Annotated in this window: 111 protein-coding genes and 1 tRNA gene (1 of these 112 running past the window's edge); 57 read left to right on the forward strand and 55 right to left on the reverse strand. The window is 57.9% G+C overall.

Annotation, left to right across the window (positions count from 1 at the left end; all coding sequences use genetic code 11):
• Positions 1-78: 78 nt before the first annotated feature.
• Positions 79-153: transfer RNA gene (locus tag ABWV79_RS17140), tRNA-Gln, on the reverse strand.
• A gap of 282 nt (positions 154-435) precedes the next feature.
• Here ABWV79_RS17140 and ABWV79_RS17145 point away from each other — a divergent pair.
• Positions 436-1,344, forward strand: coding sequence for a haloalkane dehalogenase (locus ABWV79_RS17145; RefSeq protein ID WP_353393462.1), 909 nt, complete (start codon positions 436-438; stop codon positions 1,342-1,344).
• Positions 1,345-1,362: 18 nt separating this feature from the next.
• On the opposite strand, the gene ABWV79_RS17150 is transcribed toward ABWV79_RS17145, so the two are convergent.
• The gene (locus ABWV79_RS17150; protein WP_502949869.1) at positions 1,363-1,854 is read right to left on the reverse strand and encodes an SH3 domain-containing protein; all 492 of its coding nucleotides are present in this window, start codon (positions 1,852-1,854) and stop codon (positions 1,363-1,365) included.
• A gap of 168 nt (positions 1,855-2,022) precedes the next feature.
• Between ABWV79_RS17150 and ABWV79_RS17155 the strand changes: the two genes are divergently transcribed.
• The 4 genes from ABWV79_RS17155 (at position 2,023) to ABWV79_RS17170 (ending at position 8,910) form a co-directional block, all read left to right on the forward strand.
• Positions 2,023-3,009: a 2-hydroxyacid dehydrogenase gene (locus tag ABWV79_RS17155; RefSeq protein ID WP_353393464.1), complete on the forward strand. Its 987-nt coding sequence runs from the start codon at positions 2,023-2,025 to the stop codon at positions 3,007-3,009.
• Between the two features lie 43 nt (positions 3,010-3,052).
• The gene (gene ggt, locus ABWV79_RS17160) at positions 3,053-4,846 is read left to right on the forward strand and encodes a gamma-glutamyltransferase (RefSeq protein WP_353393466.1); all 1,794 of its coding nucleotides are present in this window, start codon (positions 3,053-3,055) and stop codon (positions 4,844-4,846) included.
• A 24-nt stretch (positions 4,847-4,870) separates the two neighbouring features.
• Entirely contained in the window at positions 4,871-6,268 is a 1,398-nt protein-coding gene (locus tag ABWV79_RS17165) for an FAD-binding oxidoreductase (RefSeq protein ID WP_353393468.1), read from the forward strand.
• Positions 6,269-6,402: 134 nt separating this feature from the next.
• Positions 6,403-8,910, forward strand: a complete 2,508-nt coding sequence (locus ABWV79_RS17170; RefSeq protein ID WP_353393470.1) for a GcvT family protein — start codon at positions 6,403-6,405, stop codon at positions 8,908-8,910.
• A gap of 176 nt (positions 8,911-9,086) precedes the next feature.
• Here ABWV79_RS17170 and ABWV79_RS17175 read toward each other — a convergent pair whose 3' ends face one another.
• Both ABWV79_RS17175 and ABWV79_RS17180 read right to left on the reverse strand, forming a co-directional pair.
• The gene (locus ABWV79_RS17175) at positions 9,087-9,740 is read right to left on the reverse strand and encodes a DUF938 domain-containing protein (RefSeq protein ID WP_353393472.1); all 654 of its coding nucleotides are present in this window, start codon (positions 9,738-9,740) and stop codon (positions 9,087-9,089) included.
• Positions 9,740-10,804, reverse strand: a complete 1,065-nt coding sequence (locus ABWV79_RS17180; RefSeq protein WP_353393474.1) for an NAD(P)/FAD-dependent oxidoreductase — start codon at positions 10,802-10,804, stop codon at positions 9,740-9,742. The genes ABWV79_RS17175 and ABWV79_RS17180 overlap by 1 nt, the downstream gene beginning before the upstream one ends.
• A gap of 121 nt (positions 10,805-10,925) precedes the next feature.
• Between ABWV79_RS17180 and ABWV79_RS17185 the strand changes: the two genes are divergently transcribed.
• Positions 10,926-11,318, forward strand: coding sequence for a hypothetical protein (locus ABWV79_RS17185; protein ID WP_353393475.1), 393 nt, complete (start codon positions 10,926-10,928; stop codon positions 11,316-11,318).
• 3 nt (positions 11,319-11,321) lie between these two features.
• Entirely contained in the window at positions 11,322-12,554 is a 1,233-nt protein-coding gene (locus ABWV79_RS17190) for an HlyD family secretion protein (protein WP_170352260.1), read from the forward strand.
• 40 nt (positions 12,555-12,594) lie between these two features.
• On the opposite strand, the gene ABWV79_RS17195 is transcribed toward ABWV79_RS17190, so the two are convergent.
• From ABWV79_RS17195 to xdhA, 10 genes are all read right to left on the reverse strand, one after another.
• Positions 12,595-12,963: a ribbon-helix-helix domain-containing protein gene (locus ABWV79_RS17195; RefSeq protein ID WP_170352261.1), complete on the reverse strand. Its 369-nt coding sequence runs from the start codon at positions 12,961-12,963 to the stop codon at positions 12,595-12,597.
• A 16-nt stretch (positions 12,964-12,979) separates the two neighbouring features.
• Positions 12,980-13,294, reverse strand: coding sequence for a muconolactone Delta-isomerase family protein (locus ABWV79_RS17200; RefSeq protein WP_353393478.1), 315 nt, complete (start codon positions 13,292-13,294; stop codon positions 12,980-12,982).
• Positions 13,295-13,321: 27 nt separating this feature from the next.
• On the reverse strand, positions 13,322-13,717 hold the full coding sequence (locus ABWV79_RS17205; RefSeq protein ID WP_170352263.1) for a VOC family protein: 396 nt from the start codon (positions 13,715-13,717) through the stop codon (positions 13,322-13,324).
• A 203-nt stretch (positions 13,718-13,920) separates the two neighbouring features.
• Positions 13,921-14,994: a BMP family ABC transporter substrate-binding protein gene (locus tag ABWV79_RS17210; RefSeq protein WP_170352264.1), complete on the reverse strand. Its 1,074-nt coding sequence runs from the start codon at positions 14,992-14,994 to the stop codon at positions 13,921-13,923.
• Positions 14,995-15,028: 34 nt separating this feature from the next.
• A complete protein-coding gene (locus ABWV79_RS17215; protein WP_170352265.1) occupies positions 15,029-15,949 on the reverse strand; it encodes an ABC transporter permease in 921 nt (306 codons plus the stop codon).
• Positions 15,949-17,031 (reverse strand): ABC transporter permease, encoded by a 1,083-nt coding sequence (locus ABWV79_RS17220; protein WP_170352266.1) that lies wholly within the window; start codon positions 17,029-17,031, stop codon positions 15,949-15,951. Before ABWV79_RS17220 ends, ABWV79_RS17215 begins: the two co-directional genes overlap by 1 nt.
• Positions 17,032-17,069: 38 nt before the next feature.
• Complete coding sequence (locus ABWV79_RS17225; RefSeq protein ID WP_353393481.1) at positions 17,070-18,587, reverse strand: ABC transporter ATP-binding protein; 1,518 nt, start codon at positions 18,585-18,587, stop codon at positions 17,070-17,072.
• Positions 18,584-19,519 (reverse strand): xanthine dehydrogenase accessory protein XdhC, encoded by a 936-nt coding sequence (gene xdhC, locus ABWV79_RS17230; RefSeq protein WP_353393483.1) that lies wholly within the window; start codon positions 19,517-19,519, stop codon positions 18,584-18,586. Before xdhC ends, ABWV79_RS17225 begins: the two co-directional genes overlap by 4 nt.
• Positions 19,519-21,921: a xanthine dehydrogenase molybdopterin binding subunit gene (xdhB, locus tag ABWV79_RS17235; protein ID WP_353393485.1), complete on the reverse strand. Its 2,403-nt coding sequence runs from the start codon at positions 21,919-21,921 to the stop codon at positions 19,519-19,521. The genes xdhC and xdhB overlap by 1 nt, the downstream gene beginning before the upstream one ends.
• Positions 21,918-23,276 carry a xanthine dehydrogenase small subunit gene (gene xdhA, locus ABWV79_RS17240; RefSeq protein WP_353393487.1) on the reverse strand — a complete coding sequence of 453 codons (1,359 nt, stop codon included), beginning with the start codon at positions 23,274-23,276 and terminating at the stop codon, positions 21,918-21,920. Before xdhA ends, xdhB begins: the two co-directional genes overlap by 4 nt.
• A gap of 343 nt (positions 23,277-23,619) precedes the next feature.
• Between xdhA and dnaE the strand changes: the two genes are divergently transcribed.
• The 3 genes from dnaE (at position 23,620) to ABWV79_RS17255 (ending at position 27,781) form a co-directional block, all read left to right on the forward strand.
• Positions 23,620-27,120: a DNA polymerase III subunit alpha gene (gene dnaE / locus ABWV79_RS17245; protein ID WP_353393488.1), complete on the forward strand. Its 3,501-nt coding sequence runs from the start codon at positions 23,620-23,622 to the stop codon at positions 27,118-27,120.
• Positions 27,121-27,197: 77 nt separating this feature from the next.
• Complete coding sequence (locus tag ABWV79_RS17250) at positions 27,198-27,410, forward strand: YMGG-like glycine zipper-containing protein (protein WP_353393490.1); 213 nt, start codon at positions 27,198-27,200, stop codon at positions 27,408-27,410.
• Between the two features lie 5 nt (positions 27,411-27,415).
• Entirely contained in the window at positions 27,416-27,781 is a 366-nt protein-coding gene (locus tag ABWV79_RS17255) for a YmgD family protein (protein WP_170753497.1), read from the forward strand.
• A gap of 4 nt (positions 27,782-27,785) precedes the next feature.
• Here the strand turns inward: ABWV79_RS17255 and ABWV79_RS17260 are convergent, their stop codons facing one another.
• Entirely contained in the window at positions 27,786-27,980 is a 195-nt protein-coding gene (locus tag ABWV79_RS17260) for a SlyX family protein (protein ID WP_170352274.1), read from the reverse strand.
• Positions 27,981-28,104: 124 nt separating this feature from the next.
• Between ABWV79_RS17260 and hisS the strand changes: the two genes are divergently transcribed.
• The 3 genes from hisS to hisG are packed head-to-tail and all read left to right on the forward strand — an operon-like array spanning position 28,105 to position 31,370.
• Positions 28,105-29,592, forward strand: coding sequence for a histidine--tRNA ligase (gene hisS / locus ABWV79_RS17265; RefSeq protein WP_353393493.1), 1,488 nt, complete (start codon positions 28,105-28,107; stop codon positions 29,590-29,592).
• A gap of 3 nt (positions 29,593-29,595) precedes the next feature.
• On the forward strand, positions 29,596-30,684 hold the full coding sequence (locus ABWV79_RS17270; protein ID WP_353393495.1) for an ATP phosphoribosyltransferase regulatory subunit: 1,089 nt from the start codon (positions 29,596-29,598) through the stop codon (positions 30,682-30,684).
• Positions 30,681-31,370 (forward strand): ATP phosphoribosyltransferase, encoded by a 690-nt coding sequence (gene hisG / locus ABWV79_RS17275; protein WP_353393497.1) that lies wholly within the window; start codon positions 30,681-30,683, stop codon positions 31,368-31,370. The genes ABWV79_RS17270 and hisG overlap by 4 nt, the downstream gene beginning before the upstream one ends.
• Here the strand turns inward: hisG and ABWV79_RS17280 are convergent.
• Positions 31,367-31,798 carry a DUF1489 family protein gene (locus ABWV79_RS17280; protein ID WP_353393499.1) on the reverse strand — a complete coding sequence of 144 codons (432 nt, stop codon included), beginning with the start codon at positions 31,796-31,798 and terminating at the stop codon, positions 31,367-31,369. The two genes, hisG and ABWV79_RS17280, sit on opposite strands and share 4 nt — an antisense overlap.
• Before the next feature lie 129 nt (positions 31,799-31,927).
• On the opposite strand from ABWV79_RS17280, the gene ABWV79_RS17285 reads away from it, so the two are divergent.
• Positions 31,928-34,210 (forward strand): adenosylcobalamin-dependent ribonucleoside-diphosphate reductase, encoded by a 2,283-nt coding sequence (locus tag ABWV79_RS17285; RefSeq protein WP_353393501.1) that lies wholly within the window; start codon positions 31,928-31,930, stop codon positions 34,208-34,210.
• Positions 34,211-34,763: 553 nt separating this feature from the next.
• Here ABWV79_RS17285 and ABWV79_RS17290 read toward each other — a convergent pair.
• The 5 genes from ABWV79_RS17290 to ABWV79_RS17310 all read right to left on the reverse strand — a co-directional run bounded on the left by ABWV79_RS17290 (position 34,764) and on the right by ABWV79_RS17310 (position 38,812).
• Entirely contained in the window at positions 34,764-35,459 is a 696-nt protein-coding gene (locus ABWV79_RS17290) for an SDR family NAD(P)-dependent oxidoreductase (RefSeq protein WP_353393503.1), read from the reverse strand.
• A gap of 10 nt (positions 35,460-35,469) precedes the next feature.
• The gene (locus ABWV79_RS17295) at positions 35,470-35,979 is read right to left on the reverse strand and encodes a nuclear transport factor 2 family protein (protein ID WP_353393505.1); all 510 of its coding nucleotides are present in this window, start codon (positions 35,977-35,979) and stop codon (positions 35,470-35,472) included.
• A gap of 60 nt (positions 35,980-36,039) precedes the next feature.
• Positions 36,040-36,993 carry an alpha/beta hydrolase gene (locus ABWV79_RS17300; protein ID WP_353393507.1) on the reverse strand — a complete coding sequence of 318 codons (954 nt, stop codon included), beginning with the start codon at positions 36,991-36,993 and terminating at the stop codon, positions 36,040-36,042.
• Between the two features lie 113 nt (positions 36,994-37,106).
• Positions 37,107-37,994: an AraC family transcriptional regulator gene (locus tag ABWV79_RS17305; protein ID WP_353393509.1), complete on the reverse strand. Its 888-nt coding sequence runs from the start codon at positions 37,992-37,994 to the stop codon at positions 37,107-37,109.
• A 371-nt stretch (positions 37,995-38,365) separates the two neighbouring features.
• On the reverse strand, positions 38,366-38,812 hold the full coding sequence (locus ABWV79_RS17310) for an Lrp/AsnC family transcriptional regulator (protein ID WP_170353111.1): 447 nt from the start codon (positions 38,810-38,812) through the stop codon (positions 38,366-38,368).
• Between the two features lie 521 nt (positions 38,813-39,333).
• On the opposite strand from ABWV79_RS17310, the gene ABWV79_RS17315 reads away from it, so the two are divergent.
• The 7 genes from ABWV79_RS17315 to rpsD all read left to right on the forward strand — a co-directional run bounded on the left by ABWV79_RS17315 (position 39,334) and on the right by rpsD (position 46,144).
• Positions 39,334-40,428: an aromatic ring-hydroxylating oxygenase subunit alpha gene (locus ABWV79_RS17315; RefSeq protein ID WP_353393511.1), complete on the forward strand. Its 1,095-nt coding sequence runs from the start codon at positions 39,334-39,336 to the stop codon at positions 40,426-40,428.
• Between the two features lie 19 nt (positions 40,429-40,447).
• Positions 40,448-40,882, forward strand: coding sequence for a lactoylglutathione lyase (gene gloA / locus ABWV79_RS17320; RefSeq protein WP_353393513.1), 435 nt, complete (start codon positions 40,448-40,450; stop codon positions 40,880-40,882).
• A gap of 4 nt (positions 40,883-40,886) precedes the next feature.
• Positions 40,887-41,285, forward strand: a complete 399-nt coding sequence (locus tag ABWV79_RS17325; protein ID WP_170352301.1) for a cupin domain-containing protein — start codon at positions 40,887-40,889, stop codon at positions 41,283-41,285.
• A gap of 102 nt (positions 41,286-41,387) precedes the next feature.
• Positions 41,388-42,827: a glutamine synthetase family protein gene (locus ABWV79_RS17330; protein WP_353393515.1), complete on the forward strand. Its 1,440-nt coding sequence runs from the start codon at positions 41,388-41,390 to the stop codon at positions 42,825-42,827.
• 15 nt (positions 42,828-42,842) lie between these two features.
• Positions 42,843-43,859 carry an alpha/beta fold hydrolase gene (locus ABWV79_RS17335; protein ID WP_353393517.1) on the forward strand — a complete coding sequence of 339 codons (1,017 nt, stop codon included), beginning with the start codon at positions 42,843-42,845 and terminating at the stop codon, positions 43,857-43,859.
• A gap of 950 nt (positions 43,860-44,809) precedes the next feature.
• A complete protein-coding gene (locus ABWV79_RS17340; protein ID WP_353393519.1) occupies positions 44,810-45,304 on the forward strand; it encodes a hypothetical protein in 495 nt (164 codons plus the stop codon).
• A gap of 219 nt (positions 45,305-45,523) precedes the next feature.
• Entirely contained in the window at positions 45,524-46,144 is a 621-nt protein-coding gene (gene rpsD, locus ABWV79_RS17345) for a 30S ribosomal protein S4 (protein ID WP_170352305.1), read from the forward strand.
• Positions 46,145-46,232: 88 nt separating this feature from the next.
• Here rpsD and ABWV79_RS17350 read toward each other — a convergent pair whose 3' ends face one another.
• Positions 46,233-47,126, reverse strand: coding sequence for a hypothetical protein (locus ABWV79_RS17350; protein ID WP_353393521.1), 894 nt, complete (start codon positions 47,124-47,126; stop codon positions 46,233-46,235).
• 294 nt (positions 47,127-47,420) lie between these two features.
• Positions 47,421-47,882 carry an Lrp/AsnC family transcriptional regulator gene (locus tag ABWV79_RS17355; RefSeq protein WP_170352307.1) on the reverse strand — a complete coding sequence of 154 codons (462 nt, stop codon included), beginning with the start codon at positions 47,880-47,882 and terminating at the stop codon, positions 47,421-47,423.
• A gap of 102 nt (positions 47,883-47,984) precedes the next feature.
• On the opposite strand from ABWV79_RS17355, the gene ABWV79_RS17360 reads away from it, so the two are divergent.
• The 4 genes from ABWV79_RS17360 to ABWV79_RS17375 all read left to right on the forward strand — a co-directional run bounded on the left by ABWV79_RS17360 (position 47,985) and on the right by ABWV79_RS17375 (position 52,280).
• A complete protein-coding gene (locus ABWV79_RS17360) occupies positions 47,985-49,400 on the forward strand; it encodes an aminotransferase class V-fold PLP-dependent enzyme (RefSeq protein ID WP_353393523.1) in 1,416 nt (471 codons plus the stop codon).
• Positions 49,401-49,465: 65 nt separating this feature from the next.
• Entirely contained in the window at positions 49,466-50,551 is a 1,086-nt protein-coding gene (gene hisC / locus ABWV79_RS17365; protein ID WP_353393525.1) for a histidinol-phosphate transaminase, read from the forward strand.
• Positions 50,548-51,468: a prephenate/arogenate dehydrogenase family protein gene (locus ABWV79_RS17370; protein WP_353393527.1), complete on the forward strand. Its 921-nt coding sequence runs from the start codon at positions 50,548-50,550 to the stop codon at positions 51,466-51,468. Before hisC ends, ABWV79_RS17370 begins: the two co-directional genes overlap by 4 nt.
• Positions 51,465-52,280 (forward strand): extensin-like domain-containing protein, encoded by an 816-nt coding sequence (locus ABWV79_RS17375; RefSeq protein ID WP_353393529.1) that lies wholly within the window; start codon positions 51,465-51,467, stop codon positions 52,278-52,280. Before ABWV79_RS17370 ends, ABWV79_RS17375 begins: the two co-directional genes overlap by 4 nt.
• A gap of 6 nt (positions 52,281-52,286) precedes the next feature.
• On the opposite strand, the gene ABWV79_RS17380 is transcribed toward ABWV79_RS17375, so the two are convergent.
• Together ABWV79_RS17380 and ABWV79_RS17385 are read right to left on the reverse strand one after the other, a co-directional pair.
• A complete protein-coding gene (locus ABWV79_RS17380) occupies positions 52,287-53,129 on the reverse strand; it encodes an FkbM family methyltransferase (RefSeq protein WP_353393531.1) in 843 nt (280 codons plus the stop codon).
• A 37-nt stretch (positions 53,130-53,166) separates the two neighbouring features.
• Positions 53,167-54,168, reverse strand: a complete 1,002-nt coding sequence (locus ABWV79_RS17385) for a DUF2125 domain-containing protein (protein WP_353393533.1) — start codon at positions 54,166-54,168, stop codon at positions 53,167-53,169.
• Positions 54,169-54,235: 67 nt separating this feature from the next.
• Here ABWV79_RS17385 and ABWV79_RS17390 point away from each other — a divergent pair, with 67 nt between their 5' ends.
• The 3 genes from ABWV79_RS17390 to ABWV79_RS17400 all read left to right on the forward strand — a co-directional run bounded on the left by ABWV79_RS17390 (position 54,236) and on the right by ABWV79_RS17400 (position 57,698).
• Positions 54,236-54,766: a gamma-glutamylcyclotransferase gene (locus tag ABWV79_RS17390; protein WP_353393535.1), complete on the forward strand. Its 531-nt coding sequence runs from the start codon at positions 54,236-54,238 to the stop codon at positions 54,764-54,766.
• A gap of 70 nt (positions 54,767-54,836) precedes the next feature.
• Positions 54,837-56,015 carry a biopolymer transporter ExbB gene (locus ABWV79_RS17395; RefSeq protein WP_170352315.1) on the forward strand — a complete coding sequence of 393 codons (1,179 nt, stop codon included), beginning with the start codon at positions 54,837-54,839 and terminating at the stop codon, positions 56,013-56,015.
• A 3-nt stretch (positions 56,016-56,018) separates the two neighbouring features.
• The gene (locus ABWV79_RS17400; RefSeq protein ID WP_353393537.1) at positions 56,019-57,698 is read left to right on the forward strand and encodes a peptidoglycan -binding protein; all 1,680 of its coding nucleotides are present in this window, start codon (positions 56,019-56,021) and stop codon (positions 57,696-57,698) included.
• A gap of 801 nt (positions 57,699-58,499) precedes the next feature.
• Here the strand turns inward: ABWV79_RS17400 and clpA are convergent.
• Together clpA and gloB are read right to left on the reverse strand one after the other, a co-directional pair.
• Positions 58,500-60,824 carry an ATP-dependent Clp protease ATP-binding subunit ClpA gene (gene clpA / locus ABWV79_RS17405; RefSeq protein WP_170352317.1) on the reverse strand — a complete coding sequence of 775 codons (2,325 nt, stop codon included), beginning with the start codon at positions 60,822-60,824 and terminating at the stop codon, positions 58,500-58,502.
• 175 nt (positions 60,825-60,999) lie between these two features.
• The gene (gene gloB, locus ABWV79_RS17410) at positions 61,000-61,767 is read right to left on the reverse strand and encodes a hydroxyacylglutathione hydrolase (RefSeq protein WP_353393539.1); all 768 of its coding nucleotides are present in this window, start codon (positions 61,765-61,767) and stop codon (positions 61,000-61,002) included.
• Between the two features lie 62 nt (positions 61,768-61,829).
• Here gloB and ABWV79_RS17415 point away from each other — a divergent pair, with 62 nt between their 5' ends.
• The 7 genes from ABWV79_RS17415 to ABWV79_RS17445 all read left to right on the forward strand — a co-directional run bounded on the left by ABWV79_RS17415 (position 61,830) and on the right by ABWV79_RS17445 (position 68,203).
• The gene (locus ABWV79_RS17415) at positions 61,830-62,564 is read left to right on the forward strand and encodes a class I SAM-dependent methyltransferase (protein ID WP_353393541.1); all 735 of its coding nucleotides are present in this window, start codon (positions 61,830-61,832) and stop codon (positions 62,562-62,564) included.
• A gap of 312 nt (positions 62,565-62,876) precedes the next feature.
• Positions 62,877-63,437, forward strand: coding sequence for a F0F1 ATP synthase subunit delta (locus ABWV79_RS17420; RefSeq protein ID WP_170352320.1), 561 nt, complete (start codon positions 62,877-62,879; stop codon positions 63,435-63,437).
• Complete coding sequence (gene atpA, locus ABWV79_RS17425) at positions 63,438-64,976, forward strand: F0F1 ATP synthase subunit alpha (protein ID WP_170352321.1); 1,539 nt, start codon at positions 63,438-63,440, stop codon at positions 64,974-64,976.
• A 12-nt stretch (positions 64,977-64,988) separates the two neighbouring features.
• Positions 64,989-65,867, forward strand: coding sequence for a F0F1 ATP synthase subunit gamma (locus ABWV79_RS17430; protein ID WP_170768996.1), 879 nt, complete (start codon positions 64,989-64,991; stop codon positions 65,865-65,867).
• Positions 65,868-65,887: 20 nt separating this feature from the next.
• Positions 65,888-67,312, forward strand: a complete 1,425-nt coding sequence (gene atpD, locus ABWV79_RS17435; RefSeq protein ID WP_170352323.1) for a F0F1 ATP synthase subunit beta — start codon at positions 65,888-65,890, stop codon at positions 67,310-67,312.
• A gap of 12 nt (positions 67,313-67,324) precedes the next feature.
• Complete coding sequence (locus tag ABWV79_RS17440; RefSeq protein ID WP_170753407.1) at positions 67,325-67,735, forward strand: F0F1 ATP synthase subunit epsilon; 411 nt, start codon at positions 67,325-67,327, stop codon at positions 67,733-67,735.
• Between the two features lie 117 nt (positions 67,736-67,852).
• Positions 67,853-68,203 carry an H-type lectin domain-containing protein gene (locus ABWV79_RS17445; RefSeq protein ID WP_170352325.1) on the forward strand — a complete coding sequence of 117 codons (351 nt, stop codon included), beginning with the start codon at positions 67,853-67,855 and terminating at the stop codon, positions 68,201-68,203.
• A gap of 16 nt (positions 68,204-68,219) precedes the next feature.
• Here the strand turns inward: ABWV79_RS17445 and rpiB are convergent, their stop codons facing one another.
• Both rpiB and ABWV79_RS17455 read right to left on the reverse strand, forming a co-directional pair.
• A complete protein-coding gene (rpiB, locus tag ABWV79_RS17450) occupies positions 68,220-68,669 on the reverse strand; it encodes a ribose 5-phosphate isomerase B (RefSeq protein WP_170352326.1) in 450 nt (149 codons plus the stop codon).
• Positions 68,670-68,726: 57 nt separating this feature from the next.
• Positions 68,727-69,746: a ribose-phosphate pyrophosphokinase gene (locus ABWV79_RS17455; protein WP_170753405.1), complete on the reverse strand. Its 1,020-nt coding sequence runs from the start codon at positions 69,744-69,746 to the stop codon at positions 68,727-68,729.
• Between the two features lie 108 nt (positions 69,747-69,854).
• Here ABWV79_RS17455 and ABWV79_RS17460 point away from each other — a divergent pair, with 108 nt between their 5' ends.
• Positions 69,855-70,457: a 2-hydroxychromene-2-carboxylate isomerase gene (locus ABWV79_RS17460; RefSeq protein WP_353393545.1), complete on the forward strand. Its 603-nt coding sequence runs from the start codon at positions 69,855-69,857 to the stop codon at positions 70,455-70,457.
• On the forward strand, positions 70,454-71,260 hold the full coding sequence (locus tag ABWV79_RS17465) for an alpha/beta fold hydrolase (protein WP_353393547.1): 807 nt from the start codon (positions 70,454-70,456) through the stop codon (positions 71,258-71,260). The genes ABWV79_RS17460 and ABWV79_RS17465 overlap by 4 nt, the downstream gene beginning before the upstream one ends.
• Positions 71,261-71,272: 12 nt before the next feature.
• On the opposite strand, the gene ABWV79_RS17470 is transcribed toward ABWV79_RS17465, so the two are convergent.
• The 8 genes from ABWV79_RS17470 to ABWV79_RS17505 all read right to left on the reverse strand — a co-directional run bounded on the left by ABWV79_RS17470 (position 71,273) and on the right by ABWV79_RS17505 (position 78,490).
• Positions 71,273-72,307 carry a threonine aldolase family protein gene (locus ABWV79_RS17470; RefSeq protein WP_170753403.1) on the reverse strand — a complete coding sequence of 345 codons (1,035 nt, stop codon included), beginning with the start codon at positions 72,305-72,307 and terminating at the stop codon, positions 71,273-71,275.
• Positions 72,307-72,780, reverse strand: a complete 474-nt coding sequence (locus tag ABWV79_RS17475; protein WP_353393549.1) for a YcgN family cysteine cluster protein — start codon at positions 72,778-72,780, stop codon at positions 72,307-72,309. Before ABWV79_RS17475 ends, ABWV79_RS17470 begins: the two co-directional genes overlap by 1 nt.
• Positions 72,777-73,709, reverse strand: coding sequence for a bifunctional riboflavin kinase/FAD synthetase (locus ABWV79_RS17480; protein ID WP_353393551.1), 933 nt, complete (start codon positions 73,707-73,709; stop codon positions 72,777-72,779). Before ABWV79_RS17480 ends, ABWV79_RS17475 begins: the two co-directional genes overlap by 4 nt.
• A gap of 47 nt (positions 73,710-73,756) precedes the next feature.
• Positions 73,757-74,200 carry a MaoC family dehydratase gene (locus ABWV79_RS17485; RefSeq protein ID WP_353393553.1) on the reverse strand — a complete coding sequence of 148 codons (444 nt, stop codon included), beginning with the start codon at positions 74,198-74,200 and terminating at the stop codon, positions 73,757-73,759.
• 100 nt (positions 74,201-74,300) lie between these two features.
• A complete protein-coding gene (locus tag ABWV79_RS17490; RefSeq protein ID WP_353393555.1) occupies positions 74,301-75,176 on the reverse strand; it encodes a TIGR01459 family HAD-type hydrolase in 876 nt (291 codons plus the stop codon).
• A 106-nt stretch (positions 75,177-75,282) separates the two neighbouring features.
• Complete coding sequence (locus ABWV79_RS17495; protein WP_353393557.1) at positions 75,283-76,359, reverse strand: DUF389 domain-containing protein; 1,077 nt, start codon at positions 76,357-76,359, stop codon at positions 75,283-75,285.
• Positions 76,360-76,489: 130 nt separating this feature from the next.
• Positions 76,490-77,410 (reverse strand): manganese-dependent inorganic pyrophosphatase, encoded by a 921-nt coding sequence (locus ABWV79_RS17500; protein WP_353393559.1) that lies wholly within the window; start codon positions 77,408-77,410, stop codon positions 76,490-76,492.
• A 99-nt stretch (positions 77,411-77,509) separates the two neighbouring features.
• Positions 77,510-78,490: a TraB/GumN family protein gene (locus ABWV79_RS17505; protein ID WP_353393561.1), complete on the reverse strand. Its 981-nt coding sequence runs from the start codon at positions 78,488-78,490 to the stop codon at positions 77,510-77,512.
• 137 nt (positions 78,491-78,627) lie between these two features.
• On the opposite strand from ABWV79_RS17505, the gene ABWV79_RS17510 reads away from it, so the two are divergent.
• The 6 genes from ABWV79_RS17510 (at position 78,628) to ABWV79_RS17535 (ending at position 84,427) form a co-directional block, all read left to right on the forward strand.
• Positions 78,628-79,302: a DUF2161 domain-containing phosphodiesterase gene (locus tag ABWV79_RS17510; RefSeq protein ID WP_353393563.1), complete on the forward strand. Its 675-nt coding sequence runs from the start codon at positions 78,628-78,630 to the stop codon at positions 79,300-79,302.
• A gap of 152 nt (positions 79,303-79,454) precedes the next feature.
• Positions 79,455-79,742: a co-chaperone GroES gene (gene groES / locus ABWV79_RS17515; RefSeq protein WP_170352338.1), complete on the forward strand. Its 288-nt coding sequence runs from the start codon at positions 79,455-79,457 to the stop codon at positions 79,740-79,742.
• Positions 79,743-79,799: 57 nt separating this feature from the next.
• Positions 79,800-81,440, forward strand: coding sequence for a chaperonin GroEL (gene groL, locus ABWV79_RS17520; protein WP_170753387.1), 1,641 nt, complete (start codon positions 79,800-79,802; stop codon positions 81,438-81,440).
• A 184-nt stretch (positions 81,441-81,624) separates the two neighbouring features.
• Positions 81,625-82,467, forward strand: coding sequence for a DMT family transporter (locus ABWV79_RS17525; RefSeq protein WP_353393566.1), 843 nt, complete (start codon positions 81,625-81,627; stop codon positions 82,465-82,467).
• A 38-nt stretch (positions 82,468-82,505) separates the two neighbouring features.
• The gene (locus tag ABWV79_RS17530; RefSeq protein ID WP_353393568.1) at positions 82,506-83,279 is read left to right on the forward strand and encodes an alpha/beta fold hydrolase; all 774 of its coding nucleotides are present in this window, start codon (positions 82,506-82,508) and stop codon (positions 83,277-83,279) included.
• Entirely contained in the window at positions 83,276-84,427 is a 1,152-nt protein-coding gene (locus ABWV79_RS17535) for an alpha-D-ribose 1-methylphosphonate 5-triphosphate diphosphatase (protein ID WP_353393570.1), read from the forward strand. Before ABWV79_RS17530 ends, ABWV79_RS17535 begins: the two co-directional genes overlap by 4 nt.
• Positions 84,428-84,487: 60 nt before the next feature.
• Here the strand turns inward: ABWV79_RS17535 and ABWV79_RS17540 are convergent, their stop codons facing one another.
• From ABWV79_RS17540 to ABWV79_RS17555, 4 genes are all read right to left on the reverse strand, one after another.
• Positions 84,488-85,555 (reverse strand): 5-(carboxyamino)imidazole ribonucleotide synthase, encoded by a 1,068-nt coding sequence (locus ABWV79_RS17540; protein WP_353393571.1) that lies wholly within the window; start codon positions 85,553-85,555, stop codon positions 84,488-84,490.
• 3 nt (positions 85,556-85,558) lie between these two features.
• Positions 85,559-86,314, reverse strand: coding sequence for an NAD(P)-binding domain-containing protein (locus ABWV79_RS17545; RefSeq protein WP_353393573.1), 756 nt, complete (start codon positions 86,312-86,314; stop codon positions 85,559-85,561).
• Positions 86,311-86,796, reverse strand: a complete 486-nt coding sequence (purE, locus tag ABWV79_RS17550) for a 5-(carboxyamino)imidazole ribonucleotide mutase (RefSeq protein ID WP_170352345.1) — start codon at positions 86,794-86,796, stop codon at positions 86,311-86,313. The genes ABWV79_RS17545 and purE overlap by 4 nt, the downstream gene beginning before the upstream one ends.
• A gap of 65 nt (positions 86,797-86,861) precedes the next feature.
• Positions 86,862-87,086: a YdcH family protein gene (locus ABWV79_RS17555; protein ID WP_170352346.1), complete on the reverse strand. Its 225-nt coding sequence runs from the start codon at positions 87,084-87,086 to the stop codon at positions 86,862-86,864.
• A gap of 163 nt (positions 87,087-87,249) precedes the next feature.
• Between ABWV79_RS17555 and ABWV79_RS17560 the strand changes: the two genes are divergently transcribed.
• The 4 genes from ABWV79_RS17560 (at position 87,250) to ABWV79_RS17575 (ending at position 89,718) form a co-directional block, all read left to right on the forward strand.
• A complete protein-coding gene (locus tag ABWV79_RS17560) occupies positions 87,250-87,663 on the forward strand; it encodes an Hsp20 family protein (protein WP_058280036.1) in 414 nt (137 codons plus the stop codon).
• Between the two features lie 5 nt (positions 87,664-87,668).
• Positions 87,669-87,893: a DUF1150 family protein gene (locus ABWV79_RS17565; protein WP_170352348.1), complete on the forward strand. Its 225-nt coding sequence runs from the start codon at positions 87,669-87,671 to the stop codon at positions 87,891-87,893.
• Positions 87,894-87,973: 80 nt separating this feature from the next.
• The gene (locus ABWV79_RS17570) at positions 87,974-88,858 is read left to right on the forward strand and encodes a PhzF family phenazine biosynthesis protein (protein ID WP_353393576.1); all 885 of its coding nucleotides are present in this window, start codon (positions 87,974-87,976) and stop codon (positions 88,856-88,858) included.
• On the forward strand, positions 88,858-89,718 hold the full coding sequence (locus ABWV79_RS17575; protein ID WP_353393578.1) for a hypothetical protein: 861 nt from the start codon (positions 88,858-88,860) through the stop codon (positions 89,716-89,718). Before ABWV79_RS17570 ends, ABWV79_RS17575 begins: the two co-directional genes overlap by 1 nt.
• Positions 89,719-89,769: 51 nt before the next feature.
• Here ABWV79_RS17575 and ABWV79_RS17580 read toward each other — a convergent pair whose 3' ends face one another.
• The 4 genes from ABWV79_RS17580 to trxB all read right to left on the reverse strand — a co-directional run bounded on the left by ABWV79_RS17580 (position 89,770) and on the right by trxB (position 94,840).
• Positions 89,770-91,488 (reverse strand): bifunctional sulfate adenylyltransferase/adenylylsulfate kinase, encoded by a 1,719-nt coding sequence (locus ABWV79_RS17580; RefSeq protein WP_353393580.1) that lies wholly within the window; start codon positions 91,486-91,488, stop codon positions 89,770-89,772.
• A 217-nt stretch (positions 91,489-91,705) separates the two neighbouring features.
• Positions 91,706-93,376 carry an adenylate/guanylate cyclase domain-containing protein gene (locus ABWV79_RS17585; protein ID WP_353393582.1) on the reverse strand — a complete coding sequence of 557 codons (1,671 nt, stop codon included), beginning with the start codon at positions 93,374-93,376 and terminating at the stop codon, positions 91,706-91,708.
• 60 nt (positions 93,377-93,436) lie between these two features.
• Positions 93,437-93,895, reverse strand: a complete 459-nt coding sequence (locus ABWV79_RS17590) for an RES family NAD+ phosphorylase (RefSeq protein ID WP_353393583.1) — start codon at positions 93,893-93,895, stop codon at positions 93,437-93,439.
• A 3-nt stretch (positions 93,896-93,898) separates the two neighbouring features.
• A complete protein-coding gene (gene trxB, locus ABWV79_RS17595) occupies positions 93,899-94,840 on the reverse strand; it encodes a thioredoxin-disulfide reductase (protein ID WP_353393585.1) in 942 nt (313 codons plus the stop codon).
• Between the two features lie 227 nt (positions 94,841-95,067).
• Between trxB and ABWV79_RS17600 the strand changes: the two genes are divergently transcribed.
• Positions 95,068-95,568 (forward strand): Lrp/AsnC family transcriptional regulator, encoded by a 501-nt coding sequence (locus tag ABWV79_RS17600; RefSeq protein ID WP_170352355.1) that lies wholly within the window; start codon positions 95,068-95,070, stop codon positions 95,566-95,568.
• A 116-nt stretch (positions 95,569-95,684) separates the two neighbouring features.
• Here the strand turns inward: ABWV79_RS17600 and ABWV79_RS17605 are convergent, their stop codons facing one another.
• The 6 genes from ABWV79_RS17605 to lgt form a co-directional block, all read right to left on the reverse strand.
• A complete protein-coding gene (locus ABWV79_RS17605) occupies positions 95,685-96,461 on the reverse strand; it encodes a Hint domain-containing protein (RefSeq protein ID WP_170352356.1) in 777 nt (258 codons plus the stop codon).
• 2 nt (positions 96,462-96,463) lie between these two features.
• On the reverse strand, positions 96,464-96,622 hold the full coding sequence (locus ABWV79_RS17610; RefSeq protein ID WP_170352357.1) for a hypothetical protein: 159 nt from the start codon (positions 96,620-96,622) through the stop codon (positions 96,464-96,466).
• A gap of 173 nt (positions 96,623-96,795) precedes the next feature.
• Positions 96,796-96,924 carry a hypothetical protein gene (locus ABWV79_RS17615; RefSeq protein WP_280635732.1) on the reverse strand — a complete coding sequence of 43 codons (129 nt, stop codon included), beginning with the start codon at positions 96,922-96,924 and terminating at the stop codon, positions 96,796-96,798.
• 271 nt (positions 96,925-97,195) lie between these two features.
• A complete protein-coding gene (pgeF, locus tag ABWV79_RS17620; protein ID WP_353393588.1) occupies positions 97,196-97,954 on the reverse strand; it encodes a peptidoglycan editing factor PgeF in 759 nt (252 codons plus the stop codon).
• The gene (locus tag ABWV79_RS17625) at positions 97,951-99,018 is read right to left on the reverse strand and encodes a class I SAM-dependent methyltransferase (protein ID WP_353393590.1); all 1,068 of its coding nucleotides are present in this window, start codon (positions 99,016-99,018) and stop codon (positions 97,951-97,953) included. The genes pgeF and ABWV79_RS17625 overlap by 4 nt, the downstream gene beginning before the upstream one ends.
• Positions 99,015-99,902, reverse strand: coding sequence for a prolipoprotein diacylglyceryl transferase (gene lgt, locus ABWV79_RS17630; protein ID WP_353393592.1), 888 nt, complete (start codon positions 99,900-99,902; stop codon positions 99,015-99,017). The genes ABWV79_RS17625 and lgt overlap by 4 nt, the downstream gene beginning before the upstream one ends.
• A gap of 97 nt (positions 99,903-99,999) precedes the next feature.
• Here lgt and ABWV79_RS17635 point away from each other — a divergent pair, with 97 nt between their 5' ends.
• From ABWV79_RS17635 to ABWV79_RS17655, 5 genes are all read left to right on the forward strand, one after another.
• Positions 100,000-100,248, forward strand: coding sequence for an accessory factor UbiK family protein (locus tag ABWV79_RS17635; protein ID WP_170352360.1), 249 nt, complete (start codon positions 100,000-100,002; stop codon positions 100,246-100,248).
• A 309-nt stretch (positions 100,249-100,557) separates the two neighbouring features.
• A complete protein-coding gene (locus ABWV79_RS17640; RefSeq protein ID WP_170352361.1) occupies positions 100,558-101,058 on the forward strand; it encodes a type III secretion system chaperone family protein in 501 nt (166 codons plus the stop codon).
• Between the two features lie 37 nt (positions 101,059-101,095).
• Positions 101,096-101,911, forward strand: coding sequence for a pyrroline-5-carboxylate reductase (gene proC / locus ABWV79_RS17645; protein WP_353393594.1), 816 nt, complete (start codon positions 101,096-101,098; stop codon positions 101,909-101,911).
• Complete coding sequence (locus tag ABWV79_RS17650; RefSeq protein ID WP_170352363.1) at positions 101,904-102,242, forward strand: tRNA-binding protein; 339 nt, start codon at positions 101,904-101,906, stop codon at positions 102,240-102,242. Before proC ends, ABWV79_RS17650 begins: the two co-directional genes overlap by 8 nt.
• Positions 102,242-103,192, forward strand: a complete 951-nt coding sequence (locus ABWV79_RS17655; RefSeq protein ID WP_353393596.1) for a 2-hydroxyacid dehydrogenase — start codon at positions 102,242-102,244, stop codon at positions 103,190-103,192. Before ABWV79_RS17650 ends, ABWV79_RS17655 begins: the two co-directional genes overlap by 1 nt.
• Here ABWV79_RS17655 and ABWV79_RS17660 read toward each other — a convergent pair.
• Complete coding sequence (locus ABWV79_RS17660) at positions 103,189-103,767, reverse strand: thymidine kinase (protein ID WP_170352365.1); 579 nt, start codon at positions 103,765-103,767, stop codon at positions 103,189-103,191. The two genes, ABWV79_RS17655 and ABWV79_RS17660, sit on opposite strands and share 4 nt — an antisense overlap.
• A 357-nt stretch (positions 103,768-104,124) precedes the next feature.
• Here ABWV79_RS17660 and ABWV79_RS17665 point away from each other — a divergent pair, with 357 nt between their 5' ends.
• Positions 104,125-104,586, forward strand: coding sequence for a hypothetical protein (locus ABWV79_RS17665; protein ID WP_068336404.1), 462 nt, complete (start codon positions 104,125-104,127; stop codon positions 104,584-104,586).
• A 14-nt stretch (positions 104,587-104,600) separates the two neighbouring features.
• On the opposite strand, the gene ABWV79_RS17670 is transcribed toward ABWV79_RS17665, so the two are convergent.
• Both ABWV79_RS17670 and ABWV79_RS17675 read right to left on the reverse strand, forming a co-directional pair.
• Positions 104,601-104,987, reverse strand: a complete 387-nt coding sequence (locus ABWV79_RS17670; RefSeq protein WP_214648660.1) for an ankyrin repeat domain-containing protein — start codon at positions 104,985-104,987, stop codon at positions 104,601-104,603.
• Positions 104,988-105,115: 128 nt separating this feature from the next.
• Entirely contained in the window at positions 105,116-106,240 is a 1,125-nt protein-coding gene (locus ABWV79_RS17675; RefSeq protein ID WP_170352366.1) for a beta-ketoacyl-ACP synthase III, read from the reverse strand.
• A 169-nt stretch (positions 106,241-106,409) separates the two neighbouring features.
• Between ABWV79_RS17675 and ABWV79_RS17680 the strand changes: the two genes are divergently transcribed.
• From ABWV79_RS17680 to ABWV79_RS17690, 3 genes are read left to right on the forward strand one after another with little or no spacing between them, the layout of a single operon-like run.
• Positions 106,410-106,877 (forward strand): MarR family winged helix-turn-helix transcriptional regulator, encoded by a 468-nt coding sequence (locus tag ABWV79_RS17680; protein WP_353393599.1) that lies wholly within the window; start codon positions 106,410-106,412, stop codon positions 106,875-106,877.
• Complete coding sequence (locus ABWV79_RS17685; protein WP_170352368.1) at positions 106,874-107,911, forward strand: efflux RND transporter periplasmic adaptor subunit; 1,038 nt, start codon at positions 106,874-106,876, stop codon at positions 107,909-107,911. Before ABWV79_RS17680 ends, ABWV79_RS17685 begins: the two co-directional genes overlap by 4 nt.
• 11 nt (positions 107,912-107,922) lie before the next feature.
• Positions 107,923-110,973: an efflux RND transporter permease subunit gene (locus tag ABWV79_RS17690; RefSeq protein ID WP_353393601.1), complete on the forward strand. Its 3,051-nt coding sequence runs from the start codon at positions 107,923-107,925 to the stop codon at positions 110,971-110,973.
• A 60-nt stretch (positions 110,974-111,033) separates the two neighbouring features.
• Here the strand turns inward: ABWV79_RS17690 and carB are convergent, their stop codons facing one another.
• Positions 111,034-113,948, reverse strand: the 3' portion of a protein-coding gene (gene carB / locus ABWV79_RS17695) for a carbamoyl-phosphate synthase large subunit (RefSeq protein ID WP_353393603.1). 430 nt of this gene lie beyond the right edge of the window; the window shows 2,915 of its 3,345 coding nt (coding positions 431-3,345); its start codon lies beyond the right edge, outside the window; it ends in the stop codon at positions 111,034-111,036.

The following is a 113,948-nucleotide window of genomic DNA, read 5'->3' on the forward strand; positions in this document are numbered from 1 at the left end:
TCCACTGGGGCATAAACGGGGGCATTTCTCGGAGGGTTTACCCCCAAGCGCCTGCTGTCGTTCCATGTTCTGATGAACTGGCTGGGGTGGTAGGATTCGAACCTACGATACACGGTACCAAAAACCGCTGCCTTACCACTTGGCTACACCCCAACGGTGAGGCGCTATCTACGATTGTTGTCTGGGGGGTTCAAGTCCTTTCAGGCAAAAAATCAGCTCAGGTTAAAATATTTTTTCAAACCTGAGCAGCCGCCATACTGGGGCCTTCAGGACAGCATTAAAGGGATCGCTTTTTCAAGGCTCGTAGCCCTCAAGCTCTAGAAGATCGCCGCAAAAACGGTGTGCTCGGAAACTGCTGCTAGGCATTGTGATGTGACAGGCGACCTAAGTGCGTGCCATTCATTTAAATAGCCCATCATAAAAAGTAGGTGAAAGATGAAATATCTGCGCACACCAGACGAACGTTTCCAAGAGTTGTCGGACTACGATTTCGCTCCGCATTATACACAGATCGACGACACTGAAGGCGGGTTTATGCGAATCCACTATGTCGACCAAGGACCGCAAGAGGCCGCGCCTGTCTTGATGATGCATGGTGAGCCAAGTTGGTCATACCTGTACCGACATATGATCAAGGGATTCGTTGCGCAGGGTCATCGGGCGATTGCACCGGATTTGATTGGCTTTGGGCGGTCGGACAAACCGACCGAGCGCGACGATTATACCTATGCGCGCCATGTGGCCTGGATGGGAGAATGGCTTCGCAAAACGGATCTACATGACATTACGTTATTCTGTCAGGACTGGGGCGGTTTGATCGGCCTGAGACTATGGGCAGAAATGCCGGACAGATTCGCACGTATTGTGGTTTCGAATACGGCTTTACCCACTGGTGATCAGCCAATGGGTGAGGCGTTCGAAAATTGGCGGACATTCAGTCAGACTGTCCCGGTTTTTCCGGCAGGTGGCATCCTTCAAGGCGGAACCGAGACGAGCTTGTCCGACGAGACATTGGCAGCCTATGACGCGCCGTTTCCCGATGAAAGCTACAAAGCCGGAGCGCGCCAGTTCCCCATGCTTGTTCCCGCGTCACCGGACGATCCGGCCGCTGGACCCAACAGGCAGGCTTGGGAGGTGATACAGGGACTTAAAACACCGGTTCTTACGGCCTTTGGTGCAGATGACAAAGTCATGGCAGGGATCGATCAGATATTCCAAAAACTGTGCCCTGGCGCTGCGGGACAACCGCATGTCGTGCTGCCCAAGGCAGGCCACTTTCTGCAAGAGGATGTTGGCGTCGAACTGGTAAAGCTGACCTGCGATTTTATTGAAAGGACGTCCTAGTTACCGGAGCATGGCGGATCATTCGCGAACTTCACCGGGTTCTACACCCCAAAGATTCGACTTGAGTGTCCAGCCTTTGTAACCCCCGGCTGAGATCCGGCACCAGTCAATGGTGCAACTGCCCAGCCGGGCAACAACTCCGGCCTCGAACTGGGCGCTGACCGGTGAGTTCGGATCGGGGTTGGTGTATACGGGCAGCATTTCGGATTCGATCAAAACCGTCCGTACGCCGGACAACAAAGCATAGTGTACCCAGCCACCGGCTCCGTCGCGATCCTGAACCTTCCGCCAGTTTCCGAATTCGGCCGTCACCTGCAAGGGCATCCCACGCCGTTTGAAGACCCAGTCGATTCGATGTGTCAAAGACGGACCGCGCCGCACATTTCCCTCGGCTGCCTTCATCGAAACGAAACGCGGCAGCGGCAGGTTTGTGACTTGGCCGCGTTTATCCTGTGCAGCTGCGCTTGACGCGCAAATTCCTATCAGGATCACGCTTATCAGCGCCGCTATTCGGCGTTTTGCGGGTAGAATACCACTCACTGACGGTCTGCTCTTGTGCCTGTTGATCTTGTTTCGAAAAAAGGTGGTTTCAATGCCCTTGGGGTTCTTGTGCCCCGCCTTTTCCTGCGCCACGATGCCATGGCGCGCGAAGTTTTGCAAAGCAGTGGGAGTGCACAGGTGCCAAGAGAACGTCTGAGTGTTGTCGTTACGCGACGGTTGCCCGAGGCGGTGGAAACGCGATTGAGCGAACTGTTCGATGTTCAGCTGCGTACAGACGATGCCCCCATGACCCGAGATGAGCTTGTCGCCGCGGTCAAAGAGGCAGATGTGCTGGTTCCCACCATCACCGATACAATCGACGGCGGGCTGCTGGGGCAGGCGGGTGAGAACCTGCGCCTGATCGCCAACTATGGTGCAGGGGTCGACAATATTGATGTGGCAACCGCCCGCCAGCGGGGCATTCTGGTGTCCAACACTCCGGGTGTGCTGACCGATGATACCGCTGACATGACTATGGCGCTGATTCTTGCTGTAACGCGTCGTATCCCCGAGGGGCTTTCGGTGATGCAGAAATCCGAATGGGATGGATGGGCTCCTAATGCGTTGTTGGGCGGCAGAATCGGTGGGCGCCGTCTGGGCATTCTTGGTATGGGCCGGATCGGTCAGGCCGTAGCGCGGCGGGCCAGCGCCTTTGGGATGCAGGTGCACTACCATAACCGCCGCCGGCTACGGCCTGAAACGGAACACGAGCTTGAGGCAACCTATTGGGAAAGCCTTGACCAGATGGTTGCGCGGATGGATGTGATTTCTATCAACTGCCCGTCGACACCGTCCACTTTTCACCTGATGAACGCGCGGCGGCTGAAGCTGATGAAACCCTCGGCGGTGATCGTGAACACTTCGCGCGGCGAGGTGATCGATGAGAACGCTTTGACCCGGTTGATCCGCTCGGGCGAGATCGCCGGGGCCGGTCTGGATGTGTATGAGCACGGCACCGATGTGAACCCACGCCTGCGGCAATTGTCCAATGTCGTGTTGCTGCCTCATATGGGGTCCGCGACATTGGAAGGCCGGATTGAGATGGGCGAAAAGGTCATTATCAATATCAAAACATTCGAAGACGGCCACCGCCCACCGGATCAGGTGGTTCCTGCCATGCTCTGACGCATCACGCAGGCTGGTTGCTTTTATTTTTTAGGAGGACACTATGAAACGAAGTCTGATTTCAGGATTGTTATTGTCCGTCATGGCCTTTGCTGGCCCGGCCATAGCGCAGGAAGCAGCCGACACCGTCGCACCCGAAGGTGGTTCGACCGGGCAGGTTCAGGGCCTGACCGAAGAGGTCATCGCCGCACTGGAAGCCAAGCTTGCGGGCGAGCCGGTCACTTCGGAAAACTGGATGGTAGCAGCAGCGAACCCGCTGGCAGTTGAAGCTGGGGCCAAGGTTCTGCGGGCCGGAGGATCAGCTGCCGATGCGATGGTTGCCGTTCAGGTAGTACTGGGTCTGGTTGAACCTCAGTCGTCGGGCCTTGGGGGCGGTGCGTTCCTGGTCTGGTATGATGCCGCAACCGGTAAAATGACCACGTTGGATGGCCGTGAAACTGCTCCGTTAGAGGCAAACCATCGTCTGTTTCAGGATGAAAATGGCGAGCCGCTCAAGTTCTTCGATGCTGTTGTCGGCGGCTTGTCTGTCGGAACACCAGGCACCCCGGCACTGTTGGAAGAAGCCCATCGCCGCTGGGGCCGCAGCCCATGGCCCGGCCTTTTTGCAGACGGGATCACACTGGCTGACGACGGATTCCTGGTTTCGCCCCGGTTAGCAAGCCTTGTTGAAAAGGACGCCGAGCGACTGTCACGTTTTCCGGTGACGGCCTCGTATTTCCTGCCGGATGGCAAGCCGCTTGAGCAGGGGCAGCGTCTGGTGAATCCGGACTATGCTGACACGCTGCGGACGCTTGCCAGCGAAGGCTCGGCTGGCTTCTATGGCGGAGAGATCGCCGCCGGGATCGTTAGCACCGTTCGCGGGGCCGAAGGCAATCCCGGTGTATTGTCGGGCATCGATCTGGCGCTGTATCAGGTGATTGAACGTGAACCGGTCTGCGCGACCTATCGCGCCTACGAGGTCTGCGGGATGGGGCCGCCATCTTCGGGCGCGCTGACAGTTGGGCAGATCCTGGGCATGTTGGACGGGTATGATCTGGCCGAGTACGGACCAGAAGATATCAATACCTGGCGTCTGATCGGAGATGCCTCGCGGCTGGCTTTCGCTGATCGCGGCCGCTACATGGCCGATCACGACTTTGTCCCGATGCCGACGCAGGGTCTGGTCGACCCCGGCTATCTGTCCGAACGCGGAGAGCTTTTGAACACAGATGGTGCTTTGATCGACGCGAAACCGGGTAACCCGGCCTTCGATCACGCATCAAACTGGGCAGATGACGTGTCGATCGAGCTGCCATCGACATCGCATATTTCGATCGTGGATCAATACGGCAATGTCCTTTCGATGACGACGACCATTGAGAATGGGTTTGGATCCCGTCTCATGACCAACGGGTTCTTGTTAAACAACGAATTGACTGACTTCTCGTTCAAGACCCACAAGGATGGTGTGCCAATTGCCAATCGGCTTGAACCCGGCAAGCGACCCCGATCTTCGATGAGCCCGACAATCGTAATGCAGGACGGTAAACCGGTTTTGGCCATCGGCTCGCCCGGAGGCAGCCGGATCATCGGCTATGTCGCCAAGTCGATCATCGCGTGGGCAGACTGGGATATGGATGTCCAGCAGGCCCTGTCCTTGCCGCATCTGGTCAACCGGTTCGGCACCTATGACGTGGAACAAGGCACCGCAGCCGAAGGGTTCACGGATGGTCTGACCGCGCTGGGATACGAGGTTAATCCGCGCGACCTGACCTCGGGGTTGCACGCGATCGAGATCGGCGACGTTCTGATTGGTGGCGCGGATCCAAGACGTGAAGGCATTGCGCTGGGCGAATAACCCAGCGCCTAAATAAGGAGCAGCATGGTGCAGGCAGTTGCGTTGCCCCGGAATGAAAACGGGATCCAAACGGTTGTCGGAATTCTGAAACAGAAATTCGGCGACCGGTTGCAAACCGGTCAGGCCATTCGTGAACAGCATGGCCACACGACGACCTGGATTGAAAACCAAAGCCCCGACGCCGTTGTTTTTCCGCATTCTACCGACGAAGTGGCCGAGATTGTCAAAGCCTGCGCCACACACAAGGTTCCGGTGATCGCGTTTGGCACGGGAACCTCGCTTGAGGGGCATGTGAATGCGCCTGCCGGAGGAATTTCGGTTGATCTGACACAGATGAACAAGGTGCTGGCCGTGAATGCCAGCGATCTGGACTGTGTCGTGCAACCCGGTGTCACGCGCGAAGATCTGAATACCCATCTGCGCGATCAGGGCCTGTTCTTTCCAATCGATCCCGGCGCGAATGCGTCGCTGGGTGGAATGGCGGCCACGCGCGCCTCGGGTACGAACGCGGTGCGCTACGGTACGATGAAGGATAATATCCTCAGCCTTGAGGCTGTGATGCCCGACGGGCAGATCATACGTACCGGCCACCGGGCCAAAAAATCCTCGGCCGGGTATGATTTGACCCGTTTGCTGATCGGCGCCGAAGGCACGCTGGGCATCATTACCGAGATCACCTTGCGACTGCAGGGCATCCCCGAGGCAATCTCCTCGGCGCGTTGTTCTTTTCCAACCGTCGATGCGGCCTGTCAGGCTGTGATGATGACCATTCAATACGGTGTGCCTGTTGCCCGCATAGAACTTCTGGACGAGATGTCGGTGCGCGCCGCCAATGCCTATTCCAATCTGGCCTTGCCGGAAACGCCGCTGCTGTTGCTTGAGTTTCACGGCTCGGAACACGGTGCCGTCGAACAAGCCGAGACCTTCGGTCAAATCGCTGAAGAATTTCAGGGTACGGATTTTACTGCGACTACGACCACCGAAGAGCGGAACAAGCTGTGGCAGGCCCGGCACGATATGTATTGGGCAAGCCTGCAGCTTCGGCCGGGCGCGCGCGGAATCTCTACCGATGTCTGCGTTCCGATCTCGCGACTGGCCGAGTGCGTCACGGCCACGCAAGAAAAGGCGCAAGAGCTGGGCTTGATGGCCCCCATGGTTGGGCATGTCGGAGACGGCAACTTTCATACCTTGTTGCTGATTGACATGGACAATGCCGATGAGGTCGCAAAAGCCGATGGTTTTGTGGGTTGGCTGAACGATCTTGCGATCTCGATGGAGGGTACCTGCACCGGAGAACATGGAATCGGTCAGGGCAAGCGTCCGTATCTGGTCAAAGAACTGGGTGAAGCCACTCGTTATATGGCAGCCATTAAGGCGGCGCTGGATCCCGACAACATCATGAACCCCGGCAAAATTCTGTAGCTGCTTCACTTCCATTTGAGTGAATGCGCCACCAAAGGTCGGTTTTGCCCTTTTTTGCGTCGGCTGGACTTGGCGCTGAGACGCAGGCTTGGGCATAAACCTTGCCAAACAGACTCAATCCGGAGAGCGGGCGAATGAAAACCCAAGTCAAAGCACTGGTTGTCGGCGGCGGTGCCGTCGGGACCTCGATTGCATACCACCTTGCCAAGGCAGGCTGGGACGATGTGATGCTGATCGAACGGGACGAGCTGACATCTGGTTCTACGTGGCACGCAGCGGGCTTGTTGCCGCTGTTCAACATGTCCTATGCGACCACCCACATCCACAAGTACTCGGTCGATTTCTACAAGACGCTTGAAGAAGAGACCGGCCTGAACGCGGGCTTTGCCGTGGTCGGCAACCTTCGCATGGCGCAGACGCAAGAGCGTATGGACGAATACATGCTCTATGCCTCGACCGCCGAGACCTGTGACGTGGCTTATGAATGGCTGACACCCGAGCAGATCAAGGAACGCTGGCCGCTGATCGAAACCTCGGACTTGAAGGGCGCGATCTATCACACCGAAGATGGCTATATTAACCCCGCAGACGTAACGCAGGCGATGGCCAAGGGTGCCCGTCAGCGCGGAGTTGATATCGTCCGTAAACTGCAGGCCGATGCTTTCCACTGGAACGGCACCCACTGGGAAGTCACCTGCACCAAGATGGTCGAAAAGGGCGGCAACCTTGTCGAAAGCGACGAGCAGGTGGTTATCACGGCCGAACATGTCGTGACCGCATCGGGTAACCACGCACAGCGCACCGCCAAGATGCTGGGCATCAAGATGCCTGCGATCCCGGTCGAGCACACTTTTATCGTCATGGACAAAGACCCCGAGCTGGTCAAATGGCGTGAAGCCGGTAACCCCGAACACCCTGTTGTTCGTGACGCTGACAACGAGTCCTATGCGCGAGAGGAACGTGGCGGCTGGATTTTGGGTATCTACGAACACGGTGCTCCCGCGCGCTTTGAACATGGCGTGCCCGACAGCTTCCGTGCTGACCTTTTCCCGCTGGATCTGGACCGGATCGCGGATCAGTACATGGCGATGGCTGAGCGTGTGCCGTCCTGCGCCGAATCCGGCCTGAAAGACGATTTTAACGGCCCGATCTGCTATACCCCCGACGGCAACCCGCTGGTTGGTCCGGCTCCGGGCCTGCGCAATATGTGGCTGGCCGAGGGCTTCTCGTTCGGGATCACTGCTGCAGGCGGCACCGGCTATTATCTGGCGCAGATGATGGTCGATGGCGAAGCCGAGATCGACATGGCCTCGCTGGACCCCAAACGGTATTCGTCGAACTGGATGACCACCGAATTCGCGGCGCGCAAGAACGAAGAATGCTATGAACACGTCTACATCCTGCACCACCCCGACGAAGAGCGTGAAGCCTGCCGTCCGCTGCGTACTGTTCCGGCCTATGACCGCCAGAAAGCGCGTGGCGCACAATTCGGCTGGGTTAACGGCTGGGAACGTCCGAACTATTTCGGCCCCGTCGATGCTCCGGATAACTTCGACAGGGAAAGCCGCAGCTTCCGTCGCGGTGGTTGGTGGAAACACGCCGTGGAAGAAGCCAAGGCGATCCGCGAAGGCGTGGGCCTGATCGACGCGTCGGCCTTCACCAAGCACGTCGTCAAAGGCCCCGGTGCGACTCAGTTCCTGGATTGGTTCACCTGCAACAAGCTGCCCAAGGTCGGTCGCATCAACCTGACCTACGCGCTGACCTCGCATGGGACCACCCGCACCGAATACACCATCGTCCGTAATGGCGAGAACAGCTACTACATCGTCTCTGCCGGTGCCTGGACCGAGTATGACGCGGATTATCTGCGCAAGGCGGCCGAGGACAAGATGGAGGAGTTCGGCTACATCGAAATCCAGGACGTGACCACCCAGTGGGGCGTCTTCGCAATCGCCGGACCCAAGTCGCGTGACGTTCTGAAAGAGGTCATCAAAGACGCCGATCCGGAAACCGCACTGTCCAACAAGCGCTTCCCGTGGCTGTCGGCCCGTCAGATCGAACTGGGCATGTGCCCTGTGAACGCGATCCGCGTGGCCTATACCGGTGAACTGGGCTGGGAACTGCACCACCCGATCGAGATGCAGAACTACCTGTTCGATCTGCTGGAAAAAGCCGGCGAGAAACACGGTATGAAGCTGGTCGGCGCCCGCGCCCAGAACTGGCTGCGTCAGGAGAAATCCTATCGCGCCTTCGGCACCGAACTGGGTCGCGACGCAACCCCGCTGGAAGCCGACCTGCCGCGTTTTGTCGATCTGTCGAAAGACTTCTACGGCAAGGCCAAGCTGGAAGAGACCGGTGTGCGCGTGAAGTGCTGCACTCTGCTGATTGACGGGCCGGACGATGCGGACCCGTGGGGCCGCGAGGCGCTGTATACGCCGGAAGGTGAACGCGTCGGTCGTCTGACCTCGGGCGGTTATTCGGTCGCGTTCGAGAAATCTATCGGCATGGGCTATGTGAAGCCTGAGCTGGCGGTCGAAGGCACCAAGCTGCAAGTTAAAATACAGGACAAGCTGTGGGATGCGGTTGTGACCTGCGACAGCCCATATGATCCAAAGAACGAAACCATCCGAAAGGACGGTTGATACAGAGTATCAATTCAGGCGGCGCAAAAATGCGCCGCCTGAAAAAGCCGATTTGGCGGGTCAGGTGTTTTCGGTCGGAGAAAGCCGTGAATTACTGCAGAAGCTGTAGGCTCGTGTGATAGGATAACCCAGTCTGACGGGGTAGCAGACACACTGGCAACAGGTTTGGATTTCGATCAGAGGCCAGGCTTTTCCACCACAAAGGCCAAATTGTTTGCAGGCATCTCAATGGTTTTCACAAGGGTCAGGCCTTGTTCCAGCATACACCCGATAACGTCTTGATCGTTCTTGTATCCGATTTCCGCATCTTGTTGCACCAACGCGTCATGGAACCGTTGGTCACCATCACTGGTCAGTTGCCCTGATCGCATGAAAGGCCCGTAGAGGATAAAGCGTCCGCGTGGGTTCAGGGCCTTTGCAGCCTCAGTCAGAATGGTTTGAGTTTCCTGCCAGCTGATCAGATGCGTTAAGTTGATCAGGACAATCAGGTCGCGTTCACCATACTTTTCATGCCACCCCGCTGCCGTTGCATCCAATTCCACAGAGTTGGCAATATTGGCATGCTCGGCAGCATACGTGTCGATGCTGGAGCGGCGCTCGGGCTCAATTTCAGTCGGTTGCCACGCCAAACCTGGCAGTTTTCGAGCGAATGCGCTGACGTGCTGCCCTGTGCCACTGGCAAGCTCCAGTGCATGGCCAGCGGTCGGAGCCCATTCCGCAAGCAGGTCTGATAAGGCTTCGGTGTTGCGGGTGGCCGCCGGGGCGATCATTCGGGCGCCCTCGGCCTGCGTTGCAACACTGGCGTTTGCGGGAAGGGTGCGTTTGCTCATTATCGGAACCTGCAGGGCTTTAAGGCGTTTACACTGTCTGCGTCTAAGTCAGAGGTCGCGCCAGTTACCAAATCTGCAACCAGCTTAGACGCGGCGGGCGATGTCTGGAACCCATACCCGCCCTGACCGGCAGACCAGATAAATGTCGGCTCGGACGGTTCCGGCCCCAGAACCAATGTGCCGTCCGGGGTAAAGCTGCGTAGCCCCGCCCAGTTGGCCTCAAGCCGGGTAACGGGTTCAGTCATCATTTCTTCGTACCGGGCTAGCCCTTCGGCAAGGATCATGTCGTCTGCATAGGCGTCATGTGGCGGCACAGGGGTCGCCTCGGACGGAGAGACGATCAGACTGCCTGCGTCTGGTTTGGCATACCACCCTTCGCCTGCACCCAGCATCATGGGCCAATCTCGAACATCGTAGCCACCCGGAGCTGGAATGCGTGCCATCGATCGTCGCTTAGGACTGATACCAACCGGCGCAATCCCAGCCAAAGCAGCGACCTCGTCGACCCAGGGTCCGGCGGCATTGATGACAAGGCGCGCTTCGTAACGATGTTGGCCGTCAACCACCCAGTTCTTGTGTTTTTTCAGCGACGTGACACGGTTTTTGGTCAGAACCTCTCCGTCATTGCGGCGAATGGTTCGGGCAAAATCCTGCATCAAACGGTCGGTGTCGATGTCGAATGCGGCGTCGCTGATCGCCGCGTGGCTCAGGACCTCTGGGTTCAGGATAGGCACACGCGAAACTGCGTCCGAGTTGGAGATAACTTGCATTGAAAGGTCGCTGACATCGCGGTCAAAGGCCTCTTGCTGCGATGCGTTGGCAACCATCATAAGACCGCGTGGGGTAAGATACCCACCTTCGTGCAGAAACCCGGCGCTGGCCCGGTTCAACGCGACAACCGATGGAGGGCCATAGCTTTCCTCGAACAAGGCGGCCGAGCGGCCAGAGGCATGGTACCCAAGGGCGTCTTCGGCCTCGAGCACAGCAACTTTACCGAAAGCAGAAAGGCGCGCCCCGGTGCTGAGGCCAGCTATCCCTCCACCGATGATGAGGAAATCTATCATGCCGCTTGAATCCTTGAAAAAAAACGCACAGACGGGGCAAGCCGCGCAGCGCATACTAAGCAGGCTTGAATTTGGGCATCAACCCATCCAAACACGTCATATACAATTATAGGAGGGCAGGGTGACAGCCGCAGATTTACACCCAATGGCCACGGGACATATTCCGCACTACGTGGTCCAGGCGGATGGCAGTGATTATCTTTTGACGTTCATGTTCGTATTTACGGTCGGTGTGATCATCTTGATTGGTGTGGGGTATTTCACGCTGCATTCGATTCCGGAAAAAATCGCACACGAATCCAATCATCCCCAGTTTCAACTGGTTGGTATTCTTGCCCTGCTGGCTTTGTTTACTCATAACGGCTTGTTCTGGATTGCCGCCATCTTGGTCGCCGGTTTTCAATTTCCCGACATAGGTGCGCCATTGCGTGCGATTGCCGACGCGATCCGATCTTTGGGGCCGCAGCGTCAGGATCCACCCGTGCCCCAGTCGCCCGAACATCAGGAGCAATAAGATATGCTTGAAACGCTGATGTGTGCACTGGTCACGGTGCTACCGGATTATTTGTTCCGTCGCTTTGTCCAAGGCAAACGGATCGGGCACGAGATTACCCTGTTCACCATGTGGTATGAGTTGCGCTGGGGTCTGACCACCTGCGCCATTCTGGCGCTGACCGTGATCACTACGCTGTTCTATTTTCACCCTGCCAGCAAGACAGCAGCGTCTTACTTTCGTACGGTAACAATCCTGCCGCAATTGGGTGGACGCGTCGCCGAGGTTTATGTGACCAACAACCAGCTGGTTGTTGCTGGGCAGCCCATTTTCCGAATGGAAGATTTTACCCAAACGGCAATGGTCGAGGCCGCCCATGCGCAGATCGCGCAGGTTCAGGCCTCTTTGAAAGTGGCCGAGACCGATCTGGCCGAAGCGACTGCCGGAATTGCGGGTGCCAAGGCCTCGCTGGATCAGGCGATTGAGGACCTTGAGCGTAACACGACTCTGCGCGACGAAGGGTCCAGTGCCGTGCGTCTGGCCGAAATTGACCGGCTGGAAAACATCGTGGCTGAACGCGAAGCCAAACTTGTGGCTGCAGAGGCGAAACGAGCCGCTGTTGTTCAACAGATCGAAGAGCTGATCCCGGCACAGCTTGCCAGTGCGAACGCGCAACTGGACGCGGCCCTGACCGAGTTGGACAAGACCGTTGTTGCCGCAGGTGTGACAGGTCGGATCGAGCAATTCGGCCTGCAGGTCGGCGATTTCGTAAGCCCCCTGTTGCGCCCTGCGGGCATTCTGGTGCCGTCGCATTCGGGGCATGATCGGTTTCAGGCCGCGTTCAACCAGATGTCTGCACAAGTCATCAAGCCCGGCATGATTGGCGAGTTGGGTTGTATGACCAAGCCCTTTACCGTCATCCCAATGGTCGTGGTGCAGGTTCAGGACGTGATCCCATCGGGGCAACTGCGCCCGTCCGACGAATTGCGTGACGTGCAGGCCAACACCTACCCTGGCTCGATCCTTGTTTACATGGAACCGCTCTACAAAGGCATGGCTGATGACATCCCTCCGGGCAGCAACTGTTTGGCGAATGTCTACACCAGCAATCACGAGAGGCTGGAGCATGAAGATCTGGGCTTCTGGCATGCAGCGTTCTTGCACGTGGTCGATACGATCGGTGTGGTGCACGCAGCGGGTCTGCGCTTGCGGTTGATCCTGATGCCTGTGAACACTCTGGTTCTGAGCGGGCATTAACGACAAATTAGCTACATGGTTACAGAGACGCCCCAAAACATCATAGTTTTGGGGCATTCTCGGCGCGGGCCTTTTGTTCAAGTGACAGAATATCTTGGGCTGGAAGCAAAGACAGGTTGACGTGTGCTTCAAGCGGGATCAGACCGCGTAGTTGCAAATCAAGATACCGCAAACAACAGACCCGCAAGAATGACGTAAAATTACCTACATCATGCCCTGCATCCAGGCTTTCATTGTATAGCCTGTGCAACAGTTGGGGCACGGTAAGCTCATCCCTCTCGCTGACGGTTTCCAGCGTACGCCAGAAGAGCTCTTCCAGGCGCACGCTGGTGACCATACCTTCCATTCGGAATGAACGGGTGTGAGAAGCCCAAAGCGCCGGATCGGCATCGATAAACAACTGGCACATTGGGTTCCCCTTCGCTTCAGCGTCCCAGCCGCTCTTTGACGTCGGCCGCGAAGTCTTCGTATCGACGCAATGACTTCACCTCGACCTTAACATGATGACCCATTTTCTGCATGATGGGCAGATCGAACAGAATCCTGTCCAGAGTATCTGGATCTTCGACATCGACGATCGCCGTCACTTTGCGTTCACCGACAACCTTCCACAAGTCTTTGACGACGCCCGCCGACTTCGCGCCCAAGGCGGCTTCGGCCTCTTCTGCCCAGACTCCCAGCAGACCTTGCTGGGCCAACGTAGCATCGTATTCAACGTTGAAATTCAGTTGATAAAGCATGTTTTCCTCCGAGTTTTTTTGACGCGTTTAGATAAAGCGACCACCTTTTTCGATCACTTCGATTTGATAACCGTCGGGGTCCGACACAAAGAAAAACCGCGCTACGCGCGTTCCTCCGGGACGGAAATCCACGATGTCTTTGGGATGGGCTCCTAGATCACGGATGTGACCATGCATGGCGTCCAGGTCATCGACGACAAAGGCGATGTGACCGTATCCATTACCCAGATCATAAGGTTCACTACGATCTTTGTTTATGGTCAGTTCTAGCTCGAAATCGGAACCTTCCGAAATCATGTAGATCAGGGTAAAGCTTTCAAAGTCGAGCCGATCCTTAACCTTCAGATCAAAAGCTGTCTTATAAAACGTCACGGCCCGGTCTTCATCGATAACCCGGATCATGCTGTGTGCAAGTTTTGCCATCTGCGCACCTCCTGCGGCTTTGTACCGGGCAGAGAACGCGAAGTGGTATTATAGGACTAATACAACCCTGAATTTTTGCTGAAGAAGGCATGCAACTCGGTTGATGGTTGCCGCCCTCAAGGCCAAAGTACACGTCAAAAGCAGACCAAGAAAAAAGGCCCGCAAATTCCGCGGGCCTTACAAGTATTCGCTGAGATACTGGTTTACTGCGGAATTTCGCCTTCCAGCCCTTCAACGTAGAAGTTCATGCCAGCCAGGGTACCGTCATCGGCTGTTTCGCCGTCCGCCAGCCAGTCGCTGCCGTCCTGCTTTTTGATCGGGCCGGTGAAGGGATGGTATTCACCTGCAGCCATTGCGGCTTTCAAAGCCAGCGCCTCTTCCTTGACATCAGCAGGTACCGCGTCGGAAATCTCGCCGATAGCGACCATGCCTTCGCGGATACCGTCCCAGGTGTTCGCGCTTTCCCATGTGCCGTCCATCACAGCCTTGGTCCGTGCGATGTAGTAGGGTGCCCAGTCATCAATGATTGACGAGACGCGCGGGAAGGGGGCGTATTCGCTCATGTCAGATGCCTGACCGAAGGTGACCACGTTGCCCGCTTCTTGTGCGGCGGCCTGCGGTGCGGTCGAGTCAGTGTGCTGCAGGATCACGTCAGCGCCCTGTTCGATCAGTACGGTGGCGGCGTCAGCTTCTTTTGCGGGGTCAAACCAGGTGTAGGCCCAGATGATCTTGAACTCGACATCCGGGTTTACGGCTTTAGCGTGCAGATAGGCCGAGTTGATGCCGCGGATCACTTCAGGGATCGGGTAGGATCCAATATAACCGATGATGTTCGACTTAGTCATCTTACCCGCTATGTGACCCTGAACCGCGCGGCCTTCGTAGAAACGCGCCGAATAGACCGAGACGTTTTCGGCGGTTTTATAGCCGGTCGCGTGCTCGAACTTCACGTTCGGGAATTTCTTGGCAACGTTGATGGTCGGGTCCATGTAACCAAACGAGGTGGTAAAGATCAGGTCTGCGCCTTCCAGCGCCATCTGCGTCATTACGCGCTCGGCGTCGGGGCCTTCTGGGACGGACTCGACAAACACGGTTTCAACCTTGTCGCCAAACTCTTCTTCAACGGCCAGACGACCTTTGTTGTGTTCGTAGGTCCAGCCGCCATCGCCGACTGGGCCAACGTAAACGAAGCCGACCTTTGTCTTTTCGTCGGCCATCGCTCCCGAAGCCAGCCCGAGCGCCATGGCGGCGCTTGCCAAAAGTGTAGTGAATTTCATGTGGTACTCCCCAAGTTGGTTCAGTTGGCCCCGTCTAGTGCGAGGCATGGAAGGTCCGGCCCAGTGAGGCAGGTGCGCTGCTCTTGTCGGCCGAAAGGATCACAAGCACAAGGATCGTGATGATGTAGGGCGACATTGCCAGATACTCGACCGGAATGGCAACGCCCGCCGCCTGCAAATTGAGCTGCAAAACGGTGATACCGCCGAACAAATAGGCACCCAGTAATGCTCGCCACGGCTTCCAACTGGCGAACACCACCAGTGCAAGGGCGATCCAGCCAACCCCGGCGGTCATGCCCTCGGTCCATTGGGGCACACGGATCAGGCTGATGTAGGCTCCGCCCAGACCCGCACAAGCTCCGCCGAACAGGATCGCCATGACGCGGATCTTGATGACCTTGTAGCCAAGCGCGTGCGCGGCATCGTGGTTTTCCCCGACCGCGCGCAGGATCAGACCGACACGAGTGTACTTTAGCGTAGCCCAAACCGCTGCAGTCAAAGCGATGCCGACATAAAGGATAGGGTCGTGCTGGAACAGGATAGGACCGATCACCGGAATATCGCTGATCACCGGAATATGTATATCTCCCATGCTCGGGGGTTTGACGCCTACATAGCTTTGCCCCATCAGAGCGCTAAAGCCGAGTCCGAACAGGGTCAGGGCAAGACCGCTGGCGACCTGGTTGGCCAAAGCCACCTGTGTCAGCACCACAAACAATAAAGACAGAACCGCGCCGCCAATGGCTGCCGCGATAAAGCCCAGCCAAGGTGACCCGGTTTCGACCGAGATCGCAAAGCCACTGATCGCGCCGACGATCATCATGCCCTCGACGCCAAGGTTCAAAACGCCTGCTTTTTCAACAACCAGCTCTCCGATCGCGGCCAGCAGCAGGGGGGTTGCGGCCACCATCAAAGAGGCGACCAGAAGGACGGGGTTAATTTCACCAAGGTCCATTACGCCACCTCGCTACGTGCCGCACGGATGCGGTAGTTTGTCAGAAGATCGAAAGCCAGCAGGAAGAACAGAAGCATCCCCTGGAACACCTGAATTGCAGCGGCCGGCAGGCCCAACTGAGACTGCGCGATTTCACCTCCGATATAGGTCAGCGCCATCAAGCCGCCGGCCAGCAGGATACCCACCGGGTGCAGACGGCCAAGGAAGGCCACAATGATCGCGGTGAAACCGTAGCCTACGTTGAAGTCGATGCTGACCACGCCCGAAGGGCCTGAGACTTCGAACATCCCCGCCAGACCGGCCAGAGCGCCGGACAGGCCCAGACAAAACAGGATCAGACGGGCCGGGTTCACACCGGCAAACTTCGCAGCGCGCGGAGCTTCACCGGTCAAACGGATGTGAAAGCCCAGCATGTGCCGGTTCAGAAGGACATAGGAAAAGATCACTGCGATGAGGGCTGTCACGACGCCCCAGTGCATCCCAGATCCCGCGATCAACTCGGCGTTATGCGCACTGTCATAGGATTGTAGATTACGCGATCCGGGAAAGCCAAACCCCTCGGGGTTTTTCAACAAGCCAAGCGACACCGAGGCCAGCATCTGCTCGGCGACGTAGACCAGCATCAGCGAGACAAGGATTTCGTTGGTGCCAAAGCGAACCTTCAGAAAGGCCGGGATCATCGCCCAGAGCCAGCCACCGAATGCCCCAGCGATTACCATGATCGGAAAAATGTAAAACGCGTCCAGAGGGTAAAAGGCCAGACCCGCACCGGCCCCAAATATGGCGCCCATGATATACTGCCCCTCGGCCCCGATATTCCATATGCCGGCACGGAAACCCAGCGACAGACCAATGGCGATCAGCACCAAAGGCGCCCCTTTCACCAGCAGCTGCGGGCGGTAATAGAATGCAAACTCACCGAACAGGGGTTCCCAGAAAATGGTGCCGATGGCCTCGATCGGGTTCTTCCCCAGAATGGCGAACAGCAGCCCGCCGAATACCATTGTCGCCAACACCGCGACCAAAGGGGTGGCATAAGACCACGCCTTGGACGGCTGTGGCCGTTTCTCCAACACAATCATCCGCTCATACCCCCGTTTTCGTCTTTTTCTGTAATAGCTTAGACATGGGCTACCTCCATGCCATGCGCGCCGCCCATCATTAGGCCAATCTCATCCACGGTAAGGCCCGTAGTTGGTCGAGGCGCGCTGAGGCGACCTTCGTTGAGGGCGGCGAAACTGTCGGAAATCTCCATCAGTTCATCCAAATCCTGACTGATACAGACAACCGCCGTGCCCTTGGCTGCTAAATCCAGAATGGCCTGCCGGATCGACGCCGCAGCTGCCGCGTCCACGCCCCAAGTCGGTTGATTCACCACTAGCACATCCGGGTTTTGTAGTACCTCGCGCCCAATCACGAATTTCTGCAGATTGCCGCCGGACAACGAGCGCGCGGCGTTTTCCGGGCCTGGCGTGCGCACGTCGAAGGCGCTGATGATCTTTTCAGCGAAACTTTTGGTCTCGGCCCATTTCAGGAAGCCATTGTTTTCTAGACCTTCCCGAACCGATCCAGTCAGTAAGGCATTTTCCGTAAGGCTCATGTCCGGTGCTGCCGCATGACCCAAACGTTCCTCGGGCGCGGTTAGAACGCCCAGTTTGCGACGCGTAGTAGGCCCCAGCAAGCCGATGGGCTGACCGTTGAACTTGATCGCATCGGCGGTGGTGGTGATTTCGCCCGACAGCACGCCAAGTAATTCATCCTGCCCGTTGCCTGCGACGCCGCCGATGCCCAAAACCTCGCCCTTGCGGACGGTCATGTGGACATTGCGCAGCGCGGTGCCGAATTCCGAAGGCGAGGGCACGGACAGCCCGCTGACGTCCAGCGCGACTTCGCCGAAGTCACGCCCCGACCGTTCGGGCGTTTGCAGGGTTGAACCGACCATCATCTCGGCCATGTCCCGCGCCGATGTCTCGGCCGGAACGCATTCGCCCACATTCTTTCCCAGACGCAGAATTGTGGCGTGGTCACACAACGTGCGGATTTCTTCCAGCTTGTGCGAGATATAAAGGATCGAGGTGCCTTCGGCCCGCAATTTGTTCAGCGTTTCAAACAGGATTTCGACCTCTTGCGGGGTCAAAACGCTGGTGGGTTCATCCATGATCAGCAGCTTGGGGTCCTGCAGCAGACAGCGGATGATCTCGACTCGCTGGCGTTCACCTGCCGACAGGTCGCCGACGGTGCGATACGGGTCCAGCGGTAAGCCATAGGTTTCGGATACTTCGCGGATACGCGTGGCCAGATCGCTCATCTTGGGCGGGTTTTCCATCCCCAGCGCGATGTTTTCGGCCACGTTCAACGCGTCAAACAGGGAAAAATGCTGAAACACCATCGCGATCCCGTCGGCCCGGGCCGCGCGGGGTTCCGCCGGAGCAAAAGGCTGGCCACGCAGCAGCATGGTGCCGCTGTCGGGTTTCACCAGCCCATAGATCATCTTGACCAGCGTGGACTTGCCCGCGCCGTTTTCGCCCAACAGGGCGTGTACTTCGCCTTCGCCGATATCAAAGGACACCTGATCATTGGCCACGACGCCGGGATAAGCCTTGGTCAGCCCTTGCAGACTTAAAAGTGGAGTGGTCACGCGCTCTGGTCCTTCTTCAGTTCTTTCTGCCAAGCCGGGCGCAGTAGTTGCGCGGCGACGCCAATGGCGATCATCTGCGGGTGTTTGCCCAGACCGGGATCGCCAATCGGGCAGGTGATCTGCCTGATCCGTTCGGGGGAATGGCCAAGGGCTGTCAGCCGCGACCGGAATCGCGCCCATTTCGTAGCCGAGCCGATCAGCCCCGCAAAGCCAAAACCACGCGTCAAAAGGCGATTACACAGCTCAAGGTCCAGATTATGTGAATAAGTCAGCACAAGATGCTCGGCCTCGGGCGGTGCGTGCTGGACCAGAGCGGCAGGTTTGGGCGTTGGAATTGGGGTGACACTGGTCGGGATCTGCGTGGGAAAGCGATCCGGTCCGGTGTCGACCCATGTGATTGCAAGATCGGGCAGGGGCGACAGCACATCAACCAGCGCCCGCCCCACATGGCCTGCGCCCCAAATCCATAGCTGCCGGGTCGGTTTGTGAACGGGTTCGACCATCCAGCCGTCGATCAATTGCGGCTCGGGCGCGACGCCCTGCGCGCGGGCTGCGGCCAGCAGGCGCTTGACCGAAAGTGGCATATCGCCGCCTGACGGGGCACGTGCGATGACTGTCTCATCCAGCGCGTCCAACGCGTGTTGGTCGTAAACCTCGCTCAAAAGCGAGACCGCCCCTCCGCAGCATTGGCCCATATCGGGGCCAAGCGCATGGTGGGTCAGTCGCATTGGGACGGATTGCGCCCGTGCGGCGAGCGCCGCCTGATGCTCCAGCGTACCGCCACCGATCGTGCCGGACTGACCGCCCGCCCAAACCAGCATGGCGGTGCCGACCTCGCGCGGGGACGAGCCTTTGATGGCAGCGATGACCACGCGGGTCACGCGCCCGTGAATCTTGACCGCCTCCTGCAGAGCTTCAAGGTCAAATCCCATCAGGTGCCGCCTTTCATCCGCTGGACACCGCGCCAGAGTTCCTCTGCCGTGGCGGGCGCGTTCAGGGCCGGGTAGCCATCCCCGCTGGCCGCCACTGCGTTCGACAGGGCCAACCACGCAGAAATACCTAGCATGAAGGGCGGCTCACCAACCGCTTTGGACCGATAGATCGTGTCCTCGCGGTTCTCGCCGTCCCAGAGCGCCACGTTGAAGATATCGGGCCGGTCGGAACAGGCGGGAATTTTATAGGTCGAGGGCGCATGGGTGCGCAGGTTGCCCTTGCCGTCCCAGACCAGTTCCTCGGTCGTCAGCCAGCCCGCGCCTTGCACATAACCGCCTTCGACCTGCCCGACATCCAGCGCCGGGTTCAGCGAGGCGCCTGCATCGTGCAGGATATCGGTACGCAGGATGCGGTTTTCACCGGTCAGCGTGTCCACCGCCACCTCGGTGACGGACGCGCCATAGGCGAAGTAGAAAAACGGTCGGCCCCGGCCTGCGATCCGGTCCCATTCGATCTTGGGGGTTTTGTAGAACCCCGTGGCGGACAGGCTGATACGGCCCTGATAGGCCAGCGCGGCGGCTTCGGCGAAGGTATAGCGTTCTGCGCCGACCGAGACGTGCCCATCCGCGAACGTGACCGCCGATGGATCAGCCTGATGCCGTTCGGCCAGATAGTCCGCCATCCGGTCGCGGATCGTGTCGCAGGCGGCTTTGACAGCCATCCCGTTCAGGTCACTGCCCGAAGACGCCGCCGTGGCCGAGGTATTCGGGACTTTGGCGGTGTCGGTGGCGGTGATCTTGACCATCTCCAGCGGAATGCCGAACCGCGATGCGGCCACTTGCGCGACCTTTTGGAACAGGCCCTGTCCCATCTCGGTCCCGCCATGGTTCAGGTGGACCGAGCCATCCTGATACACATGCACCAGTGCGCCCGCCTGATTGAGGTGGGTCAGCGTAAAGGAAATCCCGAATTTGACCGGCGAGAAGGCGATACCCTTCTTTATCAGGCCGTTCTTCGCGTTCCACTCGGCGATGGCGGCCTTGCGAGCGGCATAGTCGCTGGATTTCAGAAGCGCTTCGGTCATGCAGTGTAGTTCGAAATCGCTGACCTCCATACCGTAAGGCGTGGTGTTGCCGCCGGCGGGTAGGGGACGAACGGGGGCATTCCCGGTTTCCACAGCACCTCGGCTGGTCAGGTCTTCGTGCGGGTCGGGATGACCCAGTGGTTTCGCGTGCAGCGGCTGATCGGCCACCTTATGCGCAGGCTCATAGTAGTTGCGGCGGCGTAGTTCGACCGGGTCCAGCCCAAGCGCATGCGCGGCGTGATCCATGACACGTTCGATCCCGACCATGCCCTGCGGCCCGCCGAACCCGCGATAGGCGGTCGCAGATTGGGTGTTGGTCTTCAGACGATGGCTTTCAATCCGGGCATTCGGCAGCAGATAGGCGTTGTCCGAGTGCAGCATCGCGCGGTCGGCGACGGGCAGGGACAGGTCCTGTGCCCAGCCGCAGATGACGTAGTGATGGAAGGAGACGCCCTGAACATGGCCGTTCTCATCAAACCCAGCTTTGTAGGCGATGCGGAAGGCGTGGCGCTTGCCGGTGATGATCATGTCATCATCGCGGTCGTATCGCATCTTGCAGGCCTTGCCGGTGGCGCGGGCGGCGATGGCGCAAGCCGCCGCCAGAGCGTTGCCCTGACTTTCCTTGCCGCCGAATCCTCCGCCCATCCGACGGGTTTCGACCCGCACGGCGTGCATGGGAACGCCCAAAGCATCAGCTACCTTGTGCTGAATCTCGGTCGGGTGCTGGGTCGAACTGTGGACCAGCATGTCCGCGCCTTCATTCGGCACGGCCAGAGCGGCTTGGCCTTCCAGATAGAAATGCTCCTGCCCGCCAAGTTCGAAACTGCCTTCGATCACATGGGGGGCGCTGGCAATGGCTGCGTTCGCGTCGCCCTTGGCATAGATGCGGGGGCCGTCCTCGAACCGGCTGTCAGCGGCCAGAGCTTGTTCGATGGTCAGTATCGGCGTGTCTTCGGCATAGTCGATTTTGCCCAGCCGCGCGGCTTTGCGGGCGGCCAGATGGCTGGTCGCCACCACCAGAAACACCGGCTGGCCGATATAGTGAACCGTGCCGTCTGACAGCAGCGGCTCATCATGTATCGAGGGCGAGACGTCATTCGCAAACGGCAGGTCGTCCGCCGTCATCACTTGCACCACACCCTTGGCGGCTTTTACTGCCGACAGGTCCATCGTGGTGATCGTGCCCTTGGCAATCGGGCTGAGGCCAAAGGCCAGATGCAGCGTGCCCTTGGGCGTTGGGATGTCATCCACATAGCGCGCGGTACCTGCGACATGCAGCGGGGCTGCGTCATGGGGGAGGGGTTTGGTCACGCTCATGCCGTCACCTTGAGTACGTCGGTCACTTCGCCCTGATCTTCAAGGAAATACCGCTCCAGCATCGCTTTGGCGGTTTCCAGACGATAGGTGGCCGAGGCGCGCATATCCGTGAGTGGTTGGTAATCGTCAGCAAAGGCGGGCAGCGCGGCCTGAATGGTCGCAGCGGTCCAGGGTTTGCCGATCAATGCGGCCTCGACATGGGCGGCCCGCTTCGGAGTGCCCGCCATGCCGCCAAACGCGATCCGCGCCTGGGTGACGGTGTCGTCCGTGACGGTGATGTTGAAGCAGCCACACACGGCTGAGATATCCTGATCGAACCGCTTGCTGAGCTTGTAGCATTTCAGGCGATCTGGCTGGCGGAGGAAGCTGACCGCCTCGACAAATTCTCCGGGCGCGCGGTCCTGTTTGCCGTAGTCGATGAAGAAATCTTCGAGCGGGATCGACCGGCGTGTTTCGCCTTTGCGCAAGTGCAGAGTTGCACCAAGGGCGATCAGGGCGGGCGGGTTGTCTCCGATGGGGGAGCCGTTGGCGATATTCCCGCCCACGGTGGCGGCGTGGCGAACCTGCACGCTGGCATAGCGGCGGATCATTTCGGCGTAGGAGGGGTGGAGATCGGCCAGCGCCGCGCCCATCCGGTTCATGTCGACCATGGCCCCGAGGCGGATTTCACCTTCGGTGATAGTGATGTTCTTGAGGTCGTCGCAGCGGTTCAGGAAAATCAGCGGGTCCAATTCGCGCAGCTGTTTGGTGACCCAGAGGCCCACATCGGTCGCTCCGGCAATCAAGGTGGCCTCCGGGTGATCTGCGTAGATCGCGGCCAGTTCGTCCGATGACGTGGGCAGCATTGGTTGGGCATCGGCATCCACGGGCGCGTCCTTGACCCAGACTGGTACAGGCATTGCCTCGATAGCCGTGGCGGCGCGGATGATCGGGGCATAGCCCGTGCAGCGGCACAGGTTCCCGGCCAGTTGCGTGTCATGGTCGGTCGCGCCATTCGCGTGGCTGGCGACCATCGACATGACGAAGCCCGGTGTGCAGAAACCGCATTGCGATCCGTGCAGATCGACCATCGCCTGCTGCACAGGGTGCGCCTCGCCATTCGGACCGCTTGCGCCTTCGACGGTGCGCAAGGCCTTACCGTGCAACTGGGGCAGGAACAGGATGCAAGCGTTTAAAGCCTTAGCACCGCCTTCATCTGTCACCATCACGGTGCAAGCGCCGCAGTCGCCTTCGTTGCAGCCTTCCTTGGTGCCGGTCAGGCCGCGATCCCCGCGCAGCCAGTCCAGCAGGGTGGCGGTCGGATCGACATCCGACAGCTCCACTGTCTCTCCGTTCAGAAGAAACGTGATGTTCATGCGTGAAACCCGTCGCCTTACCCGGTTGCGCCCCTGCGGCCCTCCTTCGATGCGACGTAGAAAGAGTGGCGGGCGAATAGCTTGCCGTCAGATGTTAGAAATAGCTCACCCGATCTGGCAAGAAAAACTGCCTGTGGGATGTACCATTACACCGGATGGCGATGAATTTGAAATTGGTGTCTACCGCACAGAGCTTTGAAATTAAAGTGTTTTGCCTTCTTGGGGCATTGCTGCTGCCGAAGCACCTTCTGGAAAAGCCGAATAATCTAAGCTGATTTTTTAGGCATTCCATCTATGCGGTTCCCGCTTTTGCCGCGCGCCTAGCTGGGATAGCTTGGGCTTCATGAGCAGCACTCCTCGATTCATCCACCTTCGTGTTCACACAGAATATTCCCTGCTGGAAGGGGCCGTGCGGCTCAAAAAGCTGCCTGGCCTGTGTGAAAAGGCCGATATGCCCGCCGTCGCCGTTACTGACACCAATTCGATGTTCTCGGCGTTGGAGTTTTCCGTGACCGCCAGCGGGGCCGGCGTGCAGCCGATCATGGGCTGTCAGGTCGATCTGACCTACCTGCAAGCGCAGCCGGGGGAAAAGCCCAAAGCTCCCGCGCCGCTGGTGCTACTGGCGCAGTCTGAGGTGGGGTATGAGAACCTGATGAAGCTGAGTTCCTGCCTTTATGTGGACAAGGGCGGGCAGTTGCCGCAGGTCACGTTGGAGGAGTTGGCGGATCGCTCGGACGGCTTGATCTGCTTGACCGGCGGGCCGGACGGGCCGGTGGGGATGCTGCTGCAACAGGGCCAGCGCCCGGCGGCGGAGGCTCTGGTGGATCGGCTGGCAGCAATGTTCCCGGATCGGCTGTATATCGAATTGCAGCGCCATCCGGGCGAGGGTGGCCAGCCCGAAGCCGAACGCCTGACCGAGCGCGGCCATGTCGAGATGGCCTATGCCAAGAACCTGCCGCTGGTCGCCACCAATGACGTCTATTTCCCGACCACCGACATGTATGAGGCGCATGACGCGCTGATCTGTATCGCCGAGGGCGCCTATGTCGACCAACAGGACGGCCGCCGCCGCCTGACCGCGCAGCATTATTTCAAGTCGCAGCAGGAAATGGTGACGCTGTTCGCCGATCTGCCCGAGGCGATTGATAACACGGTCGAAATCGCCAAGCGATGCGCGTTCATGGCCTATCGCCGCGATCCGATCCTGCCGAAATTTGCCGATGATGAGGTGGCTGAGCTGCGCCGAATCGCCAATGAGGGCCTTCAGAAACGTCTGGCCGTGATCCCTCATGCGGTGAGCGCGGAAGAATATCAGGAACGGCTGGATTTTGAGCTTGGCATTATCGAAGGGATGGGCTTTCCCGGCTACTTCCTGATCGTTGCCGACTTTATCCAATGGGCCAAGGATCACGACATTCCGGTTGGGCCGGGGCGGGGCTCGGGTGCGGGCTCCTTGGTGGCCTATGCGCTGACGATCACCGACCTTGATCCGTTGCGGTATTCGCTGCTGTTCGAGCGGTTTCTGAACCCCGAGCGGGTCTCGATGCCCGACTTCGATATCGACTTCTGCATGGATCGCCGCGAAGAGGTGATCCGCTATGTTCAACAGAAATATGGCCGCGACAAGGTGGGGCAGATCATCACCTTTGGTGCGCTGCTATCCAAGGCCGCTGTGCGTGATATCGGGCGGGTGCTGCAGATGCCCTACGGGCAGGTGGACCGCCTGTCCAAGATGATCCCGGTCGAGGGCGTAAAGCCTGTTTCCATCGAAAAGGCTCTGAAAGACGAACCCCGCCTGCGCGAAGAGGCGCGGAACGAAGAGGTGGTGGACCGGCTTCTGACCTATGGCCAACAGGTCGAGGGGCTGTTGCGTAACGCTTCGACCCACGCGGCGGGGGTGGTGATTGGCGACCGGCCTCTGGACGCGCTGGTGCCGCTGTATCAGGATCCGCGATCCGACATGCCTGCGACCCAGTTCAACATGAAATGGGTGGAACAGGCCGGGCTGGTTAAGTTCGACTTTCTGGGCCTGAAGACGCTGACCGTGATTCAGAACGCGATGGATATCATCTTCAAGTCCGGGCGGCCTTTGCACATCGCGGCGGATGGCACGGAACTCTATGAACCCGCCGATGGGGCCGAGAACCAGATCAATGCCATCCCGCTGGACGACGAGGCGACGTATAAGCTCTATTCCGCCGCCAAGACGGTGGCGGTGTTCCAGGTGGAATCCTCGGGCATGATGGATGCGCTCAAGCGCATGAAGCCGACCTGTATCGAGGATATTGTCGCCCTTGTGGCGCTGTATCGTCCCGGCCCGATGGAGAACATACCGACCTATTGCGAGGTCAAGAACGGGTTGCGGAAAATTGAATCCGTGCATCCGCTGATCGACCATATCCTTGAGGAAACACAGGGCATCATCGTTTACCAGGAACAGGTGATGCAGATCGCTCAGGTCATGGCTGGGTACTCCCTTGGTGGTGCCGACCTGCTGCGCCGCGCGATGGGTAAGAAGATCAAAGAGGCGATGGATGCCGAACGCCCCAAATTCGAAAAGGGCGCGGGTGAAAACGGCGTGGATGCCAAGAAAGCCAGCGAGGTTTTCGACCTGCTGGAGAAATTCGCCAATTACGGCTTCAACAAATCTCACGCGGCGGCTTATGCGGTGGTCAGCTACCAGACCGGCTGGTTGAAGGCGAACCACCCGGTCGAGTTCATGGCCGGTGTCATGAACTGCGATATCCACCTGACCGACAAGTTGGCCGTCTATTTCGAAGAGGTCCGCAAAGGGCTTGAGTTGCCCTATGTGCCGCCCTGCGTGAACCGATCTCAAGCGACCTTCGATGTGGTGAACGGAGAGCTTGTCTATGCGCTGGGCGCCTTGAAAAACGTGGGCGTTGAGGCGATGAACCTGGTGGTCGATGGTCGCGCGGAAAAGCCCTTTGTGAACCTGTTCGATTTCGCCCGCCGGGTTGATCTGAAAAAGGTCGGCAAACGCCCGTTGGAAATGATGGCGCGGGCGGGCGCGTTCGATCAGTTGGACAAGAACCGCCGCCGTGTGTTCGAAAGCCTTGATCCGCTGGTGCAGTATTCGGCGGCGATCCACGAACAGAAGAACTCGAACCAAGTGTCGCTGTTTGGTGAGGCGGGCGATGACCTGCCCGAACCGCGCCTGTCGCCCACGCCCGATTGGTTGCCCGCAGAACGGCTGAGCGAGGAATTCAAGGCCATCGGCTTTTACCTCTCGGGCCATCCGCTGGACGACTATATGCCTGCGCTGAAACGCAAGCAGGTCATGACGCTGGACGAGGTGACGGAAAAGGCACGTTCGGGTCCGTTCATCGCCAAGATGGCCGGTGTTGTTGCCGGTCGGCAGGAGCGGAAATCGGCGCGCGGCAACCGGTTTGCCTTTGCGCAGCTTTCGGACCCCAGCGGTGCGTATGAGGTCACGCTGTTCTCGGAAACGCTGGAGAAATCGCGCGAGTATCTAGAAACCGGCGCGCAAGTTGTACTAACCGCCGAGGCCACAATGGAAGCTGATCAGCTGAAACTGCTTGGCCGCTCTGTCGGCCCGGTGGATACGGTCGTGGCCGAGGCGGGTGCGACCGGCCTGCGCATCTTTGTGGACGAGGAACAGGCCCTGCCTACCGTGGCCAAAGTGCTAGAGGACGCGGTTGGCGCGGCCAAAAACGCCGTGCGCGGGCCTATCCAATTGCTGCTGATGGCGCCCGGATTGCCCGGCGAGGTCGAGATGGATCTGGGCCAGAACTTCCCCATCAATCCGCAAATTAAAGGCGCGATCAAATCGCTGGAAGGCGTGATGTCGGTCGAGGAGTTCTGACCCCGCCTTTTGTTGCCAGACACAGTCCCTCGGGCTAGGCTGACTTCGGTCGGTTTCGGGCCAAAGGAGGATTTGACATGGTGATTTTAGGTCTCGGGTTCAGAACTGTTGCGCTTGCTGCTTTGGCGTCGTTGGCATTTGCCTCGGCAGGGGTGGCTGATGACAAGAAGAAAAAGCAGACAATCGAAGGTGCGCTCATCGGGGCCGGTGTTGGGGCGTTGGTCGGAGACGGCAAGGGCGCAGCAATCGGCGGCGTAGCTGGTGCGATCATCGGGCATAATTGGAAATGAGAGCCATGATGAACACCTCCGGACTGATCCTAAGCGCCGTGCTCTTAATAACGCCAACTTTCGCTGCGGCGGATGAGGCGGCTGAACAGATGGTGCAGGATGCATTGCCAGTGATGCACTATACCTGCGCGTCGATTGCCGAAGAGGCAGACGGAGACGAAGCCTTTGTCGTAGAGGTCGTCGGGAAAATGACGGCCCTGTCGCTATATAACCGTCAGATCAATATCGAAGATCACGCAACTACCGATGAGGAAAAGGCCCAATTGCGTGAAGCCTTCATAGCGGCGCTTTCCGAAGGCTGCGCTGCGGACAAGAACGCTCTTTTGGGAGGTGTGGTCGACAATGCGGTGAAAACGACGCTGGGGTTATAAGCAGTCAGTAATGCGGCGGGCGTTCGTCTCCGAACACGACCCCACCTGATCCTTCCTGCGCCCGTTCAGCCTCGCGCTGCAACAGCATCTCGACGCGCCGGGTCAGGCGATCGATCTCGCTCTGTTGGGTTGTGACGACCGTGTTCAGCTCTTCAACCGTGCGGGTCAGGTGGGCGATCTGCTCTTCCAGATGCTGCATGGGGCTCTCCTTTGGGCGTGGTCATAGCGGCGCTTTGACCTCAACACCAGTGAAAGCGCGCCTTGCCCCGATGCGGGCCATGGGATAGACCGCGCGCGGAACATGAACCGCAAGGACGCCCCACATGGCCAAGCCCAAGAAACAGCCCCGCCCCAAGGCCGTCACGCCGAAAGGGTTCCGCGACTATTTCGGCCAGGAAGTCTGGCAGCGCACCGAGATGCTGCGGACGATTGCGGATGTCTATCATCGGTACGGGTTTGACGCTCTGGAAAGCAGCGCGGTTGAGACGGTCGAGGCGTTGGGCAAGTTCCTGCCCGATGTGGATCGCCCGAACGAGGGTGTGTTTGCGTGGCAGGAGTTTGACGACGGCGGGAACGGCGACTGGATGGCCCTGCGCTATGACCTGACCGCGCCGCTGGCCCGTGTCTACGCGCAGCACCGCAACGACCTGCCGACGCCTTACCGCCGCTATGCGATGGGTCCGGTCTGGCGCAATGAAAAGCCGGGGCCGGGGCGGTATCGTCAGTTTTATCAATGCGATGCGGATACGGTGGGCACAGCCTCGATGGCTGCCGACGCCGAGATTTGCGCGATGCTGTCGGACACGTTGGAGACCGTGGGCATCCCCCGCGGCGACTATCTGGTGCGGGTGAATAACCGCAAAGTTCTGAACGGCGTGCTCGAGGCGATGGGTCTGGGCGAAGATGCCGCCGCCCGCGACAATGTTCTGCGCACCATCGACAAGTTCGACAAAGTAGGTGAGGCCGGTGTGCGTGAGCTGCTGACCAAAGGCCGACTGGATGCATCGGGCGCGTTTATCGACGGTGTTGGTCTGAGCGACGATCAGGCCGAGCCAGTGATTGCATTCCTGACCTCAAAGGCTGCAGATACCGCCGGAACGCTGGCCAACCTGCGTGCTGCTGTGGGCGACAGCAAGATCGGCGCGGATGGGATTGCCGAATTGGAACAGATCGGCGCTCTGCTTGATGCGGGCGGCTATGGCTCGGACCGGATCGAGATTGACCCGTCGGTCGTTCGGGGCCTCGGGTACTATACCGGCCCGGTTTATGAGGCCGAGCTGACTTTTGAGATTTTCGACGAGAAAGGCCGTAAGCGGCAATTCGGATCGGTCTCCGGCGGCGGGCGCTATGACGATCTAGTCAAGCGCTTCACCGGGCAGGAAGTTCCTGCGACTGGCGTGTCCATTGGAGTTGACCGGTTGCTGGCCGCCCTGCGCGAAAAGGGCCGGATTGCCGCGCAGGCGACTGGTCCCGTGGTTGTAACCGTGATGGACCGCGACCGCATGGCCGATTATCAGGCGATGGTGGCCGAGCTGCGCAATGCAGGCATCCGGGCCGAAGTCTATCTGGGCAACCCCAAGAACTTTGGCAATCAGCTGAAATATGCGGACAAGCGGAACTCGCCCATCGCGGTGATCGAAGGGGGCGATGAAAAAGCCAATGGGATCGTGCAGATCAAGGACCTGATCCTTGGGGCCAAGATCGCCGAAAGCGCCACGCTTGAGGAATGGAAAGAACGCCCCAGCCAGTTCGAAGTTCCGCGCGGCGATCTGGTCGCCAAGGTGCGCGAAATTCTGGACAGTCAGGACTGACCCATGCCCAACCGTTCCCAGATACAGACCCGCGCCGCGATGATGCGCGTGAGGTTCGAGACAGCGGGCGCGCAGGTCGTGGACCCGCCACTGCTGCAACCGGCCGACACGCTGCTGGACCTCTATGGTGAAGATATCCGCGCGCGTGCCTATGTGACATCAGACGCGCTGCGGGGCGAGCAGATGCTGCGCCCGGACTTCACCCTGCCCGTGGTGCAGATGCACATGTCCGACGGGGCCGAGCCTGCCCGATACACCTATTCAGGCGAGGTATTCCGCCGTCAGGAGCATGACCCTGATCGCTCGAATGAATACATTCAGGTCGGCTACGAAGTGTTCGACCGCAACGATCCTGCAGGCGCGGATGCTGAGGTGTTTTCGCTGTTCGCGCTGCAATTGCGCGGGCTGCCTCTGCGCGCCGCGACCGGGGATATCGGCATCCTGACTGCCGCTGTCGAGGGCCTTAAGACCACAGACCGGCGCAAGGCGGCGCTGATGCGGCACTTGTGGCGGCCTCGTCGCTTCCGGGTGCTGCTGGACCGCTTTGCCGGTCGCAAACCGGGACCTGAAGGGCGCGACAGCCTGTTGGATGCGGAAAATCCCCTGGATCCGGGCATCCCAATGATCGGCAAGCGCCGTGCCTCCGAGATCGAAGCGCGGATCGCTGCCTTGCGCGAAGATCGCGACACACCGCCCATCTCCGACAACGAACTGGTTGGGCTGGAAACCTTGCTGAACGTGCGTGAGACCATGCCCTTTGCGTTGGAACAGCTGCGCGACGTGGCGGTGGACCTGCCGCAGATCACTCCGGCGCTGGACCGGCTTGAAGCGCGGATTGCCTCACTGCAGGCCCGTGGCGTGGATGTGGAACGTCTGGATTTCGAGGCCGCCTATGGCCGCACCTCGATGGAATATTATGACGGGTTTGTCTTTGGCTTCTATGCCGAAGGCCGCCCTGATCTGCCCCCAATCGCAACCGGAGGGCGCTATGACGCGCTGACGCGGCAGTTGGGGAATGGGGCCGAAATTCCGGCGGTGGGCGGTGTCATCCGCCCCGACCTGATGCTTGAGATCGAGGAGGACGCGCGATGAGCCTGAAACTGGGCGTGCCCTCGAAGGGCCGGTTGATGGACAAGACCTTTGGTTGGTTCGAAAAGCGCGGCATCACTCTGTCGCGCAGCGGATCGGACCGGGAATATGCGGGTAAGGTCGAGGGCATCGACGGGGTCTCTCTGATCCTGCTGTCTGCTGGGGAAATCCCGCGCGAACTGGCCGCCGGGCGCATTCATCTGGGTGTCACCGGCATTGATCTGGTGCATGAAAAGCTGCCCCGCTGGGAACAACAGGTTGAGGAGATCTCGCAGCTTGGGTTCGGTAAGGCCGACCTGATCATCGCGACACCTGCTTGCTGGGTTGATGTAGACACGCTGGATGATCTGGACGCGGCGGCAGCGGCGTTTCGCAAGACCCACGGGCATCGGCTGCGGATTGCCACTAAATACCACCGGTTGGTGCGCGAGTTTCTGACCGATGCGGGAGTTGCCGATTACACTCTGGTCGATAGCCAGGGCGCGACCGAGGGAACGGTGATGAATGAGACCGCCGAGGCGATTGCCGATATCACATCTACCGGCGAGACGCTGCGGGCGAACCATCTTGAAATCCTGACCGACGGGCTGATCCTGCAATCGCAGGCAACACTGTGGCGCAGCCGGGTGGCGAAATGTGACCCCGAGACAAAGGCCACGCTGAACGCATTGCTGGATCGTCTGCGCTAAAGCACGCCGATTTCGGCCAGCGCGCGATTCAGATCGTCGGGCAAGGCATCATCCTGTTCTCGCCCTTCCGGCAGGTCGGCGGGGGTGTCCTCGGGTTTGAGATAGCGCCAGCCCTGGAATGGGCGTTTGAGCGCGGTCTGGGTGCGATGGACCTGCGGGTCCAGCACGATGGCGCAGCGGCGGATGCCGTCCTCTCCCCGGACCTCATCCAGACGCAGGATGCGCTGACGACATTGGATCACGCCCTTGATCACCCAATAGATAGATCCGCCGTTCAAAATCTCGGCCTCACGCTTTGGCCACATGCGGGTGACATGGCGCGGGCAGCCGTCCTCGTAAAGCGGCCGACGACTGTCCTGCCACGCCATCAGCGTATCAACGCTTTCCGATCCGACGGACAGTTTGATGAGGTTTACGTACTTATCCACAGCTTTCCCACAGAGTCGTCCCAAGGTCCACCTTTATATTGTAGCTCGCTATGCGGCGTCATCAAGGTGTTGTGGTTTGGATGTGAATTGCGGTAATCTGGATACCTCTTTCAAAACAGGGAATCACCAATGAGCCGCTTTGCCGCCCCCATCGCCGAGCAGATCTGGGACATGAAATACCGCTTTAAAGAAGCGGATGGCACGCCCATCGACCAGACGGTCGAGGATAGCTGGCGACGCATAGCCCGCGATCTGGCGCGGGTCGAGGATGACGCGGCCCATTGGGAGGATAAGTTCTATGAGGCGCTGGAAGATTTCAAATATCTGCCCGCTGGTCGCATCACTGCGGGTGCAGGTACAGCGCGTCAGGTGACCCTGTTCAATTGTTTCGTCATGGGCACCGTGCCAGACAGCATGGGCGGTATCTTCGATATGCTGAAAGAGGCCGCGCTGACAATGCAGCAGGGTGGGGGGATCGGTTACGATTTCTCGACCATCCGCCCGCGGGGGGCGGATGTAAAAGGCGTGGCGGCGGATGCTTCTGGACCTTTGTCGTTCATGGATGTGTGGGACGCGATGTGCCGGACGATCATGTCCGCAGGCTCGCGTCGTGGGGCGATGATGGCGACCATGCGCTGCGATCACCCTGATATCGAACAGTTCATCACCGCGAAATCTGACCCGGCCCGCCTGCGCATGTTCAACATGTCGGTTCTGGTGACGGATCCGTTCATGGAGGCCGTCAAGGCCGATGGCCCGTGGGAACTGGTCTTTGGTGACAAGGTTTATCACACAGTTCAGGCACGCGATCTGTGGAACAAGATCATGCAGGCCACCTATGACTATGCCGAGCCGGGTGTGATCTTCATCGACCGCATCAATAAGGCCAACAACCTGAGCTATGTGGAAACCATCGCCGCGACGAACCCGTGTGGCGAGCAGCCCTTGCCGCCTTATGGTGCGTGCCTGTTGGGTTCGATCAATCTGGCGCGACTGGTGGCGGACCCGTTCGTGGATACGGCGCATCTGGATGAGGCCGCCTTGCAAGAGCTGGTCGCTACGGCTGTGCGCATGATGGACAATGTTGTGGACGCGTCGAAATTCCCGCTGGCCGAGCAGGAAGCCGAAGCACAGGACAAGCGCCGGATTGGCTTGGGCGTGACAGGGCTGGCGGACGCGCTTTTGATGCTGGGCCTGCGCTATGGGTCCGACGAAGCGGCGCGTCAGACCGAGCGCTGGTTGCATGCGATCGCCCGCGCCGCCTATCTGGCCTCGGTCGATTTGGCGAAGGAGAAGGGTGCGTTCCCGCTGTTTGACGCCGAAAAATACCTGGCCAGCGGCAACATGCAGCAAATGGATGAAGACGTTCGTGACGCGATCCGCGAACATGGCATCCGCAACGCGCTGCTGACCTCAATTGCGCCGACTGGGACGATTTCGCTCTATGCAGGGAACGTGTCTTCGGGGATCGAGCCGGTCTTTGCCTACGCCTACACGCGCAAGGTATTGCAAAAGGATGGCTCGCGCACCGAGGAAGAAGTAGTAGATTATGCCGTGCAGATGTGGCGCGACAAATTCGGCGATGTAGCTTTGCCCGATTATTTTGTGAACGCGCAGACGCTTTCCCCGTCTGACCACGTTAAGATGCAGGCCGCCGCGCAGAAATGGATCGACAGCTCGATCTCGAAAACCATCAACTGCCCCGAGGACATCAGCTTTGACGCCTTCAAAGACGTCTATATGCAGGCCTGGGATCAGGGCTGCAAAGGTTGCACGACCTATCGCCCGAATGACGTGACCGGCTCGGTCCTGACAGTGTCCGAAAGCGCCGACAAAGCCCCCGGCGAAAGCGCCGATGCCCCGCATCAGGTGGATGGCGGCGAGGTTGTCTATATGTCCGAACCACTGGACCGCCCGCAATCGCTGGAGGGATCGACTTACAAGTTGAAATGGCCCGATAGCGAACACGCGATCTATCTGACCATCAACGATATCGTCATTGGTGGTCGTCGCCGTCCGTTTGAGGTGTTCATCAACTCGAAGAACATGGAGCATTACGCCTGGACGCTGGCGCTTACGCGGATGATCTCGGCCGTGTTCCGTCGTGGAGGAGATGTGTCCTTTGTGGTCGAAGAGCTGAAAGCCGTCTTTGATCCACGCGGCGGCGCGTGGGTTAAAGGCAAGTACATCCCTTCGATACTTGCTGCGATTGGCGGCGTGATCGAGCAGCACCTGATCAATATCGGTTTCCTTGAAGGCGAGGGCATGGGGCTGAAATCAGATCCGCAGGCGCAGGTCGTCAATATGGATGCTCCGCGTGGCAAAGCGTGCCCGTCCTGCGGGCAGTTCGACATGGCAATGATCGAAGGCTGCATGACCTGCCGCAGTTGCGGCCACTCTAAGTGCGGATAAAATTTAGACTGCTGTGGAACTGCGAAAATCAGCGTCTGTTTGCAATCTAACCAGCTAAAACTGCAACTTTGATCGTCAAAACTTTGCCACTGCATTTGAGGCAGTGGCAATTTCAACGAAATCGGGTTGTTTTGTGGAGTATCTGCGCCTTGGCGCGCGCTCCGCACAAAGCTGGCGTGCGCAAAGACGCATTTTATGCGCCGGTTTGGGTTTCGTCCGCGCGCGAAGGGGTGGACGGGCCGGTATCCAGATATGACTTTCTTGCTTCGTCCGACCTAACGGCTGGTTAGCCTTGGGTTCGTGAAAGCGGGGAAACTTTGCACCCAATGCACACCGCGCACAGTCTAACCGACCTTAATGTCATCGCGCAGGCAGCTCGCCGTAAATTGGGTGCCGCGATGTTGCCTTTGGACATGGTAGACCGTGAGTTGCAATAGCTGCAAGTCACAGGTGCCACACCTTTGACGCGGGATTTGTTCGCCGTATATCCCAACCGCCGCCTATTGCCAGCGCGGGTCAGGAAGCTGATTGATTTCGTTACACCGGGCTGAACCTACCAATTGATTGCGACGCCGTCGCGAAAGAACCCACCGGTCGGGCCATATTTCGACAAGGTCGCAGCCCAGACAACACCTTTTGCGCCCTCGGAAACCGGCCGTCCACCGCCACCCATATCTGTGGCGACCCAACCGGGGCAAACGGCGTTGACGAGAATGCCATGAGGTTTCAATGCGGCTGCGGTCTTGACGGTCAGCGCGTTCAGAGCCGCTTTGGACACGCCATAGCCGGGCGTTCCGGCGGACATGCTGGTCAGCGATCCCGCACCAGAGGACACGTTGACGATCCGGGCATCTGTTCCTCGTTTTAACAGTGGTACCGCCGCAATCGTGGTATCCCAAGGGCCGAAAAGGTTCGTATCAAACGCTTGACGCACCCGGTCAAGATCGGCGAGGTGGACCTCTTGGTCGGTGTCATAGTCCACGCCCGCATTGTTCACCAAGACATCAAGGCGGCCGTAGACCGATTCAACCATCAAGAAGAAGGCAGCCGCGACAGAGTCCGGACTAGAGACATCCAGTTGCAAGGCTTCCGCCCCATATCCGATTTCATCCGCAGCAGCTTGCCCTTTTGCCAGATCGCGTGCACCGATCAGAACCTTCATCCCATGGTCATGGGCCAATTGCCGTGAGACTTCTTTGCCGATACCGCGATTGGCGCCGGTCACGAGTGCGATGCGCTGGCTGGTCATGGTCCTTCCTTCAATTCGCTTCAGCGGCGCGCTGGCCGGCAAGAGCCACAAGCCCACGGTCACCAGATTCCCAGATTGCAGTCATGGTCATTGATGTGACAACCCAGCGATCGTCTGATTTCTCAAGCTCATAGTCATAGCGACCACCCAGCACCCACAAGGCGTCATCAAGACGATGGGTTGCGGTGAAATCCGCCTGTGCCGTGGCGGATATATCGGACAGGGAGGTGACGGTGTGATTGGTCACCATATGGTGCGTCGCGTCGAAACCGGGCAGAAACGCGGACCAGCCCGCCACAAGCGCGTCGGCGGGTTGCGTGACCGCGTCTCCGCCCCAGAGGCTGGTGTAATCCGTCGTGACGGTATCGGCAAACGCGCCGCGTACACGGGTCCAGTCGTGGCGGTCAGCGCCTGCCGCGATGTCGGTAATAGCGGTCGAGATATCGGCCTGTTGTTCAGCAAACACTGCGGTTCCGATCATGGAGACGGCCGCAAGGGTCGATGTGAGTTTTCTACGCATGAGGATACTCCGAATAGTTGAGGGTGGACGCCGAACGATTGCTCGGCGTCCCGACAGGTCTTAGTTGCTTGTACTGGCGCGGAAGTGGTCAGCGACGGTGTCGGCTGCGCGGGTGACATCCTCGGGATTGTCGTAGAAGTCGAACTGCGTCACATCCTCCAGCCATTGCGCGGTCGCCTCGCCTGCGAAATCGGCAAGGAAGGTCTGAACGCCTTGCGGAATCGCCGCGCTTTCCGAGTGCACAATGGCCAGCGGTTTATCCAAACGCTGGGGATTGTCGGCGGGATGATAGGTCAGCCAGCCTTCCCAGCCCGCATTGTTCCACTTGTCGTCATATTCCGGGATCGCGCCACGGTCGGCCTCATAGTAGTATCCGCCGATTGGCATCAGCACGCCCTCGGCACCCTCTGGGCCTGCGGCAGGAATGATCTGGCCGCCAGCGGCCTCGGCGGCATGGGACACTTCAATCAGCCCTGCGACACCTTCTGCACCGCCATAAACCGCCTCAACGATCTGGGCGTTCTGCAACCAAGGTGCAACCAGACCCAGCCGCTGAACCAGCGGATTGCCAGAGACTGCATCGACCATGTACCCGGCCGAGGCGCAGATCCCCAGGCCGTTGATGTGATCGGCGTCCACCTCGGGCAGGGTCGCGACGAATGCGATCGCTGCTTTAATGTCCGATGTCTTCGCCTCTGGGCTTTCGACAAAGCGCACGTTGTTCGGCAGATCACCCGATTTGCCCCAGCCGCGGAAATCAAAGGTGAAGGCAGCAAAGCCGCGCTCGGCCATCTCGCGGGCATAGTTCGCAGGCATTTGTTCCTGAACCGAGGTCCAGGCCCCGGTTACGACTACTGTGGGCAGCGGTTCAGATCCACGCTCTTCCGGCAGGTACAGCGTGCCGGACAGGGTAGCGCCTTCGTTCTCGAACGTGACTGTGCGGGTTTCTACCTGAGCAACGGCGGCTGTTGATGCCATCAGCGCTGCGGCAGTTGTCAGAGTGAGTGTCTTCATAGCGGTATCTCCCAAAATCTGTCTGGATGGGCTCAAGCCCGATGACATATGAGATAGGCCGCCGGTGGCAGGGAAACTTGCACCGGACTGCCGCGTTTTTGAAAGATTCTGCTTTATACAGCATTCGCCGCACGGAACGCGCGCGGGGTCTGCCCTACCACCTGTTTGAAACTGCGCGTGAAATGGGCCTGATCCGAAAACCCACAGGCCAAAGCGATATCCCCCAGTGGGCGCGCGGGGTCTTCGATCATCTTCATCGCCTGTTCGACCCGGTAGGCCATAACATATTGCATGGGGGTCGAGCCCAGCGTTTCTTTGAAAACCCGCGCGAAATGCGAAGGGCTCATGCCCGCCTCAGACGCCAATTGATCGACGGTGATCGTTTGGTCCAAACGATCCTGTACATAGGATAGCACCCGTTGATAGTGCTGCGAGGTAAAGCGCGAGGACAGCTCAACCTCTTCGGCGCGGCGTTTGCCGTATTTCTGCAGCAGTTTGACCAGAAAAACCCGGCTCATGGCTTCGAACATCACCGCCGAGGACATGTCGTCGGTCGCAAGCGCGTCGCGCAGGATGACGCCCGCAGCACAAAGGTCAGGATCAGAAAACTGCGGCTGGTCGTGAAACTGCTCCGGTGCCAGAAGCATACCGAGTTCAGACTGCGCAAAGCGCTGGACCTTGTCCGGATGCAAAGTAATCACGATCACGTCGGACTGCCCGTACCACCGCCACCCCGACCGCATGCCTGCCGGGGTCACGATGACCTCGTCCTTGCAAAAGGTGAAATCCCGCAGCGTGCCGTCCCGCCAGTTTTGAACACGATGCCCCTTTTCCTGCAGATTCAGAAGGACGTGGTGTTCTGCAAAAACTTCCTCCGGCATCCGATCAGGTTCGGCCCGAAAATACCGCACTGACATCAAACCAGCCGCCGAAGGGCGCTGCATCGCATCACTGTTCAGCAGCGGTTCTGAAGGGTAGATATCAGCGTATCTTAGGGACAAGGACGGCTCCGGCTGGCAATATTCGATATGTGGGGTCTGCGCGCACAGGGTCAAACGCTTTGCTGGCGCTTTATGTGGTCGATGAACAGCCTCAGGGGCATCATGGATTTATACTCGCGCGGGAAATACATGAAAATACCGGGGGTGAGGCCCAAGTGGTCCTCAAGAACTGGCGTCAAAACTCCGGTATCAATCAGTGGGGCGATAGTCGAAGCTCACATTGAAGCGAGAAGCACGTGGGGTTCCATTGCGAAGTTAGGAGGACAGATTGCTCAATTCATCGAGGTATTAAGTTTGGCTCTGATCACGTAACAAAAATTACATTTGTGACTATTTCGCTGTGTTAGTTTTGCCGATCGACTTCTTGCTGATCACTCTTGCAGATTCTGCTTTAGCAGGAACTGGTTCTTGAAATTCTTCAACCCTGGCATAACGTCGGCATTGGCAATATCGTCACTCGCGTGGATATCAAACTCCAGAAAGTCCTTCAAAGCGTCATCATCGTCGCTAACCAGTTCGATTATTAGGTCATAGCGACCCGCGACCCACAGGATAAAGACAACGCGTGGGTTCTTTTCAAGCCGCTCGGCAACTTGCCTTGGAGTCACGCCGGTTGCAACGTTCAACCCAATCATCGCGTCAGTAGTATATTCTGTTGCCACCGGATCCGACATCGCGACAATCCGAAGCATATTGTTGTCTCGCAGCCCGCTCACCCTGTTGCGTATGGTTCCTTCCGACACATCCAACTGTTGTGCAATTTCAGAAAAAGCCATTCGGCCATCCTGTTGCAAAAGACGGATGATCTGCTGGTTCAAATCATCATTTGGCGATCGAATGCTCTGAGTAGCACGCGCGTTCGATTGCTTTTTGACTGACATAGGCTTGACGCTCGATTGCTGTATTCGCAGCCATGATTACGAAAGAGCATCGATATCCGCAATTCTCTTTGGTGAATTCTGTGGAGGGAAGTGTGAAAAACGACATACATCAGATCTCCTCGTCACAATTGACCAGCGCAGGATTGCGGAACGATAGCCGGATTTTCCGTTGATTCATTTTGATTTTGCGATTCCCGTCGCTGTGTCATGCGAAAATTTCGAATTTCGTATCATGATGCCGTTTTTTGACAAGATACCTTCTGATCCTTGCTCAACACTGAAAGATAATGGCGAATATCGAAGCGCATAGGTGTGAGTAGTACGGTATTCGTAATTTCAAGCCCTGAACCCGACGCGGCAGGAGAGAGCCTGAAAACAGGCAACCCGCGGGAAACTGTGAATTCATGCACACGCCGTTGGAAAAGTGGGTGCTGCTGTCAGTATCGAAAGGAGGACAAATGACAATAGCCGAGCAGAACACGCAGGCTGCTTTTGGTGGGCCTCGGCACGGCCTGACCGCCGACGCATACCGCAGCGAAGATTTCTGGCAGCGGGAATGCCAGACGGTTCTGGCCAAAAATTGGGTGTTTGTCGGGTTTGCTCATCAGATGAACAGCCCAGGTGATGTACTTCCCATCACTTGTGCCGACTTACCACTTCTGGCGGTACGCGGTCGTGACGATGACATACAGGTGTTTCACAATGTCTGCTTGCACCGCTGCATGACACTGGTCGACAAGCCCAAGAATGTCGGGAAGCTAATCCGCTGCCCGTATCATGCTTGGGCCTATGACCTGGATGGACGCCTGCGGGCCGCGCCACACTTTGCGGGCACCGGCAAGCAGGAGTTCGACGGTTTTGACATTAAAGAGCATCAATTAAAACGCGTGCGCACTTATGTCTGGCACGACTGGATATTCGTCAATCTGGACGGGAACGCTCCTGATTTCGAAGACTATGCCGCACCTCTGATCAACCAATTGGAAGGGATTGACTACAGCAAGTTGGAGCCCATTGGACTGCTCGATTTTGGTGAGATCGACACCAATTGGAAGCTTATAATGGAGAACTTTATCGAGCCCTACCACGTTCAGTTTGTTCATTCCTCAACTACCGATCAACCGTTGGAAAATCACTATACGATCATCGATGGCACCTGCATCGGCAGTGCGGTGGACCTTGAGGAAGAATTGGGCTCATCGGACAGTTTGGGTGTTAGCTCAAGGTATCTGACTCTTTATCCCAACTTCATTTTGGGCCGCTATTTCCCAGATCAGCTGGGTGTCTATCTCAATGTGCCCGTCGGTCCAGGAAAGATGCGCCAATACCGAGCGCTTTACACCACGGAAGGCCAAGACTTGAGCGCCAAAGAAATAGAGGCCCTCAGGAACCTATGGTGGGATGTCCACAAAGAAGACCACGAGATGGTTGAACGCATGTTCGAGGGCCGAAAGTCCCCGGTGGCCAAGGATGGGGGCCTGTTGTCACCTGCCTGGGAGGACAGCGTGCGCGCCTTTCAGGATTTGATCGAGCGTGACGTGGCAGGCGCCTAAATAAGGAGGATCAAGACCAATGAGCAACTCTATATCCAAGGGGTTTCGTCTGGCCCATACGATGATGCGGGTCACAGACATGGAAAAGTCTCTGGACTTCTATTGCGGAATTCTGGGTATGGAGGTGCTGCGGCGTACTGATTATCCCGAAGGTAAATTCACCAACACGTTTATCGGTTACGGGCCGGAAGCCGAGTTTCCCACACTGGAGCTAACCGCCAATTGGGACCAGGACACGCCTTACGACAAGGGCAATGGCTGGGGCCATATCTGCATTGAAACTCCGGATGTTTACGTCGCCTGCGAGCAACTGTCGGCCGCTGGGGTAAACATCACTCGCCCGCCAGGGCCGATGAAGAATGGCACGAGGGTTATCGCCTTCTGCGAAGATCCTGACGGTTACAAAGTCGAATTGAACGAATCCATACTGAAACACTTGGCGCAGGAAGGCTGACCAAATGGGTGATACACCTCAACTTTTCAAATTCGACCTGGTTCAGAAACGCTACGACGCGATGGGCGACAGCGATACATACATTAAACCGATGGTGACCAGCGAGTTCAGCAAGTCAATGTGCGGCGGCATCAACGTACTCAATAATATCAAGGTGCCTTGGGACTTGACATGTGACGAGATCATCTACTGCCTTGAGGGCACTTTCCGACTGGTCTGCGACGGTGAAAGCTATGTCTGCAACCGTGGTGACGTGCTGTTTGTCCCGAAAGACAACCACATCTCATACGAGTCGGATGGCAAATGCGTGATCTTCTATGCTGCTTATCCTCACAACTGGAAACAGCTTGCCGGGATTACACAAGTTCCGGGTATCGACCCAGACGATTTTGTCCCGGGTTAAGCGCCTTGTGCGTTGAACGACAGGACAAGCAAAACAAGCGCCAACACCGGGGGTCGCCCTTGGTGAACTAAGTCTGATTGCCATTCGATTGGAGGATGCCAAATGCCCAAGGACAATGCAAACGCCCGAATCTACTATGAGTCATTCCACGAGGCTATAGAGCGGAACCGTCCACGTATCCCTGAAGTTCAGCAACGTTTGGAAAAGGCAGGCGTCAAGTATGTGATGGCTGCGTGGATCGATTTGCATGGTATTCCCAAAACCAAACCCGTCCCGATGAGTGATTTCGAACCGCTGTGTCTTGGGAAAGGGCCCCAATTTGCAGTGCATTCTATTTCTTACGTACCCGAACTCAGTCCCGCCGACAGCGATCAGGTGGTGGTGCCGGATCTCGATGCAGTCTACGTCTGTCCGTGGGACACATCGATGGCGATCATTTTCTCTGATCTGTATTGGGAAGATGCGCCTTACAATGTTTGCCCGCGTCAGGCTCTGAAGCGCGCCATGCAAGAAGCTGCGCTGGAGGGGTACACCGGTTATGCCGGGGTCGAACCTGAGTTCATCGTGATGAAGTACGACGACGCCGGCCACCCGGTAAAGGCCTTTGACGACGACCCTGCAATCGGTGTCCGACCACGCCGCCAGGCTTTTGGATATGACGTTGAATACTCGATCGACTCGATGGCGTTTCTGAAAGACATGATCGACATCATCGAAGGTCTGGGTTGGAACCTGCATGACGTGGTCGCAGAGGGTGCGTATTCACAGTTCGAACTGGATTTTCACTATACCAACATGCTGGAGATGTCCGATCGCCTGGCCTTTCTGCGGATCACTTTGAAAGAGGTGGCCAAAAAGCATGGGATGTTCGTGACCTTTATGCCGAAACCGACAGTGGGTGACTGGCGATCTGGTGCGCATATCAACATGTCAATGCAACATGACAGCCGCCCGGGTGAAAACATTTTTGAAACACCCGAAGGTGAATGGAGCGATGAAAGCCGTTGGGCCGTTGGCGGACTGATGCAGCATGCCGAAGCTATCACGGCTATCACTTGCCCAACCGTGAACTCCTATAACGGGTTGGTGCCTCGTGTTGGTGGGTTTGAAGGCGGCACGGTCACCTGGGCCCCGACGAATATTACTTATGGTTTCAACAATCGCTCGGCCCAGTTTCGCCTGCCGCAGAGCCGGCATTGTATTGAAAATCGCGCGTGCGACATGACCATGAATGTCTATCTGGCAATGGCGATACACCTCAGTTGCGCTGTTATGGGGATCAAGCACAGGATCGACCCGGGCAAGCCGACAGATTTTGACCTTTATTCGAAAACTGAAAATGAGCTTTCCGAGCTGGGAATCCGCCGGTTGCCGCGTACTCTTTTCAATGCGATCGAGGCTTTGCGGCACGACACTATGGCGGAACATGTGATGGGTCCCGTGATGCGTAAATCCTACCTGGAATACAAGAATGATGAGTGGGAGCGTTATCATCAATCGGTAACCGACTGGGAAGTTCAGGAATACCTAAGGCTCTACTAAATCGGGAAGCATGAGATGATACCCGAATTTCAGATTTACGAGTTGGGTGACCTTCCTCTTTTGTCGGGCGAAGTACTAAAAGAGGCCAAGCTCGCCTATCAAACTTATGGCAAGGTGTCTGAGACTGGCGACAACGTCATCGTAATGCCGACCTTTTACACCGGTACAAATTCCCGAAACGAAGGTTTCTTTGGCCCAGGGCGGGCGATCGATCCTGCGCGGCATTTCATCATTAGCGCAAACCTGTTTGGCAATGGTCGTTCGTCGTCACCATCGAATGCGCCTGCGCAACAGAGCGGCCCTCGCTTTCCGCTAGTGCAGATGTGGGACAACATCGCTGCTCAACACCGATTGATCCGAGATCACCTTGGGATCGAAAAAATTGCTCTTGTCGCGGGTTGGTCAATGGCAGGTTGTCAGTCTTACCAGTGGGCGGCGCAATACCCGGATATGGTGCGGGCAATCCTTCCATTCTGTGCGTCGGCCAAAACCTCGCCTCATAATTTCGTCTTCCTCGAAGGCGTCAAGGCGGCCCTTTGCGCGGATCAAAATTGGAATGGCGGTAACTATGTCAATCCACCCGAAGCGGGGCTGAAGGCATTCGGTCGAGTCTATGCAGGATGGGCTTTTTCTCAGACCTTTTTTCGCGAAGGGCTTTATCGGCAACTTGGCTTTCAAACCATTGAGGAGTTGTTGCGGGATTGGGAGCAAGATCATGTACTGGGCTGGGACGCCAACGATCTGTTGGCCAAGTTGGCGACTTGGCAAGCTGGCGACGTCTCAATCGGACCGTTTTACAACGGGGATTACAAATTGGCATTGGGTGCCATCAAAGCTCGTGCCATTTTGATGCCTTGCACGCAGGATCTCTATTTCCCACCAGAGGACAATGAAATCGAGGCCAGCCTCATGCCGAATGCCATCTTCCGTCCCTACCATTCGCCTTGGGGCCATTGCGCCGCTAACCCAGGAAATGATGTAGGCTTCACAGCGCAGTTGGACGCCAACATTCGTGAATTGCTAGGCGAATAGAGCGCGCTGGCACCGGTTGTTCCAAAGGTTTGCGACACATCCCGGCAAAGCGCCAAACGTTGGGATCGCTGCGATCCACAACAGAGGATCCTGTTTCTTTCAGTCGGTCTTCGGGTTTCAGCCTCAGTTTTACTGCGGTGCCGCACAACACTTGCAAGCTTGTTGAGGTTTTGGATTTCGTGTGCACAGGCATCGCATAGAAGACAACTACAGTAATCAGAAACCAAAACACAAATTTCAGGCATTGCACGTCCTCGCGGACCCAGGCGAAAGATGACTGCAAAATCCAAACGGCTTGTGGGGGTGCAGAGCTTCCGCAAAAAACGGGCCGCACAGTTGAATGGTAACACAGCTACATTGGGGCCGTGCAAGCTCAGGAAACACTTTTCAACGGCTGAAAGCGGCCGAGATAAGGGTGTCTTTGCCCGAATGTTGGTAGGCTTTTTCGAATATCACTGTGCAAAGTGGACTGTTATTTTCAATTCTACCTACCTAAAGGCACAGCGACCAGCTTGAGTATCGAAAAGGGTGTATGCGGGCGGCTGATGATCAGACAAAAGGCGAAATAAATATTAAACTGAATGTTGTCAGCGATAGCTGGGGGCGACGCCCGGCGCTTCCATTCTGTGCCTTCGTTGGCAAAGCAATACGGTTTGCTTCCAGCTACACTTAGGCGAGCAGCTTCTCCGCGAGGGTTAGTTGGAGGAACGAAACCAAATCTCCGCCTCATCATAGCCTGCTTCTGAAGCGTTCTCGGGCGGCACACTGATGCTGGATTTGACAACAATTTAGGGTTTGCCAGCGGGATAGTTTCTCAGCAGATCCGAAATTATGATTCTCAATAGCAACAACTTTATGAACGTTACATTAACGTCTCTTTTCTGCCCGAATTATGGCTGATAAGAACGTCCACGTGAGCAGTGATTTGTTTCTAAGTGCAGGCGGTAAAGATGAGAACCGGACAAAGCGGTCGTGTGGCCATTTCGTGGGCGCAAACAGAATTGGATGGTCTTGAAGGGGCGCCATTGTCGTTCATGGCTGTAGGGGCAGTGTGGTCGTGGCGGGGACATATTCTCTGCGTTGAAGATTCCACAGACACGGCGAAGGGCTTGCGTTCTCGGCTGCCGGATCACTTTATCTCCGAACAAGAGCTGGATGGTGACGCGTTAGGCGTAATTGTTCTGACAAATGGTGCGCAACAGTATTCAGCTTTATTACACAGCGTCGGCACCCTGGGCGATCTGGTTCTTGTGTTCGAAAATGGATTGCCTACGCGTGAACGAGAATTCTGGGTCGACGAGGTGATCGAGATCAGGGTTGCCAATGATCATGCCACGGGTACAGCGGATACCGTTATTGCATTTCCGACGCGACCCAGCATTGCTCCTGAAATTCACCCAGTCCCGCGTTTGCCAGCGATGAATGCTGCTCAGGCAATGGACTGAGCGACATCGCAGTTTTTGCGTCCGAAAAATCACATCTTCTCATACTCCACGTGTTGACTCTGCCTGAGCTGGGGATATAAGCGCGGCTTCATTGGTGTTGGTGGCCCCCGCAAGGGGATGCCTGTCATGGGGGAAACCTCAAGAGGACAACGCCCTTCATAGTAGGCGTCTGCTCCCTTCACGGGGGAACGCCTTCGACCACAAAGAAGGAGATCAGCCGTGACGAAACGCACGTCTGCCAAGCACAAAATCGACCGCCGGATGGGCGAAAACATCTGGGGTCGTCCGAAATCCCCGGTTAACCGTCGTGAATACGGCCCCGGCCAGCACGGCCAGCGCCGGAAGGGCAAATTGTCGGACTTCGGTCTGCAGCTGCGCGCCAAGCAGAAACTGAAGGGCTACTACGGCGACCTGACCGAGAAGCAGTTCCGTCGCATCTACGCCGAAGCCGAGCGTGTTAAGGGCGACACCGGTGAAAACCTGATCGGCCTGCTCGAGCGTCGTTTGGACGCCGTTGTATACCGCGCCAAATTCGTGCCGACCGTGTTTGCCGCACGTCAGTTCGTGAACCACGGCCATGTCAAAGTGAACGGCAAGCGGGTCAATATCCCCAGCTACCGCGTCAAAGAAGGCGACGTTATCGAAGTGCGCGACAAGTCCAAGCAACTGGCCGTTGTTCTGGAAGCTGTTGCTCTGGCCGAGCGTGATGTGCCTGACTACATCGACGCCGACCACTCGAAAATGACCGCGACTTTCGTACGCGCACCGGGCTTGAGCGATGTGCCTTACCCGGTCATGATGGAACCGAATCTGGTTGTCGAATTCTACGCGAAGAACTAATCTTCGCCGATACAGTTAATAAAAAAGGCCGCGATCTCCGCGGCCTTTTTTGTTTCCTACACTGTTCTTGTTCAGAACGTGTCCGCTATCAAACGATGTGCATGAAGAAATCGGCAGCGGATACTTCGACGTCTGCTTTGGCAGAAGTGCCGGTGTCAAAAGTGTCATCGGTAATTACGTCGATGTATTCACCTTCACCTGGCCCGAACTCGCCGCCGTTGTTACCCGCCTTGATTGTAAGGCCAAGTATGTCGCAATCACCAAAGTCGGTCTTGTCGAGATATTGCTCCAGCTCTGCGACAGTAATTTCGTTAACACCATCGCCAAAATCGTCGATCTTGAACTTGATGACCTCGTCCTCGCAATCGAGGTAAAGGACAATGTTAGATATGTCCTTGTCGACAGTAATACACTGTTCGATCTCATACATCAGGTCGTCGACGGCACCGCTTTCGTCAAAAGTGACCACAAGCTGCGATACATCTTCGAACTCGCTAAGATCAACAGTGCCGACTTTACCGTTAGAGACGTCGCCTTCGGCTGTAATGACTTTGACCCCAAGCGAGTTCCCCTCGCTATCAAAGGCTTCGAATTCCGCACCACCTTCGAACGCATCGACTAATACGATACTTGTCAGGTTCACTGGTGTGTTGAAATCAAACGTCAGCGTTCCGCCTTCTAGTTCGTCGTCAGGATCCGAGGAATCCCCGTCTTCGGAAACGATCAGAAGATTCCCCTGAGAGACTGTCGCCAAATCAGTGTCTTCACCAGTTGGATTGGCGCTGTCAAAAATCATGGCTTCGTTTGAAATCCCTGACGGAGAGTTTGAAGCACCCGTCACTGTGAAATCGGCAAAAACAAATTGATCTCCGGTATCACCAGCCATCAACGGGCCGTTGTCATCACTTTCAAAGTCGATTGTCCGGGTCTTGGTGGACGACATGATCGTCGCCATAGAATTCGGGTTACTCTTCTTGGGCATGGCCCCCTCCACATTTAACCAAAACAAAACCACACGCAGAAGCTAAAGGACAAAAAGCCAAACAGCCTTACTGTCCACCTACGCGCGGCATACGCCCAAGAGGTTCTAGCCTTTAGGAAATCGCCCCCAATTCCCAGTGCGAATTCTCGCTTTTATCTTTTGGTCCTGAAACGTCGATATCATACACGAGTTTGTGACATTCTCAAGAAAATGGGTTTTTTACTTAATTTGACTGCTTTTAATGCGTCGAATCTGCCGCGAAGTTCGCTTTTTTACAGCGAATAGTCCGCTGCCCTAGATCGGTAACGGCCGTCCCTCGGCAATCGCTTCCATAGCGAAATAGGATGTAACACTATCCAGCTCGACCTTTTCGATCAGGCGCTGATAGACCTTGTCGTAGGACGCCATATCCTGGGTTACGACTTTCAGCTGATAGTCGTAGTCCCCTCCAATGCGATGAAAATCTACAACTTCTGGAATTGTAAGTACGTGACTGCGAAATGCTTGCAGCCAGTCTGCTGAATGATGCCGGGTGCGCAGCATAACAAACACCACAAGGCTTAGGCCCAGTTTTTCTCGGGCGATCCGTGCTGTCGAGCCAATGATGACACCGCTTTCGTTCAACGCTTTCAAGCGCCGCCAACACGCGTTTTGGGACAGTCCGACGCGATCGGCCAGCTCTCGCTGGGACAGCGTGGCATCTTTCTGTAGTTCGCGTAGAATGCCTTGATCAATCTGATCTAAATTTTTCATCATTATTAATCATATGACACAATATTAGATGAATAAATCCAAAAATTTGTGAAGTTTATTGACCAAATACCAATCATATTGATGGCACAACAAGGAGCCTGATCTATGACCCTGTCCCATTTCCGCTCGACCATCCAATCCGCCAAATGCATCTCGACCCTGCGAGGCGGATTGATTGGAGAGAACGTTATGATCCCGGGTCTGAACGGGGACGTGCCGCTTGTGTATGCGGACTATGTCGCGTCGGGCCGCGCATTGCGGCAAGTCGAGGATTTTGTGGCCGAGCATGTGTTGCCGTTTTATGCCAACAGTCACACCGAAGCCTCCTATTGTGGGTCTTACATGACCCGCCTGCGCCGCGAGGCGCGGGCCGAGATTGCCCGTGTCGTTGGTGCCAAGGAAGAGGATGCGGTGATCTTTACCGGATCCGGCGCCACCGCGGGCCTCAACCGGCTGGTCAGCCTGATGGGAGTGAACGAGGCAGACCGGCCGGTTGTGTTGTTGGGGCCGTACGAGCATCACTCGAACATCCTGCCATGGCGCGAAAGCAAGGCGCGGGTGATTGAAATTCCCGAAGCGCCGGGCGGTGGTGTCGATCTGGAAGTGCTAGAGCGTATTCTGTACGACCATGCCGCGTCCGATCTTATCATCGGGTCGTTTTCGGCCGCCTCCAATGTAACAGGCATCATTACCGACCCTGATCCGGTGACTCGGATTCTCAAAGCGCATGGCGCGCTTGCCGTATGGGACTATGCCGGAGGCGGGCCTTATCTGCCGATGAGCATGGGGCAGGGCGATACATGCAAGGATGCAATTGTGGTTTCTCCGCACAAGTTCCCGGGCGGGCCGGGGGCTTCGGGTGTGTTGGTTGTTAACCAGAATATGGTGACGCGCCGCAGTCCAAGTTGGCCGGGCGGTGGGACTGTCAGCTTTGTCTCGCCATGGCGGCATGACTACAGCACCGATCTTGCAACGCGAGAGGAGGCCGGAACGCCGAACGTCATTGGTGATATCCGCGCGGCTTTGGCCTTTATCGTCAAGGACGCGGTTGGAGAAGATGAGATCGCCGAGCGCGAGGCGCGCTATAACCGTATGGCGACCGCGGGTTGGGAGAATAATCCTAACCTGACGCTTCTGGGTTCCGAAGACGCGCACCGGTTGCCTATCTATTCATTCCTGGTGCGAGATAACGCGGGGAATCCGGTACACCAGCAGCTCTTCACGCGGATGTTGAGTGATATCTATGGAATACAAGCGCGTGGTGGCTGCGCGTGTGCTGGACCGTATGCGCACCGTCTTTTGGGAATTGACCAGTCGACATCGGATGAACTACACGCAGCGCTGTCCGCTGGGGAAGAGATGAAAAAGCCTGGCTGGGTACGTCTGAATTTCTCGTATTTGATGAGCGAGGATACGGTTCGCTTCATCATCGACAGCGTCAATGATCTGTCGCGGCGCACGTCAGAGTTTGCCCCGTTCTACAGCGCCGACCCGGCGACGGCCCGCTTCAAAGCGGCGTGACGGAATTGCCGCTTTTCTCAACGCGTTGAGACAGGTATGAGGGGCTCCAATCAACGGAGCCTCTTATGACCAAGATTACCCCGCAACCCGGCATTATGGACATCGCGCATTATCAGGGCGGTCAGTCGCATGTGGCGGGGGTTGCGCATGTGATCAAGCTTAGTTCCAACGAAAACCCTTTTGGTCCAAGTCCCAAGGCGATTGAAGCCGTGCGCGACAGTGCCGCCACCCTGCATCGCTATCCCAGTACGGACCACGCTCCTCTGCGCGACGCAATCGGTGCGCGCCACGGGCTGGACCCGGCACGGATCATCTGCGGTGTGGGGAGCGACGAGGTGCTGCAATTCGTCGCCCAAGCCTATGCCGGGCCGGGGGATGAGGTCATCTATACCGAGCACGGGTTTTCCATGTATCCGATCATCGCGCGGATGGCTGGCGCGACACCTGTGATGGTTCCTGAAAAGGATCGCCACGTCGACGTGGACAACATCCTTGCCGCCGTCACCGGTCAGACACGGATCGTGTTCGTGACCAATCCGGGTAACCCGACTTCGACCATGATCCCTGAAAGTGAACTTGTGCGGTTGGTCGAGGCTCTGCCCGACAGTTGCCTGACGGTGATCGACGGGGCCTATGCCGAGTTCGTCGATGATTTTGATGGCGGGGCGTCCATCGTAGATCGGTTCGACAATGTGATCATGACCCGGACGTTCTCGAAAGTGTACGGTCTGGGTGGGATGCGCGTGGGCTGGGGCTATGCGGCGCAGTCGATCATTGATGTGCTCAACCGAGTGCGTCAGCCGTTTAACTTATCACTGACCGCTTTGGCGGCGGCCGAAGCTGCGGTTAAGGACGAAGAGTTCCTGTCTCACTGTCAGGCCGAAAATGCGCGCCTGCGGGTGTGGTTGTCCGACGAACTGGCTAAGATCGGGGTGCTTTCGGATGCGTCCTGTACCAATTTCATCCTCGCCCGGTTCACCGATCAGGCCGAGGCTGAGGCTTGCGATGACTATCTGAAAACCCAAGGTTTGATCGTGCGGCGTGTGGCGGGATACAACTTGCCAAATGCGCTGCGCATCACCGTCGGCGATGAAGACGCGTGTCGCCGGGTCGTTGAAGCCATCACCGCATTCAAAGAGGGCGCAGCATGAGCCAGGTTTACGATCGTGTTGCCTTGATCGGGTTGGGCCTGATTGCTTCATCCATGTTCTGGGCGATCAAACGCGCCGGGCTTGCTGGCGAAGTGACGGGGTATGCGCGGTCTGCCGAGACGCGCGAAACCGCGCGGAAAATCGGCCTGTGCGATCGGGTTTGCGATTCAGCGCAAGAGGCGGCCAAGGGCGCCGATCTTGTCGTTCTTTGTGTGCCGGTTGGTGCGATGGGGGCGGTTGCTGCAGACATCGCGCCTGTTCTGAAGCCGGGGGCGACCGTGTCTGATGTGGGCTCGGTGAAACGACATGTGATCGAGGCGGTATCGCCCCATATTCCCGATGGCGTGCATTTCATTCCTGCCCACCCGTTGGCCGGGACCGAGCATTCCGGGCCCGAATCCGGTTTTGCTGAACTGTTCGACAATCGTTGGAACCTGCTGGTGCCGGTCAAGGGGTCTGACCCTGACGCTGTGGCGCGGTTGCGCGCCTTGTGGGAGGGCATGGGCGCCAATGTCGATGAGATGGATGCCGATCACCACGATTTGGTGTTGGCGGTGACGTCCCATGCGCCGCACCTGATCGCTTATACTATGGTTGGTGTGGCCGATGATCTGCGTCGGGTGACGGATGGCGAGGTTATTAAGTACTCGGCCGCAGGTTTTCGGGATTTCACGCGCATCGCGGCCTCGGATCCGACCATGTGGCGCGACGTGTTTCTAACCAATAAGGACGCGACGCTGGAAATCCTTGGACGTTTTACCGAGGAGTTATTCGCCCTGCAACGCGCCATCCGAACCGGCGATGGAGAGCAGCTTTTCGACTATTTCACCCGCACTCGGGCGATCCGTCGTGGGATTATCGACGCTGGCCAGGATACTGATGCGCCGGACTTTGGGCGAGGAAAGACAACCTCATGACGCTTAAGGTATTATGGATCGGATTGCTTGCGCTCAGCGCCACGAAGGCTCCTGCGGCGCCTTTGGATCAGTCCCTGGTCCCCCTTTCGCGCCCTGCAGAAAGTATTGTTTTAGCCTATGCGCAGCCGACCAGATTGCGCCCTGCCATGCGTCCGGAATCCGCTCAGGTTATCGCTACCGCTGCGCGGCCACTGGATTTGCCGTCGCTTGGACCGGATACATCGTTGATGCCTTACAAGCGGCCCAAGGCGGTCGAACAACAGGCGTTGTTCAAAAAGCGCAAACTGCGCAAAGGCTCGGTCTGTGGTGATATTGCGATTCAGGGCAAGGCCGTTGGCAAGGTTCCGGGTAGGATCAAAGCCTGTGGGATCAAGGATGCCGTGCAAGTCACGTCGGTATCGGGGGTTGCGCTTAGCAGACCTTCTACGATGGATTGCGGCACGGCAATCGCTTTGAATGAATGGGTGGACAAATCCGTCAAGCCGACGTTCCGGCGCCGCGGACCCGTGGTCGAGCTGCAAGTTGCCGCGCACTATGCTTGCCGGACGCGGAACAATCGCACGGGTGCAAAAATCTCGGAACACGGCAAGGGGCGCGCGATTGATATCTCTGGCTTCAAGATGGCCGATGGTGAGGTGGTGACGGTTTTGAACGGGTGGCGCAAGAACCCTTCAAAAAAGCAGTTGACCAAGATCTGGCGCAATGCGTGTGGGCCGTTTGGAACAGTGCTTGGTCCGAATTCGGATCGGTACCACCGCGACCATTTCCATCTGGACACGGCCCGGCACCGGCGTGGGCCTTACTGCCGCTGACCGGGCTTATTCTCTTTTGTTGAACGCCAGAAGGTCCGTCTGGCCCTGTATTGCGTCGAACGACTGTGCCGTCAGTGGTATAGGTTGACGGCCAAAATCGACGACGTGTTCATAGTGGTCGAACAGAAGATCGCGTAGTTTTTTGTTGTGTGCAGAAGACTCTGAAGGGGTGTATTCGAGGAACACTGCCGGGCGACAGGTTTCCAGCGTCTTCAGTGCCCCTTCCAGCACTTCAAGCTCGTGCCCCTCGACATCAATCCATATCAGGGAAAGATCTTTGAAGGGCTCTCGGTACTGTTCGAGCAAGCGGTCAACCGTGGTGATATCAACTACTATCGCCTCATCGGAGTGATCGCCAATCCTTGATCCGCCCCTATTCATCTCGTTCGAAACAAAAGGCAATTGGCCGGAGGTGCTGGATGCACCCAATTGGAGGTGCGTGACCCGGTCGCCCAGATTGTTGAGTTTTACGTTCCGCGTCAGCAGGTCATAGTTTTGTGGATCAGGCTCCAACGCAATGACATGCGTGCATTCAAGGTCACGGAAGAAATAGACAGTATGCGTTCCGATATTGGCGCCAATTTCCAGAACCGTGCCAGCGCTCAGCGCAGCGCCTTCCTGTTTCAAGTAGTTTGAAAGCGCACTTACAACCCCACGGCCGTATTCACCGCCTTGGGTGATCTGTTCTCCTATGACGTAATGTGGATAGTAGATCAGGCAGTGATCCCGCATCTGGCGGAAAAACAGGACATCGTCTTTCCAGAGATCGCGCAAGATGGCGCGTCGAACCTTTTTGGTTTTCAGCGCCCAACGGGACAGTTGGTTGGACAACGCGGTTTTCAGACCCATATTCGGCGCCCCTTGGACAGATACATAGCAGAAGTTGTTACCGTAGAATCAAACGCGGTGCAGGCCCGATTGGCAAGGGGCCGAGCGCGACAAAGCCGTCGCGGAAATTAAGCTGCAAGTCCAATGCGTTGGGGTTGCCGCCAAGGCCCGCCATGAAGTTTAAGGCACGGGTTACCGGATCAACCGCCTGATCGGGCAGGGCGCCTGCTGCATTGGCCATGGCAATCATATCGCGCCAGTTTTCTGCCTTGACCGCGATCTCGCCGGTGGGGATGCCTTGGGGGTCAACGTCCAACTCTCCGGCAGCGAACAAGCGCAGCGCCCCCCATTTCATCTCGGCCAGACGGAGTTCAATGTTCACGGGTTGCGGCCTGCTCAGTTCCAGCGCGGACCGGTCCCAAGGTCTGTCGAATGTTGCACGCATGTCCAACTCGAGCGTTTCGAAGGTCTGCGGCAGTGTGGTGGCTGATCGCATCAGCGCGCGCAACTCATCCCCGGGCATGAAGGCATCAATGCGAGCGCTGATCATGTATGTTTCGGGCGTCTCAGTCTGCTCCATTACAAGCGCCAGGGTTTCGCCTCCGGCCAGGGCCTCGGAATTGTCGGCGACCGACCATGCTCCGGCTGTCAGGGCCATCTTTTCCAGGACCAGCGCAACACCGGGCTGAAGCTGTAGCTCAGCTTGCATATCAGCGGCTTGAATGGTCGATGTCTGATCAAAATAGGACAGCCGTTGCGGCGTGTCGGCAAAACGCAAAACCTGTCTGCCGGGCCAGATTGCGGGGCTTTGGAATTGAATCCAATCGGCGCTCCAGGCGGTGCCGTTGACCGGGTCGGCAAGCGCGGGACTGCTCAGGCGTGTTACGTGGTTCAACGGGTATCCGGCTGTTGTGACTTCAGCGAACTCGGCTTGCCAGCCCTGTTCTTGCTGCGTGTCGAACCAGGTCGTGATCGCGTTTCGCAAGCCGATGCCCGCGACGAACCAGTAAGCGCTCCAGATCACAGTTATGACAATGATGACTCGTATCAGCCCGCGCATGGCAGTTGGCCCTTTTTCCCACCTCAAATTTGATGTTTATAGGCGCAAACGGGCAAGGACCAGAGTTATGACGATGTGGGTTTTCGGATATGGGTCGCTGTTGTGGAATCCCGGCTTTCCTGTGGCCCGCAGTGAACGCGCGACTTTGATCGGCTACGCACGCTCATTTTGCATGAGTTCGATTCACCATCGCGGTACCGAGGATGAGCCGGGCCTTGTTCTGGCGTTGGATGAACAAGACGATGCACAGTGCAAAGGGTTGGCTCTTGCGGTCCAGGCAGGCCACGAAGATCGCACCTTACAAGAGCTGCGAGAGCGCGAGTTGATATCTTCCGCCTATGTCGAAAAGATGCTGGATGTGCATTTGGAAACCGGTGACACGGTCAATGCAGTCACTTACGTGATCGAAAAAGATCATGTGCAGTATTGCGGGGGAATGCCTTTGGAAGAGCAGGCCCAGATCATTGCACACGCCGTCGGCGGTCGGGGGCCAAACACTGAATACCTCTATAACACTGCTGAACATCTTGCCGAGATTGGCCTGCACGATGCCGATCTTGAGTGGTTGGCGCAACGCGTGCGTGACATTACCGCATAAACCCTTGGCGTAACCGGCGGATTTTCGCTAGATTTATCCTCAGAGCAGCTAAAGACCGGGAACCACGCGCATGGCGCAGGCACATCAAAGCGCGAGACCGCATTTCTCGCAACCCATTCGTCAGATCGTAACGATGTTGGTTGCGATTGCACTGGCGGGTGGCGGAGTTTTTATGGCTCTGCCCTATGTTCTGCCTGTTTTCTACGCCAACCCTTACCTGAACGGCTTCATCCTGCTGGTATTTGGCATCGGCGTATTGGCCTGTTTTTATCAGGTGACACAGTTGATCGGCTCGGTTCGTTGGATCGAAGCCTTCGTCGGTGGCGTTGTACGCGAAGACGCTCGGACCCCGCAGCTCTTGGCCCCTCTGGCGTCGCTGCTGCGGGAACGTGGAGCGCGGTCTCAGATCAGCTCTAGCTCGACCCGGTCCATTCTGGATTCGGTGGCAGAACGGGTTGAAGAAGAACGCGAGATCACGCGTTACATCACCAATGTTCTGATTTATCTGGGTCTGCTTGGCACTTTCTTTGGTCTGGCGACAACTGTTCCGGCCATCGTTGACACGATTCGCAGCCTAAACCCCCAAGAAGGGGAAGAAGGGTTGGCTGTCTTCAACCGCCTTATGGTCGGGCTCGAGGCGCAGTTGCAGGGTATGGGCGTGGCCTTTGGGTCATCGCTTTTGGGTTTGGCCGGATCGTTGATCGTCGGCCTGCTTGAACTGTTTGCAGGTCACGGGCAAAGCCGGTTCTACCGCGAGTTGGAAGAGTGGCTGTCGTCAATCACCCGAGTCGGGTTCGCTTCTGGTGACGAAGGTGGGGCTGAACTGGCGGTTCTTACCCCTGTTCTGGATGCAATGTCGGAACAGATGAATGCGTTGCAGGATCTTTTCGAAGCGCAAGAGGCCGACCGCGCATCGGTGTCCGCCAATCTGAATCAGCTGGTCAGTTCGATAGGTGAAATGAACATGCGCCAGTCCGAGGCCGAAGGGGTCACAGCCGCGCTGGAACGCGTTGCTCTGGGACAGGATGCCTTGTTGGACCACATGCGCGAGCAAGGCACTGGCGACGGGATCGACGCCGAAAGCCGTATGCGCCTGCGGTCCATGGATGTTCAGTTACTTCGTATTCTCGAAGAAATCTCGGCGGGTCGCCAGGAAAGCATGAGTGAACTGCGCAAAGATATTGAACTGTTGGTCAAGGCTTTGACCTTGCCACGGGGCGCCGTTCGCACCACCCCGGACGGAGAATAACCCATGGCCCTGTCTCGCCGCACAGGTCAACGGTTTCAGGGCTCTGTCTGGCCAGGCTTCGTGGATGCGATCACTGGGCTGTTGATGGTGTTGACCTTTGTCTTAACCATTTTCATGGTCGTGCAATTCGTTCTGCGTGAAACGATCTCGGGTCAGGAAGATGAGCTGTCCGCCTTGTCTGGCGAGGTTGCCGCGTTGGCCAACGCGCTGGGGTTGGAAGAGCGTGAGAACAGCCGGCTTGAGGCGCGGTTGGGAGCTTTGAATTCGACCTTGTCCCAAGTCGAAGGCGAACTTGTTGATGCTCAGTTGCGTCTAACTAATTTTGAAGATCAGGTCGCGGCGCTTCTTGCAGATCAGGAACGCGCGCGCGGGGCCATCGCGTCGCTGGAGTCGGAACGTGAGACCCTGTTGACCGAACAAGAAGCGTTGAACCTTGCCCTAGCCCAAAGCCGTTCGGAAATTGACGCACAGGCCGAGGCCGCGCGTCTGGCGGCCGCGCGCCGTGAGGCGCTTGAGGCACTTGTTGCTGATCTCGAACAAAGCGGCACGGCCCAAGAGGCATTGATTTCCGAGCTCGAAGAGCAGCTAAGCGCAGAAGAAACCGCCCGATTGGCCGAGGCAGCAGCGGCAGAAAACCTGCGAAACCGGCTTCAGGATGCGGATGCGGAACTGACGGCCATGACGCTTGCGCTAGAGGCGCAAAGGAAAGAGGCCGAGGATACGCTTACCCTTCTTGCGGCGGCGCAAGCTGCCAAAGCAGAGTTGGAGCGTCAGTTCGGCGAGTTGAATACTGAGGAGTTGCAAGCCCAGCTTGAAGCTGCTTTGGCTGCGCGCACGCAGGCCCAGACCGAGGCGCAGGAGCAGCGCACGCTAGCAGAGGAAAGAGCTGCGCTGCTGGCCGTCGCGCGCGAAGCGATCTCGGCAGAACAGGCGGTTTCCGCAAAAGCGCAGCGCCAAACCGCGCTGCTGAATCAGCAGATGGCCGCCCTCCGTAATCAGCTGGGCGGTTTGCAAGCCTTGCTGGACGACTACGAAGAGCGAAACGCTGCCGCCGACATCCGCATTCAGACGTTGGGGCAGGATCTGAACGCTGCACTTGCCCGTGCGGCCTCGGAAGAGCGCCGCCGCCGCCTTCTGGAAGAGGCTGAGCGCGTCCGGTTGGAAGCCGAAGCCGAAAAGCTGTCGGGTCAGAACGAAGAACTGGTTGCTCAGGCTGAGGATTTGCAGCGCTATCGCTCGGAATTCTTCGGCCGGCTCCGGGATGTTTTGGGGGATCAGGAGGGTGTTCGGATCGAAGGCGACCGCTTTGTGTTTTCGTCCGAGGTTTTGTTTGATACCGGCTCGGCCGTCCTGTCCCCCGCAGGCCAGCTTGAGGTCGCAAAAGTTGCCAACATCCTGCGGACCGTGGCAGCCGAGATCCCAGAAGGTCTGAACTGGGTTATCCGGGTCGATGGTCATACCGACAACGTTCCACTGGCAGGATCAGGTCGTTATCGCGATAACTGGGAACTTAGCCAGGGCCGCGCGTTGTCGGTCGTGCTGTACATGGTCGAAGCGCTGGGTATCCCACCGAATCGCCTAGCGGCCAACGGGTTTGGTGAGTTTCAGCCTGTAAACCCGGCGGACACGCCAGAAGCCCGCGCCCAGAACCGCCGGATCGAGCTGAAACTGACCGAACGCTGATTGTGTATTTCTGATTTGAGACGGTCTGAACCTACGCTAAAATAGCGGCGTAGTCGCATGGAAAAGGCCACGCGCATCCCTATATATGTACCCTAGGTTGAACGGGTAGGGATCGTGAAAGCAGGCGTTTCGGAACTTCGCTATATTGTTGATAGCGCACTAAGCGCTCCTTACCGTCGTGTAACAAGGTGCGAAATGCGCTGTGGGGCCGCGGTTTGGCTCAAACGGATCGAGCGTTCAGGTCCACACCTTTGGGTTGTGAAGGGGTTGCCCGGGCAAGCTTTTGATAGGGATCGGCGATCGCATCGCTTCTTAAGCAGTTGCGGAGTTCCAGTTCCGGCGGTTCTTCTAGAAAGCGACAGCTATTTTGTAGTCGAAGACGCAGGACATAGTTTGAGCGCCTTATGCGGCGATCCGCTTGTAACCACAGTGGAGAAATTGGCAGCCTGCAGTGCGGCCGGGCAAGCGCTTGCGCGTTTGCATGCAGCGGATCTGGCGCATGGGCGCCCTGCATTTCGGGATATGTGCTGGGACGGGCGCAGAATACGCTTTATTGACTTCGAATATTTCGATCCAAGCCAGGCCGGATCGATTAGAAAAGCCCGAGATATTAGCATCGCGCTTTTGTCTGCCCTTTCTCAAGGCGGCGAAGGCTTACGTTTTGCCCGTTCGTTTTTGTCAGCGTATCGCTTGGTTCACAGGAAGAAGTTGAAGCCGTATTTCGCTCCGCTATGGGATCAACCGAGATAATGGTGCAATGAAAAACCCGCCTACTAGGCGGGTTTTTTGTTTTCTCATCGATCAGTCAGCTGTGAGCAAGGGTGGTTTGTCGCCCGGTATGCGGGGCTGATCGGGGCCCAGAATTTCCAGGTTCAGATCGCCTTTCTTGACCGAAACGCGGACCACGCCGCCCTTGGCCAGCTTGCCGAATAGCAGCTCCTCGGCCAAAGGCTTCTTGATGTGTTCTTGAATGACGCGGCCCAGCGGGCGCGCACCCATCTTGTCGTCATAACCCTTGTCCGCCAACCATTCGGCGGCCTTGGGTGTCAGGTCAAAGGTCACATTGCGGTCCATCAACTGTGCCTCAAGCTGCAGCACGAACTTCTCGACAACTTGAAGGATGACCTCTTTCGGCAGCGGCGCGAACGAAATCACCGCGTCCAGACGGTTGCGGAATTCCGGTGTGAAGGTCCGTTCAATCGCAGCGGTATCTTCGCCTTCGCGACGGTCGCGTCCAAAGCCGATCGCGGCCTTGGCTTGCTCCTGAGCGCCAGCGTTCGAGGTCATGATCAGCACAACGTTGCGGAAATTCACCGTGCGGCCGTTGTGGTCCGTCAGCTCACCATGATCCATAACCTGCAACAGGATGTTAAAGACGTCCGGATGCGCTTTCTCGATCTCATCCAGCAGCAGCACGCAATGCGGATGCTGGTCAACGCCGTCAGTCAGAAGACCGCCCTGATCGAACCCGACATAACCCGGAGGCGCACCGATCAGACGAGAAACGGCGTGTTTCTCCATGTATTCAGACATGTCGAAACGCAGCAGTTCTACACCCAGCGTATCTGCCAGCTGTTTCGCCACTTCGGTTTTACCCACACCGGTCGGACCTGCGAACAGGTAGTTACCGATGGGCTTTTCAGGTTCACGAAGGCCCGCGCGCGCCAGTTTGATCGCGCTGGACAACGCGACAATGGCGTCGTCCTGACCGAACACCACCCGTTTCAGCGAGGTCTCAAGGTCTTTTAGAACCTCGGCATCGTCCTTGGTGACGTTCTTGGGCGGGATGCGCGCGATCTTGGCGACCACGGCCTCAATCTCTTTCACGCCGATTGTTTTGCGACGCTTGCTTTCCGCGACCAAATGCTGAGCTGCACCGGCCTCGTCAATAACGTCGATAGCCTTGTCAGGCAGTTTGCGGTCATTGATGTAGCGCGCCGACAGTTCCACCGCCGTTTTGATCGCGTCCGCAGTGTATTTGATCGCGTGATGCTCTTCAAAATACGGTTTAAGGCCGCGCAGGATTTTCACGCTGTCCTCGACCGAAGGCTCATTCACGTCGATCTTCTGGAACCTGCGGCTGAGCGCGCGGTCCTTTTCGAAATGCTGCCGGAACTCTTTGTATGTGGTCGAACCCATCGTGCGCAGTTTACCGCCCTGTAGGGCAGGTTTCAGAAGGTTCGACGCATCCATTGCGCCGCCCGAAGTGGCTCCTGCGCCGATGACTGTGTGAATCTCGTCAATGAACAGCACGGCATCGGGATGCTCTTCCAATTCGGTTACGACTGCTTTCAGTCGCTCTTCGAAATCACCGCGATAACGCGTGCCCGCCAGCAAAGCGCCCATATCCAGCGAATAAATCGTGGTTTCGGACAGCACATCGGGCGCTTCGCCCACGACGATTTTATGGGCCAAACCTTCGGCGATAGCGGTTTTCCCCACGCCCGGATCACCCACCAGCAGCGGGTTATTCTTGCGGCGACGGCAAAGCACTTGAATGCAACGTTCAACTTCATCCGCGCGGCCAATCAGCGGATCTACGTCCCCTGCACGGGATTTGGTGTTCAGATCAACGCAGTATTTGCCAAGTGCGCTTTCCTTCTGCTCACCTTCGCCAGCAGAGGGTTGCGTTTCGTCCTCGACCTGATCCGCGCCCGAGACCGATCGGCTTTCGCCGTAAGCTGGGTCTTTGGCGACGCCATGTGCGATAAAATTCACCGCGTCATACCGTGTCATGTCCTGTTCTTGCAGGAAATAGGCCGCGTTGCTTTCGCGTTCAGCAAAGATCGCAACCAGCACGTTTGCGCCCGTGACCTCGGTCCGGCCCGAGCTTTGAACGTGGATGGCGGCGCGCTGGATCACGCGTTGGAAAGCGGCCGTTGGCACAGCCTCGGACCCGTCGATATCCGTAACCAGATTAGACAGGTCTTCGTCGATGAATTCGACCAGAGTGCTGCGCAGCTCATCCAGATCGACGCTGCAGGCTTTCATAACTCGGATCGCGTCCGGTTCTTCCAGCAGCGCCAGCAGCAGATGCTCTAGCGTGGCGAATTCGTGTCGCCGTTCGTTCGCAGCCGCAAGGGCCGCGTGAATGGCTTGTTCTAATGTGCTCGAGAATGAAGGCACGCGGGTGCTCCTCTGTCTTGGGTCGGAAGGGGCGCGGGCTTTTGGCCGGATCCCCATCCCAACCGTGTCCTCATACTATTAGAGTTTGGTTGATCATGGCCCGGCTTCAAGGGTTTTCTTTCACTTGACAGTCACATTTATTGTGACCGTGGCCGTGAAGCGGGTGAAATAGGCATCAAAACCTGTCTTTTCTAGCCCGAATTTCTGCAAATACCGCAGCGGGTTCAGCGCCCGACATCCCTAAATGCGCTTGAATCGCCGGATCAGCGGCGCGCAGAAACGGATTTGTGGCCTTTTCCAGCGCCAAACTTGACGGCACCGTAGGTTCGCCAGCGGCACGGACGCGGTCGATATCCGCCGCGCGGTCGCGCAGCGCGGCATTGTCTGGGTCGACGGTCAGAGCGAATTTGGCGTTGGATTGCGTATATTCGTGACCCGAACACACCAGAGTATCGTCGGGCAAAGCGGCCAGCTTGGATAATGAGTCCCACATCTGCGGGGCGGTTCCTTCAAACAGGCGACCACATCCCAAAGCCATCAAACTGTCGGCGGTAAATACAACGGCGCTTTGCGGCATATAGAATGCGATGTGTCCAACTGTATGGCCCGAGACATCCAGCACTTGCACCGTCTCTCCGCCCAACTCAAACGTATCGCCTTCGCTGACTTGTTGGTCCAAAGGGGGCAAACGATGCGCGTCCGCAGCGGCCCCTATGATTTTGGCGGGGTGCTTTTCCAGAATTCCGGGCAACCCGTCCACATGGTCAAAGTGGTGATGCGTCAGTAAAACGTGGCTGAGTGTCCAGCCGCGCTGGTCCAGCTGGGCCAGAATGGGGGCAGCCTCTGGCGCGTCGATCAATGCGGTGTTGCCGCTTGCGGCGTCATGCGCCAGAAAAGCGTAGTTATCGCTGAGACATGGGATGGTGACGATCTCAAGAGGCATGGCCTTTTGCCCTTTCGTTGCTAGACTGCGCCGAAGCTAAGTCGATTGACCGGGTGTCCGCAATGCATCTTGATGTGCAGGATCTTAGGAATTTCTACTACCGCAGCACATTGGGGCGTGCGGCGCAGGCGGCGATCCGGGGTCGGTTGATCGAACAATGGCCCGAAGCCAAGGGCCAGACGGTCGCCGGGTTTGGCTTCGCCGTACCCTTGCTGCGCCCCTATCTGGCAGATGCCCGGCGGGTGATTGGGCTGATGCCCGGACCGCAAGGTGTGATGCCGTGGCCCGCAGGGATGCCCAACGTCTCGGTCCTGACGGAAGAGACGATGTGGCCGATTGAGACCGGGCACGTGGACAAGCTGGTGGTGATGCACGGGCTTGAGACCTCACAGCGGCCAAGCGAGCTGTTAAATGAATGCTGGCGGGTACTGGGCCCCGGAGGGCGCGCGTTCTTTATTGTGCCCAATCGCGCGGGATTGTGGTCGCGGACGGACCGGACGCCGTTTGGCTTTGGACGCCCTTATTCAGCGACGCAGTTAGAAAACCAACTTCGGGCGCATCATTTTGAACCGGAAAGCCATTGTTCAGCATTGTATTTGCCGCCGTCATTCCGCCGATTTTGGCTCAAGTCGGGCAGTTTGATTGAAAAAACGGGTCAGCGGATTCCCACGGTCATGGCCGGAGGCGTCTTGATGGTCGAAGCAACTAAACACATCCGGCCTCCAAGCGGCAGCGTCACAAAGGATCCTGTTCGTCGGCCGATCAAGGCGTTGGATGGTTTGCTGAAGCCCGCCTAACTTTTGTCCACTTTTGTAACTCCGCCAAGCGAAGAAAATGCGGGAAAATGGTCACAGGAATCGCAAAAACCTACACTTTCGTAACATTTTTAGTCCCCTCCAACCGGACAAAAGGGTCGCACCCTGCGTAACCCCATGAAATCAAACATTTTGTGGATAAGCCTGCCCTCGTGATAATATGTTGCGAGCTGGGTTCGGCTCTGCTACATCCCCGGTGATTTTGATCCCCGACCGTATGGCCGGGGTTTCTTCACGCCCCCGGGGTAGCTGCCGCAACGCGAATTCGGGGCCTCAAATATCGGAAGGGTGGACGTGTCCGAACCAGCTTCGATTTCCACAGGCATTGCCGAGCGCTATGCCACTGCGATTTTCGAGATCGCGAAAGAGAATAAAGACCTCGCAGGTCTGGAGACCGGAATTAACGATCTGGCAGCAGCATTGGGCGACAGCGCCGAACTGCGTAACCTGATCGCTTCGCCTCTGGTTTCGCGCGCCGAACAGGAAGGCGCCATTACAGCGATCGCTGACAAGATGGGCCTGAACGCGATACTGCGTAATACGCTGGGTCTGATGGCGCAAAAACGCCGCCTGTTTGTCGTGCCGCAACTGGTGCAGGTTCTGCGCGACATGCTGGCCGAAGAGCGTGGCGAAGTGACCGCCGATGTCGCCTCGGCCAAGGCCCTGACCAAGACACAGATGGAAAAACTGTCCAAAACGCTGTCCGAGCGTGTGGGCAAGACCGTGACAATCAATGCGACCGTTGATGAAAGCCTCATCGGCGGTCTTGTCGTTAAAGTGGGCTCGAAGATGATCGATAGCTCGATCCGTTCGAAGCTGAACTCCCTACAGAATGCAATGAAAGAGGTCGGATAAATGGGAATCCAAGCTGCAGAGATTTCTGCAATCCTGAAGGACCAGATCAAGAACTTTGGTCAGGAAGCAGAAGTGGCCGAAATCGGCCGCGTGCTGAGCGTCGGTGACGGGATTGCCCGTGTATACGGCCTGGACAATGTGCAAGCCGGTGAGATGGTCGAATTCCCCGGTGGCATCATGGGCATGGCCCTGAACTTGGAAAGCGACAACGTCGGTGTCGTTATCTTCGGTTCTGACCGTGACATCAAAGAAGGTGACACCGTCAAGCGCACCAACTCGATCGTGGACGTTCCGATCGGTGACGAACTTCTGGGCCGTGTTGTTGACGGTCTGGGCAATCCGCTGGACGGCAAAGGCCCCATCAACGCTTCCAAGCGTGGCGTTGCAGACGTCAAAGCCCCTGGCATCATCCCGCGTAAATCGGTGCACGAGCCGATGGCAACCGGCCTGAAATCGGTTGACGCGATGATCCCGATCGGCCGTGGCCAGCGTGAGCTGATCATTGGTGACCGTCAGACCGGTAAAACCGCCGTTGCTCTGGACACCATCCTGAACCAGAAAGTCTACAACGACGCAGCAGGCGACGACGAGTCGAAGAAACTGTACTGCATCTACGTGGCTGTTGGGCAGAAGCGTTCGACCGTTGCACAGCTGGTGAAGAAGCTGGAAGAATCCGGCGCGATTGAATACTCGATCGTTGTGGCCGCAACCGCGTCTGACCCGGCGCCGATGCAGTTCCTGGCGCCGTACTCGGCGACCGCGATGGCCGAATACTTCCGCGACAACGGCCGCCACGCGCTGATTATCTATGATGACCTGTCGAAACAGGCTGTGTCCTATCGTCAGATGTCCCTGCTGCTGCGTCGTCCGCCCGGACGTGAAGCCTATCCTGGTGACGTTTTCTACCTCCACTCCCGTCTGCTGGAACGTTCGGCGAAGCTGAACGAAGATTTCGGCGCAGGCTCGCTGACCGCTCTGCCGGTTATTGAAACCCAAGGTGGCGACGTTTCGGCGTTTATTCCGACCAACGTGATCTCGATCACCGATGGTCAGATCTTCCTGGAAACCGAACTGTTCTACCAGGGCATCCGTCCTGCTGTGAACACCGGTCTGTCGGTTTCGCGTGTGGGCTCCTCGGCTCAGACCAACGCGATGAAATCGGTTGCTGGTCCGGTTAAACTGGAACTGGCTCAGTACCGCGAAATGGCTGCGTTTGCGCAGTTTGGTTCGGACCTCGACGCCGCAACCCAGCAGCTGCTGAACCGTGGTGCGCGTCTGACCGAGCTGATGAAACAGCCGCAGTACTCGCCGCTGACCAACGCGGAAATCGTCTGCGTCATCTTCGCGGGCACCAACGGTTACCTCGATAAGATCGACGTCTCGGACGTCGGCCGCTATGAGGCCGGTCTGCTGGCGCACCTGCGCGGCAAGCACGCCGACCTGCTGAAATGGCTGACAGACGAAGATCCCAAGATCAAAGGTGACGCGTCCGATAAGATCAAGGCAGCGATCGACGAATACGCCGCGACCTTCGCGTAACGGGGGGTTCCGATGCCTAGTCTGAAGGACCTTAAAAACAGGATCGAGTCGGTCAAGTCGACCCGCAAGATCACCAAGGCCATGCAGATGGTCGCGGCTGCAAAACTGCGCCGCGCCCAGGAATCTGCCGAAGCCTCGCGCCCTTATGCCGAGCGGTTCAATGCCGTGATGGCGGGGCTGGCGGCTTCGGTCGGGGGCAGCGACAGCGCCCCCAAGCTGCTCCGTGGTACGGGCAGCGATGATGTCCATCTGCTGGTTGTGATGACAGCTGAACGCGGCCTGTGTGGCGGCTTCAACTCGAACATCGCCAAGCTGGCCCGCCAAAAGGCGGAAGAGCTGCGCGGCAAAGGCAAGACGGTCAAGGTTCTGACCGTTGGCAAGAAAGGCCGCGACGCGCTCAAGCGCGATTTGGGCGATCTGTTCGTTGGACATGTCGACCTGAGCGAGGTCAAGCGCATTGGCTATGCCAACGCGCAGGACATCGCCAAGGACATCCTGTCCCGCTTTGACGGGGCTGAGTTCGATGTTGCCACGATCTTCTACTCGAAGTTCGTCAACGTCGTGACCCAGATCCCGACGGCACAGCAAATCATCCCCGCATCGTTCGAGGACGACGCGGCAGGTGACGACAGCGGTGCCATCTTCGACTACGAGCCCAGCGAAGAGGCCATTCTGGCCGACCTGCTGCCCAAGGGGGTTGCCACCGCGATCTTCTCGGCTCTGCTCGAAAACGGAGCGTCTGAACAGGGTGCACGGATGTCCGCAATGGACAACGCGACACGCAACGCGGGCGAAATGATCGACAAGCTGACGATCCAGTTCAACCGCTCGCGTCAGGCCGTGATCACCAACGAGCTGATTGAAATTATTTCCGGCGCCGAAGCGCTGTAGAGACATACCGGAGACGAAACATGGCGAATGCAAAAGGCAAAGTCACACAGATCATCGGGGCCGTCGTCGACGTCCAGTTCGATGACGCACTGCCTGAAATTCTGAACGCGCTGGAAACCACCAACAACGGCAAGCGCCTGGTGTTGGAAGTTGCTCAGCACCTAGGCGAAAACACCGTCCGCACCATTGCGATGGACGCGACCGAAGGTCTGGTCCGCGGCGAGGTTGTGACCGACACCGGCGCACCGATCTCGGTTCCGGTTGGCAACGCCACCCTGGGCCGCATCCTGAACGTGGTCGGCGAGCCGATCGACGAAAAAGGCCCGGTTGAAGCAACCGAGGCCCGCGCGATCCACCAGCCCGCGCCCGAGTTCGCGGAACAGTCGACCGAGTCGGAAATCCTTGTGACCGGCATCAAGGTTGTGGACCTGCTGGCCCCCTACGCCAAAGGCGGTAAGATCGGCCTGTTCGGCGGTGCCGGCGTTGGTAAAACCGTTCTGATCATGGAACTGATCAACAACATCGCAAAAGTGCACTCGGGCTTCTCGGTGTTCGCGGGCGTTGGTGAACGGACCCGTGAAGGCAACGACCTGTATCACGAAATGATCGAATCGAACGTGATCAAGCCTGACAACCTGTCGGAATCGCAGGTGGCCCTGGTCTACGGTCAGATGAACGAACCTCCGGGAGCGCGTGCGCGTGTTGCTCTGACCGGCCTGACACTGGCCGAGCAGTTCCGCGACCAGTCCGGTACCGACGTTCTGTTCTTCGTCGACAACATCTTCCGCTTTACGCAGGCGGGATCCGAGGTTTCGGCTCTGCTGGGTCGTATTCCTTCGGCGGTGGGCTACCAGCCGACGCTGGCCACCGACATGGGCGCCCTGCAAGAACGCATCACCTCGACCAAGTCGGGCTCGATCACCTCGGTGCAGGCCATCTACGTTCCCGCGGACGACTTGACCGACCCCGCGCCGGCAACATCGTTTGCTCACTTGGACGCAACCACCGTTCTGAACCGTGCGATCTCGGAAAAGGGTATCTACCCGGCTGTTGACCCGCTCGACTCGTCCTCGCGTCTGTTGGACCCCGCGATTGTGGGTGAAGAGCACTACGCGGTTGCGACCGACGTTCAGCAGATCCTCCAGCGCTACAAGTCGCTTCAGGACATCATCGCCATCCTCGGCATGGACGAACTTTCGGAAGAAGACAAACTGACCGTGGCCCGTGCCCGTAAGATCGAACGCTTCATGTCGCAGCCGTTCGACGTTGCACAGGTCTTCACCGGCTCGCCGGGCGTTCAGGTTCCTCTGGACGTGACCATCGCGTCGTTCAAAGCTGTTGTCGCTGGCGAATACGATCACCTGCCCGAAGCGGCCTTCCTGATGGTTGGCGGCATCGACGAAGTGATCGCCAAAGCGGAAAAGATGGCCGCAGAAGCCGCCTAAGGAGTATCCCTGATGGCAAACACGATGCAATTCGACCTCGTCAGCCCCGAGCGGAGCCTAGCTTCGCTTGAGGCCACCGCGGTCCAGCTTCCCGGCGCGGATGGGGACATGACGGCGATGCCCGATCATGCCCCCACCATCACGACGCTGCGCCCCGGTCTGCTGAAGGTTGAGGCACCTGCAGGAGCCAGCGAATACCTGGTCACCGGCGGGTTTGCCCAGATCAACGGCGACGGCCTGTCGGTTCTGGCTGAAAAGGCTATCCCGGTTGCCGAAGTGACCCGGTCGCATCTGGACGACCTGATCGCGGAAGCCCGCGCTTCGCACGAGGCCGCAAAGTCTGGCGACGATCAGTCGATCGTAGACGATGCAGCCAAGCTGCTGGCCGACATGGAAGCGCTTGGGACGCATATGAGCCTGTAACGGCTTGTTGCAAATGGATCATTAGAAACGGCCCTGCGACAGTAGGGCCGTTTTTTGTCGTGATTTCATCATGAAGCCGAATTAGATTTCGGTAATTGATAAAGAACAGACAATAAAATGAAGACGTTTCGAACCCATCCTATTGGTATCGACCAAGGCGAGACCGTGGTGTTTTCCGAATTTTCCAACGGCGGTGACATGTGGACCGGCAACGGTACGCGCGAGAGACGCTCGGCTGTGACGTTTCGCCAGCCGTTCCGATCTGCGCCGGTTGTTCAGATCGGTATATCCCTATGGGATGTGGACACAACCTCAGCGTTGCGGGCCGAAGTGAAGGCCGAAAACACTACGAACGAAGGATTCGACGCAGTGTTCCGCACGTGGTCAGACACGCGAATCGCACGGATTAGGGTGACGTGGACCGCGATCGGCGAGGTTGCGCATGAGGATGATTGGGACATCTCCTGATGCCCGTGTTCAAGAGTCAGTCAGTTGATGCTTCGATCATTCCGACGCGGGTCGCGTGACGGCCACCTTCGAACTCGGCACCAAGGAACGCGGCGACAATGTCCAGCGCTTGCCCTTCACCGACGACACGCGCGCCGATGGACAGCATGTTGGCGTCATTGTGCTGACGGATCATCCGGGCCGAGAATGCGTCAGAACACACGCCACAGCGTATGCCGGGCACTTTGTTTGCCGCCATCATGATGCCCTGTCCGGTGCCACATAGAATAATGCCCAGCTGACAATCGCCGGATGCGACGGCCTCGGCTGCGGCTTTGCCGTGGATTGGATAGTGCGTGCTCTCGGGTGTCTTCGGCCCGATGTCCACGACCTCCCATCCGAGGTCAGCGACATGCTTGGCGACGGCCTGACGCAGATCGATGGCGGCATGATCGCTGGAAAGAACAATACGTTTTGCGGCTGTCACGGGACGCTCCTGCCTGTTGGGTTGGTACGAAAAGGGTGGCCGCGCCACCCTTGTCAATCAGTCCATGTGGTACATGGATTCGTAGATCGGGGTCAGGGTCTTGTCCTCGAACAAGGACGATACCGAGGTGCCGTTCCAGATGTTCAGGATTGCCTGTGTAAAGATCGGCGCGGTCGGAACAATGCGGATATTCTTGGCTTTGGCGACCTCTTTGGTGGGTTGGATCGTGTCGGTCAGAACCAGAGACTTCATGACCGAGTTTGTCACACGTTCCACCGCTGGGCCGCTCATGACGCCGTGGGTGATATAGGAATGCACCTCTTTCGCGCCGTTATCCAGCAGCACTTGAGCCGCCTTACACAGAGTTCCGGCGGTATCGCACATGTCGTCCACGATTAGGCAGATCTTGTCTTTGACGTCGCCGATGACAGTCATTTCGGCCACTTCACCCGCCTTTTCGCGGCGTTTGTCGACGATCGACAGCGGTGCTTCGATCCGCTTGGCCAATTCGCGCGCGCGGGCCACGCCGCCCACATCGGGTGAGACCACCATGATCTCATCCATCTGGTCCTTGAACTGGTTTTTCACATCCAGCGCAAAGATCGGTGAGGCATAGAGGTTGTCCACCGGGATATCAAAGAACCCTTGAATCTGCGCGGCGTGCAGGTCCATGGTCAGAACCCGCTCGATCCCGGCGCCGGTCAGCATGTTGGCGACCAGCTTGGCGGAAATCGGCGTGCGCGCCTTGGTGCGGCGGTCCTGACGGGCATAGCCGAAATAGGGGATCACGGCGGTGATCCGCTGCGCGGACGAACGGCGCAGTGCATCGGCGATGATCAAAAGCTCCATCAGGTTGTCGTTTGCCGGGTTCGAGGTCGGCTGGACGATGAACATATCCTCGCCGCGCACATTCTCGAACACTTCGACGAAAATCTCACCGTCGTTAAAGCGTTCGACGCGCGCATCGACGAGGCCCTGATCGACGCCGCGATACAGGCTCATGCGGCGGGCAATGGTCTGGGCAAGCGGAAGATTGGCGTTCCCAGCGATCAGCTTGGGTTCGTTGAGTGTCGGCATCGGCTGAGGTCCCCGGGCAGCAAAGGCTAATGTGACAGATTCGTGATGTTGACACCGCTTAGCATGGCCTTACCGTCTCGCAAAGATAACGCAGCGGAGAAAGTGAATATGGCCACCATTGACTACTATTTTGCGACAATTTCGCCCTTCACCTACTTGGCCGGAACCCGGCTTGAGGAGGTCGCGGCAAAGCACGGCGCTACGATCAACTACAAACCGCTGGATATCATGGCGCTGTTCGGACGCACCGGGGGAACTCCACCGAAGGACCGGCACATTTCGCGCATCGAATACCGGGCCCAGGAACTGCAGCGGCAAGCCAAGAATCTGGGGATGGAGTTCAATCTGAAACCTGCCCATTGGCCCACGAATATGGCACCGTCCTCTTACGCTGTGATCGCAGCCGCCAAGGACGGCTCGGGTGATGTCGGACAGCTGGTTCATTCCATTCTTCGCGCCTGCTGGGCCGAAGAAAAAGACGTCGCGCAGGACGAAGTGATCCGTGAATGCCTGTCTTTAGCAGGGTTCGATCCCTCTCTGGCCGATAGCGGCTTGCTGGTCGGGGCCGATACCTATGCCTCCCACCTTGAGGAGGCCGTAGACAAAGGCGCGTTTGGTGCGCCGTTCTATATCACTGAAGATGGTCAACGGTTCTGGGGACAGGACCGGCTAGAGGACCTGGACCGTCACCTGAGCGAGATGAAAGGGTGAAGGATTTGATGCCGTCGGTTCATGTCAGAACCTTGGGGCAGGGCGAGCGCAAAGTGCTGGCTCTGCATTGCACGATTGCTCACTCTGGGGCGTGGGCAGGGTTGGCGGGCGTGTTGGGGGATGACGCGACATTTATCGCGCCCGATATGCCCTCACACGGAAAGAGTCCTGATTGGAACGAACAGGGCGATCTGTTCGATTTGTTGACCGAACTGACTGTCGAGCAATTGACAGAGCCGATGGATGTGATCGGCCATTCCTTTGGCGCGATGATCGCGCTGCGCCTGGCGATGGAATACCCCGATCTGGTCCGCAGTGCGGTTCTGATCGAGCCGGTGTTCTTTGCCGTTGCCAAGCAGGACGCGCCTGATTTGCTGGCGCAGCATGACCATGAGGCGCAACCTTATGCAAAGGCTTTAGCTGACGGTGATATGGAACTGGCCGCGCGCCTTTTCAACAGGATGTGGAGCACCGATCACAGCCCTCGCTGGCCGGACCTACCCGAACGGACCCGTGCCGCAATGACCCGCGGTGTGCATCTTGTTCCTGCGGTTAAAGATGACTTGTTCGAGGATAAAAAGGGCTTGCTGGCCCCCGATATGATGAGCCGCGCAAATATGCCCATTCTGTTGGTCAACGGGTCACGTACACATCCCGCGATGCCTGCGATCTGTGAAGGGCTGCAACAACGCCTGCCCAATGCCTCGGGCTGTGTCATTGAAGGGGCAGGGCACATGGCCCCGATCACGCATGCTCGAGACATGGCGCGCGTGATACGGGATTTCTGGGATGGGCAGCCTTAGGAAGTGCTGACCTTACAGTAGTGCGATGAACTGGTCGATCTGTTCAGGGCTGATCGACCAGTCGCAGACCAGACGACAAGCAAGCGGCTCTGCGTCATCGGCCCCATCCAGTTCTCCGCCCCACAGATGATAAACTGCACCCGCGTCGTGCAATTGCTTGTGCCGCGCGCGCGAGAATTCGGCGAAGATCATGTTTGCCTGCGGTTGATGCAGGAACGAGGCCCCCTTGGCCCGCAGCCCGTCAGCCAGACGTGCGCAATTGTCATTGGCCTGACGCGCCATCTGCAACCAAAGGTCGTCCTGCAGATAGGCGGCCATCTGTGCCGACAAGTACCGGTGTTTCGAAAACAGATGCGCGCCACGTTTCCGGCGCAGCTCGAATTCCCAGGCTTTGGTCTCGTCGAAAAAGACGACCGCCTCGACCCCCATCAGTCCGTTCTTTGTGCCGCCAAAACTGACTGCATCAACACCCGATTTCCATGTCATCTCGGCCGGAGAACAGTTCAGCGCGACCAGCGCATTGGTGAACCGCGCACCGTCCAGATGCACTGGCAGGCCGTATTCCTTGGCAACACCGCACAGCGCCTGCAACTCTTCCAGCGAATAAACCGAACCTCGCTCGGTCACCTGCGTGATCGAGACTGGCCCGCGTTGCGGCCCATGCACACCGCGAGTTTCTTCGGCCAGAATGGTGCTGCGCAATGCGTCTGCCGTCATCTTGTCACCACCGGGCACCAGCGTCAGCTTGGCGCCGCTGTAGAATTCCGGGGCGTTGCACTCGTCCTCGTGAATATGCGCAACGGGGGAACAAAACACGGTGTCCCACGGGTTCGCCAGAGTCGACAGAGCTAGCGAATTTGCCGCCGTCCCGGTCGCCACCAGATAGACAGCTGCCCCCGGCGCTTCAAAGATACCACGGATACGGTCGCGCACCTCGTTCATCAGCGTGTCGGCCCCGTAGGCCATCTGATAGCCCTCATTCGCGGCGCTCAACGCGGCCATCACTTGCGGGTGAACCGGCCCGGAATTGTCAGAGGCGAAATACATCAGTTGGGCTCCTCGATGATATAGTCTTCCCACTCTTCCATGGGGGTTTCGAACTCGGACACCGTGCGGCCCTGAACCGAGACCCCGGCGGCGTATACGCTGTCAGGCGTACCAGATATCAATGGGTGCCAATCGTAAAGGGGCTTGCCCTCCCACAGCAGCCGATAGGCGCAGGTCTGGGGCAGCCAATAGGCGTGTTCGTCGATATTGTCTGGCGTCATCACGATGCATTCCGGCACGAATTGGTGGCGGATGTCGTATTGGGTGCAACGGCAGGTCTCATCGTCCAGCAGCCGGCAGGCGACGCAGGTCAGGGCAACCTCGCCAGTGTCTTCGTCTTCCAGCTTGTTCAGACAGCACTTTCCGCAGCCGTCGCACAGCGCCTCCCACTCGCGCTGGTTCATCTTGGTCAACGGTTTGCGTTCCCAGAAGCGGGCGGACAGGCCGTTGCGGTCAATCGGGTCGGTGGTCATAGCGCCGCCAGTAGCGCACGGGCCTTTTCGCAATCGGCATCCATCTGGGTGATCAGCCCGTCCAACCCGTCAAACGTCATCTCGGGGCGCAAGTATTCGACCAGACCAACCGAGAGCGTCGCGCCATAAAGATCGCCCGAGAAATCGAACAGGAACGTCTCGATATTGGGCACTTCGCCGTTGAACATGGGGCGCGTGCCCACCGAGGCCGCGCCGTGATAGCTGCCCTGATGCGGGCCATCCAGCACATCAACCAGCACCGCATAGACGCCGAATTTCGGCGGGTGCAGTCCCTCGATCGACATATTCGCGGTGGGATAGCCCAACTCGCGCCCGCGCTGTTCGCCGCCAATCACCTCGCCCTCGATCCGGTGCCAGTGGCCCAGCATCGCGGCGGCATCCCGGGGGCGACCTTCCGACAGCGCAGTACGGATCGCGGTTGAGGACACAACGTTTTCCGACCGCTCCATCAAGGGGGCAATGGTGACACCGAAACCCATCTGGGCCCCGAACCGGACCAGATCATCGGCGGTGCCGCTGCGGCCTTTGCCGAAACAGAAATCGGCCCCGACCACCACATGCGACAGCCCCAGCCCGTCACAGATCACATTGCGTGCGAATTCTTCGGGCGTCAGCCCGGCCAGCGCCGCGTTAAAGGGTAATTCATAGAGCTTCTGAACTCCCAGCTTCTGCAAACGGTGCGCACGGGCATTGCCGCGCATCAGGCGAAAAGGGAGGCTGTCGGGTGCAAAATATTCCCGCGGATGTGGCTCGAAAGTCATCACACCCAGTGGCGCATCCGGCGCGGCGTTGCGCGCCAGCTCGATCACTGAACGGTGGCCGATATGAACGCCATCAAAGTTGCCGATGGCCACACTGGCACCACGGTCCTGAGGCTCGACAAACTGGAAATCCCGAATAATGCGCATAGCGCCTGCCTAGCGGGACTGCGAGGCAGGTTCAAGGGTTTGAGACGTCAGTCGAACTTGCGCGATGGTGCCAGCACCATGGCCTCGCCCATCAACACCTTTTCGCCGTCCACCGCACAGTGGCAATCCAGCTTGACCCGTCGCTTGGCAAAGTCGATGTCGATCACCTTGACCTCGGCGTAGACCATGTCACCGGGGCGAACGGGGGCCAGGAATTTCAGCGACTGCCCCATATAAACTGTGCCGTGGCCCGGCAGTTGTTCCCCGATCACGGCCGAGATCAGGCCGGCCGTCAACATCCCGTGGGCAATGCGCCCCTCAAAGATCGTGTCGCGGGCATAGTCGTCATCTAGATGCACGGGATTACGGTCGGTCGAGACCTGCGCGAACATTTCGATATCCTCGTCCGTCACCACTTTGCGCAGGTGGCGGGTCATGCCCATTTCGATGTCTTCAATACAGATCGTGCCGCGCGGAAGATTGTCCAACATGTCACCCTCACTCGATTTAAGCGGGCAACAAAAAAACCAAAGTCACCCAAGTTGGGTAACTTTATTACTTCGCAACTGCAGAAAATCAAGTCTTTTCTGACTAGCGCAGGCGGCCGATTGTATAGGTGGGGTTGATGTTTTCCCTTGCGATATAATCGGTTAGGGATTCGTGATGCGGATGGTGCGACGTTTTGGTTTCCGCTGCTGCCAAGCCGCCCGAGATGAACAGAGAATCAATCCCCTCACCCATGCCGCCCAGAATGTCGGTATGGGGGCCGTCGCCGATCACCAGAATATCGCCGTCAGGGATATCATGACCCAGCTCCTGCAGCCGCCGCCGCGCCAGATCATAGATCGGCGGATGCGGCTTGCCGAAGTAAAGGCTCTCGCCCCCCATCTCGGTGTAGAGTTTGGCCAAAGCGCCCGCGCACCATTCCCGAACCTCGCCCCGGTCGACCACGATATCTGGATTGGCGCAGAGAAGTTTCATGCCCTTCTGCTTGGCATAAAGGAAATCCGCGCGGTTGACGCCAGGGTCGGCCATCGGATCGAATGGTCCACAGCAGACAATCCCTTCGGCCTGATCCAGTGGCACACGCTCGATCTGAATTGGGCGGTGCAAAATCTTCAGCGGCTCGAAAAAGCCAGCATCGCGCGCCCATTCTCCCATGAAGTAAACTTTTTCGCCTACAGCGCCTCGAAACATAGCTGAGCGCGCCGAGTCTCCGCTTGTGGCGATCGTATCATATGCATCGTTGGGAACGTTGAATTGTTCCAGTTGCTCGGCCACCCCCGCGCGGGGCTTGGGCGAGTTGGTGACCAGAACAACAATGCCCCCTTTGGCGCGATAACCTTGAAGCGCTGCCACGGCTTCGGGATAGGCGGTTATGCCGTTATGTACACAGCCCCAGAGATCGACAAACAGCGCTTTGTAGCGATCGGAGATTTCATCAAGTTTGTGAATAATCTGAGTCATTGAGCTGCCCCCGGGGGTCTGGAGTCGAATTTGTGCCAGCTATGTCAAAGCTTCGGTCTTTTGACCATCCCAGCTGCAAATTTTCTGAATGAATAGCCGTATGCGATCAGTTGTCTTCACTGATTTCCTCGACGTCTGGTGCCTGTTGAACGTTTTCAGTGCCTAGAATGACCTGGGCTCCGATCCTGTTCTGAAAGCGAACAACAACCAGATAACCCGGCCCCAACTCGTTGCGCAGCACGTCGACTAGGGGGTTCTCGCGCAGGCTTTCCGGCAGGAGGCCTGCGATTGAAGACACCTTGAACGCGGCTTCAATTGGCAGGTCAACGATCAGCCAGATATCGGCTTGCTTGCGTTGAGCGTTGACGTCGACGCGAATAATCTCGACCGAGACTGGGTCAGCCCAATCGCGAATTGTCTGCGCCAATTGCGCTTCGGTCCGGGTTTCCAGATAGCGGTTATATGTCGACTTGCCCAATTGAATGACAACGAAGGTCAAGAACGCCAAGGTCACAACGACGCTGGCAGTAAAGTTCAGCTTGCGACGCCCCTTGCTGAAAACCACCGAACGAGCAGCGTATACGATGTAAACCGCGCAAGCCGATAGGATGATCGCCCCAAGGTTTGTTGCGAACAGCAAGCCGGCCTCATAAGCTTCAGCGGCTTCTTCAAAATACATCAATACCCCCGAGGCGGATAACGGGGGCACCAAAGACACGCCGATCGCAGCACCTGGCAGCAGGCTAACTTCTGATCGATTTATCTGCACATACGCTCCGGCGACGCCAGCCGCCAAGGCAACGATTAGATCTTCAGTTCCGGGATCGGTACGCGCCAGAACCTGATCAGGGATCAGAATTCCGCGGGGAACATCGGCGATATAGACAAGAAACCAGGCCAGAAAGACGCAGATAACTGCCGCCCCGCTTACTATCAGGGCAAGCTTGAACGCACGTCCCAGCCACCCCATGACCATCGAGGCAGCTATGCCCAGTATCGGTGTCATCAACGGCGCGACCAACATGGCGGCAATCACCACTGCGCCTGAATCGCGAAGCATCCCCATGGTCGCGATCACCGCCGACAATGTCAAAAGCATCGCAAATCTGCGCCAGTAGGCCGCTCGGTCATGCCCTTCGAACCGAAGGATATCCCTGGTGGTGCTGAATTTTCGTTTACTCATTCCTGCGACCAAGACCCAAGCAAGACTATCCGCACCAGATTATCAACGGATACGCTCTATGCAAAATCTTGTGTCTTAACGAAAAAAGGCGCCCCGATACAGGCGCCTTTTGTTTGTGGTGATACGAAGATCACACTTTGAGGTTGGGGATGATCTGCTTTTTCCGGCTCATGATTCCGGGCAGAACCACGGCGTCACCGTCTACTGACGCACCAAAGCTCTTCTCGGCCACGCCTTTCACAAGGGCATTGGGCACAAGCAGGGTGGCTTCTTCGTTGAGGATGTCGACGACAAACAGCAATACCTGATCAACGCCGTCTTCCTTGGCAACATCCACCATCGACGCTGCCAGGCTGTCTTTGCGGTCCAGAACGACGCCCGGAGCGGTGGTTTCCAGAACTGAAACGCGGAATTTGGTGCCGTCGACTTCGTATTCCTTGCTGTCCATGCGGATTAGTTCGGCGTCCGAGAACGAGGATACGTCCGATTTTGCCGCGAACATGTCAGCAGCATAGGCCGAGACGTCCAGACCCAGCTCAGCCGCCAGTTTCTCGGCCACTGCGCGGTCATGCGCGGTGGTGGTAGGCGAGCGGAACTCCAGAGTGTCCGACAGGATGCAGGTCAACGCTGCGCCTTTGACGGCGTCGGGCATTTTGGCCGCGTCGTCGCCCATCAGGTCAACCATGATGGTCGCGGTGCAGGCCAGCGGGCGCACGGTGATGTCGATGGGGCCTTTGGTTTCCAGACCGCCAACCAGTTTGTGGTGGTCGATGATGGCGCGAATGTCGGCGCTGTTGACGCTGGCAGGCAGTTCGGCGGGGTTGTTGGTATCAACGATGACAACTTGCGCATCCGCGTCCACGTCTGCGATGAGGCGCGGCTTGGGCAGGTCCCAGCGCTGCAGCATAAAGGCGGCCTCGGTGTTGGGTTCACCTAGCAGCACGGGTTCGGCCTGTTCGCCTTTGACTTCGTTCAGGTACCAAGACCACAGGATCGGAGAGCCGGTGGAATCGGTGTCGGGGGATTTGTGTCCAAATACGAGGGTTGTCATGTCTGCGTCCTGAGGAAGGTAAATTTGCGCGCCTTATAGGGCGGTCCGACGCGCTTGTCACCCGCCCCTGCGTAAACTGCGACGAAGGGTAAATTTTTCTTAGAACGGCGCGCGTTCCAAGGTGTAGCCAGCTTGTTGCAATTGGTTCAGAAGGCCGAATTCGTCAGCAAGATGCCCCGCGCCAACGGCGATGACTGCTGTTTGGTCCTGAATATTCAGAATATGCTGCATCCAGTTGTTGTTGCGCCCGACCAGCAGCTGATCTTCAAAGCTGCCCCATTCCTCGTCAAAGACATCTTGTGACAGGCCCGAAGTCTCGAGCCCCTGTAGGCGAGCAAAGTGAAGAATCTCGCCGTGTTTTTCCTCGATATAGGCGTTGACCATCGTGGCAAGCTGATCTTCGCTGCTTTCAAAGGCGCTGGCCATTCGCACCAGGGACTGAACCTGCTTTTCCAGCGGATGTTCATTGAACATCGCCATCAGGTCTTCGATTTCTTCCAGTGAGTACTGAGGTTTTCCGAGTTCGACAGCCAGATCAGTCAGGCGTGCATCCATGCCATAGCTGGCATCTTCGTCCTGGGTCATACATGGCGGGACACCCAACATCATGCTCAGGAACCATGGGCGCATTTTGGCGGCCATCCAGCCGGGGATGCCTCGATCAGCCAATTCGGTGGACAGGGCGGCCCAGTCTTCTTCAGACATCAGGTCAATCAGAGTTGGGCCCGAAGTTATCAGAACCGGGCTGAGGTCTTGGGCAAGCTGTTGCTCGAATCCGTCCATCTTGTCCTTGGTAACTTCAAAATAGAACGCGTCCGCGTCGGACAGGGCAGGGGCCAGACGTTCCATAACGCCATCCATGCGTGGATCATTCGTGTGCAGTGTTCCGATCAGGTGCAGCACCGTATCGCCTTTGGTCGCGATCCAGTGGTTGCCTTCAGAAAACGGGGTGCCGCTTACCGCCTGATCAAGCTGCGCCCGCATGTCAGCAGAAAGATCCGGCCTAAGGTCTCGCCCTTCGCAGGCCGCATAGGTTGCCAAAGGAAAAAACAAAAAAGCAACAAAGAACAAGAAACGCATCAGGATCATCCCGTATTAACTCGGTACGTATATGTGGCGCGACCTTGCCTTGGCCAAGTGTTGTGTTCAAGCAAGTTGACCAATTGTCGGAGTTTTCTGTGTCTGGCATTCCACAATAAATCACTTAGCATGGCGCCATGGACCGTGAGCAGGATCTCTATCCCCCCATAAAAGCGCTGTTGGAGCGTCAGGGTTATACCGTCAAGGGTGAAGTGGGCGCGGCCGATATCGTGGCTGTGCGCGCAGGTGATGAGCCTGTTATTGTCGAGCTGAAACTGCGATTTACTCTGGCCTTGTTTCATCAGGCGGTGGCGCGGTTAAGGGTTACAGATCAGGTCTATCTGGGCGTGTGCAAGCCAACCGGGCGCAGTGCGCGTCGGGCACTGAAGGATAATCTGGCCATGTGTCGACGTCTGGGGCTGGGCTTGATCACCGTTCGCGCGGATGGGGCAGTCGAGGTGCAGTGTGATCCGGGTCCGTATGCCCCGCGCAGGAACAAAGTCAAAGCGGCGCGACTGCTGCGCGAGTTTGATCGGTTGGAGGGTGACCCAAATGCGGGCGGGGCTACGCGGCATGGGATTGTCACTGCCTATCGTCAGGATGCGCTGAAATGTGCGGCTCATCTCGTGGAATGCGGAGCTACCAAAGGAGCTGAGGTTGCCAAGGCAACCGGTGTGACCACCGCCACCCGCCTAATGCGAGAGAACCATTACGGTTGGTTTGAAAAGGTCGACAAGGGTGTTTACGCCCTGACCGATGCCGGACAAGAGGGTCTGAAACACTGGGCTTACAGTTGGGAGCAGCCCGAATAGCGACTGCTGTTCAAAAAATCCTTCACGGCTTGTTGACTCGGGGAATTGCACCCCCTAGCTATGCGTCGTTATCACTCGATAAGCATGAGTGCTAACGCCCCGCCAATCGGCGAGGGGAGGATTAACAACTTTGAGCCCAAGGAGCTGCAAAGATGGCATTGAAACCGCTTCATGACCGCGTGCTGGTTCGCCGTACCGAAAGCGAAGAAAAAACCGCTGGCGGCCTGATCATTCCTGACAGCGCAAAAGAAAAGCCCAGCGAAGGCGAAGTCGTCGCAACCGGCGAAGGCGCACGCAAGGACAGCGGCGAGCTGATCGCAATGGCTGTGAAAGCTGGCGACAAGATCCTGTTCGGCAAATGGTCGGGCACCGAGGTTCAGGTCGACGGCGAAGAGCTGCTGATGATGAAAGAAAGCGACATCATGGGGATCATCGAGTAAGGCCCTCGCGCTTCACTCTGATCTTCATCTACAACTAATTTCTCAAGGAGAAACGACATGGCTGCAAAGGACGTCAAGTTCGACACCGATGCCCGTAACCGGATGCTGGCAGGCGTAAACATCCTGGCCGACGCGGTTAAAGTGACCCTGGGCCCCAAAGGCCGCAACGTGGTTCTGGATAAATCCTTCGGCGCACCGCGCATCACCAAAGACGGTGTTTCGGTTGCCAAGGAAATCGAACTGGAAGACAAGTTCGAAAACATGGGCGCGCAGATGGTGAAAGAAGTCGCCAGCCGCACCAATGACGAAGCCGGTGACGGCACCACTACCGCAACCGTTCTGGCCCAAGCCATCGTGCGCGAAGGTCTCAAGCAGGTTGCTGCTGGCCTGAACCCGATGGACCTGAAGCGCGGCATCGACCTGGCAACTGCCAAGGTTGTTGAAGGCATCAAAGACGCCTCGCGCGAAGTCAAAGACTCGGCAGAAGTTGCGCAGGTTGGCACCATCTCGGCCAACGGCGAAGCCGAAATCGGCCAGCAGATCGCAGATGCGATGCAGAAAGTTGGCAACGAAGGCGTTATCACCGTCGAAGAAAACAAAGGTCTGGAAACCGAGACCGATGTTGTCGAAGGTATGCAGTTCGACCGCGGCTACCTGTCGCCTTACTTCGTCACCAACGCAGACAAGATGATCGCAGAGCTCGACGACTGCATGATCCTGCTGCACGAAAAGAAACTGTCCTCGCTGCAGCCGATGGTTCCGCTGCTGGAGCAGGTGATCCAGTCGCAAAAGCCGCTGCTGATCATCGCGGAAGACGTTGAAGGCGAAGCGCTGGCAACTCTGGTTGTCAACAAACTGCGCGGCGGCCTGAAAATTGCTGCTGTCAAAGCACCGGGCTTCGGCGATCGCCGCAAAGCCATGCTGCAGGACATCGCAATCCTGACCGGCGGTCAGGTCATCAGCGAAGATCTGGGCATGAAGCTCGAGTCCGTCACCATGGACATGCTGGGCACCGCCAAGAAAATCGAAATCACCAAAGACGAAACCACCATCGTCGACGGTGCTGGCGAGAAAGCCGAGATCGAAGCACGTGTTGCTCAGATCCGCACTCAGATCGAAGAAACTTCGTCGGACTACGACCGTGAGAAGCTGCAAGAGCGCGTTGCCAAACTGGCAGGCGGTGTTGCTGTTATCCGTGTCGGCGGCATGACCGAAGTTGAAGTGAAAGAACGTAAGGACCGTGTGGACGATGCTCTGAACGCGACCCGCGCTGCTGTGCAGGAAGGCGTTGTCGTCGGCGGTGGTGTTGCTCTGGTTCAGGCCGGCAAAGCACTGGAAACTCTGGAAGGTGCAAACGCTGACCAGAACGCCGGTATCAACATCGTTCGCAAAGCAATCGAAGCGCCGCTGCGCCAGATCGCTGAGAACGCAGGTGTTGACGGTGCGGTCGTTGCGGGCAAAGTCCGTGAATCCGGCGATGTATCGTTCGGCTTCAACGCGCAGACCGAAGAATATGGCGACATGTTCTCGTTCGGCGTGATTGACCCGGCCAAAGTTGTCCGTACCGCGCTGGAAGATGCCGCATCGGTTGCTGGTCTGCTGGTCACCACCGAAGCGATGGTTGCCGACAAGCCCCAGAAAGACGCACCCGCTGCAGGCGGCATGCCCGACATGGGCGGCATGGGCGGCATGATGTAAGCACGTCGAATTCGCCCCGGCGAATTGTTACGAGCCCGAAAGGCGCTTGGCTAAAAGGCCAAGCTGCCGGAAGGGAAGCCGCAGAGCTTAGGAACGGGGTCGCCTTTGGGCGGCCCCGTTTCGTTTCAATCCTCGCGCCAGATTGTGAATGTGCAAACGGCCCTAAACCCATTATGCGGTTGATATGAAACTGTTCCTGTTGACGGCCCTAACCATGGTTGCCTTTGCGGCCAACTCGATCCTCAACCGGCTTGCCATCGACAGCGGGGCAAGCGATCCAGCCGGATTTGCCACTGTGCGCGTCTTGGCCGGGGCGTTGGTTCTGGCCGCGCTTGTTTTCCTCAAAGGGGGACGTCTGCCGCTTCGGAATATGCGGCGGATCGCAGGGGCAGGGTCATTGTCATTATATATGATCGGGTTTTCGATTGCCTATCTGACGCTGGATGCGGGGTTGGGCGCGTTGATCCTGTTTGGTGTCGTGCAGATCACGATGTTTGCCGTGACCTCTTTTACCGGGGCCCTGCCTACCGTGCGCCAGATCGCTGGCGCGGTGATCGCGCTGGCAGGATTGGCCTGGGTGCTTTGGCCCACAGATCAGGTGCAGGTCAGTCCGGTTGGCGCGACGCTGATGACAGCCGCCGGGATCGGGTGGGCGATCTATTCGCTGGTCGGTCGGTCCGAGCCGGATGCTCTGGCCGGGACTGCGGCGAATTTCGTGGTCGCTCTGCCGGTGACGGCGTTGGCCTTGCTGACCGTCGGGGGCGATTGGCGGATGACCAGCACGGGATATGTGCTGGCGGCTGTGTCGGGCGGTGTCACCTCGGGGATGGGCTATGCGCTGTGGTACCGTGTGCTGCCGCAACTGGCCCCGACCACGGCGGCGGTGGTGCAGTTGAGCGTGCCGATCATTGCCATTCTGGGCGGTGCGTTTCTGTTGGGTGAGGTCGCCAGCTTGCGCCTGATCTTTGGTGCGGCACTTGTGCTTGGCGGTATCGCGCTGGCTGTTCTGCGCCTGAAATCGCGCTAGGGGTTTCATCACTCGCGCTTAGGGCTTATCTGGCCGCTATGAGAGTTCTGCTGACCCTAATTCTGTTCCTTCTGCCGGTTGCGGCCCAAGCGAAATGCGTAGTTCTTTTGCACGGGCTTGCGCGGACCGAAGCGTCTTTTACCGTAATGGATCAGCTGTTCAAGGCGCATGGTTATACGGTTGTGCGACCGGGCTACCCCTCGACCGACTTGCCAATCCCGGACCTTGCGAACCAGACACTGCCGGATGCGTTCGCGGCTTGTGGCGAGAATACGGTCAACGTGGTGGCTCATTCGATGGGCGGCATCCTGCTGCGCTATTGGCTGCAGGACAACATGCCCGAAAATCTGGGCCGCGTGGTCATGCTGGGCCCGCCCAACCAGGGCAGCCAATTGGTGGACGAACTTAGCGCCTATGAGGTGTTCGGCATGTTGAACGGCCCCGCCGGCCTTGCGCTGGGCACCGGCCCCGAGGGCCTTCCGCGCATGTTGCCGCGGGTGGATTTTGAACTGGGCGTGATTGCGGGCAAAGACACACTGAACCCATTGTTTTCCTCGATGATTGATGGGCCGGATGACGGCAAGGTTTCGGTCGAAAGCACCAAGGTCGCGGGCATGAAGGACCATATCGTCCTGCCAGTGACCCACACTTTTATGATGAATAACCCGCGCGTCATGGCACAGGCGCTACACTTCATCGAATTCGGTCAGTTTGATCCTCAGATCACGTGGCTGGACGGGGTGCAGGATATCATCGACGAGATCTGCATCGGGCAGGATTGCTCCGAACCCGAGTCGGAGCGTTCCGAATGAGCACATTGAACCTGACCCTGACCGGCGCAGAGGTTCTGCTGCCGGAGGATGGCCTGATCCCGACCGACCTGTTCTTGGCGGACGGTGTGGTACAGGCGGATGCCACCGGGCGCCCTATTGATCTGTCCGGCTATCTGGTGCTGCCGGGCATCATCGACCTGCACGGCGACGGGTTCGAACGCCACATCGCCCCGCGCCGGGGTGCGATGAAACAGATGGACGAAGGCATCCTCTCGGTCGAGGCCGAACTGGCCGCCAACGGTATTACCACCGCCGTTCTGGCGCAGTTCTACAGTTGGGAGGGCGGCGTGCGCGGCCCAGCATTCGCTGGTCAGGTGTTTGATGCAATTGCCTCGGTTAAAGGCCGTGTGGTGACCGACCTGGTTCCCCAACTTCGGTTTGAGACGCATATGCTGAACGACTACGCCGGTCTGCCCGAAAAGATCGCCGCTTGGCAGGTGCCCTATGTGGTGTTCAATGACCACCTGCCGCATGACCGTCTGGCCGAGGGGCGCAAGCCACCGCGCCTGACCGGACAGGCGCTGAAAGCCGGGCGCAACCCGGACAAACACTTCGAGATGCTGCTGTCCATGCACGCCCGCAGCGCCGAGGTGCCCCCGGCGCTGGACGATCTATGCGTGACATTGGCGGGGCAGGGCGTACGCATGGGCAGCCATGATGACGCCACAGCCCAAACCCGCGCAGATTGGCGCGCGCGTGGGGCACACATCTCTGAATTCCCCGAAACGCTCGAGGCCGCCGAGGCCGCACGCTCCACAGGCGACCATATCATTCTGGGCTCACCCAACGTGGTGCGCGGCGGATCGCATAAGGGCAATGTCAGCGCGCTGGACCTGATCACGATGGGGCTGTGCGACGCGCTGGCCTCGGACTATCACTACCCAAGCCCGCGCCGCGCCGCGCTGATGTTAGCCAAATCCGGCTTGATGGATTTGGCCTGGGCATGGGCGCTGGTCTCTACAGGCCCCGCGCGTGTGCTGGGCCTAACCGACCGGGGCACGCTGGCCCCAGGAAAACGCGCCGACCTGACCATTTTGGACAAATCCACCCATCGGGTTGCCGCCACAATGGCCGGGGGCCGGATCAGCTATATGGCCGGGGATATCGCGACCCGGTTCCTCAACTGATCCTCGCTTCATCTGGCTAAAAATACCTCCGCCGGAGGCATCGCGCGCCAGCGCGATTTCTCAGCGGACGATACGGTTGAAATGCCCCATCTTCCGGCCTGCCTTGACCTCGGCCTTGCCATAAAGATGTAGCGCCACGTCCCGTTCCTGCGCCAGTTCAGGCACACGGTTCATGTCGTCGCCGATCAGGTTCTCCATCACCACATCCGAATGCCGCTGACCGTCACCCAAAGGCCACCCGGCCACCGCGCGGATATGCTGCTCGAACTGATCCACTGCGCAGCCATTCTGTGTCCAATGGCCTGAATTATGCACTCGAGGCGCGATCTCGTTCACGATCAGGCCCTGCTGCGTCACGAACAGCTCAACCCCCATCACGCCCACATAGTCCAGTGCGTTCAGGATATTGGCTGCCAACAGCACCGCATCCGTGCGTTGCGCCGGACGCAGACGAGCGGGCACCGTCGTCGTGTGCAGTATGCCATCGCGGTGAACATTCTCACCGGGATCAAAACAGGCGACCTGCCCATCCAACCCGCGCGCCGCGATGATCGAGACTTCGTGGCTGAACTCCACAAACCCCTCCAGGATCGCAGGGGCGCCCGCCATATCGGCCAGTGCAGCCTCGGCATCCTCAGGGGTGCGCAGCCGGGCCTGTCCTTTACCGTCATAGCCAAAGCGGCGGGTTTTCAGGATCGCGGGCGTTCCGATCTGATCAATCGCCGTTTTCAGGCTATCCAGATCGGTGATATCCGCAAAAGGCGCGGTTTGCAGACCTAGCCCTTGCAGAAAGTTCTTCTCGGTCAGGCGGTCCTGACTGACCCGCAGCGCCTCGCGGCCCGGACGGATAGGGCGATGGGATTCCAACAGGTCCAGCGCTTCGGTGGGGATGTTTTCGAATTCATAAGTGATGACATCGACGGACTCGGCGAAGGCGCGCAGGGCGTCGACATCGTCATAGGCTGCCGTGGTCACCCGGTCGGCCACCTGACCGGCGGGCGGGTTGGCACCGGGTTCAAAGATATGGGTCACAAACCCCAGACGGGCCGCCGCCACGGACAGCATCCGCCCTAGCTGTCCACCACCGAGGATGCCAATCGTGTTGCCGGGTACAAGCATGTCGGTCATTGTTCAGGTCTCCAACCGTTTGCCGATTGCCGTCAGGGCGTCGCGCAGCGCCTTGTGGGCCTTGTCCGTTTGCAATGCCTGCGTCATCTGCAAGCTCAGAGTTCCGTCTGTTGCCAGCGCATCGCGTTCTGCAGCAAGCCTACCCGCCCGATCCTTTTCCGTGGACGCAAGAAATCCTGCTATCAACTGGGTCGTATAGAACTCGGCTCCGTCAGCGTCACCAGTCTGTTCGGCTAGCCATTTCGAGCCGGTTGCCAACAAGTCCAGAACACCGGGAACCATCGCGCAGATCGCAAAATGGGCATTTAACGAGGCTTCATTTGCGACTTTAACAACCGGGTTCTCGGGTGAGACCAAATTGGCCAACAACTGATCGTTTCCAAAAGCTGCCATGGGGCAGCCGCCTTTTTCTAAAAAGCCCAGAGGGATTGTTTGCACGAAATCCTTCGCCGGAGTGCAAAGCGATCTGAGGTCCACTTCGGACACCGCCGCCATAACCGATACGATCCGATGATCGGGGCGAAAGCTCAGAGGTTCGAGCACATCAAGCGCGGCTTGAGGCCGAAGGCACAGAAACACGACGTCGGATTGGTCGATCACTGATTGCGGGTCGCCGACGGTTGCGTTGATGTCGGCCTTCAGCGCTGCCGACACGGTGGCGTTACGCTCGGTCACATAAATCTCATGCCCCTTGCGTGCCAGCAACCGTGCAATCGGCGCTGCTATATGGCCAGTTCCAATGAACCCGACGCGGCTCATCCTTGCGGTTCTTCCGGGATCGAGGCTGACAGGGCATCGCGCCACGCGTCCAGACGACCCGCCAAGGCGTCGTCCTGCAGTGCCAGAATGCCGGCTGCCATCAGGCCCGCATTGGCCCCCCCGGCGGCGCCAATCGCCATGGTTGCCACCGGAAACCCTTTGGGCATCTGGACGATGGAATAAAGCGAATCGACGCCCGACAGCGCCCGCGTCTGCACCGGAACACCGATCACGGGCACGCGGGTTTTCGACGCCATCATGCCGGGCAGATGTGCTGCCCCTCCGGCACCGGCGATGATCACATGCAGACCACGCGATACGGCGGTCTTGCCATAGTCCCACAACCGGTCCGGGGTGCGGTGGGCGGACACGATGCGCTTTTCATAGGCTATGCCCAATTCGTCCAGAATATTGGCGGCTTCTTTCATCGTGGGCCAGTCCGACTGGCTGCCCATGATGATCCCCACTTTCACGTCGCTCATCCGCTTACTTCCCTGCGTGCCGAAAGAGCGCGCACTATAGCCAAATCCGCATTCGTGGCAATGTGTCAGGCGATGATATCGGGGGTCAGGCGGTCTTCGATCAGACGGATGATGTCTTTCAGCCGCAATTTCTGCTTTTTCAAACGCTTGATGGTCAGTTGGTCGGCCGTACCGGTGCCTTGAAGTGCCTCAATCGCTTCGTCCAGATCACGGTGCTGGCGGCGAAAAACCTCCAGCTCGACCCGCAGAACGTCATCAGTTTTCATCGAAAGATCGGTGGGGGCGTTCATGGTCGACTCAGTGGTTATTGTGGTGCTTGTCACACAAGATAGTGTGTCAGGGTTTATCCTGCCAGACCTTGTGGACATCTGGCTACATTCCCATATTCTATTCTACGCGGTTGCCAGAACGGGGCCGCACCACACGTCGCTTTGACAATAAAGGACGAAATACGTGTCTAAACTTACCTTGGGCTCATACCCGCATCTTTTGGGGTTCGAGCAACTGGAACGCCTTTTGGAACGGTCTGCAAAGGCCGGAAATGAAGGATATCCGCCCTACAATATCGAACAGACCTCGGACTTTTCCTATCGGATCACGCTGGCCGTGGCCGGGTTTGCCGAGCAGGATTTGTCGATCACCATCGAGGATCGCCAACTGGTGATCCGGGGCCGTCAACGCGACGACAGCGAGGGGCGCATATTCCTGCATCGCGGCATCGCGGCGCGTCAATTCCAGCGCATGTTTGTGCTGGCCGACGGAGTCGAGGTGGGCGAGGCGATCATGGAAAATGGTCTGCTGCATGTGGATCTGACCCGCGCTGTGCCAGAAACCGTGGTGCAAACGATCAACATAAGAAAGGGGTAAGAGCAATGAATACGCCGATTGAACTGAACGCCGAGGGCGACCGGATCGTCTATGTCAAAACGGTTGAAGTCGCCGATTTGCCAGAAGAAATGCGCGAGCAGGCAGGCGATCTGGATCAGATATATGCCGTCCATGATTCGGATGGTCAACGGCTGGCTTTGGTCGCCGACCGTAAGCTGGCCTTCAACCTCGCGCGCGAGCATGACTTCTCGCCGGTGGCCGTGCACTGACACGGCCCTTTGGGCGTTTTCCTCGTGACATCCGACGCTGACCGGGCGAGATATGCCCTGTAAAGCAAAGGGTCCGAGGAATGAGCTGGTTTGATTTTGACTGGGTAGATGCCTTTACCGATCGCGCTTTTGGGGGCAATGGGTGCGCAGTCGTGCATGGCGGCGCTAGTTTGTCGGATGCAATCTGCATGGCCTATGTGCAAGAGACGTCTTTGGTCGAATGCACCTTTACCGGGCCTTCTGACATCGCTGATATCCGGGTTCGCTACTTTCTGGCCAGCCGCGAGATCCCCTTTGCCGGGCACCCAACCATTGCGACCGTGGCCGCTATGCGGTCGCGCGGGATGATTGACGGCGACAGCCTGACGCTTGAGACGGGCGCGGGCCTCGTCGATATCCGCCTGAAGGGTGACGAGATCGAGATGACTCAGGTCGCACCGCAATTTGGCGCCGAGGTGCCGGCTGATTTGGTGGCCTCCGCGATCGGCCTGTCCGCAGATGCCATCACTTCACCGCCGCAATTCGTGTCTACCGGTTTGCCGTTCTGCATCACCGTCCTGCGTGATCACGCGGCGCTGCGGGCCGCGAAACTGGCCGAGGGACCGCTGCGTGAGGTCGCGGCTATGGCTGGGTTCTCGGGTTCGGATATGGCAGAGCCGTTTCTGGTTACGCTGCAAGGCGCGACCGATGTCGGGGACACGTTTTCGCGCTTGTTGCTGGCGCCGCCCAGCCCGCCCGAGGACCCGTTTACCGGGTCCGCCACCGGTGCGATGGCGGCCTATCTGTGGAAGCACGGTCTGATGGAGAAAGACAGCTTTGTTGCCGAACAAGGCCATGACATGGGCCGCCCGGGTCAGGCCACCGTTACGCGTGTTGGCCCGCCGGAGGCAATGACCGGTATCAAGGTGGCCGGGAGCGGCCATGTGCTGATGCGTGGGCAGGTCAATCTGCCGGAGGGAAATTGATGTCTGAGCCCGCAATTGCGATCCTGCCCTATGGGCACCGGTTGGGGCCGAAGCTGAGCTCGGTTCTCCTCAGCGATCTGATCTGGCCCGCGGGTTGCCCGGATCGTCTGACTGGCAAAACTGTCGGGGATCTGGAACCAACCGATCACCTGATCATGTATCCCAATTCCACCGTGCATCTGCGGTTGCGCCGGGGTACCCGCGCGCAGATTTCGCTGATGATGGGGGAACCCTCGGCCATCCACGCAAAACACGACCGGATGCTGCGCTGGACATGGCGTCGGTTCTTTCGTGTGCTGACCTTCCATGACGTCCTGCTGCAAGGCATCCCGAATGCGGTCTTTCTGCCCTATGGCGTCACCATGGTGCCGGACTGGCAGAAGTTGCCCGTCGAAAAGACCAAATCCTGTTCGTTGATCGCCTCGGCCAAGCGCGATCTGGAAGGTCACCAATTGCGTCATGCGGTCATCGACTGGGTGCGCGAGACGGGCGCGGATGTCGATATCATGGGTCGTGGTTATATGCCGTTTGACCAGAAATCCGACGGGCTGACCCCGTATCGCTATTCTGTGGTGATCGAGAATGTGCGGGAACGGAATTATTTCTCGGAAAAACTGACGGATGCGATCCTGTGCGCCACTGTTCCGATCTATTGGGGCTGCCCGAATATCGGGGATTTCTTCGACACATCAGGCATGATCCTGTGCGAATCCGAGGCCGATATTCACCGCGCCATTCAAACGGTCTCACCCGAGGACTACGCTGCGCGCCTATCGCATCTACAGGCGATCCAGCCCAAGGCGGCTGAATACGGTGATTTCGAAGCCCGCGCCGTTGCGGCCATTCGCGCCGAGCTCTGATCACAAAAAAGGCCCCCGCAGCGCGAGGGCCTGTTTCATGTGGCGGTCAGCTTAAGTCGCCGCGATCAGACCCATGCTTTCAAGCTTGAGCAGCACCTGATGGGCGCAGTTGTCGACCTCGACATTCTCGGTCTCGACGCTCAGCTCCGGGTTCCGGGGCACATCATAAGGGTCCGAGATGCCAGTGAATTCCTTGATCTTGCCTTCACGCGCAAGCTTATACAGGCCCTTGCGGTCACGGCGCTCGCATTCTTCGATGCTGGTCGCGACATGGACTTCGCAGAAGGCACCGAATTGCTCGATCTCTTCGCGAACGGCACGACGGGTGGTTGCGTAGGGCGCGATTGGGGCACAAATGGCGATGCCGCCGTTCTTGGTGATTTCCGACGCCACATAGCCGATGCGACGGATGTTCAGGTCGCGGTGTTCCTTCGAGAAACCGAGTTCCGACGACAGGTTCTTACGAACGATATCACCGTCCAGCAGCGTCACAGGACGGCCGCCCATCTCCATCAGCTTGACCATAAGCGCGTTGGCGATGGTGGATTTGCCCGAGCCCGAAAAGCCGGTGAAGAACACGGTAAAGCCTTGCTGGCTGCGCGGCGGTTTGGTCTTGCGCAACTCGGCCACAACCTCGGGGAAGCTGAACCATTCGGGGATTTCCAGACCTTCGGCCAGACGGCGGCGCAGTTCGGTACCCGAGATGTTCAGGATGGTGACGTCATCCTTGTCCGCGATTTCGTCATTGGGTTCGTATTGGGCGCGTTCCTGCACATAGACCATGTGTTTGAAGTCGACCATCTCGACTCCGATCTCGTCCTGGAACTGGCGGAACAGGTCCTGCGCGTCATAGGGGCCATAGAAATCTTCACCGGCCGAGTTCTTGCCGGGGCCCGCGTGGTCGCGGCCCACGATGAAGTGGGTGCAGCCGTGATTGGCGCGGATCAGCCCGTGCCAGACCGCTTCGCGCGGGCCAGCCATACGCATCGCGAGGTTCAGCAGGCTCATTGAGGTGGTCGAGGCCGGATACTTGTCCAGAACCGCCTCATAACAGCGCACGCGGGTAAAGTGGTCGACGTCGCCGGGCTTGGTCATGCCGACAACCGGATGGATCAGCAGGTTGGCTTGGGCTTCCTTGGCGGCACGGAAGGTCAGCTCCTGATGGGCGCGGTGCAGCGGGTTACGGGTTTGGAACGCAACGATGCGGCGCCAGCCCAACTTGCGGAAATAAGCGCGCAACTCGTTCGGGGTGTCGCGGCGGGCGCGGAAATCATAGTGGACGGGTTGTTGGATGCCGACCACAGGTCCACCCAGATACACCTTGCCTGCGGTGTTGTGCAGATAATTCACGGCTGGATGCGCGTCGTCATCCGCGCCGAATACCTTTTCAGCCTCGCGGGATTTGTTCGGGGTCCAGCGGTCGGTTACGGTCATGGTGCCGAGGATGACGCCTTCCTGATCACGTAGGGCGATGTCCTGACCCAGCTCGATTGACTGGGCGAAGTCTTCGCTGACGTCCAGCGTGATGGGCATCGGCCACAGGGTACCGTCGGCCAGACGCATGTTTTCGACGACGTTGTCGTAATCGGCTTCGGACAGGAAACCCTTAAGCGGGTTGAACCCGCCGTTCATCAGCAGTTCAAGGTCACAGATCTGGCGCGGGCTCAGGTCCCAACTGGTCAGGTCAGCGGCTTCTACTTTCAGCTTCTGCGCCGAGTCGTAGGAGACATAGAGTTCTGGGATAGGGGCCAGATTGCTTAACATCGTCATCGGAATACTCTTGTGTAAGGGCAGTTTTGCCCGTGATTCATAGGTGTTTAAGGGGCGTTTGCCCCGATGATCAGGTGAAGTCCATATACATTCATGAAACAAAGGACGATATGCGCGGTTTTCGCTCGGATTGGAAGAATTTTCCACATTCAAATGCAAATGCCGACTGCGGTTCTTCGAATTGTCGGCAATTGGGCAAGTTCTAGGCCATGTGTTCCTAAGCAGCTATCCTAAGCGCCAGTAAGGTGGCGTTTCTTACCGGTAACGCAGGAATCGGGCGAGAAACCCCCCTTAGTTTGAAAGACTGTAGCCCGGTTTCGTCACCGTCATATCCGGCCGCGCGCAGAAGGTCTTCTGAGACCAAAAGCTCGACGCCCAGAGTTTTGGTCTCTGCCTCTAACCGGCTGGCAACGTTGACCGCGTCTCCGATGATGGTACGGGTCGCTGTTCCGGCGGCACCGATTTCACCCAGAACCAGATCACCCAGATGCAACCCCATGCCTATGCGAATATGCGAGCTGCCTTCTGCGTTGAGTTGCTTGTTGAATCGTTCCAGTGCGCGGCTGACATCGGCTGCGGCCATCAAACCAGCACGGGCGGAACTTGCGGGGTCGGCGGTTTCGAACACGGCCAAAAGACCATCGCCCATGTATTTGTCGACCACCCCACCTTCGGCAGTGATCGCAGGAACGATCGCATCAAAAAAACGGTTTAGAAGGAAGACAATATCATATGGCAGCTGTCCCGTTGTGCGCGACGTAAACCCACGCATGTCCAGAAACAGAACGGCAAGCTGACGTTCCTGGCCCTGGCTGGCATGTGCGCGGTTTCGAAGGCCATCAGGACGAAACATTCGAAAGGCCGTAATCGGCTGAGTCGGGCGGATTTGGCAAGCCAGCCGCGCGCCTTTGGGCGCCCGGACTGCGGCAAGGCTGCGGGCTTCAACTTCGCTTGGAGCCGGAAGCTCTGCCGCACCGTCTTCGACAATGACTCGGCACGTGGTGCAGCGGCCTTTGCCACCGCACAGGGCCGTATGTGGGATGCCACTGGCCTGCGATATCTCAAGCAGGGTCATGCCTTTTTCAGCGACGACTTCTGGTCCTTCGACATATGTAACGCGGACCGAATGTCTGCGCCGTAGAAGTTTGCGTCCCGCAAACACGGCCAACGAAACACCCAGAGCGATCCAAAAGGCCAATAGCGCATTGCCCTTGACGCTAAACAGAGCCTGAAATTCTTCGGGCGACGGCCAATTGTAATGCTCGATATATTGGTCGCGCAGAAACGGGTCGCCGAAATCGGCCCAAATCCGCCGCCCTTCTGTCAATAGTCCCGCCATCGCAAATGACGGGACGAACACGGCCAATCCGATCAGATAGGGAACTGTTTTGGGCCACCATTTGGTCAACCGCAGCCACATATGAAGACCAATGCAGCTGTGCACCCAAACGACCAGCAAGAGCATGCTTTGCATCCAGATCGCCGAGCTGGGCCACATCAGCGCGATGATGTACCCCATCTCGTCGTTCACGTTGAACACCTCGTGCGCGTAACGTGTGTGAACGATATGCGCGATCAGTTGCAGCGGGATCAGCAATCCCAGAACAATCTGCAATGCCATGCTCAGCGGCATTTTTAGTGTTTTGCGTTGACTGATCGAATAGAGCGCCAGACCCGAGTGAATGAACAAAGCGGCATAGAGCAAGGCGCTGCCGATGTCGTGACGGGTGACAGCGTGGCGGCCGTCTTGCATTCCGTGCAGGTAGTCGGTGTGGAACAGGCCCAAGCCGATATTGATGAAGTGCAGGAATGCAAACGCGAACAGGATCAGGCCACTGCCAATCCTCAGCCGGGTTATCCACCCGCCTTGCCACAATACGCTCTTCACTTCAGGTCACCTGTGAATTCTTGCCTTGTGCCCCGAGTCTGATACGGGCGCGCGGGCGGGTCAAGAATAAGCAGGTACCCAGGTTTCTGACGGGGCATCGACGCAAATAAGCCGGACACTGGTACGGAATAAAACCACATGGCTGAGCTGGGGCCGTGATCGAGAGCTATAGATCATGCCATCGGCACCTAAAGCTCGGGCCTTGTCCGAGAATTGCCAGGTTGGCGAACGTCCGCAGGTTTTTGCAATGTCTTGCCAAACGATGGATGCTTCGGCCTGACCTCTCAGGTCGACAAGACGTGCCTCTGTGATCCTTGCACGTTGCAGGATTCGCGGTGGGTCATCGCGCGATACATAGCGACGTATCGCGACTTCGGCCCCTTCGGCGCTGAGAGATGCATAAAGCGCGGTCTGACCTGCATAGTGAAAACGCCCCTCTGGCGCCCGAGCGGGGACCAAAGGGGCGTCTGAATGTGTTCGAAACAGAATTCTCCAGACCGGGCCGGAGAATTCTATCATTGGCTAGTCCTGCTCCGCCAGGAACCGCTCGGCATCCAGCGCTGCCATGCAGCCCATACCGGCGCTGGTAACGGCCTGACGATAGATGTGGTCAGTTAAGTCACCGGCGGCGAATACGCCTGGTATCGAAGTCTCGGTAGAACCCGGCTTGGTCACGACATAGCCACCCATGTGGGTTTCAAGCGTGTCCTTGACCAGCTCATTCGCAGGGGCGTGCCCGATAGCAATAAACACCCCCTTACAGCGAATCTCAGAGAATTCACCGGTTTTCACGTTCTTGACGCGCACGCCCTCAACGCCCAAAGGCGCATCGGTGCCAAGCACTTCATCCAGCTCGTGGAACCAAAGCGGTTCAATCTTCTCGTTTTTCATCAGGCGGTCCTGCAGGATTTTCTCGGCCCGCAGTTCGTCGCGACGGTGGATCAGGGTGACCTTGCTGGCAAAGTTCGTCAAAAACAGAGCTTCTTCCACGGCAGTGTTGCCGCCGCCAATGACAACGATTTCCTGTCCACGATAGAAGAACCCATCGCAGGTGGCGCAGGCCGAGACACCAAAGCCTTTAAACTTGTCCTCGGACGGCAGCCCAAGCCATTTTGCGCGTGCGCCGGTCGCCAGAATGACTGCATCAGCTGTATAGGTCGTGCCGCTGTCGCCTTTGGCAGTGAAGGGGCGTTTGCTGACGTCCAGATCGCTGATGATGTCACCGATGATCTCACATCCCATTGCCTTAGCATGGTCCTGCATACGAACCATCAGGTCGGGGCCTTGAACCTCTGTGTCGCCGGGCCAGTTCTCGACCTCTGTGGTGGTGGTCAACTGACCGCCGGGTTCAATGCCCTGCACCAGGATCGGTTCCAGCATTGCGCGGCTGGCATAAACGCCTGCCGTGTATCCGGCGGGCCCCGAACCTATGATCAGAACCTTGGTGTGTTTCGTTTCGGCCATGGTACCCCCAACTCGATCTGCCTGATGTGGGCGCGTGGCCCCTTGGCGACTGGATATAGCGACCCGATGGCGGTGCTTAAAGCCCCTTCCTGACAGAGAACCGCTATGCGTCACGCGAATGGCGCCCATAAATAGGGCGTTTAAAATAAAGAATATTGCGCTAACGCGAAAGATTATTGCGCATCTTCTGGGTGCTGATATAACAACCGAAAAATCAGGAGCATTTTATGGTCGCGACACGGCTGGATGAGATTGACCGCAAAATTCTGGCGGAATTGCAGGCAGACGGTCGAATGACCAATGTCGAACTTGCGAAACGTGTCGGCATTTCTGCGCCTCCGTGTTTGCGGCGCGTCCGTACGCTTGAGGAATCCGGCCTGATCCGCGGTTACCACGCCGAAGTGAACGCGCGAGAGCTGGGATTCGAGGTTCAGGTCTTTGCCAGCGTTGGTTTGGAAAGTCAGGCCGAGACCGAACTGAGCGCCTTCGAAGAGCGGTGCCGCGACTGGCCCTTGGTCCGCGAATGCCACATGCTGAATGGCGAAGTTGATTTCATCCTGAAATGCGTCGCCCCTGACCTTAGCAGTTTTCAGCGGTTCCTGACCGGCGATTTGCTGACCACCCCAAATGTGGCCAGTGTTAAGACATCGCTTGTGATTCGAGGCGCTAAGGACGAGCCCGGTGTGCCGTTCGATGTTCTGGAAGAACGCATGAACCGGATGGCTTGAAGCGCATCCGTTTATGTGCGGAACAACATGGCGGAAGAATCGCTGTAACGATCAGGAACAGCACCCAACCCAAAAGAATCTGCATAAAGCCCCCACTCTGCAGCACTGACAAAAATTTACGCTGTGATCGCGTCCACCTCTCCGTCGCCAGCACGCGGCATCAGCAGCGGACCAAAATCATTCAGCGAATCGGCATGCGCGAACAGGTTCAGGTAGATCGAGCGCAAGGAATGGCTGATCATCCGAACTGCATTGACACCGGGATGATACGTCTCGAACTGCAGCCCGTCGATCTTGATCACCGAATGGCGCTTGAGACAGATATGAAACAGTTCGATCGGCGTTGGCGGCAGGGTTTCGACCACGCTCATTCCGTCCTGAAATTCGTGAACCGGGGTCAAAACGGTCTCATTGCCGTGCAGATGGCGCAGGTGGGACGGGGTTCCAACCAACCGCGCCGCTGGGCCCGCGATAACGCCTGAAAGAGGTTTCTGCATCCCGAATGTGTCGGCCATGATCCGCGTCAGAGGGCGAGTCCGACCTCGGGAATCCTCGCGTCCGGGAACCAGGGTCACAGACCCTTTCCATAGCACAGTCTGAGACGAGCCATCCTGCGTCAGCACAGTATCGCCGGGCAGCAGGTCCTCAATCGCGAGCGGGCCGGTTTCCGTCTCAATTAAAGATCCTCGGGTAAAGGCGCAGAATGCGTCCTCGAACATCGGCAAAGCGGGCGCGATGTGGCGGGTCTGAGAAATATCGCCATTTGGCAGCAGCGCGCTCACCTCATAGCGCCGCAGTTGCGCCTTTGGTTTGTCTCTTGGCGCATCCCGCAGCATCGCCGATGTATCGACGGCGTTTTTGGCCGCGCGCGAAAGCGAATGTGGAATAGGCATTTTTATTCCGTCCCTTCTATCATCCGTGCAGACAGGTTGAACCCTCCGTACAGGCCCGTCTGACCGATCTTTTTCTTTGTTTTGAATGAAAGGGCGACCTCAGGGCGAGCGTCGAACCGACGTCGCAACGTGATGGTATTCAGCACACCTTTGGTCAACATCTTGACCCCCCAGACAAACTCACAACAACGCCGGCGAAAATTACCCACGCACACAACACCCCTGAACCTGCCCGCGGAAAATACCTGCGGCAGGTCACGCATCGGGCCGGAGCACCCCTCCGATGCGCGTCTTGGCCCCTGGAACCGGCAGCTTGGTACCCTGGGCGTCACGATCAGACCCGTTCCGCCAAACGACGGGCAACCCTGACCGAGTCGCTGGAAATGCTTTTCCACGGCATCTCCGGCGTTTTTTCGTTGGTCGCCGCGACAACGGCGCTCAGAAAGCGAGATTTTACCTTCATGATCTGGTCCTGCTCCTCTGGGGTTTTTGGGCCCCATTTCCCTTTGGGATGCCAATCTGACGCCATATTGAGGCAGCGATAAGGCTGATCCGGGATCAATTCAGGACAAAATGAAGGTTAGTAGCTCCTCTTTCTTTATACTGTCTCACACTGCTGGAGCATCGGCAGATAAACACCTGAGAGCGGACAATAAAACTCAACTTGTTACGACTCAGGTAGACACAAAGAATGTGGCAAAAAAGCGGCGAAATCGCCACAATTCAGTCTAGGTCTACAATTTGATTGCAGAAATAAGGCGTCCATAGTCCGCTTCTTTGGCGTGCGTAGATCGCCGGTAGGAATAGAATCTATCGGGGTCTGAATAGGTGCAGTGCCGGGTCCATTCAGCTTGGCCTACGCCTGCCTGTCGAAGGCGATGCAAACCGTAAGCGGGAAGGTCAAACTGCAGTCTGTCGCCTTCCCCATTTGCGAAGAAACGCAGGTTTTCTGGCGTTTCTGCGACGAAATCATCCAGGAACTCAGGCCCGACCTCGTATGCTTGTTGTGAAATCGACGGGCCAATTACAGCGACCGTGTTTTCGCGCTTTGCCCCCAGTTCTTCCATGGCGTCCAGCGTTGATTCGAGCACCCCGTCCAAAGCTCCGCGCCACCCTGCGTGGGCCGCGCCAATAACATTTGCGTGGGTGTCGGCAAAAAGAACGGGCTGGCAATCCGCTGTAAGTATGGTCAGGGCCAAGCCCGGAGTAGCTGTGACCACTGCGTCCGCGCGTGGACGCTCGCCGTTCATCGGTGCGTCAACCTTAACCACGGTCGGAGAATGCACCTGGTGTACGCCAATAAGCGCCTCGGGCTCGACCTCCATCGCCTGAGCTACACGCGCCCGGTTGATCGAAACAACCTCGGTCTGGTCTGACGAGCCATAGCCGCAATTCAAGCCAGAAAACACCCCTGATGACGCTCCGCCACGGCGGCTGAAAAAGCCGTGGCGTACGTTTGACAGCATGTCCGAGGTCAGTATTTCCAGTGTCATGGTTCCAGTCCCGGTGGAGGTGCCGCGTAAGAGGGGCAGAGCCCCAGTACTTTGAACAGGTTTCCCATTTCCTCGGGATGCGTCAACCTGCGATGTGCTGCCACCAGCGTATCAAGCTCGGACCCGCCGAGCGGTTTGGCCAAAGCTTGCGCACGGGCGGTAATGCCAAGCCGTTCCAGAAACGCGCCCTGAGGGGTCAGGCGGGAATGGGCGCAACCGGCGGCACGTGCTGCCAGTGCAAGAGGTTCGAAATCCACATGCGCGGTCAGATCCGCCTGACCGGGTGTATCCAGCGGATTCACTCGCTCATGCCCGCGCAGGGCCTGAAACGTGTCGCCCAGCGAATGCCAGTCGCCATAGTCCACGATCAGACCGGCACCGCCGTGGCTGGCGATTCGAGCCGCGATGACGGTCAGGATGGGGATAGCAGCCGCGCAAAGCTCAACCAGATCGCCATCTTTCGTGTCTTGCAATCGGTCCGTCAGCGCAACCTGATCCGCTTGGGCCCCTAGCCCGAAGGTCAGCGATTCGCCCTCAGCCCCGATAAGGCGCTCGCGCCACGCCAGGCCGTCGCGGAGGAACTGGCGGATGGGCAGGGCGTCAAAGAATTCGTTGGCGACCAGAAACAAAGGCGCGTCGGGCAAGTCGGTGAGCTTTGTGATCCAGCGGGGTGCAAAATCCTTCAACGTTTCTGCCTGTATGTCGCGCAAGGTCGGTGAGGCTTCGAATAACACGATTTCAGCCGCATCATGGAACCCGTGAACCCCGCGTGTGGCCCGGAGGATGTCCGCCATCAGTGTTCCGCGCCCCGGCCCTAGCTCGGCCAGAACGAAGTGATCGGGGTGCCCCTGATCCATCCAGCTTTGCGCCAGACTTAGGCCGATTAATTCACCGAACATCTGACTGATTTCAGGCGCGGTAACGAAATCGCCCTGCACACCCAAAGGGTCGCGTGTGGTGTAATAGCCATACGTCGGATGCAGCAGGCATTCGGTCATGTAGTCGGCCACGGTCATCGGGCCGTCTTGCGCGATGCGCTCCAGCAGATGGTCAATCAGGCTCATCGCGCGTTTCGCGCGCGCAGCGCGAACCATAGGCCAAGCGCGATCATTGGCAGCGACAAGAGCTGCCCCATGGTCAGGCCATACCCGCCAATATGCCATGCCAGACCCAGAGGATTCCCGATCGAGATGAACTGTGCGTCCGGTTGCCGAAAGAACTCAACGATGAACCGGGACGCACCATACCCGGCCAGAAACACACCCATAACCAGTCCGGGTTTGCGCAGCGCGCCCTTGCGGTAGACCAGCCACAGCAGCGCGGCCCCCAGCAGCAACCCCTCCAGCGCGGCCTCGTAAAGCTGCGAGGGATGACGTGCACACATGCCAACCAGCACACCGGGGCAGTCTTGCGCGGCAGGGCCAGGGAAGATTACCGCCCATGGCACCTCGCTGGGGCGGCCCCAAAGCTCGGCGTTGATGAAGTTGGCCAACCGTCCCAGCAGTAACCCCGGCGGAACAGTGTGGGCAATGAGATCAGCCAGCGGCAGAACCGATATCTGGTGACGGCGCGCATAGATGTAAGAGGCAACAATCACCCCCAGCAGACCGCCGTGAAATGCCATGCCACCCTGCCAGACTTTCAAAATGTCCGCTGGGTTCGCAAGGTAATAGGCCGGCTGGTAAAACAGCACGAACCCAAGTCGACCACCCAGAATCACCCCAAGAATGATCCAGGTGATCAGATCCTCAAGCTGCTGGGGTTTCATCGGCGGCGTGTTATCCGCCCAAAGCGCGGGGCGTTTCAGCGCCGCTGACCCCAGCCTCCACGCGATCAGGATGCCTGCGATATAAGCCAGCGCGTACCAACGCAGGGCGAACTCCATCCCGAAGAGTGAGATCGAGAACAGTTCGGGCGACAGATCGGGGAAATTCAGAACAGCCTGCATGTGCGTCTCATTGCCCGTGCTTTGCAGGGCAAGTCAACCTTGAGCCTGACGCAAAGTTTACCCATATAGAGAACAACCGCGATTTCGGAGAAAAACCATGCAGACCCGCAACAAGATCCTCGATGATGTATCCCAACTGATGACCAACGCCATGGGCGTGGCACAGGGCGCGCGGGAAGAGGCCGAGAATGCGATGAAGTCGATGATCGACCGCTGGCTGGCCGACCGCGATTTCGTCACCCGCGAAGAATTCGACGCGGTCCGCGCTATGGCGCAAAAGGCGCGCGAGGAAAACGCAGCCTTGGAACAGCGTATCGCCGCGCTGGAGGCAAAGCTGGACAAGTAACGTCTCAGCACAGATTCGAAGATAAAGAGAACGCCGCGCAATCTGACGCCAGATTGTGCGGTGTTGTGCATTTTGCTGCCCTGCAGAAGTAAATCAAGACAAAGCTGTACTCGGCGCCAATATTTTGATCTCCGTTGCTGTTCGTCCACAACTTATTGCTGTTATCCCCAATAAATAGGGTTGCCAGATGGATGCGCGCGGCGCACCATATTTAGTACAGGCACATGGGGGAAGCCCGGCTTGTAGAGCAGGCAACTAGCGCTGGGGCGCTGCCAGCCCCGAATTGCTAGAGATAAGTGAGGTGGCATTATGGCCCTATCCGAGCAGTTTCTCGAAGAAGACCTTCATCCGATTGATATTGTTGAACACCTGGCCGAACATCACGACTGGGATTTTGATCGCATCGGCGATGATCAGATCGCCATGGCTGTCGAAGGACAGTGGCGCACCTATTCCATCACTCTGGCCTGGTCGAACTATGACGAAACCCTGCGCATGGTGTGCTCGTTCGAAATGGACCCGCCATCCGAGCGGGAAAGCGAGCTGTATGAGCTGCTGAACAAGATGAACGATCAGTGCTGGGCCGGGGCGTTTACCTATTGGGCTAACCAGAAACTGATGGTCTATCGCTATGGTCTGGTTCTGGCGGGTGGTCAGACGGCCAGCCCGGAACAGATCGACACGATGATCACCGCTGCGGTTCTGAGCGCTGAACGCTATTACCCGGCGATCCAACTGGTCACTTGGGGGAATCGCGATCCCGAAGATGCGATGCAAGTCGCCATTGCAGAGGCTTACGGCCGCGCGTAAAGCTTTGCCCCAAGCCAGATAATGGGGAGGGGCAATCATGGACATGTCGCGCATCGCGGAACAGGGGCTTGTGCTTCTGGGATGCGGAAAGATGGGATCGGCCATGCTGGCTGGCTGGCTAGAGCATGGCTTACCAGCGTCGTCAGTCTGGGTCGTGGATCCGTACCCCTCGGACTGGTTGAAAGCACAAGGCGTCAATATCAACACACCGTTGCCCGAAGCCCCAGCCGTGGTGCTTGTGGCCGTCAAACCGCAGACGATGGGCGAAGCATTGCCCGCGATCAAAGCGCTGGGCGGGGGTGGAAGCCTGTTCGTCTCAGTCGCGGCCGGGACGTCGATTTCCACATTTGAATCTGTGTTGGGCGCGGGCACGCCGATCGTACGGGCGATGCCGAATACGCCTGCAGCAATCCGGCAGGGCATCACGGCGCTGATCGGTAACGCACAGGCCTCCGAGGCCGATGTGACCATGGCCGAAAACCTGCTGTCCGCGATTGGTGAGACTGTCCGGCTGGCGGATGAGACGCAGATGGACGCAGTTACTGGCCTCAGCGGATCGGGTCCGGCCTATGTGTTCCACCTGATCGAAACGCTGGCCGCTGCGGGGCAGGCGCAGGGCTTGCCGCATGACCTAGCTATGAAGCTGGCCAAATCTACTGTTGCAGGGGCAGGCGCGCTAGCGATGACCGCCGACGAAGACCCCGCGCAGCTGCGAGTCAATGTGACCTCGCCCAATGGCACCACGCAGGCAGCGCTCGAGGTGCTGATGCACGAAGAACAGGGCTTCCCAGACCTGCTGCACCGCGCCGTCAAAGCCGCGACCGACCGATCCAAGGAGCTGTCCCGTGAGTGAGATTTCCTTCGACGATTTTCTCAAGGTCGACATCCGCGTGGGTGAAGTGATCCGCGCCGAGCCGTACCCCGAGGCCCGCAAGCCGGCGATCAAGATGTGGATCGACTTCGGCGATGAGATCGGCGAGCGAAAGACGTCGGCCCAGATCACCGCGCATTACGATCCGGCTACGCTGGTGGGCAAGCAAGTTATGGCCGTGGTGAATTTCCCGCCGCGCCAGATCGGCAAGTTCATGTCCGAGGTGCTGGTTTTGGGTCTGCCCGACGAAAATGGCGAGATCGTTCTGATCGGACCGGATGGAGAGGTTCCGACCGGCGGGAGGATGCACTGATGAAATTATTGATTACACGCCCCATGACCGACGCCGTAATGGAGCGCGCACGGACGGAGTTCGATGCGGAGATTCGCAAAGAAACGTCGCCACTGACACCGGATGAGATGCGGCGGGCCTTGACGGAATTCGACGTGGTAATGCCAACGCTTGGCGATCTTTTTTCGGCGCAGGTATTCGCGGATGTGTCCGATCCGCGCTGCAAACTGCTGGCCAATTTCGGCGTCGGCTACAACCATATTGACGTGGACGCGGCCAGCGCGTCAGGCATTGCGGTCACCAATACGCCGGGTGCCGTTACGGATGCCACAGCCGATATCGCCATGACTTTGTTGCTGACAACCGCGCGCCGTGTCGGGGAAGGAGAACGCGTCGTCAGGGCTGGGGGCTGGCATGGCTGGCATCCCGCGCAAATGCTGGGCCACCACGTCACCGGCAAGCGGGTGGGTATCGTTGGCATGGGCCGGATCGGACAGGCCATTGCCCGGCGCTGTCACTTTGGGTTTTCCATGCAGGTTGCCTATCAGTCGCGTAGTGCGAAGGAATTGGAGTTCCCGGCAGAGTTCGTACCCGATCTATCCACTTTGGCCGCGTCGGTCGATTTTCTGGTGCTGGCCGTCCCCGGTGGAGCGGAAACTCAACATCTGATCAATGCGCCGGTACTTGAGGCGATGAACCCCAATGCCTTACTGATCAATATCGCGCGCGGAGAAGTCGTGGACGAGGCTGCCCTGATCGCAGCCCTTCAGTCCGGGCAGATCGCAGGGGCGGGGCTGGATGTATACGAATTCGAACCCAAGGTTCCGCAGGCGCTGATCGACATGGAGAACGTGACCCTGTGCCCGCATCTGGGTACCGCCACTGACGAGGTACGCACCGATATGGGTTACCTGGCGCTGGACAATGTTGCGGCCTTTATCGCAGGCCGGGCGCTGCTGACGCCGGTTTAACCGCCCATCGCCTCGCGCCAGTGTCGGCGGCAGAGCGAGACATAGGTTTCGTTCCCGCCGATCTGAACCTGTGCTCCTTCGGTGATCGTATTCCCGTGCGCGTCCTGACGGACGACCATTGTGGCCTTGCGCCCACATTCGCATATCGTTCGAACTTCGCGCATCTCATCCGCCAGGGCCAAGAGGGCTGCAGAGCCGGGAAACAGCTGTCCCTGAAAATCTACCCGTAACCCATAGGCAAGAACCGGTACGTTCAGATCATCCACGGCACTGGCCAGCTGCCAGACCTGATCGCGGGTCAGAAACTGTGCCTCGTCTACGAATACGCAGGCCACCTTACCCTGCGCCAGACGGTTCTCGATCATGTCGAACACGTTATCTTCTGCCCCGAACGTGTCGGCATCTGCAGATATGCCAATGCGCGAGGCGATCTTGCCCACGCCCGCGCGACCGTCAAGCTGTGCGGTCATAAGATAGGTGTCCATGCCGCGTTCACGATAGTTGTGCGAGGCCTGCAACAACACAGTCGATTTACCCGCGTTCATGGTTGAATAGTTGAAGTACAGTTTTGCCATGTGCCCGGGTCTAAAACGCCTGATCCGCATGGGCAAGTAACCAAATTCTATGAAATAAGCGACGTCGCCGTTGTCGTTGCAAGGGTCGAGCGAAAGCTCATTGGGGATGGATACCCCCACGTCAACAACAGCGACGCCGTCGGCCATCATGCGGCCAAAACAGAGCAAGACCAGAAAACCGCCTTGCAAACACTCATTACCGGCTGGAAACGCCGCCACTCACTCACAAAATCCCTGCATATCTGAGGGATAGTCAATTTATGGCATTTCAATTATGACTCGAGTATGGGAAATTTCCTTACCCTTTCCCCCATAGTCGCAGATGTCGTGGGAAAGCCAGGCAGTAAAGGTTGAAACATGGCAGATATCGGGGCTTATCTGAAAAAACATACCGAGGCGTTGGTAAAAGACGTCGGCATTGAATCGGCCTGTGAGATTACAGGCAAGTCCAAGGCAACATTGGGTCGGTACTACTCGGACAACGCGGAACATGCGGACCGTTTTATGCCAGTCGATGCGGTTGCTCGGCTCGAGGCGGTCTCGAACTTTCCGCATGTGACCTCGGCCCTTGCGGATCTTAAGAATATCACGCTGTCCTATGATGGCCGTAATACGGATACCCCCAGGACCGGAGGTGTGAATTCGGATGTCATTGCCCTAAGCCAACGGTTTGCAATGCTGATGACCGAATATCAGGCTGCTATTGAAGACGGCATCATCACCGTCAACGAGGCCAAGCGTCTGTTGAAGGAGACCAGTTTGTTGCAACAGGTCCTGATCGAGATGAAGCTGCATCTGGAAGAAGAAAGCGTGAGTTGATCGCCGGTTTTTCGTTAATTGAAATCGAAAAGCCGTTTAAGGTCGCCACCAAACGCGCCAGCCAATTCCTTTGCAGACTGATCGAATTCCGATTTCAGAAGGGGATCAGCACCCGCTTTCAAAAGCGCTTCGATAACGCTCAGGTTTCGTTTCTTAACCGCGACGTGAAGGGGCGTTTCCGACATGTCGCCGACTGCGTTTACGTCAGCGCCAGCGGCAATCAACGTCAGGGCAGCGTAGGTGTCGTCGCGCCAAAGAACGGCGTGCAACGCGGTATCACCGTTTGACGCGCGGCTGTTCAAAGAAACCGGAGCTTCGCCGAGAGATTCCGGGAAAAGAACGTCCGAACAAGATGCCAGGATATCTTCCAGAGTCGCACGTGCTTTAGGTTTGGTTGCCATTTTGTGAACTCAGAATGATTGGTGTCGCTGACACAGCTAATGCGTGCAAAGGCAAGTTGACTTCAATCCATCACGCCAAAGGGTTCTGGAGCAAGTGAATTCTTGAGTTGCGCGATGGATCGAGTTGACTATCCGTGCCGCCGCACGATTACCGAACCCACGGAATACCCCGCCCCGAATGAACAGATCAGACCGACTTCTCCATCCGCGAAATCATCAGAGTATTTCGAGAATGCGATGATCGACCCCGCTGAGGACGTGTTGGCGTAGTCCTGCAAGATATTGGGTTGTTCGCCGGGTTCGGGCTCGCGGCCTAGAACTTTTTTGCCTATGAAATCGTTCATCGTCTTGTTCGCCTGATGTAGCCACAGGCGTTTCAGGTCAGAGCTGTTTAGCCCTTCGGAGTCCATATGGTCGGCAATGTGTTTGCTGACCATCGGAAGCACTTCCTTGAAGACTTTACGGCCGTTCTGCATGAATTGCATGTCGCGGCGATCAACTACGCCATCGGGGCGCGAACGGCGCAGGTAGCCGTTGTTGTTGCGAATGTTGTTTGAAAACTCGGTCGCGCAACGGGTGGAGAGGATTTCGAAATAGGGACCGTTTGCGTCTTCTACACGCTCGATCAGGGTGGCGGTCGCTACGTCTCCGAAAATGAAATGGCAATCGCGGTCGCGCCACTCCAGATGGCCCGAACAAATCTCGGGATTGACCACCAGCGCGGATTTCACTGACCCAGACCTGATCATGTCAGCGGCCGCCTGAATACCGAAGGTGGCCGAGGAACAGGCGACATTCATGTCAAAGCCAAAGCCTTTGATCCCCAGCGCCTGCTGGATTTCGATCGCAATCGCCGGATAGGCCCGTTCATGGTTCGAGGCGGCGCAGATCACCAGATCCACATCTTCGGGTGCGCGCCCGGCCTGGGCCAGCGCCTTTTTGCAAGCATCCACGGCCATCTCGGTCATGATGCCGGGTTCATCATCACTGCGCTGGCGCAGCAAGGGGTGCATCACGTCGGGGTCCAGCACGCCGGTCTTGTCCATCACATACCGGTTCTCGATGCCTGACGCTTTGAGAATGAACTCTTCCGATGAATGCTGCAGAGGTTCCACTTCACCCGAAGCAATCGCGTCGGCATTTTCGGCATTCACCTTGTCGGCGTATGCATTAAAGGCGGCAACAAGTTCCGCGTTGGTGATGACGTTGTCTGGCGTGAACACACCGGTGCCGGTGATTGCTGGCGTATACATTGTTGCCCCTGCGTTTTTCGGATTTGCCCAAAATGCAGTCAACGCAAGGTTAGTTCAAGAGAGATTGACCCAAGGGAATATCAAAGTTGCGGCGTCAATGCGCTTCAAATCTTGAATAGTTCATTTTTTGAAGTATATGACGCCCTGCGAACGGCAACGGATTCGGCACATGACATTCGACGACAGCGCACTGGTAAAGCGACTAAGCCCCGAAATGCAGGCCATGATGGGGGTCTATGCCCTCTATTGGAAGCTGGAAGAAAGCTTTGATTTGATGGAGGTCGAACTGACCCATCAAGAGTGTCACATGGTGATAAAACTGGACCAACCCAAGCGTATGGGCGTTTTGGCGGCGGATATGCTGACGGTGCCATCCACAATCACGTCTACTGCTGACGCTTTGGAAACGGCAGGATACCTGACGCGAGAGCGCGATCCGGACGATCGTCGAGCCTGGCTGTTGGTGTTGTCCGACAAGGGGGTGGCGATGCGCCAGACTTTGGTGGCCGAGGCCGGGGCGCTGTTTCAGCGCGCATCCGGTTTGACGCCTGATGAAACGGCCGAATTCGGCCGGCTTGCCCGGAAAATCCGTGAAAACATTCTGAAAACGGGAATACCCGAGGGGTTGAAGAAATGAAATTGATCTCTGTTCTGGGCCTCGCCCTGACCATGCTGGCCACCACGGCCATGGCAGAAAGTGCTGCCAAGCCGGTCAAGCTGATGGTTGTGCAAGAAACCGCGCCCGGGTTTTCGCGGCAGTTCTTTGGCCGGGTCGCAGCGCGACAGACGGTTGATCTGGCTTTTCAGGTGGCGGGGCAAATCGTTGATATGCCGGTGACCGAAGGTTTCGTGATTCCCAAAGGCGAATTGATTGCGGAACTGGATCGTGAACCATTCCAGCGTCGCTACGACCGGGCTGTGCTGCAGAAAGATCAGGCGGACCGGACGCTGGCGCGCTTGTCCCGTCTGCGGGGAACTGCAGCAAGTCAAGTTGCGGTGGATGATGCCGAGACAGCGGCTCAGCTGGCGGATATTGCGGTGCGCGATGCGCTTTATGATCTAGAGCAGGCCACGCTAACAGCCCCCTTTGATGCTCTGGTTTCAAGCCGGGCAGTGGAATCCTTTACGACCGTCTCGGCGGGGACACCGATTGTGCGTATCCATGACATGTCCGAGCTGCGCATCGAAGTCGACGTGCCCGAGATTTTGTTCCAGCGGTCGGGCCAGCAGGATGACATCACCATCACGGCGAAATTCCCCGTCAGCGACGAAGTATTCCCTCTGCAAATTCGGGAATTCGACGCCGAGTCGTCGAGCGTCGGTCAGACTTTCCGCATTCAATTCGGCCTGACACCGCCAGAAGGTCTGCAGATTCTTCCGGGGTCATCGGTAACGGTGAATGTGCAGGTACAGGACCAACGTACAGGTATCGTTGTTCCGGCCACAGCGATTGTTGCGGATGCTGAAGGTGTTTTGGGTGTCTTTGTCTTTTCGCCCGTCGGCGCGGATGAAGGCAGTGTCAAATGGGTCCCCGTGACCATTGAACCCACGGCATCGGGTGACGTAAGCGTCCTGTCCGGGCTGGAGGATGGCGATGAAATCGTGGTTGCCGGAGGCGGAGCGCTGATCGACGGGCAAGCCGTACGCCGCTTTGCCGGCTTTGCGAACTAAGGGGCGGACGCATGAATATCGCACGCGGATCCATAGACCGGCCAATCTATACGTGGTTGATCATCCTGATCGCCTTGTTCGGCGGAATCTGGGGTTTTCTGTCGCTTGGGCGACTGGAGGACCCGGCCTTTACCATCAAGAATGCTGTCATCGCCACGCAGTATCCCGGTGCAACAGCCGAGCAGGTGGCTCTGGAGGTATCGGAGCCGCTGGAATCCGCCATTCAGCAGATGGGAGAGGTCAAAACCATCACCTCGCTCAACCAGCCGGGGTTTTCGCTGATCGAGGTTGAGATCAAGTCGACCTATGACGGTACCGAGCTGCCCGAAGTCTGGACCAAGCTGCGCGCCAAGGTACGGGACGCAGCCCGGGCGTTGCCGTCCGGGGTCGGCCAGCCATTGGTTAACGATGGATTCGGCGACGTGTTCGGCCTGTTCTATGCAGTCACTGCGAATGGCTTTTCGGACGCTGAAAAACACGAATTATCCACGTTTCTGCGGCGCGAATTGCTGACGGTCGAAGGGGTGGCCGATGTCGAAGTCATGGGCCTGCCGCAAGAGGCGATTTTCGTCGAACCGGACTTGGCAATCTCGGTCAATCAGAACGTGCCGCTGCAGGCAATCAACGATGCGATTGCCAATGCGGATTCGGTCAACGCATCAGGCTCGTTGCGGTCTGCAGATGACCGAACAACGGTCCTGACCGCCGAAGGCTCCGACACTGTTTCGGCCATTGCGGGTCTGTCCGTTGGGTCGCAGGGGCAGGTAATCAACCTGTTTGACATGTCAAATGTGTACCGCGGCCGCCAGACCGACCCGGATGTCATCATCCGCTTTAACGGGGAAGAAGCCTTTACGCTGGGCATTGCGGGGCTGTCGACCGAGAACATTGTCGAGGTTGGCAAGCGCGCAGACGAGAAATTCGCCGAACTTGACGGGCAAATCCCCTACGGTGTCGAAATCCTGCCGATCTATCGGCAGCACGTGGTCGTCGAGCAAGCCTCGAACGATTTTCTGTTGAACCTTGCGATGTCGGTGGCAATCGTCGTTCTTGTCCTGGCCTTGTTCATGGGTTGGCGGGCCGCGATTGTCGTCGGCTCGACGCTGTTGCTGACCGTTGTCGGGACGTTGCTGTTCATGGCGCTGTTTTCCATCGAGATGGAACGGATTTCCCTAGGGGCCCTGATTATTGCGATGGGTATGCTGGTCGACAACGCCATCGTGGTCGCCGAAGGAATGCAAATCGCAATGTTGCGGGGCAAAAACTCGCGCGATGCAGCAGACGAGGCCGCATCCAAAACCCAAATTCCGCTTTTGGGGGCGACCATCATCGGCATCATGGCTTTCGCCGGGATAGGCTTAAGCCCGGACGCGACCGGAGAGTTCATGTTCTCGCTGTTTGCCGTCATCGGAATATCACTTTTGCTGAGCTGGATTCTGGCCCTGACGGTTACTCCGATGCTGGGACATTACTTTTTCAAGCAGGGTAAAGCTGGTGCAATTGATGCCTATGGCGGCATCATGTTCCGTGTCTACGGAGCGATCCTAAGATGGGCATTGCGGTTCCGCTGGTTGGTGATTGCCTTGTTGGTGTCTGTCACCGTGGCGTGCTTTGCCGGGTTCGGGCTGGTGAAACAGCAGTTCTTTCCCGACTCGAACACGCCGCTGTTCTTCGTCCATTACAACCTGCCGCAAGGAACGCCGATCGCGCGGACCGCTGAGGATATGGCGGTGTTCGAAGAGTGGCTGGCCAACCGGGATGATGTAGTGTCCGTCGCCACCTTTGTCGGGCAGGGCGCGACCCGTTTCCTGCTAACTTATGAGGCAGAGAAACCCAATCCAAGTTACGGCCACCTGATCATCCGTACCAGGACGCTGGAGGACATCCCCCCGCTGCGTGCCGAACTTGCGGAATTTGGTCAGGCGCAATTTCCTGAAGGAAAGTTTCGTACAAGACGACTGATCTTTGGTCCGGGCGGAGGCGATCCAATCCAGGCCCGCTTCTCGGGCAGTGACCCGGTTGTGCTGCGCCAGCTTGCGGATGAGGCTGTGTTGCGGATGCGGGATGCGTCGCAAAACGCGCTACACGTTCATCATGACTGGCGTGAAAAGGCGTTGGCCGTCCAGCCGATCTATGCGACCGAACGCGCGCAGACCGCGGGTGTTACACGCGAGGATATTGCCGCCACGCTGCAGTTTTCGACCGATGGAATCACGGGCGGCGTTTTCCGCGAAAGGGATCGCCTGATCCCGATCATCCTGCGTCGACCGGCGGACGGAGATTATTCGATCGTGGACCAGGTCGTGTTCTCGGACCAATCCGAGCGTTTTGTTCCTATAGAGCAGATGGTGGATGGGTTCGAATATAAGGCGTTGAACACGCTTGTGCACCGAAGGGACAGGGTTCTGAACATCACAGTTGGCGCGGATATTCCGGCGGGATTCACGGCAGCTCAGGTACACTCCGAAGTCCGTGAGGCTATCGAAAGCATGGACCTGCCTGCGGGGTATCGGATGGAATGGGGTGGTGAGTTCGAAAATGCCGGCGAAGCGAATGAAAGCCTTGGGCGTCAACTGCCGCTGAGCTTGCTGATCATGGTGCTGATCTCGGTGCTGATCTTTAACGCGATCCGTCAGCCGATCATCATCTGGTTGCTTGTGCCTATGTCGGTCAATGGAGTGGTTCTGGGCTTGCTGGGCACCGGATTGCCCTTCACGTTTACGGCGCTGCTTGGGCTGCTGAGTCTTTCGGGGATGTTGATCAAGAACGGAATCGTTTTGGTAGAAGAGATCGACCTTGTGCGCGAAACCGGCAAAGGATTGCGCGAGTCGATCATTGAAGCCTCGGTTTCGCGTCTGCGTCCTGTGATGCTGGCAGCGATCACCACCATTCTGGGGATGGCACCGCTGTTGACGGATGCATTCTTCAAATCGATGGCGGTGACGATCATGGGCGGACTGGCTTTTGCCACGATCCTGACCATGGTGGCGGCGCCGGTGTTCTACATGGTGTTCTTCCTGCCGGAATACCGGCGAAAGTCCGCTCCGCAACCTGTTGTTTAAATGAAAAACCCCCGGTCATCGACCGGGGGTTTTGCTTTATTCTGGTGCTGGGTGGCGGGGTCAGCCCTGAAGAGATTTGACCTCGACATCGCCCTCGGCCTGCGCCTTGATCGCCAAAGCTGCTGCATGGCTTGCGGCCGCAGTGGTGAAATAGGGGATCTTGTCATAGAGTGCGATCGACCGGATGGCTTTACTGTCTTCGACCGCCTGCGCACCTTCAGTGGTGTTCATCACCAATTGTACCTGACCGTCTTTCAACATGTCTGCCACGTCCGGACGACCTTCATAGACCTTGTTGACTACGTCGCAGGCCACGCCCTGTTCCGCCAGCCACGATTGCGTGCCGCGCGTGGCAACCAGCGTAAAGCCCTGTGCCGTCAGCACCTGCGCCGCCTCAAGCATCGAGGGTGTTTTGTCAGCATCCTTGATCGAGATAAATGCGCGGCCCTTAGACGGCAGAACCATACCAGCGCCCATCTGCGCCTTGAGGAAGGCACGCGGGAAGTCGCGGTCCCAGCCCATGACCTCGCCGGTCGAGCGCATTTCCGGGCCCAGAATGGTGTCGACGCCAGGGAAGCGGGCGAAGGGCAGCACCGCCTCTTTCACCGAGAACCACGGCATGTCCGGGTCGGCCAGCGTCATCTGGTCGGCAATCTTGGTGTCCTGACCTTCTTTGTACGCGGGGCGCATCGGGAAGGTCGAGAGCTTCTCACCAGCCATGATACGCGCCGCGATGGACGCAATCGCGCTGTCGGTCGCCTTGGCGACGAACGGCACCGTCCGCGAAGCGCGGGGGTTCACTTCGATCAGGTAGATCTCATCGTCCTTGATCGCGAACTGCACGTTCATCAGGCCCACGACGTTCAGCGCTTTGGCCAGTTTGAACGCCTGATCCTTGATCTGGTCGAGGATATCCTTGGACAGCGAGTAGGGCGGCAGCGAACAGGCCGAGTCGCCCGAATGCACGCCCGCCTCTTCGATATGCTGCATGATGCCCGCCACATGCACATCGGTGCCGTCGCACAACGCATCGACGTCCAGTTCAACCGCGCCGGCCAGATAGCTGTCCAGAAGAACGGGACTGTCGCCCGAGACCACGACGGCCTCGTTAATATAACGTTTCAGTTGCTCCATATCGCGCACGATTTCCATCGCGCGGCCGCCCAGAACGTAGGAGGGGCGGATCACCAGCGGGAAACCGATCTTGTCCGCGATCTCAAGCGCTTGTTCATCGGTCGAGGCGATGCCGTTCTTGGGCTGTTTCAGACCCAGTTCGTTGACCAGCGCCTGGAAGCGTTCGCGGTCTTCGGCAAGGTCGATGGCGTCCGGCGTGGTGCCAAGGATCGGAATGCCTTCGGCCTCAAGCGCGTTGGCCAGTTTCAGCGGGGTCTGACCGCCGAACTGAACGATCACACCGTGCAGCGTGCCGTTTTCCTGTTCCTTGGTCAGGATTTCCATGACGTGTTCAAAGGTCAGCGGCTCAAAATACAGGCGGTCCGAGGTGTCATAGTCGGTGCTGACCGTCTCGGGGTTGCAGTTGACCATGATGGTCTCATAGCCCTGATCCGTCAGCGCGAAACAGGCGTGACAGCAGCAATAGTCGAACTCGATCCCCTGACCGATCCGGTTGGGGCCACCGCCCAGAATGACAACCTTTTTGCGGTCGCTCGGGCGCGCCTCGCACTCGACCTCGCCCATCATCGGGGCCTCATAGGTCGAGTACATATAGGGCGTCTGCGCCTCAAACTCGGCGGCGCAGGTGTCGATGCGTTTGAACACGGCGTGTACGCCCAGATTGCGCCGGGCGCGGCGGATATTGGCCTCGTCCCGGCCAGTCAGGTTGCCCAGACGCGCGTCGGTGAAGCCCAGCATTTTCAGCTTGCGGATGCCGTCCTCGGTGACGGGCAGGCCGTCTTTGCGCACCTGACGCTCGGCGTCGATGATCTCGCGGATGCGGGCAAGGAACCACGGGTCGAACTTGGTGACGCCGAATATCTCATCGTCGGTAAGACCATGGCGCATGGCCTGCGCGATGGTGCGCAGGCGATCCGGTGTCTGCTGGCTGATGGCCTTGATCACGGCGGCCTTGTCGTCAGCCTCATCCCACAAACCCACGTTGAGGCCGGGGATTTCAATCTCGTCAAAGCCGGTCAGGCCAGACTCCATCGACGCCAGCGCCTTTTGCATCGATTCGTGGATAGTGCGGCCGATGGACATGGCCTCACCCACCGACTTCATCGCGGTGGTCAGGTAGGGTTCCGAGCCGGGGAATTTCTCGAAGGCGAATTTCGGGATCTTGGTGACCACATAGTCAATGGTCGGTTCGAAGGACGCAGGCGTGACCTTGGTGATGTCGTTGTCCAGCTCGTCCAGCGTATAACCCACGGCCAGTTTCGCGGCGATTTTCGCAATCGGGAAACCGGTCGCCTTGGACGCCAGCGCAGACGAGCGCGACACGCGCGGGTTCATCTCGATCACGACCATGCGGCCATCGACGGGGTTGATCGCCCATTGCACGTTCGATCCGCCGGTCTCGACCCCGATCTCGCGCAGCACGGCAATCGAGTGGTTACGCATGATCTGGTATTCTTTGTCAGTCAGCGTCAGGGCCGGGGCCACGGTGATCGAGTCACCCGTGTGCACACCCATCGGATCGACGTTTTCGATGGAGCAGACGATGATGGCGTTGTCGGCGGTGTCGCGCACCACCTCCATCTCATATTCTTTCCAGCCCAGCAGGCTTTCGTCGATCAGGATCTGACCCACGGGGGACGCATCCATGCCTGTGCGGCAAATATGGATATAGTCTTCGCGGTTATAGGCTACGCCGCCGCCGGTGCCGCCCAATGTAAAGGCGGGGCGGATGATGGCGGGCAGACCGACGGTCTCCAGCGTCTCAAGCGCCAGCGCTACGCCTGCGTCCAGATCTTTCTTGCCGTCCGCGTCCTTGGGGGCGGTCACAATCTCGGCCTTGG

Source organism: Ruegeria sp. HU-ET01832 (genome assembly GCF_040371315.1).
Taxonomy (GTDB): Bacteria; Pseudomonadota; Alphaproteobacteria; order Rhodobacterales; family Rhodobacteraceae; genus Ruegeria; species Ruegeria lacuscaerulensis_A.

Bases quoted from the DNA above. Each gene is read 5' to 3' on its own strand.
- ABWV79_RS17445 (WP_170352325.1), top strand. From the start codon at position 67,853: ATGAAGACGTTTCGAACCCATCCTATTGGTATCGACCAAGGCGAGACC.
- ABWV79_RS17455 (WP_170753405.1), bottom strand. From the start codon at position 69,746: ATGCCGACACTCAACGAACCCAAGCTGATCGCTGGGAACGCCAATCTT.
- dnaE (WP_353393488.1), top strand. From the start codon at position 23,620: ATGAGCAGCACTCCTCGATTCATCCACCTTCGTGTTCACACAGAATAT.
- ABWV79_RS17255 (WP_170753497.1), top strand. From the start codon at position 27,416: ATGATGAACACCTCCGGACTGATCCTAAGCGCCGTGCTCTTAATAACG.
- ABWV79_RS17415 (WP_353393541.1), top strand. From the start codon at position 61,830: ATGCATCTTGATGTGCAGGATCTTAGGAATTTCTACTACCGCAGCACA.
- ABWV79_RS17525 (WP_353393566.1), top strand. From the start codon at position 81,625: ATGAAACTGTTCCTGTTGACGGCCCTAACCATGGTTGCCTTTGCGGCC.
- ABWV79_RS17175 (WP_353393472.1), bottom strand. From the start codon at position 9,740: ATGAGCAAACGCACCCTTCCCGCAAACGCCAGTGTTGCAACGCAGGCC.
- ABWV79_RS17680 (WP_353393599.1), top strand. From the start codon at position 106,410: ATGACATTCGACGACAGCGCACTGGTAAAGCGACTAAGCCCCGAAATG.
- ABWV79_RS17535 (WP_353393570.1), top strand. From the start codon at position 83,276: ATGAGCACATTGAACCTGACCCTGACCGGCGCAGAGGTTCTGCTGCCG.
- ABWV79_RS17460 (WP_353393545.1), top strand. From the start codon at position 69,855: ATGGCCACCATTGACTACTATTTTGCGACAATTTCGCCCTTCACCTAC.
- ABWV79_RS17495 (WP_353393557.1), bottom strand. From the start codon at position 76,359: ATGAGTAAACGAAAATTCAGCACCACCAGGGATATCCTTCGGTTCGAA.
- ABWV79_RS17605 (WP_170352356.1), bottom strand. From the start codon at position 96,461: ATGCCTATTCCACATTCGCTTTCGCGCGCGGCCAAAAACGCCGTCGAT.
- ABWV79_RS17575 (WP_353393578.1), top strand. From the start codon at position 88,858: ATGTCTGAGCCCGCAATTGCGATCCTGCCCTATGGGCACCGGTTGGGG.
- ABWV79_RS17505 (WP_353393561.1), bottom strand. From the start codon at position 78,490: ATGCGTTTCTTGTTCTTTGTTGCTTTTTTGTTTTTTCCTTTGGCAACC.
- ABWV79_RS17490 (WP_353393555.1), bottom strand. From the start codon at position 75,176: ATGACTCAGATTATTCACAAACTTGATGAAATCTCCGATCGCTACAAA.
- ABWV79_RS17660 (WP_170352365.1), bottom strand. From the start codon at position 103,767: ATGGCAAAACTGTACTTCAACTATTCAACCATGAACGCGGGTAAATCG.
- ABWV79_RS17210 (WP_170352264.1), bottom strand. From the start codon at position 14,994: ATGAAATTCACTACACTTTTGGCAAGCGCCGCCATGGCGCTCGGGCTG.
- ABWV79_RS17340 (WP_353393519.1), top strand. From the start codon at position 44,810: ATGAGAACCGGACAAAGCGGTCGTGTGGCCATTTCGTGGGCGCAAACA.
- ABWV79_RS17390 (WP_353393535.1), top strand. From the start codon at position 54,236: ATGACGATGTGGGTTTTCGGATATGGGTCGCTGTTGTGGAATCCCGGC.
- ABWV79_RS17220 (WP_170352266.1), bottom strand. From the start codon at position 17,031: ATGATTGTGTTGGAGAAACGGCCACAGCCGTCCAAGGCGTGGTCTTAT.
- ABWV79_RS17685 (WP_170352368.1), top strand. From the start codon at position 106,874: ATGAAATTGATCTCTGTTCTGGGCCTCGCCCTGACCATGCTGGCCACC.
- ABWV79_RS17200 (WP_353393478.1), bottom strand. From the start codon at position 13,294: ATGCTTTATCAACTGAATTTCAACGTTGAATACGATGCTACGTTGGCC.
- hisS (WP_353393493.1), top strand. From the start codon at position 28,105: ATGGCCAAGCCCAAGAAACAGCCCCGCCCCAAGGCCGTCACGCCGAAA.
- ABWV79_RS17555 (WP_170352346.1), bottom strand. From the start codon at position 87,086: ATGAACGCCCCCACCGATCTTTCGATGAAAACTGATGACGTTCTGCGG.
- ABWV79_RS17655 (WP_353393596.1), top strand. From the start codon at position 102,242: ATGAAATTATTGATTACACGCCCCATGACCGACGCCGTAATGGAGCGC.
- groL (WP_170753387.1), top strand. From the start codon at position 79,800: ATGGCTGCAAAGGACGTCAAGTTCGACACCGATGCCCGTAACCGGATG.
- ABWV79_RS17375 (WP_353393529.1), top strand. From the start codon at position 51,465: ATGACGCTTAAGGTATTATGGATCGGATTGCTTGCGCTCAGCGCCACG.
- ABWV79_RS17355 (WP_170352307.1), bottom strand. From the start codon at position 47,882: ATGATGAAAAATTTAGATCAGATTGATCAAGGCATTCTACGCGAACTA.
- ABWV79_RS17315 (WP_353393511.1), top strand. From the start codon at position 39,334: ATGACAATAGCCGAGCAGAACACGCAGGCTGCTTTTGGTGGGCCTCGG.
- ABWV79_RS17540 (WP_353393571.1), bottom strand. From the start codon at position 85,555: ATGACCGACATGCTTGTACCCGGCAACACGATTGGCATCCTCGGTGGT.
- ABWV79_RS17590 (WP_353393583.1), bottom strand. From the start codon at position 93,895: ATGATAGAATTCTCCGGCCCGGTCTGGAGAATTCTGTTTCGAACACAT.
- ABWV79_RS17250 (WP_353393490.1), top strand. From the start codon at position 27,198: ATGGTGATTTTAGGTCTCGGGTTCAGAACTGTTGCGCTTGCTGCTTTG.
- ABWV79_RS17475 (WP_353393549.1), bottom strand. From the start codon at position 72,780: ATGACCACCGACCCGATTGACCGCAACGGCCTGTCCGCCCGCTTCTGG.
- xdhB (WP_353393485.1), bottom strand. From the start codon at position 21,921: ATGAGCGTGACCAAACCCCTCCCCCATGACGCAGCCCCGCTGCATGTC.
- ABWV79_RS17625 (WP_353393590.1), bottom strand. From the start codon at position 99,018: ATGAGCCTGATTGACCATCTGCTGGAGCGCATCGCGCAAGACGGCCCG.
- ABWV79_RS17480 (WP_353393551.1), bottom strand. From the start codon at position 73,709: ATGCGCATTATTCGGGATTTCCAGTTTGTCGAGCCTCAGGACCGTGGT.
- ABWV79_RS17260 (WP_170352274.1), bottom strand. From the start codon at position 27,980: ATGCAGCATCTGGAAGAGCAGATCGCCCACCTGACCCGCACGGTTGAA.
- ABWV79_RS17580 (WP_353393580.1), bottom strand. From the start codon at position 91,488: ATGACGATGTTAAGCAATCTGGCCCCTATCCCAGAACTCTATGTCTCC.
- ABWV79_RS17325 (WP_170352301.1), top strand. From the start codon at position 40,887: ATGGGTGATACACCTCAACTTTTCAAATTCGACCTGGTTCAGAAACGC.
- ABWV79_RS17285 (WP_353393501.1), top strand. From the start codon at position 31,928: ATGAGCCGCTTTGCCGCCCCCATCGCCGAGCAGATCTGGGACATGAAA.
- ABWV79_RS17350 (WP_353393521.1), bottom strand. From the start codon at position 47,126: ATGCCCAAGAAGAGTAACCCGAATTCTATGGCGACGATCATGTCGTCC.
- gloA (WP_353393513.1), top strand. From the start codon at position 40,448: ATGAGCAACTCTATATCCAAGGGGTTTCGTCTGGCCCATACGATGATG.
- ABWV79_RS17215 (WP_170352265.1), bottom strand. From the start codon at position 15,949: ATGGACCTTGGTGAAATTAACCCCGTCCTTCTGGTCGCCTCTTTGATG.
- ABWV79_RS17530 (WP_353393568.1), top strand. From the start codon at position 82,506: ATGAGAGTTCTGCTGACCCTAATTCTGTTCCTTCTGCCGGTTGCGGCC.
- ABWV79_RS17370 (WP_353393527.1), top strand. From the start codon at position 50,548: ATGAGCCAGGTTTACGATCGTGTTGCCTTGATCGGGTTGGGCCTGATT.
- ABWV79_RS17610 (WP_170352357.1), bottom strand. From the start codon at position 96,622: ATGTTGACCAAAGGTGTGCTGAATACCATCACGTTGCGACGTCGGTTC.
- ABWV79_RS17600 (WP_170352355.1), top strand. From the start codon at position 95,068: ATGGTCGCGACACGGCTGGATGAGATTGACCGCAAAATTCTGGCGGAA.
- atpD (WP_170352323.1), top strand. From the start codon at position 65,888: ATGGCGAATGCAAAAGGCAAAGTCACACAGATCATCGGGGCCGTCGTC.
- ABWV79_RS17485 (WP_353393553.1), bottom strand. From the start codon at position 74,200: ATGTTGGACAATCTTCCGCGCGGCACGATCTGTATTGAAGACATCGAA.
- ABWV79_RS17335 (WP_353393517.1), top strand. From the start codon at position 42,843: ATGATACCCGAATTTCAGATTTACGAGTTGGGTGACCTTCCTCTTTTG.
- ABWV79_RS17665 (WP_068336404.1), top strand. From the start codon at position 104,125: ATGGCAGATATCGGGGCTTATCTGAAAAAACATACCGAGGCGTTGGTA.
- ABWV79_RS17190 (WP_170352260.1), top strand. From the start codon at position 11,322: ATGCTTGAAACGCTGATGTGTGCACTGGTCACGGTGCTACCGGATTAT.
- ABWV79_RS17170 (WP_353393470.1), top strand. From the start codon at position 6,403: ATGAAAACCCAAGTCAAAGCACTGGTTGTCGGCGGCGGTGCCGTCGGG.
- xdhA (WP_353393487.1), bottom strand. From the start codon at position 23,276: ATGAACATCACGTTTCTTCTGAACGGAGAGACAGTGGAGCTGTCGGAT.
- pgeF (WP_353393588.1), bottom strand. From the start codon at position 97,954: ATGACACTGGAAATACTGACCTCGGACATGCTGTCAAACGTACGCCAC.
- ABWV79_RS17295 (WP_353393505.1), bottom strand. From the start codon at position 35,979: ATGCGTAGAAAACTCACATCGACCCTTGCGGCCGTCTCCATGATCGGA.
- ABWV79_RS17570 (WP_353393576.1), top strand. From the start codon at position 87,974: ATGAGCTGGTTTGATTTTGACTGGGTAGATGCCTTTACCGATCGCGCT.
- ABWV79_RS17690 (WP_353393601.1), top strand. From the start codon at position 107,923: ATGAATATCGCACGCGGATCCATAGACCGGCCAATCTATACGTGGTTG.
- hisC (WP_353393525.1), top strand. From the start codon at position 49,466: ATGACCAAGATTACCCCGCAACCCGGCATTATGGACATCGCGCATTAT.
- trxB (WP_353393585.1), bottom strand. From the start codon at position 94,840: ATGGCCGAAACGAAACACACCAAGGTTCTGATCATAGGTTCGGGGCCC.
- ABWV79_RS17380 (WP_353393531.1), bottom strand. From the start codon at position 53,129: ATGGGTCTGAAAACCGCGTTGTCCAACCAACTGTCCCGTTGGGCGCTG.
- ABWV79_RS17395 (WP_170352315.1), top strand. From the start codon at position 54,837: ATGGCGCAGGCACATCAAAGCGCGAGACCGCATTTCTCGCAACCCATT.
- ABWV79_RS17165 (WP_353393468.1), top strand. From the start codon at position 4,871: ATGGTGCAGGCAGTTGCGTTGCCCCGGAATGAAAACGGGATCCAAACG.
- ABWV79_RS17470 (WP_170753403.1), bottom strand. From the start codon at position 72,307: ATGTATTTCGCCTCTGACAATTCCGGGCCGGTTCACCCGCAAGTGATG.
- xdhC (WP_353393483.1), bottom strand. From the start codon at position 19,519: ATGGGATTTGACCTTGAAGCTCTGCAGGAGGCGGTCAAGATTCACGGG.
- ABWV79_RS17400 (WP_353393537.1), top strand. From the start codon at position 56,019: ATGGCCCTGTCTCGCCGCACAGGTCAACGGTTTCAGGGCTCTGTCTGG.
- ABWV79_RS17290 (WP_353393503.1), bottom strand. From the start codon at position 35,459: ATGACCAGCCAGCGCATCGCACTCGTGACCGGCGCCAATCGCGGTATC.
- lgt (WP_353393592.1), bottom strand. From the start codon at position 99,902: ATGCAGGCTGTTCTGAATTTCCCCGATCTGTCGCCCGAACTGTTCTCG.
- ABWV79_RS17670 (WP_214648660.1), bottom strand. From the start codon at position 104,987: ATGGCAACCAAACCTAAAGCACGTGCGACTCTGGAAGATATCCTGGCA.
- ABWV79_RS17205 (WP_170352263.1), bottom strand. From the start codon at position 13,717: ATGGCAAAACTTGCACACAGCATGATCCGGGTTATCGATGAAGACCGG.
- ABWV79_RS17615 (WP_280635732.1), bottom strand. From the start codon at position 96,924: ATGAAGGTAAAATCTCGCTTTCTGAGCGCCGTTGTCGCGGCGACCAAC.
- ABWV79_RS17145 (WP_353393462.1), top strand. From the start codon at position 436: ATGAAATATCTGCGCACACCAGACGAACGTTTCCAAGAGTTGTCGGAC.
- ABWV79_RS17330 (WP_353393515.1), top strand. From the start codon at position 41,388: ATGCCCAAGGACAATGCAAACGCCCGAATCTACTATGAGTCATTCCAC.
- gloB (WP_353393539.1), bottom strand. From the start codon at position 61,767: ATGCCTCTTGAGATCGTCACCATCCCATGTCTCAGCGATAACTACGCT.
- groES (WP_170352338.1), top strand. From the start codon at position 79,455: ATGGCATTGAAACCGCTTCATGACCGCGTGCTGGTTCGCCGTACCGAA.
- ABWV79_RS17440 (WP_170753407.1), top strand. From the start codon at position 67,325: ATGGCAAACACGATGCAATTCGACCTCGTCAGCCCCGAGCGGAGCCTA.
- ABWV79_RS17565 (WP_170352348.1), top strand. From the start codon at position 87,669: ATGAATACGCCGATTGAACTGAACGCCGAGGGCGACCGGATCGTCTAT.
- ABWV79_RS17360 (WP_353393523.1), top strand. From the start codon at position 47,985: ATGACCCTGTCCCATTTCCGCTCGACCATCCAATCCGCCAAATGCATC.
- ABWV79_RS17270 (WP_353393495.1), top strand. From the start codon at position 29,596: ATGCCCAACCGTTCCCAGATACAGACCCGCGCCGCGATGATGCGCGTG.
- ABWV79_RS17635 (WP_170352360.1), top strand. From the start codon at position 100,000: ATGCAGACCCGCAACAAGATCCTCGATGATGTATCCCAACTGATGACC.
- ABWV79_RS17675 (WP_170352366.1), bottom strand. From the start codon at position 106,240: ATGTATACGCCAGCAATCACCGGCACCGGTGTGTTCACGCCAGACAAC.
- ABWV79_RS17545 (WP_353393573.1), bottom strand. From the start codon at position 86,314: ATGAGCCGCGTCGGGTTCATTGGAACTGGCCATATAGCAGCGCCGATT.
- ABWV79_RS17430 (WP_170768996.1), top strand. From the start codon at position 64,989: ATGCCTAGTCTGAAGGACCTTAAAAACAGGATCGAGTCGGTCAAGTCG.
- atpA (WP_170352321.1), top strand. From the start codon at position 63,438: ATGGGAATCCAAGCTGCAGAGATTTCTGCAATCCTGAAGGACCAGATC.
- ABWV79_RS17180 (WP_353393474.1), bottom strand. From the start codon at position 10,804: ATGATAGATTTCCTCATCATCGGTGGAGGGATAGCTGGCCTCAGCACC.
- hisG (WP_353393497.1), top strand. From the start codon at position 30,681: ATGAGCCTGAAACTGGGCGTGCCCTCGAAGGGCCGGTTGATGGACAAG.
- purE (WP_170352345.1), bottom strand. From the start codon at position 86,796: ATGAGCGACGTGAAAGTGGGGATCATCATGGGCAGCCAGTCGGACTGG.
- ABWV79_RS17500 (WP_353393559.1), bottom strand. From the start codon at position 77,410: ATGACAACCCTCGTATTTGGACACAAATCCCCCGACACCGATTCCACC.
- ABWV79_RS17195 (WP_170352261.1), bottom strand. From the start codon at position 12,963: ATGTGCCAGTTGTTTATCGATGCCGATCCGGCGCTTTGGGCTTCTCAC.
- ABWV79_RS17385 (WP_353393533.1), bottom strand. From the start codon at position 54,168: ATGCGCGGGCTGATACGAGTCATCATTGTCATAACTGTGATCTGGAGC.
- ggt (WP_353393466.1), top strand. From the start codon at position 3,053: ATGAAACGAAGTCTGATTTCAGGATTGTTATTGTCCGTCATGGCCTTT.
- proC (WP_353393594.1), top strand. From the start codon at position 101,096: ATGGACATGTCGCGCATCGCGGAACAGGGGCTTGTGCTTCTGGGATGC.
- ABWV79_RS17510 (WP_353393563.1), top strand. From the start codon at position 78,628: ATGGACCGTGAGCAGGATCTCTATCCCCCCATAAAAGCGCTGTTGGAG.
- ABWV79_RS17300 (WP_353393507.1), bottom strand. From the start codon at position 36,993: ATGAAGACACTCACTCTGACAACTGCCGCAGCGCTGATGGCATCAACA.
- ABWV79_RS17640 (WP_170352361.1), top strand. From the start codon at position 100,558: ATGGCCCTATCCGAGCAGTTTCTCGAAGAAGACCTTCATCCGATTGAT.